The sequence below is a fragment of the Arthrobacter sp. EpRS71 genome, from assembly GCF_001512285.1.
In the GTDB taxonomy this organism is placed as follows: Bacteria; Actinomycetota; Actinomycetes; order Actinomycetales; family Micrococcaceae; genus Arthrobacter.
Genome location: NZ_LNUV01000001.1, coordinates 278487 through 393829 on the forward strand (window position 1 = coordinate 278487; position 115343 = coordinate 393829).

The following is a 115343-nucleotide window of genomic DNA, read 5'->3' on the forward strand; positions in this document are numbered from 1 at the left end:
CGCCCGGCAGGACCACCCGCAAACGGCCCTCTCGCCGTTTGGCCAGGGCCAATACGAACCCTTCAACTCAAGAAAATCCAGGAGACACCCTTGACCGTAAAGGAAGAAAACGACGGCGCGATCACCGTCCTGACAATCAACAGGCCCGAAGCCCGCAACGCAGTGAACTATGAGACCGCCTTGGCGCTGGCGGCGGCCATCGAGCGATTCAAGGACAACGACCAGTCTCACGTCCTTGTCATCACAGGCGAGGGAGACACCTCCTTTTGCGCCGGAGCAGACCTCAAAGACATCCCACAACTGCTCGGAGATGAAACATTCTGCAACGACGTGGGACCGATGGGATTCGCCAAACTGGACCCAGGTAAGGTAACCATCGCTGCGATCAACGGCTACTGCTTCGCAGGCGGACTTGAACTTGCTGCCTGGTGTGACTTCCGCATCGCCGATGAGCACGCCGAATTCGGAGCACTTAACCGCCGGTGGGGTGTACCGTTTTTCGACGGTGGAACCATGCGCCTGCCCAGCATCGTCGGTCTCAGCAACGCGCTGTGGCTCATGGAATCCGGCATCCGCATCGATGTCAACCGCGCAAGCCAGATCGGCTTCGTCCAGGAAATCGTTCCCCCCGGCCACGCACTCAAACGAGCCATCACCCTCGCGAAACACGTCGCCGCCTACCCGCAGGAGAGCCTCCGCGGCGACCGGCAGCTCGTTCTGGAATCCGGCGGATACGGGCTGGCCGAGGGCCTTCACCGTGAAGACAAAGGTCGCAGGAAATCACTTGCCAACGCAGAAATGATGGAGCGGCTCTCCGACTTCGCCAGCGGACAACGTCCGGAGCCACCGCGGCCGGAAGAAGTAATGACAGAGGACCAGTGAATTCACAGGGGGTCGGCACAGCTGGTGCCGGCCCCCTGTTGCCGTTTGATGCCAAGTATCCAACCGCGCCGTACTGTGCCAAAGGATCCCGCCAGCGGCCGTCAGCCGCCGGCCGTCGAATCAGCATGTGTCGATGTTCGGTGTCAGGGCTTTTGTTGCGGCTGCAGGAGGCTCGGTGACGGCACTGAGGGCCGGCAGCATCAGTGCCGCCGGCCCTCAGTGTCCTTCGTCATCGCAGGCCCAACGCAACCCAGGGCTCCACTTCACAGTTCATTCACGGCGAAACCATCATTGACTGGGGTGAAATAGCTCTGGACCGTTTCTCGTGTTACCTCGCCAAGGGACGCCGGAACCCACACCGCGTTGCGGTCCTTGTCAATGACTTGGCTTCGCAGTCCTTCAATCAAGTCCGGAGCGGCTAAGCACCGGAGGGATACCTGGAATTCCTGCTCCAACACCTTTTCCAGTCCAGTCATGGACCTCGCCCGACGGATCGATTCGAGAGCGACCTTGACGCAGCTGGGAGACTTGAGCAGGATCTGCCTGGCGGCCTCCTTTGCACGGAGATCTTCAGCCGAAAGCAGCCGTGGGACGATCTCCTCGGCAGGAACCCCGGAATAGCACGCATCGATCCATCCCCGATCACCAGACAGCGCACTACCAGGCCCGGGCACGGATACCTCCTGGAGGCACGATTCAACCGCAGCCGCGGTGTCCTCGCCGGCTTGGATCAATGTCAGTTCGTCAACCAGCCAGCCAACTTTGCCGCTGTCAACAAAAGCGTCGGCCATGCCCAATTCCAACGCATCCCCAGCGTCCAGACGTACCCCAGTGAGGGCCGCATGAATGCCCAATTCCCCAGGAGCGTTCGCCAGCAGCCATGTACTCCCGACGTCGGGGACCAAGCCGAGGCCGGTTTCCGGAAATGCCATCCGAGTCCGTTCCGTCACCACCCTGTGGCTGGCATGGGCCGACAGCCCTATACCCCCACCCATCACCAACCCGTCCATCACTGCCACGAAAGGTTTCGGATAGCGGGCGATCAGGGCATTCAGGCGGAACTCGTCACGCCAAAAGTCCCGCGTACTTGTTCCCCCGACAACGGCATCTCGATAAATAGCGAGGATGTCAGCACCGGCGCACAGCCCCCGCTCCCCCGCACCTGTAAGCACGACAACCTGGATGCCATCGTCGATAGCCCATTTGCGCAGCACGTCCTCGATCTCCAGCACCATCCTATGAGTGAGGGCGTTGATCGCTGCGGGGCGATTGAGTATGACCTTGCCGATCAACCCTGTCCGTTGGAAGAGGACCTCGTTCATGCTCACCGTTGCCTTTCACTAGTACGCGGAAGGCGGCGCACACGCGCCGCCTTCCGGTTCTCTTCTTTGGGGGACGTATTAGGAGTTAATAGGACCTGGGAAGGCCCAGAACCTTGGTGCCGATGAATGCCTTGATCATGTTGTTGTTCACCGGGGCCACTTGGTACATGCGGGTCTCGCGGAATTTCCGTTCGACGTCATACTCGTCCACGAAGCCGTATCCACCATGTGTGTTCAGCGCCGCGTTCGCCGCCTCCCAGCTGGCATCCGAGGCGAGGTGCTTAGCCATATTGGCTTCGGCCCCACATGGAAGTCCGGCGTCGAAGAGCCGGGCCGCTTCGAAGCGCATCAGGTCAGCTGCGCGGAGTTTCATGTAAGCGTCGACGATGGGGAACTGCACACCTTGGTTGGCTCCAATCTTCCGCCCAAAAACTTCCCGCGAATTGGCGTAATCCGTCGCGCGCTGGGTAAACCAATAGCCGTCACCGACCGCTTCGGCAGCGAGCAGGATGCGTTCGGCATTCCAGCCGTCAATGACATACTCAAATCCATTATCGACTTCGCCGATGACCGCCGACGCTGGTGCCCGCATGCCGTGGTAATGGATCTGGTTGGTTGCGTAATTGAACATGGTGCGGACCTTGACCACTTCCAGGGACTCCGGCTGTTCAGCCCGGACTTCTCGCAGGTCCACGAGGAAAAGGGTGAGGCCTTTGGTCCTTTGCTGGCCCTTGGGAGAGGTACGGGCAAGGACCAAAGCCAGGTCTGACTCATCGATTCTGCTTGTCCAGCTCTTGTGTCCAGTGATGACGTAGTCGTCACCATCACGTATGGCGATCGTTTCGATGCTGGTGGTATCCGAGCCGGCCTTGTCCTCTGTAATCGAGAACGCCTGCAGCCGCAGTCGCCCGGCAGCGATCTCGGGGAGGTACGCGTCCTTTTGCTCTTCACTGCCGTGACGTAGCAGCGCGCCCATGGTGTACATCTGCGCATGGCAGGCGGCAGAATGGCCTCCGGACCTGTTGATTTCCTCCATGATCACGCTCGCTGCCGTCAACCCATAGCCAAGCCCGCCGTAGGTCGCTGGAATCAAGGCCGCCAGCAGTCCTGAATTTGTCAGAGTGTCAACGAACTCCTGAGGGTACCGGCGATTTTGGTCCGTCTCACGCCAATACTCGTCCTCAAAACCCTCACATAGCGAACGGACTGTGCGGCGCAACGCTTCCAGGTCCGGCTGCACAAGAGACGAAACATCAATTGACTGGGTGCTCATTTGGGGACCTCCTCGTCGCCAGGCGGGTCAATGCCCACCAAACTATGGCTTAATCTCCACTCTACATTCTATATTGTATGTACATCAAGCATTTGCCTTTAAACACTCCGGAGGACGAGCATGGCACAGGAAAGACAGGGCACCGAACGCGTTGTGGAAGGCTGGACGGGCCGACTCTTTGAGGACTTCGCCGTCGGCGACATCTACTACCACCCGTTTGGAAAGACTGTCACCCAGTCGGACAACCAGACGTTCACACTCATGACGCAGAACGTGTCCAAGACCCATATTGATGCGAACTTCGCCGAGAAGACCAAATTCAGACGCCCTCTGGTCAACTCAACGTTCACGCTTGCCTTGGTGACAGGACAATCCACCATCGATTTGTCCATGAACGTTTTCGCGAATATGGGTTGGGACGAGGTCCGGATGCCGCACCCGGTCTACGAGGGGGACACCATTTACTCGCGGTCAAAAGTCCTCGCTATGCGACCCTCCAATTCGCGCCCCGGGTTGGGACTGGTGACGGTGGCCACAGAGGGTTTCAACCAGGACGGCATCATCGTCATTAGTTACCGGCGGACGTTCATGGTCTACCGAGTGGGCTACCTCCCAGGTATCGAGGGTTCCCGACCAGATGAATCATCCCTCCCAGCGGTGGAAGGACGGGCATGACTACCGGCACGTTTTCGTCAGATGCAAATTCAGTCATCGGAACCGCACTCACGGCGCTCTTCGTACCTGGGGACAGGCCGGAACGCTTCGCAAAAGCCCTGGTCGCCGGGGCGGACGTCGTCATTCTTGATCTGGAGGATGCCGTCCAGCCTGCGAACAAGGAACAAGCCCGTGAGCAGGCACTGACGGCGCTCGGTTCGGGCGCGTCCAGCCCCATGCACGCGTTGGTGAGAATCAACCCTCCAGGGAGCCCCTGGTTTGACGCCGATCTCAAAGCACTTCAAGGACTTGCCCGCGCGCCGGGACACGGCCTTCTGGGTGTCATGATTCCTAAATCGGAAACTGCCGAGCACATCACGGCAATCGTCGACGTCATTCCGACCGGCCTACCCATTGTTCCCCTCGTGGAAAGTGCCCTTGGAATCATCAATGCCTTCAACATAGCCACGCTTCCTGGAGTTTCCCGGCTGGCCTTCGGCGCCGTGGACTACACCCTCGACATTGCAGCCGGGCCCGGGTCGAGAGTTCTTGACTACCCCCGCTCAGTACTTGTCGTCGCTTCCCGGGCAGCCGGCATCGCTCCGCCTTTGGACACTCCTTCCACGTCCATCCATGACCTGAACCGTGTAGCCGACGACGCAGGGACTGGGAAGATGCTGGGATTCGGTGGAAAGATGTGCATCCACCCCGCGCAACTACCCATCGTCCGATCCGTATACATGCCAACCAAGGAAGAAACGGAATGGGCTAAAACTGTGCTGGCCGGCTCACGAAACTCAGGCGCAGCTTCGCTTGGCGGCGAGATGATTGATCTTCCGGTTCTGGAGCGCGCCAAACGCCTTCTGGTGCGCTCAGGATCATCGACAGAACTTATGGAATAGGTTCGCTGCCACGTTGTGCGGGGTCACGGATGACGCGGAAACCACTTCTGTCAGACTAGGTGATGAAGTACTGGGCTATGTGTCGACGAGTACGCTTGGAAACCATCCTGCGGTCCGGGTCTTTGCAAGGCGTCGGGATAGCCTAAGGTCCCAGTTCCACAGAAGTGCGGGAACCAAGGTCGCCGCGCGGAGCATGTGGCAGGAAACTTCCTGAGCTAAGCACCAGCCTGCCATAGCCCGCCTGCCGGCTCCAGGGTACCCCCGGGGTTGCAGCGGGTTGATTCCGCGTGATGACGTTCAGCTTCTGAAGTTGCCCGACCCGGAAGTCGCTCACATGCCCGACGCGTCCTGGGCAATCAACTGCGGGTGCGTGCTCACTGGGAACAACTGATGGAGTTGCGAGCAAGCGCGCTGAACCACCGAACGCAACCAGACGTTGGCCGGATCTTCAGTTCGCGATGGGTGCCAGTACAGGGCCTCCACCAGGGACGCTTCGAGTTCTGCCTCGAACTCCAAGACCTTGATGTTCGCCCCTCGCTGGGCTCTGGCTGCCAGCATCCGCGGTACCAGCGCTACCAAGTCCGTTCCTTCAACCAAGAGCGGCAGCGAAAGGAAACCTGCCACCACAGCTGCCACACGGCGTCGAACTCCCCGCGACTCGAACAGCTTGTCCGCAGGGGTGCTGATTCCTTCCCCGAAATAGCCCACCGCATGCGGGACGGTCACCAGGTCTTGCAGGGTAATGCCCGGCAACTGCACAACAGGGTTTGCGGCGTCCATGATGGCCACAAAACTGTCCCTGAACAGCTGCTTTGTTTCCCCCTCCATCTTGTAGCCGGTAGGTCCAACAAGCAGGTCCAGCTTCGAGTACTCGGCCATGGTGCCGTGAAGCCCGGTCATCGGGACGATGTCCACGGTGATCTTGGGGGCCTCTTCCCGCAGGATTCCATGCAGTGGACCCACGATGAGAGCCGCCGCATAGTCCGAGGCCGCAATCACGAATTCCCGTTCACTTGTGGTGGCGTCGAATCCTGATCGGACCAGGGTGGCCCTCTGGACGTGCACCATGGCCTCGTCCACCAGTGGGACGAGCGACTGCGCAAACGGTGTGAGGACGTACGTTCGGCCGTTCCGGACCAAGAGTTCGTCGTCGAAATGCCGCCGCAACCTGGCCAGAGCGGCGCTCGTAGCAGGCTGGCTTAAACGGAGCCGTTCGGCGGCCTTGGAGACGTTGCGCAGTTCAAGCAGCACCTGAAGTTGGGGCAGCAGATTCAGGTCCAGAGTCTTCATGCCCACAGCCTACCGGGTATCTGTCCAACAAATACGTCCTATCTAGAATCCTCTCTTCCCCAAATAAGTGACCTGCACCATTGTTGTTACAGGACCTGCAGATAACTGTCCGAGCAACCGGCACTTAGAAGGAATTCATCGTGGAAACTCCCCTCTCCCATCTTGCCCACCTCGAGATCACCACTCCGGACGTCGAAGCCTCGGCGAGGTTCTACGAGGAAAAGTTCGGCATGCGCATCATCGACCGCGTGGATGGAAACGTGTACCTGCGCTGCTGGGGCGATTACTACCGCTACAGCCTGGTGATTACCGAAGGCCCTGAAGCATCGCTCGGCCGGATGGCGTGGCGTACCAACACCCAGGAAGCCCTCGAAGCTGCAGCTGCCCGGGTAGAAGCAACCGGCGTGCAGGGCACGTGGACTGCCGGCGGTCACGGTTTCGGCAAAGCCTATGAGTTCACGGGTCCTTATGGACACCACATGCGGCTTTTCTATGACGTGGAGAAGTTCGTTGCCGAGCCCGGCTTCGAATCCAGCTACCCGGACCGTCCCGAGCGTCGCAGCAGCCACGCCGCCGCGCCGCGCTTCCTGGACCACGTCACGGTCGCTTCTTCCGACGTCCGGGGATTCGCCAAGTGGTACAACGAGGCCCTGGGCTTCCGCGTCATGGCGTTCGTGGACCTGGACGAAGCCCCCATCACCGTGTTCTCTGTACTGACCACCAACGAGAAGTCCCACGACCTCGGCGTCGTCTTGGACACCTCCAGCCGGGCCGGCCGCGTCAACCACATCGCTTTCTGGGTGGACGCCACCGAGGACCTGCTCCGCACCGCCGACGTCATGATGGAAAACGGCACCCCCATGGAATACGGCCCCTCCATCCACGGCGTGGGCGAACAGAACTTCCTCTACTTCCGCGACCCGTCCGGGCTGCGCGTGGAACTGAACTCCGGCGGTTACCGCAACTACGTCCCGGACTGGGACGCCAACACCTGGAAGCCGTCCGAGGGTTCCAACAACTTCTACAAGAACGGCGCCATGCCGCACTCCATGACCGAGTCCTTCCCGCCAGCCGAAGGTTTCACCGCCACCGAGGAAGGTGCTTCCGCCGAAATGAAGGAAGCCCTCCTGAACCCCTACGCAAAGCAGGGCCGCGGCTAATGACGAAGCCAAACTACGCGCTGGTCCGCTTCCAGGAACAGGGCACAGACAAGGCACAGACCGGCCTGCTGGTCGGCGACCGTGTGCTGCCCCTGGACAGTGACATCAATTCCCTGATCCAGCACTGGGACACCACCGAGGCCGAACTGGACTCACTGGCCGCCTCGGCCGGTGAGGAAACCGGGCTGGCGCTGTCCGGCGTCGAGGTTCTTGCCCCGGTTGAACCGGCGCAGGTCCTGCAGACCGGCGCCAACTACCGCAAGCACGTCATCGACCTGGCCGTGGCACACCGCGACGCCGGGCAAGACGCAGAGGAAGTACGCGCCAAGACCGCCGCGATGATGGATGAGCGGGCAGGCCAGGGAACGCCGTACTTCTTCATAGGGCTCCCGACGGCGATCGCGTCGGCCACCGAGGAGCTCACCCTGCCCTCCTACAGCAAGAGCCACGACTGGGAGTTGGAGCTCGCAGCTGTCATCGGGAAGGAAGCATTCCGCGTCAGCCCCGAGGAGGCACTGGAATACGTCTTCGGATACACCATGGTCAACGACATCACCACCCGTGAGTTTGTCTTCCGCAAGGACATGCCGGCCATCGGTTCGGACTGGTACCGGGCCAAGAACGCCCCCGGATTCCTGCCCACCGGTCCCCTGCTGGTGCCAGCCAAATTCTTCGGAGACCCACAGGATGTCCAAGTCACGCTGAAACTCAACGGCAAGGCCATGCAGGACGAGTCCACGCAGGACATGATCTTCGGGGTTGCCAAACTGGTCAGCGAAGCATCCCAGATCATGCCACTGCGTCCCGGAGATCTGGTCCTGACCGGAAGCCCCGCGGGCAACGGCCAGCACTGGGGACGACTCCTGCAAGACGGCGACGTCATGGAAGGCACCATCACCGGGCTGGGCACACAACTCATCCGCTGCAAGGACGAACAGTGACCACAGAAGCCTCAAACGCTTCCCTGATCCAGCGTTCGGATCCGCTGGCGAGCATCGCTGCCGCCGCGGATCGGTACAACAACTGGGGTCGCTGGGGCGAAGACGACGTCCTCGGGACACTGAACTTCATCGACGCCGCAAAAAGGGTCGAGGCAGCGGCACTGGTCACCACAGGCGAGGCGTTCTCCTTGTCACAGCCCTTCGACACCAACGGCCCGCAGAAGGGGTGGCGACGCCGGACCAACCCCGTGCACGCCATGACCGACACCGGGGTGGACGCTGAGCGCGGCAACCAAGGGTTCCCGCACGGTTTCGGCGGCGCGGACGACGTGATTGCCATGCCGTTGCAGTGCTCCACGCAATGGGACGGACTGGGACACATCTTCGATCGCGGCAAAGCCTGGAACGGCAGGGCCGCCGGGGATGTAGTGACCTCGGAGGGTGACCTGGTCACAGGGATCGAGACCGCCGCGGCCAAGATCGTGACCCGCGGCGTACTCCTGGACGTTGGGCGCGCGCTCGGGCCGGAACTGGGACGGACCGACGGTGAACTGCCTGACGGCTTCGCGATCACCCCGGAACACTTGCAGCGGACCATTGATCGCCAGGGTGCCAGCTCGGCTGTTCGTCGTGGTGACATTGTGGTGATCCGCACAGGGCAGTATGCCCGGGTCCGCCGCGACGGCTGGGGCGACTACGCCGGTGGATCCGCTCCGGGGTTGTCCTTCAGCACCGCTGCATGGCTGCACGAGTCGGAGATCGCTGGAATCGCAACTGACACGTGGGGCTTCGAAGTCCGGCCCAATGAGTTTGAGGGCGCTTTCCAGCCACTGCACCAGATTGCCATCCCCAACCTCGGGTTGTTTCTGGGAGAAATGTGGGACCCGGACGCCTTGGCCCTGGCGTGCGCTGAAGATGGCAGGTATGACTTCATGCTGACCGCAGCGCCACTTCCCATCACCGGGGCCGTCGGTTCGCCGGTCAATCCCATCGCCGTCCGGTAGCCGGCCAGTCCCAGGGTTTGGGCCAACGAAGGCCCAACCCGGGACAACAGCACCATTGGCAGTAGCCGTCACACAAAGGAGTCTTCAGATGGCAGCAGTACAGAAGGTCGGAATTGTCGGAGCGGGGGCGGCGGGACTCGCCGCAGCCATTCTCCTTGCCGATGCGGGCATCGAGGTTGAGATTCTGGAGAAGGCCACCGAGCCGCAGACCCTTGGCTCCGGTATCACCCTCCAAGGCAACGCCCTGCGCATCTTGCGAGAACTCGGCGTCTGGGAAGAAGTTGAGGCCAGAGGGTACGGGTTCAGCACCCTCGGCCTGCGGGCACCCGACCCCGCCAGCACCGTGATCACCATGTTGGAAGACATCCGGACCGGTGGCGACGACCTCCCGGCCACCCTGGGAATGTATCGCCCGGACCTGACTGCCATCCTCCGCGAACGCGCCGGGCAGGCGGGCGCCCGGATCAGCTACGGCAAGGAGGTCACCGACATTAACGACGACGGCGGCGGCGTCACCGTCAGCACTGCCGACGGTGCCACTACGCGCTACGACCTTCTGATCGGGGCGGACGGGCTTCATTCGGCCGTCCGCAAGGCGATCGGCATCGACGTCGAGCCCAAGCCCACCGGCATGGGCATCTGGCGGGCCTTCGTGGACCGGCCGGAGGATGTTGTCCGGACCGACCTGACGTATGGCGGCCACTGCTTCATTGCCGGCTACTGCCCCACCGGCCCGGACACCATCTACGCCTACCTCGTGGAGAAGGCCCAGGAACGCAACCACGACGACGGGCCCCGCGTCATGGCAGAACTGGCTGCAGCCTATGGCGGCCCCTGGAACGAGATCCGCGCCAGCTTGGACCACGGTGCGCGCATCAACTACACGTGGTTTACCTCGCATCTGGTGAACGGTCCCTGGGACCGCGGCCGCACCGTCATCATCGGCGACGCCGCCCACAGCTGCCCGCCGACTGTGGCCCAGGGTGCCGCCATGGCGCTGGAAGACGCCGCCGTGCTCGCAGAACTCCTCATCTCTGCCGACCATCTCACCGAGACTCTGTGGAAGAAGTTCACAGACCGCCGACTCGACAGGGCGACCGCAGTGGTTGAAGCATCCGTCCAGTTGGGCCAGTGGATGCTCGACGGCGTCCGCGATGCCAACGTGCCCGGCCTCATGAACTCGCTCTCCACCATGCTGAAGGAACCCGCATGAACCCCTCCGCTCCAAGCCAGCACCCCACCGTAGATGTCCACGCCCATGTCCTCATTCCGGCCCTGCAGCAGGCCGTAGCAGAGAATGATCCGGAAGGATTCGCGGCCCTGCAGGCTCTGGAAGTCCTGCGCAATGGCCCCGAATCCATGGCCAATTCCGGCCTCATGATCAAGGAGCGCTGGCCACAGCTGACAGACCTGAACCGCCGTCTGGCGGACATGGATTCACAAGGTGTGGATGTACAACTTGTCTCACCTTCGCCGTCCCACTTCTACTACTTCGCCGCCGAGGAGCTTTCCCTGACACTGGCCCGGCAGGCTAACGAGGCTGTCCGGGATTACGTCAGCAACGCGCCCGAACGGCTCAACGGGCTCGGGCTGGCGCCCTTGCAGCATCCGCATCTCATGGTCGAGGCACTGGATCATGCCGTGGTGGAATGCGGCTTGCTCGGCGTGGAAATCGGTTCTTTCGCAGGGACACCCGGCGACCTGGAGCGAACCACGGTAGAGCTCTCTGATCCGCGGCTGGAACCGTTCTGGAGCCGGGCCGAGGAACTGGGCGCCATCGTGTTCCTGCACCCCTTCGGCTGCTCCTTGGACGAACGGCTGGACCGTTTCTACTTGGCCAACACCGTCTCACAGCCCGCCGAAAACGCGGTCGCCCTGTCCCATCTCATCTTCAGCGGCGTGCTGGACCGGCACCCGGACCTCAAGATTCTCGCGGCCCACGGCGGCGGCTACCTGCCAACCACCATCGGACGATCCGACCACGCCTGGAAAGTGCGCCCCGAGGCGCAAAGGTGCGCCGAACCGCCGTCGTCATATCTGAAGAAGATCTTCTTCGACTCCCTGGTTCATAACCCCCGTGAGCTGCGTTCGCTCGTTGAGGCATCGGGTCCCGGACAGGTGCTGCTCGGTTCGGACTACCCCTTCGATATGGGATCAGAGAGGCCTGTTGACGACGTGCACGCCGCCGGGCTTCCCGCGGCCGATGCCGCCGCAATTCTCGCCGGCAATGCTTCTCGGTTGGGCATCACCGCCGCGGCAACGCTGAGCACCCGCGCTAAGGCCCAAGGAGCCTGACATGGTGAAGATTGCCCGCTGGAATCACGACGGCGGAACCCGGGAAGGGTTCGTCGACGACGGCAACTGCTTCGCGTTGCCCGCCGGATGCACAGTCAGCACTCTTCTAGCCGCAGGGCTGGAGGAGACCCTGGCCATCGCCGCGGAGACTCTCCGCAGCGTCCGCCCGGTATCCCTGCAAGACGTGCAGTTGCTGGCGCCGCTGGCACCTTCAACCATCCGGGACTTCGTCGCCTTTGAGGAACACGTTGAAGGTGTCCGCAAAAGCATCGACGGCGTCGCCGGCGTGGTGGCTGAATGGTACGAAGCACCCACGTTCTACTTCACGAATCCCCATACGGTGACCGGCACCGGCGAGGTGATAGGCATCCCCGCAGGCTGCGATGACCTGGACTTCGAAACCGAAGTAGCTGCCGTCGTCGGCCATGTCCCGGGCAGCGACGGCAGGAACCTGACGGCGGCCGAGGCGCACCGCCACATCTTCGGCTACACCATCCTCAACGACTGGTCGGCACGCGACCTGCAGCGCCGCGAAATGAAAGTCAGCCTCGGTCCTTGCAAGGGCAAGGACTTCGCCAACACCCTGGGTCCTTGGATCGTCACCGCAGACGAGTTTGAGCATCTTCACGACCGCGAAGGCTTCTTGCCCATCTCCATGGCCGTGGAAGTCAACGGCGAGCCGATCGGCCAGGACCTGCTCTCCAACATGGGCTGGCCGTTCGCCGAACTCGTCGCCTACGCATCCCAGGACTCCGTGGTGCGGCCCGGCGACGTCCTCGGATCCGGAACATGCGGCAGCGGCTGCCTCGCCGAGCTCTGGGGAAGGAACGGTTCCAAGACTCCCCCGCCGCTAAAGACGGGCGACATTGTGCGGATGACCGTGGAGGGAATCGGAACGATTGAGAACACGGTAGGCGAACGCCGCGAAGCCGTGACGCGGGTGGCTGCACGGAACCGGCCACGGAACAGGTCTGTCTTTGAAGGCGAATCCGCTATGTCTGCGTAGGTGAAGGTGGGACCAGCGCGGGAATCACCGCGCTGGAGTACTCAGTTAACTCTTGAGGATTGCGGTCAGGAGTTAGATATCAGGTGCTATAAAATCTTGGCGCCCACCGAGTGAAGGCACGGCGACCACCACAAATTCGGCAGCCGCGTTGACGTGGGGTTTTGCGATCAACGCGGCTGCCAGTGCTACTAGCGGTTCATGAGTTCGCGTAGCGCCGTTGTGACGGAATCGGGATCCTCCTCTGCCATGAAATGCCCGGCATTTAGCGTCCGGTGTTCAAGGTCGGACGCCCACTTGCTCCAGAGCGCGGCGGCGTCGTACCCAAGGACTGCACCCCAGTCTTGTTGTATGACAGTGACGGGCATGCCCAAAGTATGGCCTGATTCCCTGTCTGCGCGGTCGTGCTCAACGTCAATGCCGGCTGATGCCCGGTAGTCGGCAACGATGGAAGGCACGGCATTCGCTGATGCTGACAGGTAGTGGTGCCGGTAGTCGGCGGGAATGGCTTCGGGATTGGAGGTCCATCCGTCCAGGAAGGACGCGAAGAATGTATCGGCGGTCGCTTCAATCATGGGCTCCGCGACGCCGGCCGGCTGGGCCATCAGGTACAGATGCCACGCGACTTTTGCGTCTGCCCCGTGAAGAATGTCCCACATATCCAGCGTCGGCAGGACATCCAATGTCAACAGATGGCTCACATTGTCGGGGTGATCAAGGCCCGCCCGGATTGCGACCAAGGCGCCGCGATCGTGGCCTGCCAAGGCAAAACGCTCGTGGCCGAGTGCTCGGGCAACGGCTACCACATCGGCTGCCATGGTCCTCTTTGAGTAGGTGTGCTCGTTGGATTCTTTCGGTTTGTCACTGTCGCCGTAACCGCGCAGGTCGGGAACAATCACCGTGTGGTCTGCTGCCAGCTTCGCGGCAACATGGCGCCACATGTGATGTGTCTGCGGGAAGCCGTGCAGGAGCACTACAGCAGGTCCGCTTCCGACGACGGCGACGTTGAGTTCTACGTGCGGCGCTGCAGGGACGCGGTAGTAGCTTGCTTCAGGGAGCAATTTCAGGGACATGATGTCTCCGTTCCTTGTTGGTGTCTCCACTTTCCCGTGGGCGAATCAGTGCTGAATCAGTGGGGCGCCGCTTCCGCACGACATCGGGCAGGGCGCGGACTTTGATTACGATGAATTCGTGAGCTGCCCTCAATTCCGCGTCCTCGGTCCTATCCAAGTGACTGTTGACGGTGTAGTGCGGCAGTTGTCCAAGCGCCGGCACCGGGAGATCGTTGGGATACTTCTTTCTCTCCGGGGCGGGGTAATCTCCACCCAAGACCTCGTCGCGGAACTCTGGGATGACGCACCCCCGGCTGGTGCGGTGGGAGCCGTCCGAACGTTCGTGGGTGAGCTTCGCCGAATCATTGAACCGAATCGTCTGCCGCGGAGTCCAGCCACAGTCCTGGTAACTGTCGGCGATGGCTACTCATTGCGGTTGAGTGCCGACGCCGTTGATGCATGGCGCTTTGAAGCTGCGGTGGGATCAGCGGGAACAGCCCTGCCGGAGAAAGCAGACTCGTTGCTTTCGGCCGCGTTGGCTGAATGGCAAGGTGAGGCTTTCGAAGAGTTCGCTGAGCGGCCGTGGTCGCGTTCCGTGAGAACAAGATTGGGCGATCTGCGGTTCTCTGCCATTGAGCGCTGCGCAAACGCACGGCTCGCCGTTGGACGGGCGGACGAGGCCGTGCCACTGCTCGAAGGGCAGGTAACGGCCGCGCCGTGGCGTGAAGAAGGGTGGGCGTTGTTGGCATTGGCTCTCTACCGCAGCCAGCGCCAAGGGGACGCTTTGGCGGTCCTGCGCACTGCGAGGATGCACCTCAGACGCGATCTGGGGGTCGATCCCGGCCCGGCGCTTTCAGCTCTGGAGATTCAGATCCTGCGGCGGGACCCGAATCTGGAGCTGCCCGAACCGACAGGGCTGGGTTTGACGGCAGCCGCATATTCCCGGAGTGGCACCAGGGCTCAACTCGAGGCTTCAAACGCGGTGCTGGGCAGCCTTGCGGTCACGGGTGACGTGGAGACTGCCCAGACACAGCGAATCGCCACGATTCGCGCGGCACAGTCTGCCGACGATGCCGAACTTACTGCCCGGATCATTGGCGGTTATGACATTCCGGGAATATGGACGCGCTCCGACAACCGGGAGGCCGCAGAAGTCGTTGTTGCAGCTGCTGAACATGCACTCGCTTCAACCGCGCGAATTTCTGACAGGACACGCGCCCGCCTGCTGGCCACCATCGCCATGGAATCACGCGGCACAGCCGACCGGCAGGCCGAAGCCCAAGAAGCAGAATCAATTGCCACGCGCCTCGGCGACGAACAACTTCATTGCTTCGCCCTCAGCGCCCGATTCATGCAGGAGTTCCACAGGACAGGCTTGGCAAAGGAGCGGGCTGACATTGGCGCCCAGCTGACAGCTCTAGCCATAAGCGCCGACTCACCCACCTTCGAAATCAATGGCCGCCTCATCCGCATGCAGGCCCTCTGCGCTCTGGACGACATCCCTGCGGCCAACGCCGAAGCCTACGCCGTAGACGAACTCGCCGCACGACACGAAAGACCGCTCGCAGCCGTATTTACCGGCCGGTTTAGGTCGGCTTTCATCGAAAACAGCGACCCTCCGCTGCCAGATGCGATGCCTGGCTTCACTCATGGCCTGGCTGCTTTGACCAGATTCACTCGAGAAATGACCCAGGGATCGGACATAAGTGACGGCGACTTCGGGCCCTATGAGCCGTGGGTGCGGCCACTACTCATGCTGCGGGCAAACCGACGTCAGGACGCTACCCATGCCCTCAGGACTTTGCCCGCGCCGCCCAACGATCTCTTGCTTGAGGTCACTTGGTGCGTTATAGCTCAAACCGCCGTAGAGCTCGGCGAAACCGCGACCATTCAGCGGGCTTTTTCCGCTCTTGCTCCGGCCGGTGGAGAACGAGCCGCGGGTAGCGGTGTTGTAGACCTCGGCAACGTGAAGGGATTCCTGGAGCTGCTCGAGGCAGCTCCGAGAGGATAGGGGTTCAGGACCTTCCGCGAACCGCTGCTTTACAGAAGGGCTCCGCCGGAGACTTCGATGCGTTCGGCAGTAATCCAACGCATGTCATCGCTGACGAGTGAGGCGATGGCATCCCCAATTTCTTCCGGGTGGCCCACCCGTCCGAGTGCTGTCTGGGAGGCGAGCACCTTCCGAAGCTCGTTGTTATCCCGCATGGCTCCTCCATTGAAGTCAGTAGCGCTAGGGCCCGGGGCCACCGCGTTGATGCGGATCTTCCGTGGCCCTAGTTCCAGGGCGAGACTCCGAGACAGAGCTTCCACCGCCGCTTTCGAGGCGGAGTAGGCCGAGGTTCCCGGGCTGGCATGGCGGGTCAGTGACGTTGAGACGTTGATGATCCGGCCGCCATCGGACATGAGGGGCACGAGTGTTTTGATCAGGAAGAACGTTCCTTTGAAATTGGTCCCAACAACTGCGTCAAAGCTTTCTTCAGTGGTCTCTTCAAGAGTGCCGAACAGTCCGACTCCGGCGTTGTTGACGAGTACATCCAGCGTTTCCCGGTCCCAGCGTGACCGCAGAGATTCCTGCAACCCATCGGAGAAGCCTGGAAACGTCCCGATGTCAGTTATGTCCAGCGGTACTGCCATAGCGTCGCTTCCCGCGGACCGAATCTCATCGACGACGGCAGCTGCGGCTTCTGACCCGCTACGGTAAGTCACTACGATTTTCGCGCCCTTGGACGCTAGAGCCAGCGCGGTACTGCGGCCCAGTCCCCTGTTTCCACCCGTCACCAGCGCAACAGTGTTCTTCATTGTCTTCCTCATTCTCTGCTAGAAGGTAAATAAGTAAGTAGGTATTTACTTATATACTAAGGGTGAGATCGTTAATAGGCAACCAACAGGAAGGAAGGTCGATGGCGCAACGCGATGCGGAGGCAACGAAAGCCCGAATCCTTGAAGCGGCCGTGGAGGAATTTGCCAAGCATGGCCACGCCGGAGGGCGAATTGAGCGAATCTCCGCTAGCTCCGGCACTAATGTCCGCATGATTTACGCATACTTTGGCGGCAAGAGCGGACTGTTTGATGAGGCGCTGGCCGCCTCTCTTGGCGCCATGGCCGCGGCGGTCCCTCCTCGCGCCGAAGACCTTCCCGAGTGGGCCGGCGATCTCTTCGACTATCACCAGCGTGACCCCGCTGCACTTCGCCTCACCTTGTGGGCTCAGCTGGAGCGTCCCGAGGCGGCATCCGAACCCTTGCAGAGCTACATGGATAAGGCGTCGATGTTGTCCCGGACAGCCGCGGGGCCGCTGACCGCCGTCGACCTTCTAGTGGTGATCTATGCGGTCGCCCAAGCGTGGCAGCTGGCCCCTCTCGGACTGCTGAAAGCGAATCACGCGGATCCCGGCAGCGCAGGGGCCATGGCTTCCTATAGGCAGGCAGTCATTTACACTGTCAGGCGCATCACCACCCCCGAGTCAGCTACCCCCGGAATTTCGCCCCAGGAAGAGGTGCAGGCCAGCTAGGACCTACCGATCGAACCAAGCAGTCACCGTCGTTAGCAGGTCCCTTTAGCGGGCGCCGCGTTCGAGATCTGCCAGTTCGGATTCAAGTTGCCGGGTCAGGCTCCGCAGACGGCTGATGTGATCCTGGGACACTCGTCCTGGCTGTGAGGTTACCTGTGCGTCGACGTCGAAGACGGTGTTGGGGCTGTGCCACACATTGAACCATTCGAGGCCATGACCGAGCGCGTCACTGGTTACCCCCTGCAGCAGGAGCAGGGGTTCGCGGGCATTGGATTCGAGTTTTTGTGCAAGGTCGGCATCCGCCGCCACTGCCTGAACCTGCCGGGGTCCGCCTGCCGGGTGATAGCCGTGCTCCCGCATGAGGCCAAGAAGTGAAGCGTTTTCCAGCAACTCCTTGGTGAAGTGCGGAAAGAGGTCGCGGGGAACCCAGGTGCGCATGAACGCCACCGGGGTCTCTTCCAGGTAGCGGATGCGTTCGATTTTCCAGGTGTTGGTGGTGTTCAGAGCCTCTACCGCCGGCTCAGGCGGGGTGGCATGTTCCACGGAGATGACGTGGGTTCGGAGACGCTGGCCGTGCGCCGCTGCCTGCTCGTCAAGCCCTCCGGCCTGCTGCAGATGCCTTCGGAGGACCGGAGCGGCGGCCACCACGCTGCCCCGGCCGCGTTGGCGGCGGATCAGCCCGAGGTCTGAAAGTCCGGACAACGCCTGGCGTACAACGCTGCGGGAGACGCCGAACTGTTTCTGGAGTTCCTCCTCAGTGGGAAGCGGAGAACCGGGCAGCAGAGGCCGCTCCAGGATCTGCCGGTGAAGAATGTCGCGGATCTGCGCATGAAGGGGCGGCCCTTCCGTACGGTTCAGGCCGTTGGACCGTTCCCGGGGCTCTCCCCCGGTGGCTTGCACACTCACACTGACTCCTTTGGCTTCGAGCACATCATAGCCCGCCCGGGCTTCGCCCCACCCTTGACTGGTGATCCAACGCACATGTAATGTACGTACTAATTGTACGGACTTGATCCGTCGGCTGGAACATACAATGGCGTAGAAAGGTCGAGTAATGACGCAAATGCATTTGAGGTCCGGGCGTTCTCGTTTACCAATGTTTGCCTTCCTCCAGAAGGTGCCGGCAGGCATGATGCTGATCCCGCTCATGCTGGGCGTACTGATGAACACTTTTGCGCCCGAAGCCCTGAAAATTGGCGGTTTCACCACAGCGCTCTTCAAAGACGGGGCCCTGACGCTGATTGCGGTGCTGATCCTGGCCACCGGAGCCCAAATCACCGGAAGCCACAGCGGCAAGGCCGCCGCGTCCACCACCACGGTCGTCCTGGTCTGCAAGACCTTGATCCCGGCCACCATCGCCGTGATCCTGGGCCTGGTAGTCGGCATCGATGGCATCGCGGGGGTATCGATCCTGGCCATGCTAGCGATCTTTGGTAACAGCAACGGCGCTTTGTGGCTGGCCTTCGCCGGCCAGTACGGCGACGAAAGGGACACCGGCGCGTACGTGGCCAGCGCCTTTGACGATGGGCCCTTCTTGGCCCTGATCTTCCTGGGCGCATCAGGGCTGGGCGATATTCCCGTGCTCGCCTTCGCCGCGGCACTGATCCCGTTCATCATCGGCCTGTTCATCGGCGCCGTTGACCGGGAGTGGACGAAGGCCCTGGACCATGTTCCGAACATCGTGATCCCCTTCATGTCCTTCGCTGTTGGAACGGGAATCAACCTGAAAACCGTGCTCACCGGCGGATTCGCCGGGATCTTCCTCGGCCTGATCGTGGTGGTCTTCACAGGCGGCCTGACGTATCTCGGATACCGGTTCGTCCTCCGGCGCGGGTCCAAGAGCGGTATCGGGTTCGCGGCGGGCACCACGGCCGGCAACGCCGTCGCCGTACCTGCGGTAGTCGCCGTCGCAGATCCAAGGTTTGAACCCTTCGTCGCTTCCGCGTCAGCCCAGGCCGCCACGGCCGTTCTCGTGACAGCGCTGCTGGCCCCGATCGTCGCAAGCTGGGCTTTGAAGCGGGCTGGTGGTCTGCAGCCCGCCGATCCGGTACCGGCGGCTGTCTAAGACTTTCCTTGTACATCCCCTTGACGGACGGAGAAACCATGCGCGATCCGCGCTCGGTGCGATGCACCTACTACCTGGAGTCGGAAATCGACCCCGCAAAAGCCGCAGCCATCATGGCAGGCGAACAATCCAGCGGCACGTTCATGCCGGTTCCCGGCGAGTCAGCCCGAATCCGGGAGCGGCACGCCGCCCGCATCTCAGAGGTCCAGGAGCTCGGCTTCTGCCGCCCCTCACTGCCGTCACGGTCCACCCCGGAGAAGGTCCGCGCAGCCCTCGTCACGGTCGAGTTCCCGATGGAAAATATCGGCACCGACCTCGCCACCCTACAGACGGCAATCGCCGGCAACCTCTTCGAACTGGGCGATCTTTTCGCTTGCAGGCTGCAGGACATCGCCCTCCCCGAGGACTTTATTGCCGCCCATCCCGGCCCGGCTTTCGGCATCGAGGGGACGCGCAGACTTATCAGCGACGTTCAGGGCGTCATGGTGGGAACCATCGTCAAACCCAACGTCGGACTTTCGGAAGAGGAATTCCGGCTCGTAGTGCGGGACTTGGCCATGGCCTCCATCGACCTGATCAAAGACGACGAGTTGATGACCGACCCCGCGTACCTTCCCTTGGAACGCCGTGTTGCTGTCGCCACCGAAGAAATCCGTGCCGCAGAGCAGGCCACCGGCCACTCCACTATGTATGCGTTCAACATCACCGGGGACCTTGCCGGCCTCAAAAGGCGCCATGACCTGGTGGTCGAAGCCGGCGGCCAGTGCGTGATGCTGAATATCCCGGTCATGGGCCTTCCCGCATTGGCCCTGCTGCGCAGCTTCGCCGAAGTTCCCATCCACGGCCACCGCGCCGGCCTCGCCGCCTCGATGCGGTCCAAGGGCCTCGGTATGGACTACCGGGTGTGGCAGCAGATGGCCCGCCTCGCTGGCGCGGACCACCTCCACGCCAGCGGACTCGGCAGCAAGTTCTACGAACTGGACGAAGAAGTCGGCGCGAATATCCGCAGCCTGCTCCAGCCCTTGGGCCAGACCATCGCCCCGCTCCCCGTGCTGTCCTCGGGCCAAAACGTCACCACCCCAGGGCCCACTTTCGAGGCCGTAGGCTCCACAGACCTCATGATGCTCGCCGGCGGCGGCGTCGCCGCCCACCCGGACGGTCCCGGAGCCGGGGTGCGCAGCCTGCGTCAAGCCTGGGAAGCTGCCGTAGCTGGCGTACCTTTGCAGGAAGCTGCACACAAACGCTCCCACATCGGGGACGACGCCCTCCTGCACGCAGTTCAAACCTTCGGGAAAGGTGTCTGAAGATGCCCGCCTTCGGTTTCGTCGCCGACGACCTCACGGGAGCCGCCGATGTCCTGGCCCAGTGCCACCGCTACGGGCTGGAAGCAGTCCTCGTCATTGGCGATGCATCGCTACCCACCGACGCTGACGTCGTCGGAATCGCCGGGCCCGCCAGGTCCCTGGCCGGTGCGGCGTTCGATGCCTTAGTGAAACGGGACCTTGCCGCCATTGCACAACTGAACCTGGAAGTGCTGCTCTACAAGGTCTGTTCCACTTTCGATAGCTCCCCCACCGTCGGCAGCATCGGCCGTGGAATTCAGTTGCTGCATCAGCAGTTTCCCCTCCACGGCCCAATCCCCGTAGTGCCGGCCCAGCCCGGGTTCGGTCGCTACACAGCCTTCAGCAACCACTACGCGAGCTACGCCGGCAAGACCTACCGGCTGGACCGCCACCCCGTCATGTCCAGGCATCCCTCCACCCCCATGGCCGAAGCCGACCTGCGCCAAGTCCTCGCCGAACAGCTCGGCAGCGCCGCCCGGGAACAGGGTGCAATTCACTTGCCCACCTATGACGACGGGACGTTCAAGGACGCCTGGGCAGACCGGCGCCGGGACCCCGACGCACAGGCCTTCGTGGTGGATGCCGTGGACGAACAGCACATGGATACAGTCGCCGAAGCTCTGACCCGCGAGGGGCATGGCCATGGGCCCTCACTTGTTGTGGGCTCCGGTGGAATCATGGCAGCCCTTGCCCGGTCTCTTTCGGACCAAACTCCCCGCACCCCTGGCACGCAGCAGCCATCAGGACCCGTGCTGGCCATCAGCGCCTCCGCTTCCAGCACCACAGCAGAGCAGATCAACGACGCCGTCTCCCACGGTTGGGAGGACGCGCCGGTTTCCGCGGAGCTACTACAGGGTCACGACGCCGGAGCCCTGGCCGCGCTGGACCGGCACGTTTCAGAGGCCCTTCAGCTGGGCCGCAACGTGGTGGTCCACACCACCAGGGGTCCTGGAGATCCCCGGTACGGGGCGGCCAAACCGGCCGACCCCGGGTACGTTGGGGCATTGATCGGAGGGATCGCCGCCCGGATGGCCCACGCCGGACTCACCCGCGACATCGCCGTTTGCGGCGGCGACACCTCCAGCCACGCGCTCATCGCCATGGGCGTGCGACAGCTGCGGGTGTCTGACCAGTTCGTCACAGCCGGCCCCATCCTGCAGGCCGACGATGACTCCGCTGTGGGCGGGTGCAGGCTCCTGCTCAAAGGCGGGCAGGTGGGCCCCACAGACATCCTGCGCCGATTCGCTGGCCAGCTCCCCCGCTGACTCCCCCAACAAAACTCATCACCAGAACCAACGAAAGGCGGCCCCCATGCGGGCAGTAGTCAAAAACGCAGCTGAACGAGGCGTCTCGTACGTCACCGATGCCGGCGACCCCAAGGCAACCGAGGGATCGGTGGTCATCGAAGTCGGCGCCGCCTCCCTCTGCGGCACCGACCGCGAACTCTACGAATGGACCCCCTCGGCCCAGGCCTTCAACCTCAACCTTCCGGTGGTCCTCGGCCACGAAGGCGCGGGCACCGTCGTCGAAATCGGCCCCGGCGTCACCGGCCTCAAAGTCGGCGACCAAGTTGCCCTCGAAAGCCACCTGACCTGTGGCCAATGCTTCCCCTGCCGCACAGGCGACGCGCACACCTGCGAACGCACAGGCATCCTGGGCATGCACATCGACGGCGTCTTCGCCGAGTACGCCGCGGTGCCGCAGGACATCTGCGTCAAACTCCCCACCGGTCTGTCCCTGGAATCCGGCGCTCTTCTTGAAGCTGCCGGCGTCGCAGTCCACGCCATCCAACGCGCCAACTACTCCGTGGCAGGGAGGGCAGTTCTCGTCAGCGGAGCGGGACCAGTGGGCCTCGTCGTGGTGAACCTGGCACTGCTCATGGGCGCCTCCCATGTCATCGCCGTTGACCCCAACCCCTACCGCCGCGCCCAAGCCGAAAAGCTCGGCGCCACCGCGCTGCACCCCAACGACGGCATCGTTGAACGTTGCCGCGAACTGACCGGCCGTCGCGGCGGTTTCGATGTCGCCTTCGAATGCTCCGGAGCGCCAGGCACACTGGCCACCCTCTTCGAAGCCGTCCGCCGCGAAGCCACCGTCATCACCGTTGGACACCCCAGCCGACCGGCGGAAGTCGACATCGCGGCGTACATCAACAAAAAGGGCATCACACTGCGCGGCATCTTCGGCCGCCGGCTCTGGGAAACCTGGGAACAAAGCCTGCTGCTGCTGGACTCCGGAAAACTGGACCTCGACTGGCTCATCACCCACCGCATGAAACTCAGCCAAATCGACGAAGCCGTAGAGCTCCTCACAGGAGACGCCTGCAAAGTCCTGCTCATCCCGAATCTCAGCTGACTGGTACCTCAGGGGGCAACCGGCCTCGTCCGATGGTCCCCTGGGTCAGAAACAGAGGAAAGCGGGGTGTGCACATACAGTGCACACCCCGCTTTTCTTGTCCCATCGAGCACAAAGACTGCGGGTATACGGGAATCGGCCGCAACTGCGCCCTCCTCAGCGGCGGCCCGTGCGTGGCAACACCGCGAACGCGCTCTCGGCAATCTGGGTCAAGCGGGCAGGACTGTGGCCGTACGCACCCACCACATCTGTCCCGCGGATAACGGTCAGCAGGAGGTATGCAAGATCTTCAGCATCGGCGTCCGGATCGATGTCTCCGTTGCGCTGCGCCGCACGCACACACTCGGTCACCGCCGTCACGAGCACAGAGAAGCATTCAGCAGCAATGCGCTGCACCTCGGCGTCGGAGGCGCCGATCTCAAGAGCCATCTTGCCCGCAAAGCACGCAGCCGCCGCCCGGTCGGAAGCTGGGGGCACATCGTCGGCTAGAGGCACACCATGGACGGCGCGGAGCAGGTAGCTGTGGAGCCGTTCCAGTGCGCCGTCGTCCGGGCCGGCGAGAACCTTCGCCGGAACGTTTCCCAACCGGCTGAAGTATCCCGTCATCGCTTGTACCAGCACTCCGTGCTTACCCTCGAAAGCGGCATAAAGACTGCCGCGGCCCAAGCCGGTTGCTGCGCTGATGTCGTCCACACTCGTGCCGTTGTAGCCCGACTCGCGAAATTGCCGCTCAGCGGCATGGAGAACGTGGTCGCGGTCGAAAGTTCGTGGTCTCGCCATACAAACAAGATAGAGCACTTCGCTCATAGTTGACAAATCAGTACAGAACCTTCTACGTTATTGACTGTTCAGTACAAAAACGGCTGGCAACCCACCTCTGGCGCGATGAAGTCCCGCCGATGGCCGAAGGAATCACAATGCAGACATCAACCCCAGTGGCACTCGTGACGGGCGCTTCCTCAGGAATCGGGCGGGCAGCGGCACGTGCACTCGTCGACGCCGGCTTCGCGGTGGTCGGTACCAGCCGCAACGCGGCGAACGCCCGCCCGCTTGTGGGGGTGTCGTTCCTCGATCTCGATGTAGCCAGCGACGAATCGGTCCATTCCCTGGTCGAGGAGGTAATCGAGCGATTTGGTCGAATCGACGTCCTGGTCAACAACGCAGGAGTTGGCGCGATCGGTGCCGGCGAGGAGAGCTCGATCCATCAGACCAAGGAGGTCTTCGACATCAACGTCTTCGGCCTGATGCGGATGACAAACGCTGTGCTGCCCCATATGCGCACCCAGGGCAGCGGCCGTGTGGTCAACGTCTCCTCTGTCCTGGGTCTGATCCCAGCCCCCTTCATGGCCAGCTACGCGGCCACCAAACATGCAGTGGAGGGCTACTCGGAATCCATCGACCACGAGCTTCGCGAGCACGGCATTAGGGTGCTGCTGGTGGAACCGGCCTTTACAAGCACGAGTTTCGAGGCGAGCAGCCTTGCGCCGGATACTCCCCTGCCGGTCTACGCCGCGCAGCGGAAGATCTACCGAGACGTCCTGGCCACCGCTTTACGTACCGCTGATGACCCCGATGTTGTCGCAAAAGTGATCGTCGCTGCCTCCACGGACTCCAAGCCCACACCCAGATACACCGCCGGCTCGATGGCCGGACGCGTCACCGTCCTGCGCCGGTTCGTGCCCTCGCGCACCTTTGACAAACAGATCCGAAAGCTCAACCAACTGGCCGGCTGACACCGAGGCCAGCACCAGCATCTCCCGTCCGACCCCTCTGAGACAGGCTCACAACGCATGGACTTCGAACACGTCACCTTCGACTTGCCGCATGGCACTTTTCACGCTCTGCAGGGCGGTGACCCCAGAGGTCAACCGACGATCTTCCTGCACGGGTTCCCGGACCACCCGGCAACGGCAAAGGCGTTTCTCGCCGAGCTCAGCCGGCAGGGGCGCTATGTCCTCGCGCCGTGGCTACGTGGTTACGCCCCATCGCCGACCGCAGGCCCATTCGATTTCGCATCCCTCACCAGCGACGTGGTCGCACTGATCGACCAGTGGTCTCCCCAGCGACCGGTGGACCTCATTGGGCACGACTGGGGTGCTCTGATCACCTACGACACCACCGTCACAGCACCCGAGCGCATCAAAAGCGCAGTCACTCTCGCCATACCCCACCCCCTAACATTCATCGGCCGGCCCCGCCCCGCCCAACTCCGCCGGAGCTGGTACATGGCCTTCTTCCAGCTTCCCGGAAGCGGCATGATCGCCCGAGCCCACGACTTCGCCCTCATCGACCGCCTCTGGCGTCAATGGTCACCAAGCCTGACCCTCGACCGGGCTGTCCATGCGGAGCTACACGAGCACCTCGGAGCGAGCTTTCCCGCGCCCCTCAAGTACTACCGGGCGATGACCCGCCTGGGCATGCTGAAGGCTGCGCGCAGACTTTCCCATCCCATCACGGTGCCCCTCTTGCACATCCACGGCGCAGACGATGACTGCATCCTCCCCCCGAACGTGGACGACCGGCATCGGTACGCCGCGCCGCATGTGCGGGCGGTCGTCCCCCATCTCGGTCACTTCCTGCATATCGAAGCCCCTGAAGCGATCGCGGAACGGATCGCGATATGGGCAGCGAGTGGACCATCCGGCCCTCTCGGTGAAACCACCCCAATGGCCGTCCAGAACCCGAAAGGCTGACCCAAACCATGACTGAGATGACTCCTCCATTCGCGAGCGATGAACTGACCGAGGGCACTATCGACACGGTGGTGATCGGCGGCGGCGCCGCAGGACTGAACGGCGCTCTGATCCTCGCCCGCTCCCGCCGCTCGGTGGTTGTGATCGACGGCGGCGACCCCCGCAACGCGCCAGCGGACGCAGTGCACGGCCTCCTCGCTCTGGACGGCACGCCTCCATCCGAGATCCTAAGACGAGGACGGGAGCACGTGCGCCACTACGGCGGACGCGTCGTCCTCGGCAAGGTGGTCTCGGCCGAGCCTGCAGCCGCCTCAGCTGACGGGGATTTGCGGTTCACCGTCACCCTCGCCGACGGCCGCAGCATCACCGCCCGCCGGATTCTCGTTGCCACCGGCCTCACCGACGTGCTGCCGGACATTCCCGGGCTCACAGAGCATTGGGGGCACACCGTCCTGCACTGCCCGTACTGCCACGGCTGGGAGGTCCGCGACGAACCCATCGGTATCCTCGCCACCGGTCCGGTCTCCATTTCCCACGCGTATCTGTACCGTCAGCTGACCGGGGACCTGACCTACTTCACGCACGGCACCGAGCTGGACGAGGAAAGCCGCGCCCGCTTCGCCGCCCGCGGCATCCGCGTTATCGACACCCTGGTCACCGAGATCGTCAACGGCGACGACGGCGCCCTCGCCGGGGTTCGCCTGGCCGACGGTGAGGTCGTAGCCAGACGCATCATCGCGGTCCTGGCGCAGCTGCAGATCCGTGCCCACGGCCTGGAAGGTCTCCACCTACCCGTGCAAGACCTGCCGGACAAGGGCCGCAGTTTCGCCAGCGGCCCGGCCGGCATCACCGATGTGCCTGGGGTATGGGTGGCCGGCAACGCCACCGACCTGACCGCCCAGGTCGGGGCCTCCGCAGCGGCCGGCGCACTGGCAGGGGCCGACATCAACAGAATGCTTGCCATAGCTGACACCGACGCGGCCTTGCACGCGGCTGGACCGAGCAACACGTAGATCCGCGTGTCGACCAGCCCTTCCCTACCGGGCGCACCTAGCCCCTGATGGTTCGGCTCGAACTTTTCCAGCAAACATCATCGCGCCCCCTCACACATCTTCCGACTACAACTCACCCAAGCTGATGGAGAACACACAAATGACGGAACGCAATCCCATTCTGATCACCGGCGCTGGCGGCCAAATCGGCGGCGTGAGCAGGTTGATGGTCGACATGTTGCTCGAACAGGGCCACCCGGTGCGCGCATTCGTACGTCGGAAGGACGAACGAGCGCAGTCGATGAGCGAGGCCGGAGCCGACGTCTTCGTCGGCGACTTGCTCAAACCCGCGGACGTTGCCGCCGCGCTGAAGGGTGTCAAGCGCATCTTCTTCAGCATGACCCCGCAACCGTACTACGCCGACGCCCTCACTTTGATGGCCGCAGCGGCACGAGCCCAGGGCAACATCGAGGCCTTCGTGCACTTGTCCAACTACGAGCAGTCATACATGACGCTCGAGAAGATGACCGCACCGGAAGAAGAACGGCGTTCCTGGCTCGGCGGACTGGTCACGGACTGGTCACCGCAGCAGCGGGCGCATTGGATCTGCGAGCGGGTCCTGGACTGGTCCGGCCTCCCGACCATCAACGTGCGCTCGACCCTGTTCGCCGAGAACCCCCATCTGACCTGGATGCAGCTGGGCCCACTGAACAACGGTGAGCTGCGCCTGCCCTTCGGCAACCAGCGGCTCGCACCCATCGCCGTTCACGACTTGGCAGAGGTGTCCGTTAAGCTGCTGCTCGACCCCGCACCGCACATCTCGAAGTCCTACGAACTTACCGGCCCGGAGCTGAAGGACATGCACGGATTCGCTCAAGACTACGCTGACGCGCTGGGACGCCCGATCGTCTATATCCCTGAAGAGCTGGAGGAGTGGAACGAGGCCTTCCTCGACGATGCCGTCCTGCAGGAATCCCTGGGTGATCCGGCTATCGCCCGGCACGTGGCTGAGCACCTGAGGATCCAGACACGGCTGATCGCCAGCGGTCGGTACGATGTCTTCTCCGACCAACTGGAGACCCTGCTCGGGCGACCGCCACGGACCATGCAACTGGCACTGCAGAACAACGCCCACCTGCGCCAACTCGCTTCGGCCCCGAACCTCTGAGCGCCCAATCCCATCAGAGAGGGGGTCCAGCAAGGCACCCCGGCCGCCGTATTCACCTGTATAAGTTCGACTACACCGCGGTTAGGCCGCCGTCGACAGTGAAGATCCCGCCGGTTGCGTAGGTTGAATCGTCACTGGCGAGGTAGACCATAATGCCCTCCACATCTTGGGCTGTGCCAGCCCTGCCCAACATGGTCGAGTCCACCAGGACAGCGCGTTGCGATGCGTCCTCGGCAATGGTTCGAACGAGGGGCGTCTCGGTGTAGCCGGGGACTACGGTGTTTACCCTGATACCTTCGTCGGCGTAATCTGCAGCAACCACCCGGGCCAGGCCGTGGACCGCAGACTTGGTAGTGGTGTACGCGGTGAAGGTTCGTCCGCATGCAACCATCGCTGTCGGGCTGCCTGTGCAAATGATGGACCCGCCACGGCCCGAGAGTGCGCGGACCGCGTATTTGAGTGTGAGGAAGGCTCCTCGCTGGTTCACCGCAACTGTTCGTTCCCAAGTGTCCAGATCGAGGTCCCCTACTTTGGCGTCCAGCCCGAAGAGTTGGATCCCCGCGTTGGCCACCACAATGTCCAGGGGTCCATCCGCCGTCGCCGCATCAAAAGTTGATTTGACGCTGACCTCGTCCGAGACATCCATGCAGAGTGCTTTTGCGTTTGCCCCGCCCCATGGCTGGGACGCTTCCTCGGCCGCGGATGCATTGATATCCGCGAAATAGACACGTGCCCCTTCCCTGAGGAAGCGCTGAGCTACGGCGAGCCCGATGCCCGAACCAGCTCCGGTGACCAATGCGGTCTTGTTCACTAGTCGGCCTGACATATAAACCTCATTTCGTTGCAGTTGAGTACTCAAGCAGCTTCTCAGCGGCGGACCACGGCGCAAGCTCGATTTCGGTTTTTGTTCCGTTGCCGCATTCCACGACCAATGGGACGGCGTCCGCTGTCATGTTCGCGGCAGCAAGGAGTACGCCTTCTTCAACCTGGACGGGATAGACGGAGACACCGGGCACATTTCCCTCGTAGCCGAGGACAGGGGCTCCCCGCAAAGCAGCCAGGCGCACAAAAAGCTCCAAGGCAGGGGTTGGTTCACCGTCGCTCTGAATCAGGCCACGGGGGCCGGCCAATTCGAAGAAGCTTACTGATTCGACTCCAGGCACCGTCAGAGCTGCCACACTGCCCAGTAGCCAGGCCGCAGCAAAATTGTCCTGCTGCAAAGGATCCGGCTGGACATCTGTTGCCCTACCCCACTCCCGGGAGCCGCTGGTGGCTACAGCGTTGAACCGAGGCCTCAGCGTGACTGGACCAACATGAAACGGTTTCGATCCCATAATCCGACGCGCATTCACTGCTGTCAGGCGCTGCACGGGGATACTCTCCACAATGTGTGTGACCTCCGTGGCGTGCATCTGGGGCGTCAGACTATAGGTGTATGAGTCCGCATCCGTAGGAATGGAACCGCCGGCGCGGTTTAACTCGGCGAAATGCGCAGTAGTTCCCGCCATCAGGCTTCCCTCGAATCCGCGTCGTTGGGCTTCCCGCTTGAGTTCAGTCCACAGACCAGGATCCGTGACATGACTTTTTAGACCGAAGACACCCACACGACGCACTCTGTCCAAGGACATCAGATCAAGCGCACCCGCTATGTCGGCCTCGCTTCGGACTGTGATCCGGACATCCAACCCGACCCCGAGGGCGGTCGCATGCTCGGTGACCGAAGCTAGAACTCCCTGAGCAACCTCAGGCTCGTGGCCCGGAATCTCGACGATCAACGGAGCCATGCCTGGCACAGCCCTGAACCCGGCAGCCGAACCCACGGGAATTTCGTATCCCGATGAAGTCCCGAGTGCAGGGACTCGACCGATGGCTTCAAGCCCTATCTTGATGGAAGGCACAGGGGACGCCGGGCCATCCGCTGCAGGCTGTTCCGAGGAGTTCGCTGTGAGAAGTACGGACTGGTGCAGTTTCTCTCCGGCGGGCACAAGAACCGGGAATGGCCTCGAAAGCGGTGTGCTGTAGGTCTTGAACGAGGCGTCTGTCCAGTTCCGCTGGTCCTCCATTTCGAAGACGTCCCCTTCGAACGCCACCCTGAAGGTGCTGTTGTTCCGCTGCCATGTCATGGCGGACATGTCCTTGACCGGCTGGTGAGGGCTGATCTGCGCAGGGAGTACCACGGAGCTAAGTTCACCGCCAGGTGCAACAACGGTGAATTCCCGCCCGGCATCGTCCAGATGATGCAGCAGCACAAGCCCTATGCGGTTGCTGTGGAAATCCTTACTGGCTTCTCCGTCAAAGCTGACATGCAGGCTGTCTGCCCGAAGTTCCAGGGCCACGCTGGCGTGATATTGAGATCCGAATCCTGTGTAGTCAATTTCTAGGCGAAGCTGCGTTAGGCCGCTTTGGCGGCTCCCGCTCCGTGAGATAACTTTTGGTGCCAACGTCCGCCAATCATGGTCCCTGATGACGGCGCGGATTGCCCTCAGGACCGGCGTGCCCGAATGCCGGATCCCGGCGAGTTCATCTCCCCGAAGCTGCACTTGCCACGGGCCCGACTCAATGAGCTCCACTGGAGCGTCGAGCCTGTGTTTGAGACTTTCAGGATTAGTGGTCATGAAGCACCGCCCGGAATCGGAGGGCAATGTACTCCGTTCCGGGGAGGTCCAAGCGGAAGCTTCCACTGAAAGTCCCGGGAAGTGTTTCAATGGTCATGTTCCACGTGTCGATGACATCGATGGTGAAGGAGAGACCTTCGGGCTTGTCGAAGTGCCAGAACGCTGGCCGATTGAGCCCAAAATACACGACTTCGTACTGGTCCGGGATACCAGCGGCGATGATTTTGTCCTGCTGAGGGAGCGGCTCGAGGAATCCATCTGGCGATTCAGCTAGGATCCGGTCAAGGAAGGCTATCCGGCTGGGGCTGCTGCCATACAGGTGACCACCCTTGGCCCACCACAGGATGTCGTCCGGGTGCGCATAGGTTTCGCTGTGGCCTACGTAGCCACCGCGGATAGCTCCTTCCCAGAAGCGACGAGTCAGTTCGCGACCAGTGATGTCTCCCCAACGCCTGTCGATGTTTCCTTCGTAGACGCATTCATCGATGACGATTGGCTTCTGCCATTCTTGACGCCACCGGGTGGTCTCTTCTGCAGTGAGGTAGAAATGGTTTTGCTGAATGCTGCAGTGAGTAACCCAAGGGCGGGAGTGGTTATAGAACTGAATGCTGTTATGAATCGACAGCAGGTGTCCTGTCGGATCGTTCTGCCGGATGATTTCTGCGTAGCGCTCCCAATCATTGGCCGTCTTGCCAGGCATGAGGTCGAATTCGTTGGCGAGTGACCACCAGACGTTGCGGTATCCCGCAAGGCGCGAAACCACATATTTCACGTACAAATCATCATATTCAGGGGGCATGGAAGAAAAGCCCCACCGATCGTATCCGTGGAAAAGGATCAAATCCGCTTCGATACCCATCTCGTCGAGGCGCTGGACCATGGCATCAAGGTGCTGAAAAAACCGGAAGTTGGGACGGGCTAAGTCGAAACCAGATTCGGGATCGCCGTCGAATGGGTACATCGACGGCTCGTTTTCACAAAGATAGTAGGACTTCGGGAAAATGCACATGCGCATCTTGTTGAAAGTTCCGTCGGCCAGCGTCTCCAGCGTTTGATCAACGATCTCGCGCTGCTGGTGAATCCATGAGTACGATGTCGTTCCCATGGGACGGTAGGCGGTGCCGTCGGAGTAGCCGAAATGGAACTTATTGGCGACTTGGACTATGCCCCGGTTAGCTTGCGCACGCTCTCCAGCCGTAAATGCCCCAGTGATGCCGTCAAGTTCCTCTGCACTGCTTGACGTCACGAAGGTCCACGATCCCGCTGATGGGATCAGGAGCCGAATCAGATACCGGCCATCTCCGTCATAGAAACCGGGGACATTCACCGAGACATCTCCACAGGTGAACGTTGCTTCCAACGAGATGTCCAGCACCGGGTTGCCCTCGCTCGGGCCAGTGAAGACCACTTCAAAACGCTCCCAGGCTCTGGTCGCGGCTTCAAATCTGCAAGTCCCCTTCGGGTGCAGGCCTTCCCCTCGATTCACCTCATGCTGCGTGCGCTCATCAGGGAACGTCGCCACGCTGATTGCTGCTAGCTCATCAACCAATGCGTCTCGGGCAGTACTCCCCCTCACCAGTTCTGTTTGGTCCAACACCATTCGGAGGGGAAATGAGTGAAGATTGCGCAATTTGGGGTCATCCAGGAGGTCGGGTACGTATTTTCGAAGTACTTGGACACCCCCGTCCTGTCCGACGATTTGGTACGTGAGCGTGTCTTCGCTGATGGCTGGCATCGTTGCCTGACCTTTCCGGGATGGGGTGAAACCCGCACGCACTGTGCGGGGCACGGTGTTCCCTGATGTTGACTCTGCGTTGTTGATAAGAAAGTACTTGCAGAAAACGTTTTCTCACATGATACTAGAATCGCCGGATGATCAAGTCAACCGGTTGACCAATTTAGCAATGGGCGGTTGACTCGAAACGCGCTCAGCGATTTCCGCGTCCGCGCTTGGTTCGGATCCCTCGATGCTGAGGGACGCCGGGAGCACCCCCTCACACCGAAGGAATGAGTCCCCTTGATACGAAAAGGACGAGCTTTAACAGCCATATCGGCGGCCGTAATATCAACCTCCCTGCTCCTGACAGGCTGCGGCACCAACGCTGAGCCCGAGCGCGAAGGCACCGCTCAGGATCCGGTTACCATCACTATGTCGTGGTGGGGAAACGATAGCCGCGCCAAAACAACGCAAGAGGTCATCAAGAAGTTTGAGGAAGCCAACCCTGATATCAAGGTGAATGCCGAGTACTCCGAGTTCGGCGCATACTGGGACAAGCTTGCTACACAGGTGGCCGCTGGAACCATGCCTGATGTCATCACCATGGCCGGCTCCTACCCCGGGGAGTACGCCAGCCGGGGCGCCCTCCTCGATCTCGATCAAGTCAGCGGGCAGATCGATCTGAACCAGTTTGATGACGAGATCCTCAACCTGGGCAGGATCGAAGGGAAGCAGTACAGCATCACAGCCGGAACCAACTCATTGACTATGGTTCTTGACCCCGCTGTCTTCGAATCTGCCGGCGTACCCTTGCCGGACGACAACACGTGGACTTGGGATGACTACAACCAGATCGCCAAAGAGTTGAAAGAGAAATTGCCGTCAGGCTCCTTTGCCGTACAACCCTTTGCCAACGACGTAAGCCTGGTTAGCTGGGCCCGACAGGTCGGCGAAACACCCTTCGCAGATGACGGCAAAGTGTCGATGAGCCGGGACCGCATTGCGGCATGGTTCAAGGAGCAGCTCGACCTGCAGAAAGCAGGTGCCGCTCCGAGCGCTTCCCAGAACGTGGAAAATCTGGCGGCGACAGCCGAGCAGACATTGCTCGGTCAGGGAAAGGCCGCCATGAGCATCACGTGGAGCAACCAGGCACGGTCTTATGTTGGGCATAATTTGGTAATGGCAAAACTGCCATCTGAGTCCGTAAAGAGTGGAAACTGGCTTCGTTCTTCCATGGAATACACCATTTCGGCAAAGTCGAAGTACCCCAAAGCGGCTGCGCGACTGCTGAACTTCCTGGTAAACAGCCCGGAAGCCGGCAAGCTGATCAAGAGTGATCGTGGGATGCCCGCCAGCAAATCTGTCCGATCCGAAGTTGTTGATGTCCTCAATGACAACCAGAAAGCCGAAGCAGCCTATCTGGACCGGCTCGCCGACATGAAAGTCACCGCACCGAAGCCCTTCCCCCCAGGTACGGCAACGATGACTGCCACCGTTCAGCGCTTCCTGTCGGAGGTCCTGTTTGAGCGCAAGTCGCCCGAAGATGCCGCGCAGGCGTTCATAGACGAGGTTAACAGCGCCATCAGATAGACCTGCGATTCAGGGAAGCCTGCTCCACTTCGGGGCAGGCTTCCCTCGTTTAAGCTGCTAAAACGACAAGATTGGAGGCTTCCCCCTAGACCTCTTGAGCGGAATCGAACCCTGCGAGCAGGCGGCGGGACGCCGTGCCCATGTGGGCCCTCATGGTCTGTGATACGGCGGCTGCGTCCCGTGCCTTGAGCGCCTCATAGATAGCGGTGTGTTCGCGCAAAGCTGCCTCGGCGTGGCCTTCGTCGGTGAGGGCACGGTCCACCCAAATCCTCAGCAGCGAGCGGATGCTCTGCAGGAGTTCCTCCAAGACCACATTGCCCGATGCGGCCGCGATCTCCCGATGGAAGGCGGCATCGGCTTCCACGAAGGCTGCCAAGTCATCGAGACTCTTCTCCATCGCGTCCAAGTCTGCCCGCATTCGCTCCAGGGCTTCGTCGGTGACCCTGAGTGCGGCCAACTCCACCGCTTGGACTTCAAGGCCGCTGCGCAATTCAACCAATTCGCGGGTCCTGGGCTCCCCCAGCATCAGTCCCCAACTGAGCGTTCGCGGCAATAGCTCGGAGACGCCGTCGCGCAAGTAGGTACCGGAACCCGGCCGCACAACCACAATTCCAAGGATCTCCAAGGCGGCCAGTGCCTCGCGAACAGCAGAGCGCCCGACGCCTAAGGAGGTGGCCAAATTTCGCTCCGCCGGAAGACGAGTACCGGGGGCGATGTCGCCGCTCGTGAAGTAAGCAAGGAGCCGCTCGGCTACCTCGGACACCACGGAGCCTTGCTCCATAGGGGCCAGAGCAGCCGTCATGTGGGCCGCTGCTGCGGCTGAGTTCGCTGACACCTTCACAGCGTAGCAACTGGATGACCAATTCCTGCGGCACGCAACCCGTTCTCGAAAATCTTAATCAGTCAACCGGTTGACCAATTCAGATCCTCGTCTTATGGTTTAAATCACAAGCTTCGCCATCGCCGGATCCCCGCCGGCAAGGTCACGAGTCAGCCCGGCGCATCCAGTGCAGGATCCGCAGGGACACCAACATCTAGGAGTCAATGTGGACACCACACAATCGGTGGTCGAAAAATCCGCAATTAAGAAGGTGGCAATCCGGCTGGTGCCGTTCGTCGCCCTGATGTTCTTCATCAACTATCTGGACCGCACGGCCATCTCGTTCGCCGGCCCCAACGGCATGAACAACGACCTCGCCCTGTCCGCAGCGCAGTTCGGCTTCGCCTCCGGCGTCTTTTTCATCGGCTACATCCTGCTCGAGATCCCCAGCAACCTGGCGCTCCACAAGTTCGGTGCCCGCCGCTGGCTGGCCCGCATCATGGTCAGTTGGGGCATCGTGTCTTTGCTCTTCACCTGGGTGGGCAATGTTGAACAGCTTTACATCCTCCGTTTCATTCTGGGTGTGGCCGAAGCCGGCTTCTTCCCAGGCGCCATCCTCTTCCTGAGCCTGTGGGTGCCGTCCAAGCACCGCAGCAAGATCCTGGCCCTCTTCTACTTGGCACAGCCCCTCACCACGGTGATCGGTGCTCCCCTCGCAGGCGCTTTGATCCAGCAGCACGGAGTGTTCTTCGGCCTTGAGGGCTGGCGTTTCATGTTCTTCGGAGTCGCAATCCCCGCGATCATCGTCGGGATCGTCGCCTGGTTCTACCTGGCAGACAACCCCTCCAAGGCCAAGTGGCTCACCGCCGAAGAGAAGACCTGGCTGACCGGCGCCCTGGAGAAGGAAAAGAAGGAAACCGCCGCCAGCAACAAGCACGTCAGCGTTCGCACGGTGTTCGGCAACGGCCGGGTATGGATGCTCTCCCTGATCTACTTCGGCTTTATCTACGGCCTCTACGCGCTGGGCTTCTTCCTCCCCACCATCATCGCCGGCTTCGAAGGCCTCTACGGCACCAAGTTCGATGTGTTCCAAAAGGGACTCATCACCGCCATCCCGTACCTCCCGGCAGCATTTGCCCTCTACTTCTGGTCCAAGGACGCCACCAAGCGCGGCGTGAAGACCTGGCACATCGCTCTTCCGGCCCTCATCGGCGGCATCAGCATCCCGCTGGCACTATTCGCCGGCTCCCCCGCAGCAACCATCGCTGTCATCACCATCACGGCCATGTCCATCTTCGCGGCCCTGCCCAACTTCTGGACCGTCCCCACCCAGTTCCTCACCGGAGCAGCCGCAGCAGCTGGCATCGCCCTGATCAACACAGTGGGCAACCTGGCAGGCTTCAGCGCCGGCTACATCACCGGCTGGCTCAAGGACCTGACGGGCGGCTACACGGTGCCCATGTTCGTCGTCGGTGGCTTCATGTTGCTCTCCTCAGTCCTCATGGTGACTCTGAGCAAGCAGGGCAAGGCCGCCACAGGCACCCCGGCCGAGGCATTGGACCCGCGAGGAGCCGGGCAGCACGCGGAACCGTAGAACACCACAAGCAGGTTGTGCCCTCCCAGCAGGGAGGGCGCAACCACCACTTCACACTTTCAGTACAGCCCAGGAGATACTTCATGACCCGCCTCTACAACGAGCCCTCAGCTTTCGCTGATGAAATGATCGAAGGCTTCGTCGCATCGCACGGCCGGTGGGTCCGGCGCGTTTCCGGCGGTGTTGCCCGCAGCACGCGCTCGACGCCGGACTCGGTCGCCTTGGTGATCGGCGGCGGCTCCGGCCACTACCCCGCCTTCGCCGGCCTGGTGGGTCAGGGCCTAGCGCACGGCGCAGCGATGGGCAACCTCTTCGCCTCACCCTCGGCACAGCAGGTCTACAACGTGGCCAAGGCCGCGGAAAACGGCGGCGGCGTGCTCCTGGGTTACGGTAACTACGCCGGGGACGTCCTGCACTTCACCCAGGCCCAGGACAAGCTGCGCGCCGAGGGCATCGACTGCAGGAGCATCGCCGTCACGGACGACATTTCCTCCGCCCCCTTGGCCGAAAGGCACAAGCGCCGCGGGATCGCCGGGGACCTGACGGTCTTCAAAGTTGCCGCTGCTGCCTCCGAGGCAGGCTACTCCATGGACGCTGCGGTGGAGATCGCCGAGCGCGCCAATGACCGTACGCGTTCCTTCGGAGTGGCGTTCACCGGTTGCACCCTGCCGGGCGCGGACCACCCGCTCTTCTCCGTTCCCGAAGGGCGCATGGCCGTTGGCATGGGCATCCATGGCGAACCCGGCATTGCCGAGACGAACATTCCGACGGCGGATGAACTGGCCGAACTTCTGGTCAAGGACCTCCTCGCCGAGATCCCGGAAGGACTGTCCGCCCACGGCGCACGGGTGGTCCCGATCCTCAACGGTCTGGGCAGCGTTAAATACGAGGAGTTGTTCGTTCTCTACCGCCGCGTGGCCCAGCTCCTGGCCGAGGCCGGCATTCAGGCAGTGGACCCGCAGGTGGGCGAGCTGGTGACCAGCTTCGACATGGCTGGAACCTCCCTGACACTGTTCTGGCTGGACTCCGAGCTCGAAGAACTGTGGCTGGCTCCCGCGGACGCCCCGGCCTTCCGCCGCGGCGCAATCACCGCCCAAGCGCTCGACGCCGAGCAACTCACCCTGGCCGCCGAGCAGCAAGCCGTGATCCCGGACGCCAGCGATGAATCCAAAACGGCGGCCCCCACAGTCCTGGCAGCCCTCGACGCCGCCAAAGCCGTGGTGGACGCCAACGTGGAAGAACTGGGCCGCATCGACGCGATTGCCGGCGACGGTGACCACGGCATCGGCATGGAACGCGGTATCCACGCCGCCGTCGCAGCTGCGGCAGACGCCGTCGAACGCGGGGCAGGTGCAGGGACCGCCCTGAACCTGGCTGCCGATGCCTGGGCGGACAAAGCCGGTGGCACCTCAGGAGCACTGTGGGGCATGGCCCTGCGCGCCGTCGGACAATCCGTCGGCGACACCGACGCCCCCAACGCTGTAGCCGTGGCCGCGGGAGTGGCCGAGGCGAAGCGTTCCATCATGGACTTCGGCAAGGCCAAGGTCGGCGACAAAACCCTGGTGGACGTTCTGGCCCCGTTCAGCGAAACCCTCACGACCGCTGTTCAGGGCGGAGCTAGCCTCAGGGAGGCATGGGGTGCCGCCACCACCATCGCCGAACAATCCGCCGAAGCAACCGCCAACCTGCTGCCCCTCATGGGCCGCGCCCGCCCGCACGCCGAAAAAAGCTTGGGAACACCCGACGCCGGAGCCGTCTCCATGGCCCTGATCGTCCGGGCCATCCACAACACCCTCGCCGGGAACACCGCCGGGAAGATCTCAGTAAAGGAAACAGCATGAGCACCAAACTGCGCCTGGTCGTTGGATCGGACGATGCCGGATTCGAGTACAAGGAGGCCTTGAAAGCCGATCTGGAAGCGAGCGGCTTGGTCGAATCAGTGACCGACGTAGGGGTGGACGCCTCGAGCCACACACCGTACCCCTCTGTTGCCATCGCCGCCGCTGAACTGATCGCCGCCGGCAAGGCGGACCGGGCACTCCTGGTCTGCGGCACCGGATTGGGCGTTGCGATCGCTGCGAACAAGGTTCCCGGCATCCGCGCCGTCACCGCCCACGATTCCTTCTCCGTGGAACGCTCGGTCCTGAGCAACAACGCCCAGGTCCTCACGTTCGGCCAGCGCGTGGTCGGGCTGGAGCTCGCCCGCCGCCTGGCCAAGGAATGGCTCACCTACACCTTCGACGAAACCTCCGCCTCGGCCGAGAAGGTCACACTAATTAAGGACTACGAGGGTGTCTCTTCCTGCTAAGACCGCCAGCGCGGCATCCCGGCAACCACTCGCGGTGATCGGTGTGAGCCTGAAAATGTACTTCGGCTACCAGCGATCCGTGGACTACTGCCGCGACATCGCCACCATCGCCTTCAAGCACCCGGCAGTGGTGAGCGGCGACATCGAACTGTTCGTGCTCCCCAGCCTCCCGGTACTGCCCGAGGCGGCCCGGATCCTGGGCGCTGCCGGCGTTGGAACCGGAGCGCAGGACATCTTCTGGGAAGACGAAGGCGCGTACACCGGCGAAGTCGGCGGCAAAACCGTCGCCGAACTCGGCGGCCGGTATGTGGAAGTGGGCCACGCCGAGCGCCGCCGGATCTTCGGCGAGGACCATCGGGTGATCGGGTTGAAAACGGCGGCGGCCTACCGCAACGGACTCACCCCCGTGCTGTGCGTTGGCGAACTGAATGCCGGCTCCCCCGAGGAAGCAATCGCCCAGTGCACGGCCGACATCGACGCCGCCCTCAACCGCGCCGGAACGCTCGGTCCCACAGCCCGGACCATCGTGGCCTACGAACCGCAATGGGCCATCGGCGCCCCGGAACCAGCAACCCCGGAATACATCAGCGCCGTGGTCCGCGGCCTGGACCAGCACCTGCGTACGTTGCCGGGCCAGGAAGAGAGCCGCGTCATCTACGGCGGCAGCGCCGGACCGGGCCTCATCACGGAACTGGACACCGCCGTCGCAGGCTTGTTCCTGGGCCGCTTCGCGCACGATCCCGCAGCGCTGAAGACCATCCTGGACGAGACCGCCGCGCGCCTCGCCGCGAAGGCGGTGGCAGCATGAGCAGCAGGATTGGCCTCAGCAGCTACGCGTTCTTCTGGCAGCTCTCGGACCAGGTCAGCCGGCCGATGAACATCCACGACGCGTTGCGGAAAGCGGCGGATCTGGGCGTGGACCTGTTCCAGATCTGCGACTACGCGCCGCTGGAAACCATGAACGACGACGAGCTCGCCGCCGTCCGTACGACGGCCGACGGGCTGGGCATCACCCTGGAAGTGGGGACGAAGGGCATCCGCCCGGAACACCTGCGCACGTTCCTGCACATCGCCGAAGTGCTGGGCTCGGACCTGCTGCGCACCATGTTCAACGTCCCCGGACACACCCCGGACAACGACGAAGCCGTCCAGATCTTCACCGACGTCCTGCCGGAGTTTCAGGCAGCCGGGGTGAGGATCGCCGTAGAGACCTATGAACAGGTCCCTACGGAACGGATCCTGGACGTGGTCCGCCGCGTCGCCAGCCCCTACCTCGGAATCTGCAGCGACCCCGCCAACACCGTGGCCGCACTGGAGATGCCGCAGCAGGTGATTGACGCCGTCGCGCCCTACGTCCTGAACATGCACATCAAAGACTTTGCGTTCAGCCGCAAACAGGGATGGGTCGGGTTCACGTACACGGGCGCACCCCTCGGCGAAGGCCTTCTCGACTACGACTACATGGTCGAAAAGATCAAGCCCAAAGAAAGACACATCAACCAAATCGTCGAACACTGGCTGCCCTGGCAGGACTCCGAAGCGGAGACCATCCGCCTCGAAAACCAGTGGACCCAACAAAGCCTCGATTTCCTAAGGAGCAAATGAAATGTCAGCAGAAACATTGACCGTCGCCGTTGTCGGAGCCGGAGGAAAAATGGGAATGCGCGTTTCCCGCAACCTCCAGAAGTCCACCCACAACGTCTTCTACAGCGAGAACTCCCCCGCAGGCCAGGAACGCGTCCGCGCCGAAGGCCGCGACATCACCGCCACCGACGACGCCGTCCCCACGGCCGACGTCGTCATCCTCGCCGTGCCGGACACCGTCCTGGGCATCGTCTCCGAAGCCGTCGTTCCGCAGATGAAGTCCGGCGCCATCCTCCTCACCCTCGATCCCGCCGCCGCCTACGCAGGCCTCCTGGCCAAGCGCGACGACGTCGTCCAGGCCGTTGCCCACCCCTGCCACCCGTCCGTGTTCCTGGAGCGCACCACCAAGGAAGAATGGGCCGATACCTTCGGCGGACAGGGCGCCCCGCAGAACGTGGTCTCCGCGATCGACGACGACGCACCCACCGCGACCCGCGACGTGGCCGAAGCGGTCATCCGCACCATCTACGCACCCGTGATCGACGTTCACTGGGTCACCGTCAAACAGCTCGCCATCCTGGAACCCACCCTGGTGGAAACCGTGGCCTGCATGATCGGAACCCTCCTCAACGAGGCACTCCACGAGACCGTCCACACCGCCGGTGTCCCCGAGGAAGCAGCCAAGGCCATGCTGTTCGGCCACGTCCAGATCGCCCTCACCAACGCCCTGCGCGGATCCAACCCGTTCTCCGAAGCCTGCGAAATCGCCATCCAGTACGGCAAGGACACCATCATCAAGGACGACTGGAAAAAGATCTTCGACGACTCAGAGCTGGACGGCGTGATCGCCAAGATGCTCAAGCTGGACGCCGTCAAGCGCTAAGCCCCTAAAGGAGGAGGTGCGGTAGCCACTACGCCGCACCTCCAGACCGTTTCTGCCAACGAAGCGATGAGGCGAGTCCGCAATACGACTCGAACGGCACTGCCCGCCTTTACTCGTTCCGAGATTCTGTTGCGCGAATCCGTTGGAACCGCACAGGGACGAGCCGCATAGGTGGCGTCACCCCTCCACAGCCGCGCTTTATCAGGGTGGCTATTGCGCTGCTCCAGAGGGAGCCCTCACTGGCATAAATGAATCACAGCGTCGCATCGGCGCTGAAGTCACGAGGACTGCCGGACGACTTCGTCGTTGCCGGCAAGGAGGACCCCCGGGTAAAGCCTTCCGTGGCGAGCAAAGTATCCTCAGCACTCATCGGCCCGGATACACCACGGCTTTGAGCTGGCCGGGCTGCTTGCCTGCCGTGAGGGCTGCCTCGGACTCAGCGAGTGCAAACTTGCCCGTCACAAGGATGTCCAAGTCCACCTTGCCGTCGGCCAAGAGCTGGATGGCAAGCGGCCAGGTGTTGGTGTAGCGGAACACGCCGGAGAGCCAGATCTCGCGGTTTTGGATGAAGGAGACGGGGAGTTCGACGTCGTCCGCCCCCAGCCCTACGAGGATTACCCGGCCCGCCGGCCCCACGGCCCTAATCCCGGAACGGACCGCCTGAGGTGCGCCTGAAGCGTCAATGAAGGCATCGACGTCGAGTCCTTCAACGCTGTCCGTCTTCGCGTTCAACGCGTGCGTCGCGCCGTGTTCCAAGGCAAAGGCGAGCCGGTCTTCGGCGATGTCCGTGATGTGGATTTCGCTGGCGCCGAAGGCCCGGGCGGCTTGCGCGGCGATGATGCCGATGGGCCCGGCGCCGGCGATCAGGACCCGGCTTCCTGGCTTGATTTCTGCCCGCTCGCACGCCCAGAGCCCTACCGAGAGCGGCTCGATCAGAGCGGCGGCTTCGTCGCTGACGTTGTCCGGGATGTCGTAGGCGAAGTCGCTTTGGATGGTGACGTATTCGGCGAAAGCGCCGTCCACCGGCGGGGTGGCGTAGAACTCCATCTGAGGGCACAGGTTGTAGCGTCCGGCCTTGCATTGCTTGCAGGTCCGGCACGGGCGTTGGGGTTCGACGGCGACCCTCGCACCGAGGCGGGCGGGGTCCACTGAACTCCCGACGGCGGCAATCCGCCCCGCGAGTTCGTGGCCCAGGATCAGCGGGTGGTCCACCACGTAATCACCGATCCGGCCATGCTCGTAGTAGTGGACATCGCTTCCACAGACGCCGACGGCGGAAACCTGCACCAGCACCTGGTCGGCTTCCAGGTGCGGGATGGGGAGGGTCTCCATGGTCATCTCGCCCTGCCGCTGCAGGATGGCGGCACGCATGGTGGCCGGTAGTTCGGGCTGGCTAAATCGAGTGGTTTGGGTGGTTGAGGTTGTCATGATGGGAATCCTTTTGACGTTGGCTACTTGACGGCGCCGAGCGAGAGACCTTGGACGAGCTTGTCCTGGGCTGCGAATCCGGCGAACAGCACGGGGAGAGAAATGACGACGGCAGCTGCGCAGACTTTGGCGAGGAAGAGGCCTTGGCTGGAGACGAATCCAGTCAGGAACACCGGAGCTGTGCCGGCCACGACGCCTGTGAGTACCCGGGCCAGCAGGAGTTCGTTCCAGCTGAAGATGAAGCAGATCAGGGCAGTGGCGGCGATGCCGGGCATCGCCACGGGGGCGATGACTTTGCGGAGCGTGAGGAGCAGGTTGGCGCCGTCGATTTGGGCGGCTTCGAGCATTTCGACGGGGACTTCGGCGAGGAAGGATCGCATCATCCACACCGCGATGGGCAGGTTCATGGAGGTGTAGATGAGGATCAGGAACCAGATGTTGTCCAACGCACCCACGGTCTTGGCGAAGAGGTAGAGCGGCAGGATGGCTGCGACCACCGGCATCATCTTGGTGGAGAGGAAGAAGAACATGACGTCCGTCCACTTCTTCACCGGCCGGATGGACAGCGCGTAGGCGGCGGGTATAGCCAGGACGAGCACCAGGACGGTGGAGAGGATGGAGGCCGTGGCGGAATTGATCAGCGATGGCCAAGGGCTGACGCCTGATGTCTCACCGAAGAACTCTTTGTAGGCATCCAGAGTGAGGTTGGCCGCCACGGATGGAGGGTTGGTGGCGGCGTCCGTCTCGGAGTGGAACGAGGTCAGGATCATCCAGAGGACCGGGGTGGCAAAAAGCAGCGCCAGCAGCCAGGCGGCGATGCCGGCGGCTGTGTTGTTGCGGGTGGGATCCATCCGGGACTTACCGCGACGACGGACGACCTGGGCGCTGGACTTTTCAGGCGTGACGCGGACCGAGGACGGGCTGAGCGTGCTCATCGTGCTGCCTCCTTCTTGAAGAGCGAGAAAACGGTGCGGAGGGCGAAGGTAGCCACGAGGATGGTGCCAATGACCACCACCACGCCGGCCGCGGAAGCGAGCCCGTACTCATTGGCGTAGTAGAACGTCTGGTAAATCGCGTACGGAAGATTCGCGGTACCCAAGCCGCCCGACGTCAGGGTGAAAACGGCGTCGAAATTCTGCACGATGTAGATCGCACCCAGCAGGCCTCCGAGCTCCAGATACTGGCGAAGGTGCGGGAGCGTCAGGTGCCGGAAGATGGCCCACGGCGTTGCACCGTCCATCTGGGCTGCCTCCACGGTGTCCATGGGCCGGGACTGCAGCCCGGCCAGCAGGATGAGCATCATGAAAGGCGTCCACTGCCACACCAACGAGACGATCACTGCCATCAGCGGCGCCTGGGACAGCAGGTCCAACTGCGGAGCATTACCGCTGCCGAACAGGGACCAGACCCACGTCAGGACGCCGTTGATCAACCCGTAGGTGGGGTTAAGCAGTGCGTGCTTCCAGATCAGGGCGGCAGCCACGGGCACCACCAGGAACGGTGCAATCAGCAGGGTCCGGGCCAGTCCCCGGCCGATAAATTTCTTATCGAGCAGCAGGGCCAGGCCCAGGCCAATGACCAGGCTTGCCAGGACCACGGCCACCGTGAGGAGGATGGTGGTGAAGATCGCTTGACGGAGGTCGGGGTCAGTGAGGACCGTGACGTAGTTCTCGAAGCCGGCGAAACCCGTGGTGCCCGGGCTCAGGCTGTTCCAGTTCAGGAACGAGATGATCAGGGTCACCACGAACGGGAGCTGCGTGACGATGATGAGAAAGATCAAGGCTGGAAGCAAGGGTCCGCGCCGAGCCCAGGCCAGGGCGCGTTCCCGCGATGCTTTGTTGCGTGATGGTTTGGCTGTGGCATGTCCCGGGCGGGAGATGCGCGCCGTTGCGGTAGTCATGATGTTCTCCTGCTGTTCGGTTATTGCTTGTTCTTGTACTTGTCGCCGACCTTTTGCGCGGCTTCCTGGCCCTTGGCCAAAGCGTCAGCCACGCTCCCCTGCCCGGCAATGGCCGAGCTGACGCCTTGGGAGACGTTGGTGCCCAACGCAGCGAACTCGGGGATCCCGACGAACTGGATTCCGACGGCGGGACGTTCCTGCAGGCCGGGGTTCTTGGGGTCTGCATTCTCGATGGCAAAGCGCTCGGCTTCAAAGAACGGTGCAGCATCCTGGAAATCGGTATTCTCGTAGGTGGAAATCCGCTTGCCCGATGGCACCTTGGCCCAACCAAGTTTGGAGGCCACCAGCTCCTCGTAGTCCTTGGAACTTGCCCAAGCGATGAACTTCTCAGCGGAATCCTTTTTCTTGGAGGCCGCCTGCAAAGCCCAGGACCACGTCCACAGCCAACCCGAGGAGGAGGTCTCCTTGACCGGTGCCTGCGCATAACCGATCTTTCCCTTCACCGGGGAAGCTTCGGCCTCCAGTGCTCCAGCGGCCGAAGTGGCGTCGTACCACATGGCCACTTTGCTTTGGGTGAGGTTGTTCAGGCATTCAGTGAAGCCGGCTTGGGCTGCGCCGGCTTGACCGTGCTCGCGGACCAACGTGGTGTAGAACTCTGTTGCTTCTTTGAACTCGGGCGAGTTCACCTTGGCGTTCCAGTCTTTGTCGAACCACGTACCACCAAAGGTGTTGACCACGGTAGTGAGCGGCGCAAAGACCTGCCCCCACCCCGGCTGGCCACGCAGGCAGATCCCCTTCATCCCGGGCTCAGCCCCGTCGACCTTCGCGGCGAGGTCTGCCACCTCATCCCAGGTCGGCATCTCCGGCATGCTCAGGCCCTTGGCCTTGAAAACATCCTTGCGGTACATGAGGAAGGACGACTCACCATAAAACGGCTCACCGTAAAGTTTGCCGTCCGCGCCGGTCAGCGATGCAGTGTAGGCGGGCAGAATGTCGGCCTGCTCGAAGTCAGGGTCCTTGGCAACGTTATCCAGCGGCGCCAACCAGCCATTGGCCGAGTAAAACGGGATCTCATAGTTGGACAAGGAAGCGACATCGTATTGCCCGGCTTGGCTGGAAAACTCCTGGCTGATCTTCGCCCGGACGTCATTCTCTGGCAGCACCGTGTAGTTGACCTTGATGCCGGTCTCCTTGGTGAAATTGTCAGCGGTAAGCCGCTGCAGGTCTTCCATCTGCGGGTTGTTGACCATCAGGACGCTGATACTGTTCCGATCACCGGTTCCCGTTCCACCAGCTCCGGCACAGGCCGTGGCGGTCAGCGCGATGCACAAAGCGCCGGCCGCAAGGCCTGACACACGTGTTTTTGGGCGCATTGAGGACTCCTTCGTTCTTCATGGGGGTGCGCAGTCTCCGCACTCCAACTACTGCGTGGAAGTACAAGACCAGAGCGGGGCATTCTGCCGGGAAGTCCGGGGCGCCTCACTGTGTTCCTCAACACTAGGCCTGTGGGGCAGCACACAACTAGCGTCACTGATGACGCATACTGATACTAATTTTCCCTATCCTGCGGGAGGCCCCCATGAATTCCACACCATCGAGCGACGGGTCTTCCACACGCTTGGCCCAACGTCTAGTGGGGATGCGCGCCAACCGTGAAGTGATTCCCGAAGATCCGAACCATTCGGTCCGATGGCATCAGCATGACTACCCCAGCCCGGTAGCTCGTTGGAATTACCACCCCGAGTACGAGATCCATCTGATCCGCAAGGGCTCCGGGAAGTTCATCGTGGGTGACTACATCGGCACCTTCGAGGCCGGCCACGTTGCCTTAGTGGGGTCTGGACTCCCCCACGACTGGGTCAGCGACCTCGAACCCGGCCAGGTGCTGGTTAACCGCGACGCCGTGATCCAATTCGACGGAAAATGGGTGGAACAGACGGCCGCACTGGTCCCGGAACTCGCCGAAGTGCGGCCCCTCCTGGAGCAGTCCGTCCGCGGCATTGAATACACAGGTGTCACAGCCACAACTGCAGCGGCGTCCATTGAAGCCATGGGAACGTCCACAGGCCTGGAGCGGCTGCACAACCTCCTGGCGCTGTTTGCCACCCTCAGCCGGGCACCCGATCACGACCGTCACTACCTCGCCGATGAATGGTTCCGTCCCCAATTGGACGGACAAGCCGAAGCAGTAGTGGACATCGTCCTGGAATACGTCTTCAGCAACCACGCCGGCAACGTCTCCATGTCAGAGGCCGCAGCCCTGGTGGGAATGGCCGAACCAACGTTCTCCAAATACTTCAAGCGCTCAACGGGCCAAAACTTCACAGACCTCGTCCGGAAGCTGCGGCTCGCCCACGCAAAGCGGCTCCTGGAACGAACCGACAAACCAGTCTCAGACGTTTGCTACGAAGTGGGCTTCAGCAACCTCTCCAACTTCAACCGCCAATTCCTCAAAGAAGTAGGCGCGACACCGCGGCAGTTCAGGCATCATGCGCGGACTTAGCGTGGAAATTGCCGACCCCCTCCACGTGGGGCCGATGCTGTCGCGGGGACTAGGTCATCGGCGTCTCATTGCATGAATTTTCCGCCGTCGCCGTTCAGTGGTGCAGCTGCATCCGTTGGAGGACAGTGGCGGATATTTCTTCCACGGACATTGATGCGGAGTTGACGTAGGGGACGTTGTTGGCCTGGTACATGTCCTCGGCATTGCGCAGCTCAAAAGCGCACTGATTCAGCGAGGCGTAGTTGCTGCCCGGGCGGCGTTCCTGCCGGATCTGGCTGAGGCGGACGGGCTGGGAGGTCAGCCCGAAACATTTGCTCGCGAAAGGCAGCAAGGGTTTCGGGAGGGTCATGGTGTCGAAGTCTTCCTCCACCAGGGGGAAGTTCGCGGCGAGGATGCCGTGTTGCAGGGCCAGGTACATGGTGGTGGGAGTTTTCCCGCACCGCGACGGGGCGATGAGTATCAGCTCGGCGCGTTCGAGCGCCCGAAGCGACTGACCGTCGTCGTGCTCTATCGCGTATTCGACGGCGGCCATGCGGGATTGGTAGCGGACGGCGTCACCCACGCCGTGGGCCTGGCCGGGCTTGCCGTTGGCCTGCGCACCAAGGGTCTGTTCGAGTTGTCCGATGTGCGTGCCGAACAAGTCAAAGAACTGCCCGCGGCTCCGGGAAAGGATGGCTCGGATGTCCTGCCCCACAGCCGTGGAAAAGATGATCGGCAGGGAACCACTGTCCGCGACCCGGTCGATCAGTGCCACCACCTCACGCGCTTGCTCGCTGGTGGTGATGAACGGGATGGTGCGCCGTTCCAGCCGCTGGCCCGGAAACTGCGTCAGCAGCGTGTTGCCGAGTGTTTCAGCCGTGATTCCGGTGCTGTCGGAAAGGAAGAACACCGTAGGGGCAGGCGAGGAGCCCGCCCCCACGGTGGTGTGGTCTGCCATTTAGACGGTGGTGCTGGTGGTACGGGCCAAGCGCAGCCAGGTCTCGGTCACGGCATCGGGGTTCAGAGAAATCGAACTGATGCCCTGTCCGAGCAGCCACTCGGCAAAGTCCGGGTGGTCGCTGGGACCCTGGCCGCAGATCCCCACGTACCGGCCCTTGGCGCGGCACGCCGTGATCGCCATTTCCAGCAGTTTGGTCACGGCCGGATTCCGCTCATCGAAGCCCTCAGCAACCAGGGCGGAGTCACGATCCAGTCCCAGAGTGAGCTGGGTGAGGTCGTTGGAGCCAATGGAGAAACCATCGAAGTACTCCAGGAACTCATCGGCCAGGAGTGCGTTGGCCGGCAGTTCGCACATCATCACGATCTCCAACCCATCCTCGCCCCGGCGGAGCCCATTGGCGGCGAGGAGCTCGGTCACACCGCGGGCCTCGTCCAGGGTCCGGACGAACGGGACCATGAGCTTGATGTTGTTCAGGCCCATCTCGTTGCGGACGTACTTCAAAGCTTCGCATTCGAGTTCGAACGCTTGGCGGAAGGACGCCGACAGGTACCGGGACGCGCCACGGTACCCGATCATCGGGTTCTCCTCCTCCGGCTCGAAAGCCGGACCACCGATGAGGTTGGCGTACTCGTTGGACTTGAAGTCCGAGAGCCGGATGATGACCGGTTCCGGCGCGAACGCCGCCGCGATGGTGGCGATGCCTTCGGCCAGGCAGCGGACGTAGTAGTCGCGGGGACCGTCGTAAGCGGCGGTCTTTTCCTGGATTTGCCGGACGGTGTAGTCATCCAGGGCAGCCGGGCGCTCGATTTCACCTGCCACCGCCAACAAGGCGTTGGGGTGGATGCCGATCTGCCGGTTGATGATGAACTCCAGGCGCGCCAGGCCCACGCCATGGTTGGGGAGCTTGGAGAAGCTGAATGCCTGTTCCGGGGTACCCACGTTCATCATGATCTTCACCGGAGCTTCCGGCATGGTCTCCACGCTGGTCTCGTGCAAGGAGTACTCGAGCAAACCCTCATAGACCAGACCGGCCTCCCCCTCAGCGCAGGACACCGTGACCGGGGCCCCGTCTTTGAGGATCTGGGACGCATACCCGGTACCGACAACGGCGGGGATACCCAGCTCCCGGGCAATGATCGCTGCGTGGCAGGTCCGTCCGCCACGGTCGGTGACAATGGCGGCGGCCTTCTTCATGATCGGTTCCCAGTCCGGATCCGTCATGTTCGCCACCAGGACATCACCCTCTTGGAAGGAGGCCATCTGATCGATCGAGGTCAGCACCCGAACCTGCCCGGCACCGATCCGCTGACCGATCGCCCGGCCTTCCACCAGCACCGTGGAACGTTCCGTGAGCGTGTACCGGGACGTGGTCCCGGCGGCCTTCCGGGACTCGACGGTTTCCGGACGGGCCTGAAGAATGTACAGCTCACCATCCACACCGTCCTTACCCCACTCAATATCCATCGGACGGCCATAATGTGCCTCGATGGCTACCGCGTGCCGGGCGAGCTCCTGGACTTCGGCATCGGTCAGGCTGAAACGGCTCCGCAAATCCTGCGCCACCGGAACGAAGTCAACGGTCCGGCCAACTTCCTCCGAGTCCGTGTAGATCATCTGCACGGCTTTCTCCCCCAGTCCGCGCTTCAGTACGGCCGGACGACCGGCTGCCAGGGCCGGCTTGTAAACGTAGAACTCGTCCGGGTTCACAGCACCCTGGACCACGGCCTCCCCCAGCCCATACGAGGACGTAATGAACACAGCGTCGGTGAAGCCGGTTTCCGTGTCCATGGTGAACATGACGCCAGAGGCGCCGACGTCGGAACGCACCATCCGCTGAATACCGGCCGACAGCGCCACTTCAGAATGCGTGAAGCCGTGATGCACCCGGTAGGCGATGGCCCGGTCGTTATACAGGGAAGCGAACACATCCTTGATGGCCAGGAGAATGTTGTCGATGCCGCGGATGTTCAGGAACGTCTCCTGTTGACCGGCGAATGATGCATCCGGTAGGTCCTCAGCCGTGGCGCTGGAACGCACCGCCCACGACACATCCCCACCATGCTCCTGCGCAAGGCGCTCATAAGCGGTCCGGATGTCTCCTTCGAATCCGGCCGGGAACGGTGTTTCACGAATCAAGGTGCGAATTTCCTGGCCCACTTTGGCCAAAGCAGTGACGTCGCTGCTGTCCAGGCCTTCCAGGATGCCTTCGATCCGGGCATCCAACCCGGACTCCGCCAGAAAACGCCGGTAAGCGTCCGCCGTCGTCGCGAATCCGCCCGGAACTTTCACGCCGGCGCTGGCGAGATTCCGGACCATTTCCCCAAGCGATGCATTTTTGCCGCCAACCTGGTCAAGGTCGGACAAGCCAAGCTCAGAAAACCAAAGAACGTTAGTCATAAATTGTGTCCTCCATTGGGCACGCTCAGACAAGCGCTAAAAAAACTAGGTCATGCAAGGATCAAGGCACCAGCTCAGTGGAAGCAAATAGATGTGACTCGCGCAACATGCGCACGAAGTAACGAAAGGTCATCAAACTTGTGCTCCGCCCATGCCAACGACATCGGGTGAGTGCGAAACAGGCAACTCGCTCAGCGGAAATAAACACATCCAATCACCGAAGGCTAAAGACCCGCCTGCTCAACTGCGGTCAGTCGAGTAGCGCTACTCCGAATTCTGCGACGACGGCCCGCAATTCACCGAGGTAGCGCTGCGCTTGGTCGGTGAGCGGGATCGAGGCGTGGCCGATCCAGCCGATCTCGATGCGTTCGTCAACGTCAAGCGGAATGGCGACGATCTCCGGGTCGAGCTGCCCGCTGATGATGCCCGTCGAGATCGTGTAGCCGTGGAGCCCGATCATGAGGTTGAAGATGGTGGCACGGTCAGAGACCCGGATCTCCTGCTTACTGGACAAGGTGGAGAGAATTTCCTCGGCGAAGTAGAAAGAGTTGTTCGCCCCCTGATCGAAGGTCAGCCGCGGCAAGCCGGCAAGATCATCGAGGGTCGCACGCTTTTTTAAGGCGAGCGGGTTCTTCCGTGAGATGAAAATGTGCGGATCGGCGAGGAAAAGCGGAGTGAATGCGAGCCCGGATTCACGGAGCAGCTTGTCGATGACCTTCCGGTTGAAATCGTTCCGGTAGAGGATGCCTATCTCGCTGCGGAGCGTCCGGACATCCTCGATGATGTCCCAGGTGCGGGACTCACGCAGCGAGAACTCGTATTCGGCCACATCGGAGGCCTTGACCATCCGGACGAAGGCATCCACGGCGAACGAGTAGTGCTGCGTTGACACCCCGAGCAGACGTCGCCTCGGTGGCCTGCCGAGGTAGCGCTGCTCGAGGAGAGCGAACTGCTCCACGACCTGTCGCGCGTAGCCGAGGAACTCTACCCCGTCGGCGGTGAGGGTGACTCCGCGGGCGGAACGAAGCAGGAGTGCACGGCCAACCCGGGCCTCAAGGTCCTTCATCGAGGCGGACATTGTCGGCTGCGCTACGTAGAGAAGATCAGCGGCCGCGGAGATCGATCCCTCAGCTGCAACTTCTATGAAGTAACGGAGCTGCTGCAGGGTCAATCCGCTCGAAATCTGGGGCATAGGGAAATTCTATATGAATGCATAGTAACCACTAGTTACCTGATACCCACCGGAAGGCTGCACCATGGAGACATCACCTTCTGAAAGGCCGTCTCCGGCCCATCAACGGATTGGCAGCACATGGCAGACGACTTCACCTTCAGCATCACCACCACCCCCTTCGACGAGGATTACTCCCCGTCAGAAGGGTCCCGGATCACCACGAATTTCGCCAACCTGGCACGAGGCGAGCACCGCCAGGAGAACCTCCGCAACGCCTTGACCATGATTCGGCGCCGCTTCAACGATCTCGCAAGCTGGGACAACCCGGACCGGGACCGTTACACGCTCGAGCTTGAGATTGTCTCCGTGCAGATTGAGTTCACTGCGGAAGGTACGGATCGGCAGTTCCCCCTGTTCGAAGTTCTCGACATCCAGATCGTCGACCAGCTCAACGGGGTCCGCCATCAGGGGATCGTGGGGAACAACTTCTCCTCCTACGTCCGCGACTTCGACTTCAGCGTGGTTCTGCCAGCGGCAGCAGCGGAGTCAGGCAAGCCCACCGTTCCCGAGGACTTCGGCGATCTGCACGGCAAACTGTTCCAGCAATTCCTCGATTCCTCCGCCTGCCAGGAACGCTTCCCGCAGCCGCCAGTGGTGTGCATCAGCGTCTCCACGAGCAAGACATACCGGCGGACGGAGAACCATCACCCGGTCTTGGGCGTCGAGTACTCACAGGACGAGTTCTCACTGACGGACGCGTACTTCGCGAAGATGGGTTTGCAGGTTCGCTACTTCATGCCACGCGGCAGCGTTGCGCCGCTCGCCTTCTATTTCCGCGGCGACCTGCTCAACGACTACTCCAACCTGCAGCTCATCGGCACCATCAGCACCATGGAGACCTTCCAGAAGATCTACCGCCCCGAGGTCTACAACGCGAACTCCGCCGCCGCCGTCGTCTACCAGCCGAGCCTGGGAGAGCAGGATTACTCGCGGACCCAGATCGCTTACGACCGCGTCGAGCGCAGTCAACTCGCGATCACGCAGGCGAAATTTACGGAGGAACACTTCATCACGCCCCACAAGGACCTGCTGGACCAGTGGACCGCCAAATACCCCGCTCTCGTCAACTGACCCACGGAGAATCGTCAATCATGAACACACTTTTGCCCACCACCGTTGTCGGTAGCCTGCCGAAACCATCGTGGCTCGCTCAGCCGGAGACTCTTTGGTCCCCGTGGAAATTGGAGGGAGATGCGCTGCTCGAGGCCAAGCAGGATGCGTTGCGCATCGCCATCCACGAACAGAGCCGACGCGGCATCGATATCGTCAGCGACGGCGAGCAAACCCGGCAGCACTTCGTCACCACCTTCATCGAACATCTCAGCGGGGTGGACTTTGAACAGCGCAAGACCGTGCGCATCCGCGATCGCTACGACGCCAGCGTGCCCACCGTCGTCGGAGCCGTGCGCCGCGAGCAGCCGGTATTCGTCGAGGACGCAAAGTTCCTCCGAGCCACCACCGACCAGCCGATCAAATGGACTCTTCCCGGCCCCATGACCATGGTGGACACCCTCTACGATGACCACTACAAGAGCCGCGAGAAGCTGGCCTGGGAGTTCGCCGCGATCCTGAACCAGGAGGCGAAGGAACTCGAGGCGGCCGGCGTGGACATCATCCAGTTCGACGAGCCGGCGTTCAACGTCTTCCTCGATGAGGTCAAGGACTGGGGCGTGGCTGCGCTTGAGCGTGCGGCAGAAGGACTGCGTGCGGAGACCGCTGTGCATATCTGCTACGGCTACGGGATCAAGGCGAACAATGACTGGAAGGCGACGCTCGGCTCACAGTGGCGGCAGTATGAGGAAACGTTCCCGCTGCTGCAGAGCTCCAGCATCGACATCATCTCGCTGGAATCCCAGAACTCCCACGTGCCCATGGACCTGATCGAGCTCCTCCGCGGCAAGAAGGTCATGCTCGGTGCCATCGACGTCGCAAGCGAGACCATCGAGACCCCGGAGGAGGTGGCCGACACCCTCCGCAAGGCCCTGCAGTTCGTCGATGCGGACAAGCTCATCGCCAGCTCCAACTGCGGCATGGCACCGTTCCCCCGGGACGTCGCCCTGGCCAAGCTGAGTGCTCTCAGCGCAGGGACGGGAATCGTTCGCGAGGAACTTGAACGCTCCGCCCCCAAGGTGTAGCGATGTTTCACGCCTATCCCACAGACACTTGGCTCGGGGCTCCGAAGAAAACTTTCACTCAGTCCCTCCCGGCCGACGACTTCAAAGCACTGTTCCGTGGCCATCCCGGAGGTGTCGCCGTCATCACGGCCGATGCCGGCGAAGGCCCAGTGGCGCTGACGGTATCGTCGGTGGTGTCAGTGAGTGCGGAACCTCCATTGCTGATCTTCTCGGTCTCGGCACTGTCCTCCTCGTCCGAGGTTCTCTCGCGCGCCGAAACCGTCGTGGTGCACCTGCTGGACGCGCACGACGTCCGCCTGGCGAAGTTTGGAGCGACCCCCGGCGCCGACCGCTTTGACCAGACCCACCCCTGGTCGGCCCTTGAAACCGGCGAGGCGGTGTATGAGGATGTCCGCGCCTGGGTGCGCTGCGCCGTCATCAATCGCATGGAGGTGGGGACCTCCACCATCATCGCCGTTCACGCCCTGGAGTCGCGCGTGATGCGCGACGTCCAAGCGGGCGAACCCGGCGACGCTCTGGTCTACCACAACCGTTCCTGGCACCGCTTGGGCGAGCATTCCAAGCTTGAGGGCTGAGCGCCGCGCCAACAATGCGAGGCGGCAAGCCGAACGGCTCACGACGGCGGGAGGTAACTCCCGCCGTCGTCCTCGTTAACTTCGGCGCGACTATCGACGTCTGAACACGTCCGCCCTGTGGAAAGTTGGCCACGTCACCTAGTGCAGATTGCCGGGCATCTGCCACTAAGAGACTTCCGCCGACTTAGCACGCACCGTCAACGTGCCGGCCAGATCCACGTCACTGCCGGAGCCCGTGACGCCAGCCTGCGAAAGAAGGGTGGCTCCGAAAGCTGCGCTCCAAAACGTCCTGATTTCAACAAGCATGGTGCGCTGCACGTCCCATTGCCGCTGCTTCAGAAGGCGGCCGAGGTAGCGCTCAGACTGGCGAAACAGCAGATTCAGATGCTGGTCCACTACCGCCGCGAGTGGGGGCCGGGACGTCCCCACAGCCAAGGCACGCACCACCAGCGGCATGGATGGGAGCATCAGCGCCACGCGAGCCATGTTCCTACGGAACGATTCGGGACTTCCGGCGCTGTGGCCGATCGCTTCCACGCGCTCCGCATCGTGGAGCAATGCAAGGAAGGCTGCGTGGATGAAGAGCGAGTCCTTGGAACCGAAGTAGTAGGTCACTTGGTTGGGAAATACACCGGCATCAGCGGCTATGGCCGCCACGCTCACCTCAGCGGAGGGACTGGCGAGGTAGAGCCTCACCGCGCTGTCCAAGATCCTGCCCCTGGTCGTGTGGCCACGGGCTTGGGATGGGCCGCCCGGTTGACGTTTACCCTTGCGCTCTACGGTCATGAGGGAAGCTCTGCGGTCATATAAAAAATTGTACTTCATACAACTATCTGGATATCTTGTATGCCATACAAGAAAAAGGAGTTGCTATGAGGGCACGAGATATCGCTGTGACAGGAATGGGCGCCACCACACCGCTGGGAGGCACCGCCGAGAGCACCTGGACCGGCCTCCTTGAGGGCATTTCAGGGGTGCGGGACGTCGGGCAGGAGATGCTGTGGGACAGCGGACTCCCGGTCACCATCGCCGCACCCATGGCTACCGATCCCGCCACCGGACTTGCTGCCGTCGAAGCCAAACGACTGGACCGGGTTCAGCAAGCCGCCATGGTTGCCGCGGCGGAAGCCTGGGCGGATGCCGGTTCACCCCAGGTGGACGGCACCCGGCTGGCCGTAGCCATCGGAACAGGCGTGGGCGGAATCGGCACCCTGCTCCGGGAGGACGACACTTTGGAGAACCGCGGACAGCGCCGCGTCTCCCCCCGCGCCGTACCGATGCTCATGGCCAACGGACCCGCCGCGGCAGTGAGCATCCGCTATGGCGCCAAGGCAGGTTCATACACCCCGGTCTCAGCGTGCTCTTCCGGCGCCGAAGCAATCGCCCTGGCCGCCAGGCTGATCCGCTCCGGCGAAGCTGATGTTGTTATTGCCGGCGGCGCCGAAGCCGCCATTACGCCCTTCACCGTCGCCGCCTTCCTGCAAACGAGGGCACTCTCAACCCTCACGGCCGAGCCCGCTTCCGCGTCACGACCCTTCGCCTCCGACCGCGACGGCTTCGTCCTCGGCGAGGGAGCAGGCATCGTTGTGCTCGAAAGCGCCGAACACGCCACGGCCCGCGGCGCCACCGTCCATGCGGTCCTGCGCGGAGTGGGAATCGCCTCCGACGCCTTCCACATGACGGCACCGGCGGACGATGGCGAAGGCCAGATCACCGCCATCACCAAAGCCCTGATCGACGCCGACATGAACGCTGCGGAGGTGGGTCACGTCAACGCCCACGCCACAGGCACCACCCTTGGCGACCTTGCTGAGGCGAAAGCCATCAGGGCCATCTTCAGCGACACCATCCCCGTAACTGCGCCCAAAGCATCCCTCGGACACCTCTTCGGGGCCGCCGGCGCTGTCGAAGCCATCATCGCTGCCCGGAGCGTTGCGCAGGGGATCATCCCTCCCACCCGCAACCTCCATCCCGGAAACGTGGACCCGGAGATCGGGCTGGACCTGGTTACCGAACAGCGTCACATCAGCAAACAGGGCCACGGAACACTTCCCACAGCACTGTCCAACTCCTTCGGATTTGGCGGCCAGAACGTCAGCCTGATCTTCAGCAAGAATCAGTGAGGGGCGCGTCCAATCGCCTCAGGCCGTAGCCGTAAGCGTACAAAGGATCCAGAGTGCCGCCTGGAACATCGCTCTAGGACTCGAGGACACCCTCAGTTGATCGGGGTCGAAGGGAAGCCGGCCTTCGGGATTGACGGCCCCGGTCAGCACCCGCTTCAGGGCTTCAATGGAGACGCCGATTGTCGCCAAGATTGCCGAACAGTGCGGTTCCAGCGGCCTAAGGATGGCGGGTCGGTCCAGGTTGACCACAAGAACCACCGGTACTTGGGCCGCAAGCTCGTCAATACATGCCACGGCGGCGACATCGAGCTCAAGGCGCCCAGCGTGGAACATCGCCTCAAGGAACAGATCATTGTGTGGCTCTTAAGGGGCATCGAGACGGACGATCGCTATGTCCGCTTCGACCGGAGTCGCTGCCACATGAGCGTCATCCGCGAGACCTCGGGGGTATCCCGTGCCCGAGGTGGGACTCGAACGGGATCCCATGGTTTGCCGTCGCTTGGAAGTGGCGGAAATATGCGGAATCCGGGCCAGTCCGATGGTCGCACGAGCCAGTCCGAGGCGGAAAGTGTGGACATGGTCCGCACCACACCATCTGCGAGAACTGGGGAACACAATCCGTCCGGACAGGCTGCGTAAGCGGAAGAACCCGATGCACGAGACCGAGCTTTCGAAAAGAACGACCCGGTGAGCGCTCCGCTCAAGCGCCCTGATTCCACGAGAGTGGTAGATAGGTCATGATCCCGAGTTCGGCGTTCCGTACTCACCCGGCTCAATCGCCCAGGCCAGGCGGTGGAGAAGCGTAGCAAAACGCCCGCGCAACGCGGCCCACCGGAATGAATGAGGCCTCTGCCGTTCGACTACGACAGGCGCGCCGGGCAGGGCGCTGTGCGCGGTTTCAAGAGCGCTTTGTGCAGCTTCCTGCCGCGCCAGGAGAAGTGCGAGTGGGTAATAGCTATTCATGAGTCCTCCAGGGTGCTCTGGGGTGGCCACCGGCCACGAAGTGAGTTCGACGGGTAAGTGTTTCGCAGAAGGCGAGGCTTCGGGAACGCCGGAATATCGCGCGACTCGCCGATACACCAGCACAATGGTTCAGTCGATCTGCTGCCGCCCAAGCCGCGCATAGATCTCGGGCCGTTTGGACCTGAGGATGAGCGCGTAGGCGATTCCGCCGATGAAGAGTGCAAAGGTGAAGCTCATGAAAATGACAGTCATGACTGCCGAGCCACCAATGAGTTCCGGGTAGTTGGCGACAGCCAGATAGGTGATAATGCCCAGGAACACCACACTGACGAGGGGCGCAATGATGGTCTTCCAGACCGATTCTGGCGCGAAACTGCGTCGGCGAACGAAGTACACGAGCACTGCGAAACTGGTGATGAACATGAGCAGGAGGACGGCGAAAGTGCCACTCCCACTGGCGATGGGATACAAGGCGTCGGGTGCAACGCCGAGAAAAGTGAAGACGACGGTGGCAACTGCCCATACGAGGCCGATAGCCAGAGCGGAAACGTACGGGGATTTGTGGCGGGGATGTACCCTCCCAAGGATTGCTGGCAGCGCATGGTCAGCGGCGAGCGAGAAGCTGTATCTGGCAGCAATGTTTTGGATCGAGAGCATGCAAGCCAAAACTGAGGTGATGAGCAAGATCATGGCAACGTCCGCGAAGATCTTGCCCGCTAGAGCAGCGACTGCATCGCTGAAGAGGTTCACCGTGTTGGTTTCGGCTGCGGCTTGGACTTTTTCAGGTCCAAGGAATGCGATGAAGGCCCAGGCCGCTACAGCGTAGAAGAGTCCGATGCCCACAACGGCACTATATGTGGCCCTTGAAATGGTCTTGTCAGGGTTCTTGACCTCGTCGCGGTAGATGACGGTGGCTTCGAATCCGAAGAAGTTACCTACGGCGAACAGGAGCGCTAAACCCAAGGTTGCGTCCGAAAATGAAGGAAGGGCAAACCCCACGGACGAGACGGCCTCCAGTCCATTGGCCGAAAACGACGCGACGTCGAAGACGACAACAACTGCCACTTCGAGAAGCATCACCACCGTCAGCAACCTCGCGGACAAGTCGATCTTGTTGTAGGCGAGAATTGTGGTGGCGGCAGTAATACCCAACGCATACCAGTACCAAGGGATGTCCGGTCCGTTCAGCGTTTCGACCACAAAACCCTGCAGCGTTACACCGAAGAACGAGGGCGCAAAAAACCCGATGAAGATGTAACCAAAAAGGGCGAGAAAGGCTCCTCCGAGGCCGGCGGGTTTGCCCAGGCCTGCGGTGACAAAGGAATAGAAGCCTCCGGGGCCTCGTACACTCTGGCTCATTTTGACGAAGCCGACCGAGAAGATCAGCAACATGAAAGTGACAAGAATGTAGATGGCAGGGGCTGTTTGTCCACTGAACATCAACAGCACAGGCAGTGTTCCGGCAACGGTGGCCAGTGGCGAGGAGAACGCCAGTACGTTCATCACGAGTTCGCCCACGCCCATGTTGCCGTTGAGCCTGGTCTCCTGGGTTCGAACCGTCGTCCTTGGCGATTCCAGCGTTACGTTATTCATGTAATCCCTGTCACTAATAGCTGAGTTTCGAATCACAGTATCGGCGCTCAGTGGAGCAACATTGTGCCAGCTTGGGACAACGCTCTATCCGTGGGGCGCCTTTGAGTATCGATCTCAAGAACCGAAAGAGTTAGAGCTACAGCGCGATCCGACGCCGCCGCGAAATCCTGGTCACTGTCGCTCCTGTCGACCCACCGGCCGGCGCCGTCGAGGAGCGCGAGAATCACCCGGACGGTCTGCGCCCTGCAGCGGTACCCCATCTCCCGGGCAGCAGCCGAAAACATGTCCTCGTGCAGGCGCAGCCATTGGTTGGCCTCAGTACGGGCGTCGTCGCTCAGGAAGCGGGCCGCCCTGTCAGTGGCTATCAGCAGGTCCCAAAGATCGGCTTCCGGTCGCTGGAGCTGTTGCGAAAGATGGACGCGGACCAGCGCGGCCCAGTAATCCTCCGGCGTGTTAGTGGATTCGACAGCTTCGAGGAGATCTCTGGCGAATCCATGGGTAAACCAGCGGAGCGACTCGGCAACGATTTCGTCCTTGCCGCGAGGGAAGCTCGAGTACAAGCTGGGCGCTTTCATGTCGAGTTCGCGACCCATGGTCCTCATGGTCACGGCGTTGACGCCTTTGACGGCCGCCAAGTGCAGGAAAGCTGCGAGTATTCGCTGTCGGGTAGGCGTCTGGGTTGACCAGTCATGACCGGACAGGAACTTCCTGACTGCAGCATTTGCTTGCTCGCGGGGCGTAGGGTCCATAACATCCTCACAACGTTGTTCGGCTGGATCCAATGTAGCTAACTATCGTTAGGTAGGCACCTTTTGCCTCATCTCAGCCACACTGAATCCCCCATCCGTATCTCCGCCGGAACGTCAAGAAAGTCGTCTCGGACCCTGCCCACCACAAGCTCATTTGTGTAGCCTCGGCGACTCGTAACGGTCACTCCCTGCGCTGAAAGCGTGAGGGACCCTCTCGGCACTTCTCTTACAGACAAGCCTGGCTGGGCTCGGAGCCAGTCCTTCGCCCACGGCACTTCGCAGAAGACGGAGGCACCCGGCCCAGCAAATGACCTGACAGTGTGCCGGGAACGGCACATCCGTCGAATGAGGGTTCGCTCGGCAGAGTCGAGCATCACAGAGGCCATGGATAAATCCGGTCCGAACGAACCGCCGAACGTCACTGGCAAGACATGCGTAGACGGAGAAAAGTCCCCCACCATGTACTTGACCTTGGAGGCTGCGGCCAACAGAAGCGCCCGCAGCTCGTGCACCTCCAAGGCGCCGACGTCGTAGTTCACGATGACACCATCACGGAGCCGTCGGCACCGTGTAATGCCTAACGGCTCGAAAGATTGCAAAGCTTCGATGAATGCGGTTGCGCGGGGACCCCGGAAGTCAGGCTGTGGGAGTTCAACCAACACCTTGCCAGGCTCACTGGCAAGGACGGCGGGGACCGGAATGGACAAATCTGTCTCCTGCATTGAGGGGGAAAGCGGTCCGTAGCGCTTGAGCACAGTGCCAGGAACAGACGCTACGGACCGCGGCTTATAAAGGGCTAGGACCCGGGAGAAGGCCAGGGCGTGGCGTCGCCGATCTCTCGGCCTTCCGTGACGTCCTGCAGGAGACGATGGATGAGCCTGGCGGATCGCTTTGGCTGATAGTCGCTGCGTTCACCCAAATCGGCCTGGCCGCAGTGGGCCGAAGATCGGAGCCACTCCACGTGCCGTCCTTGTGCGAGCTTCCTGTTCATCATCGGGCTCAACCCTCAAACTAGTCGTGCTTATTGGTCTCTTCCAGAATCAGCCTTTAAGCACAAAGTCGATCGTGTCAGTTTGAGACACTGCCCTGGATGGGGCCACTCACCGCGAACTGATGCTCGTGACAAAGATGAAGATCCCGGCCGCAGCCACCAGAAAGGCCGCGGCTCGTGGTGGAACGCTGGGGATGCCACGCATGCTTGCCGTGGTTCGTGGTTGTTGGGCCGAGTTCGCCATATGATCGCCAATCACCCGCAGTCCGGCAGCGATCAGGATCAGAAATATGCCGACGTACTCCATCTAATTTGACTCAGTGGGTTTGGGATCCAGTGCCACGGCCAGGTGTGCACTTGAACGCCGGGCATCAACCTGTGAGACCTGCATGGCACAACTGAATCCGTCGGTGAGCACAAGGGCATCAGCCTCGCCCTTCGCAAGGGCGGGTATGACAGAGTGCTCAGCAACGTTCATGGACATATCGAAATGATCGGCCTCAAATCCGAAGTTTCCGGCCACGCCACAGCAGGACGAGGACTCCACTACTCGTGGAACTCCCCAGGCCTCAAGGACGCGTTTCTGGGCACCCGAGCCGAACACGGCGTGTTCGTGGCAGTGAGTCTGCAGTACTGCTGTTTCCGGTGCAGGAGCCGTGGGCTTCCAGCCGCGTTTGACGGCCTCATCCACTGCTACAGAAAACGACCGCACCCTTGCTGCCACTCGGGCAGCGGCCGGCCCGCCTACCATTTTTGGACCTTCATCGCGGATGGCGGCCGCACAGCTGGGTTCGAGAACGACGATATCCCTGTCTGTGCCATCGTCGAGCCTGCTGATCAACCGGGCCAGCCGCCGGCGGGCCCCATCACGTTGCCCTGTGGAGATCCAGGTCAAGCCGCAACAGGCGTCCGGCGTACACCCCACAGAGCTACCGGAGTCGCGAAGAACCCGGGCCGCTGCCGGGATAACCTCCGGCCTGAAAGCGCGGGTGAAGCTGTCGATAAACAGCAGGACGTCTGCGTTGTCCTCGAACCGGGCTTCCCGTACCCGCTTTCGGATCCGTCCGTTCGCCGCGAAAGCCGGCAACCGCCGTCGAGCACTAATGCCCAACCACTCCCCCACCGTCCTGAAGGGCCGGAAGGAGGTCCCCCTATTCGCCAGAGCCGCTACGCGGGTCAACAACGGGAGCCACCGAGGCAGCCACCCAATCGAATAGTGTGTGAAGGGGCGGATACGCCCGCGGTAATACTCATCCACGAGCTCCGACTTGGCCTCAGCGATGTCCACTCCCGTGGGACAGTCTGCGGAACATGCCTTGCAGGACAGGCAAAGATCCAGCACTTCCCGGACTTCCGCGCTCTTCCATCCATCCTTACTGCTCCCCTGAACCCTGGTCAGCTCCTGCAACACCCGTGCACGGCCACGAGTGGAATCCTTCTCGTCCTTGGTGGCGCGGTAGCTGGGACACATGAAACCGCCAGTGGTGGAGCGGCACCTGCCCACGCCAATGCAGGCATGGGTGTTTCCCACGAACGGACTCACCACCGGAAGCAGCTCACGGTCAGAGGACCGCACGACGGCGGCAGTCGGCGTCGTCGTCAGTTCACTGTGCGTGGGGCCGGCTTTGGCCACGCCTTCCAAGGCCAGCGAGGCTGTAAACGGAACGGGGTCCACGATGACCCCAGGGTTGAGAATCCCCGCTGGGTCCCACAGCTCTTTGAACGCCTTGAAGATGCCCATCATCTCCTTGGAATACATCACCGACAACAGTTCGCTTCTCGCCCGCCCGTCACCGTGTTCCCCTGACAGCGAGCCTCCATGGGCCACCACCAGCTGGGCAGCTTCACGGGTGAAATCAGTGAAATTGCGACGCCCGGGCTCACTGCGCAGATCGTAATCCAAACGCATGTGGACACACCCCGCACCGAAGTGGCCGTACATGAATGCTGTGTAGCCGTACTTTTTCACCAGGGGAAGCAGGTCCGCCAAGTAGTCAGCGAGGCGTTCCGGAGCAACGGCGGAATCTTCCCAACCGGGCCATGTTTGAATTCCGTCAATCCGGCGCGAGGAGAGCCCTGCTCCGTCTTCGCGGACCCGCCACATCGCGGCACGCGCCAGGGGTTCTGTGACCACCGCGTAGTCGACAACACGGCCCTCGGCCCGAAGCTTGTCCACAAGGTCTTCACAGGAAGCGGCGGCCTGGTGAAGGGTGTCATCTGAAAACTCGACCATAAGGAAGGCATTGCCGTCCGGCAGTGATTCCACGCTTGCCGGTCCCCGACGGTGACGCATGATGTCCACGATAGAGACGTCCAGACCCTCGATCGCGCTCGGTTTGGTGGACAATATGGTCATGACATCGCGGGCAGAATCAATGGTGTTGAGGTAGCCCAGACATAGCAGTGCGGTGGCGCGGGGCTTCGGCACCAGTTTCACCTTGGCACGCACAACAACAGCACAGGTCCCTTCGCTGCCTGCCAGCGCACTGGCAACATTGAAACCATGTTCAGGCAAGAGGTGTCCCACGTGGTAGCCGGAGACTTGCCGCGGGATGGTCTGCAGCTCCATGCGGAGAGGTGACAAGTTTGCCGCCGCCAGCGACTTCAGGCCTTCGAGAAGCTCACGGGCCCGGGCAGTGGAATGGATGTCGTTGTGGTCGACTGCGCGCAGGAAATCACGGCCCGCCCGAAGGTACGCGCCGTCTGCGGTCACCAACTCCAATTCCTGCACGTGATGGGTCATGCGACCGTAAGCTACAGAGTGGTTTCCGCATGCGTCATTACCAATGGAACCACCTACTGTGGCCCGCGACAGTGACGACGGGTCCGGGGCGAACGTCAGCACCCCGGAGGTGATGGTTTCAATCTGCGTCCGCAACTCTCCCAGGACCACCCCCGCATCGGCCCATACAGTCCTCTGCCCGGCCTCAAGGGTTCCTACCGATGTCATATGGCGGGAAAGATCGATCACCAAGCCGTCGCCTATGGCGTTGCCTGCCATCGAGGTCCCGCCGCCGCGTGTGGTCGTCGGAACCTCAAGCGCCGAACAGACGCGCAAAACGGTGCGTACGTCCTCGATGTTCCCAGGAAAGGCGACAGCGGCCGGGCGCACGCGGTAGTTGGATGCGTCGTAGGAGTACTCGGAGCGTCTTCGCTGGGAGCCGTCCACCTCAATCCCGTGATGCTGCAGTCTTGCGAGTAGCTGACTGATGTTCGCGTCGCGATCGTCACCATGGGGCATGGTCGCATTCTCCATTCGTAGTGGTCCGCCTGAAGTGTAGGCAGCCGCGGCATGTGCGGAGGTGTGCCAAAACGGAACGGGCACGGCGGAGAGAACCGCCGTGCCCGTTGGGTTGTTGGAACGTCCTACTTCAAGAACTCAGAGAGGTTGTCCTTGGTGATGAGGGTGAAGGGCAGGGTGTAGCGATTCTCGACATTCCCGCCGTTAAGGAAGTCAGTAACCACTTCAACTGCTTTAGCACCCTGTCCAGCGGAGTCCTGCCGGACTGTAGCCGACATTGTCCCGGCTTTGATGTCCTGCATGGCTGGTTCGGTACCATCGACGCCAACTACTGCTTTGAACTCCGCCGTCCGTCCAGCGTCAGCAATCGCAGAGGCTGCACCGATGGCCATCTCGTCATTGTTTGCCACGACCGCATCAATCTGGCCGGCGCCAAAGCGCTGAAGAGTGTCCTCCATGTTGCGCTTGGCATCGTCACGGCTTCCCTTGGCTTGGAATTCCGCCACGATCTTGAAGTTCTTGTTAATCTTGCTGTCGAAGCCGCTCTTTCGGCGATCCGTCCAAGAGGCTCCGTAGACACCGGCGGCGAACACGATGTTGCCACCTTCCGGCAGCGCCTTGTTCAAATAATCGGCCTGCATTTCACCGGCCACAGTGTCATCGACCCCGATGTAGCTCTTGTACCCAACGTCTGAGCCTTCGGCGAACTCGGTGGACAGGATAAACAGCGGGATGTTGGCGGCGATAACGCGCTTTGCGGCGTTCTGGCTGGCGTCACCATCCAACGGTTGCATAATGACGGCATCAACCTGGCGGGTGAGGAGGTCCTCAACCTGGTTCAGTTCACTGCCTACGTCCTTCTTGGAGTCGGTGATGTTGAGCTTGACACCCTTTTCATCAGCCGTCTTTTTCATGGCGTCCGTCATGTGGGCCAGATCCGGGTCTTGGAGGTCAAGGACCACAACGCCGATGTTGTAGGTCTTGCCTGTCCCGCCACTGCTGGTTGCGTTGCTGCTGCCGGCACAGCCGGTCAGCGTAAGCGCACCTGCTGCCATCATTGCGACCGCCGCAGCGATACTCCGTCGCATTCCCATGGTGTGTTCCTTTCGGTGGTTTTCTGTCTGTGCTGAGGGAGATTTTTTTTGTTGCTTGGTACGGGTGTTGCGGTCAGTCCGACTTCCAGCGGTTCAACAGCACGGCGAGCACCAGGATGATGCCCTGGACGCCTTGCTGGAAGTACGACGAGACCCCCATCAGGTTCATGCCATTCATCACCACACCCAGCAGGAGAACGCCGATGACCGTTCCGCGGATGGTGCCGACGCCACCGAAGAGACTCGTTCCTCCAATGACGACGGCGGCAATCACCTGGAGTTCATAGCCAGTGCCGGCCACCGGGGCCGCGCCATCCAAACGCGCAGTCAGGACCAAACCACCCAGCGCCGCTGTCACACCACCAATGAGGTACACGGTGAACAGCACACGGCCGGTGGAGATGCCAACCTTCTTGGCAGATTCTTCATTGCCACCCACGGCGTAAACGTGCGAACCGAATTTTGTCCTGCTGAGCACAAACTCGCAGATTATGGCCGCGATCAAGAAGATGATGACCGGGACGGGAACCGGGCCTATGAAGCCCGAGCCGAGCCATTCAGCAGGTCCACTGAGCCCGGATACAACCTGGCCGTCCGTCATGACCAGGACTGCCGTGCGGGCGATGGCCATGGTTGCCAGTGTTGCCAGGAACGGCAGGATGGCTCCCCATACCACCAAGGCTGCACTCAGGAATCCAACCAGCAGGCCTACCGCAAGACCGGCAACCAACGGCAACCAAAAGGCTCCACCGCTTGCCGGGGCCAGCAATGCGAAGGTCATACCCGCCAAACCCACAATCGAACCAACAGAAAGGTCGATGCCGGCGGTAATCATGATGAAGGTCATCCCGAGGGCGATCAGTCCGATGATGGACGATTGTCTGACCACATTGACGATGTTGTTGAGGGTCAGGAAGTTCGGGGCTACGGCGGCAAGAAAGACGAGGATGACCACGAAAAGTATGATGATCCCGTAGTCACCGATGAAGCGCTTGACCTTGGTAGCGGTCATACCTTCTTTCAGGTCCGCAGGCCCCAGCTTTGTTTTGACGCGTTCCATGGTGAGACTCATGAGTGACTCCCGTTCGTAGTGGCTGGAGTTGCCATCACATCGACGACTTCCATCGATGAAGTGCTCCCGATTTTGCGGCGCTTTTCGGGGATGCCGGCACCGTCGTCGATGTAGTCATCCAAGGTGCCGTGGGAGATCAAGTGGGCCACCTGGGCTTCCGAAACATCCCCGACGCGGAACCGCCCCACCACTTGGCCCTGGCGCATGACCGCAAAGCGGTCAGCCACGGCGAAGGCCTCGTCTAATCGGTGTGTGATGATGATGACGGCAATGCCCAGATCCTTGAGGCGCTGGGTCACCTCAATGAGCTTGTCCACCTTGGCCACCGACAAGTTCGCTGTCGGCTCGTCCATGATGATGAGTCGGGCGTCAAATGCCAGCGCTCTGCCTATGGCGACGGCTTGACGTTGACCACCGGATAACCGCTTGACCTTGAGCCGAGGATTGATGGGTATGTCCAGGCGTTCAAGCACCCGTTTGGTTTCAAGCTCCATCTTTTTGCGGTCGATAATCCGCAACAAGGGGCCAAGGATATTCTTTTGTGGCTCCCGCCCCAGGAAGATATTGGAGCGAACATCCAGGTTGTCTGCCAGGGCAAAGTCCTGGTAGACCATCTCCACCCCTTGGTCGCGGGAGGCGGATGGCGTGGGGAACTCCGTGGTCTTTCCGTCAAGTTCAATGGAACCCTGATCGGGTTGGTACACGCCGGTGAGTACTTTCATCAGCGTGGACTTGCCGGCGGCATTATCGCCAAGCAGAGCGAAGGTTTCGCCGGGTTGGACATCGATGCTGACGCCGCGTAGTGCGGACACCGCCCCGAATGTCTTGTGTATGTCGTTGAGGGCGACCAGTGGAGGGGTCGCCGGTGGTACGTCGGTCATCTCATCCTCGTTCGATAGGGCCATGTAAATGAACCGGTGAAACACCTTTGGTGACGGCTGATCAATCAACATTGTTTGACCCTGCTGGCCCCGGGTAATTGCAAATACATCCCGACGCTGCGTGACCTTCACCACACTGTTTCACTTACCTGAACTCTGACGGATCCCCGAATTCAGCATCTGTACCACTTTGGAACACCGATTATGAATCGTTTCAACCAACAAAGAAAGAAGCCTGCTCTGGGCCGTAAATGTTGTTGCGAAACATCAACGGCCCAGGCAGGCGGCCTCCAGGTGTGCCGTTAGTTGAGGCTCACAGCCACGGCAGCACCGGTCCGGGCCGACTCCTCCGCGGCGTCAGCAAGGATGAGAGCAGCCCGGCCGTCCTCAAATCCCGGGCTTCTCGACGGCAGGCCACGGACGGCGCGGAGGAATTCGGCAACCTCCAGCCGGTAGGCCTCTGCATATCGCTCCAAGAAGAAGTCTTGGTAAGGGCCGGCAGATTCGACGGACCGGGTGCCCCAGTGCCGCACCAGGCTGTCGCTTTTATTGCCCACGTGCAGTAGCCCTGTTGCTCCGAAAGCCTCAATTCGCTGGTCGTAACCGTACGCCGAGTGACGCGAGTTCAGGACTGTTACGAGTTCATCCTTGGAACCCCGGAGAGTGACCACCGTGGAGTCGAAGTCGTTTGCCTCTCGGATGCCATGGCTGAAAACGTTCGCACCCCTCGCGGACACCTCAACGATGTCGGGGATGAAGTAGCGCGCCATATCCAGGTCATGGATGGTCATGTCCCGGAAGATTCCTCCCGATTGAGGCAAATAGGCGGCCGGCGGTTCCGCTGGATCCCTACTGGTAATGACCAGCTGCTCCAATGCTCCAATTTCGTTGGCGCCCACCCGTCTCCTGAGCTCCACAAAGTGCCTGTCAAAGCGCTTGTTGAAGCCCAAGGCAATCGGCACGCCCGCCGACGCTGCTTTGGTACGCAGGGCATCCACACGGTCTATGTCCAGATCTATCGGCTTCTCGCAGAGCACCGGGATGTTGGCGTCCATCGCCATCTCCAGAAGATCGAGGTGGGTCTTCGTGGGCGAAGCTACGATGACAGCATCAACCTCCCCTGACGCGAAGACCTCGTGAGGGTCATCGCTGACGCGGCCCCCGAACTCCGCGGCTGTTTGCTTGGCACCCTCGACGAAAGGGTCACAGACCCAGGACAAGGTGGCTTCATCCAAGGTGGCCACACTCATGGCATGGACTTGGCCTATTCTTCCCGTGCCGAAGAGGCCAACTCTGATTTGTTGCGTCATTGCAAAACTCCAGACAGTTGAAGATCAGGTGAGATTGGTTTTTTAGTCGACTTTTTGCCGGCCCAGTCGCCTGTACACATCGGGGCGTTGTGACCGCAGGTAGTACGCGTACCCGATCCCGCCGAAGAACAAGGCGAAAGTGAACGTCATGAAGATCGCCGTCATCACGGCCGATCCCCCGATGAGCTCGGGGTAGTTAGTAATCGCAAGGTAGGTGATCACGCCAAGGAAGATGACGCTGATGACCGGTGCGACGATCGTTTTCCACACCGACTCAGGGGCGATGCGGCGTCGTCGTACAAAGTACACAAGGACAGCGAAGCTCGTGATGAACATCAACAGGAGAACAGCAAAGGTTCCGCTGCCGCTGGCGATGGGATACAGCAGCTCCGGGGCAACGCCCACCACGGTAAAGACCACCGTGGCCAGGGCCCACACCAGGCCCACTGCCAAGGCTGACACGTAAGGCGACTTGTGCCGGGGATGGACCCGGCTCAGCACGGACGGTAGCGCCCCATCGGCTGCCAGCGAGAAGCTGTACCTCGCGGCAATATTTTGGATGGAGAGCATCGAAGCCAGGATCGAGGTGATCAGCAATACCACCGCCACATCCGCAAAGATCTTGCCGACCAGAGCAGTGGCGCCGTCGTTGAAGAGGTTAACTGTATTAGCGGCGGCCTGGTCCTGAACTTTGTCTGCTCCAATGAAGGTCGTGTAAGCCCAGGCGGCGACAGCATAGAACAAACCGATTCCCACTACTGCAATGTAGGTGGCCCTGGGGATGGTGCGGTCCGGGTTCTTGACTTCATCCCTGTAGATGACCGTCGCTTCAAACCCGAAGAAGTTTCCGACGGCGAACAGCAGCGCCAAACCCAGGCCGGCGTCTGTTATCCACGGCATGGAGAAGCCGATTCCCTGGACAACTTCGCCTGAACCCGCCGCAAAGGCTGCGATGTCAAAGACGATAACTACTGCAGATTCCAGCAGCATGACCACCGTCAAGACCTTGGCGGAGAGATCAATGCGGTTGTACGCGAGCAGTGTGGTGACGGCAATGATGCCCAGACCGTACCAGTACCACGGGATGTCAGGACCATTAAGCGTATTGACCACAAAGCTCTGAAGTGTCAGGGCGAAGAGGGACGGAGCGAAGAACCCAATAAACACATATCCGAAGAGGGCAAGCAACGCTCCTCCAAGGCCGGCGGGTTTGCCCAGGCCTGCCGTGACGAAGGAGTAGAAACCTCCCGGCGCCTCCACGCTGCGGCTCATCTTCACAAAACCCACGGAGAAAATCAGGAGCATCAGTGTTACCAGAAGGTAGATGCCCGGAGCAGTGTGCCCACTGAAGAGGAGCATCACGGGCAGGGTGCCCGCGACTGTCGTCAGCGGGGAGGAGAAAGCGAGCACGTTCATCACGAGCTCACCTACGCCCATATTGCCGCTGAGCTTATGGTCCTTGGTCTGGGTCGGCGTTTTCGTCGTACCTCTTGTTGTGCTAGACATGTAATCCTCGTCACGAAAGTTTGAATGCTGAATCACACTATCGACGGGGATGGTGGGAGCACTGTACCAGCTTGGGACACGGGATCACATGGGGTATTCCACGCGGTTTTAACACGCCGAATACCCCATGGGATTGGCCCCAGCAGGGTGTCTCAGACCCCGGCCGCCGGGCTGACCGTGCCGAGTTTCTTCAGGTCCACTACGTCGTTCAGCGGCTCGTGGGCTTTCCAGAGGCTCAGGTTGCGGGCGAAGCAGTCCACTACCCTTCCCCGCCAACCGATGAGATCTCCGGATGCATGCGGTGAGACCAGGATGTCGCGTCGACCCCACAACGGATTGCCAGCGTCCAACGGCTCATACTCGAAGACGTCCAGCGCGGCTGCACCGAGGTGTCCGGCATCAAGGGAGTCCAGGAGGTCCTGCTCCACCACCACCGCTCCACGGCCCACGTTGACCAGTCTCGCTCCGGGCTTCATGGTGCGGAACATTGCAGAGCTGAACAATCCCCGGGTCTCCTCTGTGAGCGGCAGTGTCAGCACGACGTCATCGGCTTGGCCCAACAGCTCCTCAAGGCCATCAAAGCCGGAGATGGAGCCCAGTTGGGGATCGTTCCTGCCTGACCGGCCCACGACCGTCACGTCCATGCCCGCTGCCCTGAGTAGAAGGACCGTCTCGCGGCCTACAGGCCCCGGACCCACCACAAGCACTTTCCGACCCAGGAGGGGCTCGGTTTCACGATGCTGCCATGTTCTGGCCTGTTGCAATTCGATGGTGCGCCGGAGGTCCTTGGTGAACATCAACAAGACGCCCAGAACCCACTCGGCAATGGGACGCTCACAGACGCCCCGGGAGTTGCTCACCACGATGTCACTATTGATGATGTCGTCCGTCATGAGACTATCGACGCCGATGCTCGAGGTATGGATCCACCGCAACTCCCCCGGCCCTACTTCACGGAGGAGTTTGGTCCTGAAGTCGTTCAAAAACAGGATCTCCGCACCCGGTTGCGCTTTACGGAACTCATCCGCGGTGCGGACCACAACGATATCGGCGTCGGCCTTCAGCCGTTCCAGCGGAGGGAGCGGGCGGCCTTCCTGAACAATGGCTATTACTTTTGGTTGTGACACATTTTCCTTCCCGGGTTGTCCCTGTGGGAACCCATCTTCAGATTGGACCCGTTGCCGGTTACCAGCCGCCCTGCCAACCGCTCATCAGGCCGTACGGCAGTCGCTGTGGTTCCTCGTCAGGCAGGCCCTTGAGGAAGTCGAAGTCGCACCCTTCGTGGGCCTGGTTCACATGGTCGATGAAGAGCCGACCATAGCCGCGACGATATTTCGGTTCCGGAAGTTTGAGTTCGGCCAAACGGTTATCGATTTCTTCTGCCGGGATGTCCAAGTCGAGGCGCTGGTTCTCGACGTCGAGCACAATGGGATCACCATCGCGGACAATCGCCAGCGGGCCGCCCACGGCGGCCTCTGGGGAAACATGCAGGACTGTAGTGCCGAAGGCCGTGCCGCTCATCCGGGCATCTGAGATCCGGACGATGTCCCGGATACCGCGGCGCAGAAGCCTCTCCGGGATCGGCAGCATGCCCCACTCGGGCATACCGGGAGCCCCAACCGGCCCGCTGTTGCGCAGGACCAAGACTGAGTCCTCGGTGATGTCCAGGTCGGGGTCATCAATCCTGCGTCCCAGATCGTAGATGTCTTCGAACACCACCGCGGAACCCTTGTGCTGCAGCAGGTCCTTGGAAGCGGCGCTCCTCTTGATGACAGCGCCGTTGGGCGCCAGCGAACCACGCACGACGGCGATGCCTCCGGAGGCATCGAAAGGCGCCTCGAGCGTACTGACCACCACGCCGTCAGGTTCGGGAGCACTAAGATAGCCCTTCTCGAGGGACTCCCCTGTGACGGTCAGTGCGTCCTTATTCAGCAGCGGCGTCAGTTCCTTGAGAACGGTGGAGATACCGCCGACCTGGAAGAGTTGCTGGACCAGGTACTCGCCGGAGGGACGCACGTTGACAATTCGGGGCGTCCGTTGGGAAATCTCATGGAATCGGTCCAAAGGCAGCTCGTAGCCGACGCGCCGTGCCAGGGCCAGCAGGTGGACCACAGCGTTGGTGGATCCTCCCACAGCCATCAGGAGTGTGATGGCGTTATCGAAGGCCTCCTTTGTCAAGATTTCGCTGGGCTTCGGTCCCTGGGACAGTGCCATCTCCACTGCGCGGCGTCCCGTTGCTTCCGCGGCCTGGGCACGGCGCGCGTCTACCGCTGGGATCGACGCGGTACCCGGCAAACACATGCCAAGTGCTTCAACCAGCGAGGTCATGGTTGAGGCCGTACCCATCTCACTGCAGTGCCCGGCAGAGGGCTTCGCGGCCGACTCAAGCTCGTCGAAGTCCGCCTCGGTAATCTTTCCTGCGCGCAGTTCATCTGCGTACTTCCATGTGTCTGTACCGACACCGAGCTGTTTCCCGCGGAAGTGTGCGGGCTCCTGGGGTCCGCCGGTCAGCATGATGGTGGGAACATCGGCACTGGCTGCTCCCATAAGCTGTGCCGGGACAGTCTTGTCACAGCCACCCAGGAGTACGATCGCGTCCAAAGGGTATGCCCGGATGGACTCTTCGACGTCCATGGCCATCAGGTTGCGGAACTGCATGGCCGAGGGTTTCATCAGGCTTTCGCCCAAGGAAATGGTGGGAAACTCCAGCGGCAGGCCGCCGGCCATCAAGACACCGCGCTTGACCGCATCAGCCAGCAGCTTGAAGTGGATGTTGCAGTTGACCAGTTCCGACCACGAATTGGCGATGCCGATGACCGGCTTGTCCTTGAGCGCAAAGCGTGAGAATCCCTCAGCTTGGATCGCCGTGCGGTGAACAAATCCGGTGAGATCATGCGGCGCGAACCATCGTGCGCTGCGGAGGTCCTTGTAGTTTGACTCTTCCATTTCCTTCAAAGCTCCTTGGGCTTGTTCAGTTGACAGGTAATTGGTGGCGTTCCTACGCAGCTGTTGTGCCGCCGTCGAACGCCATGCTGGTTCCGGTGGCAAAGGTCCCCTCGACCGCCAGAAAATAAATAGCGGCTGCCACCTCCTCAGGATCAGCGAGGCGGTTCAGCGGCACGGTGCCTTCTTTCGATGCGAGGGCCGCCAAAGGATCTGGTGCCGCCGACAATCCGGCGCGCACCATGGGCGTATCAATCGGACCTGGGCAGACGGCGTTGACCCTGACGGAGGGCGCAAGTTCCAGGGCCAACGCCTTGGTGAGTCCCACGACACCGGCTTTGGCTGCGCAGTAGTGGACGAGCCCGGCAGCGCCAACAGACGCGAGGTCTGAAGCGACATTGACGATCGCACCACGGCCGGCCCTCCGCATATGGAGCGCAGCCTCGCGTGCCACATAAAAGGTGCCGGACAAGTTGGTCTGCAGCACCTCATGCCAATGGTCATCGCTGAGGTTTTCCAAGGCAACATGTCCTGCTACACCCGCGGCGTTGACCGCCACGTCCAAACCACCCATGACGTGGATCGCACTCCTCACAGCGTTCCTGACGGCCCCGGCATCGGAGACGTCGGCAACCAGAGTGTGGGCATCAGTGCCAATGTCCGCGGCCACCCGCTGCAGTTCCTCAGGCCGGCGGCCCAACAACGCCACACGGGCGCCACGGCGTGCGAACAACTTGGCCGTGGCTTCCCCGACACCTGACGAAGCTCCGGTAACGAGCACGCGCAGGGAGCCGGTTCGTAGTGGTTGGTTGCGGTCCATCATCGTCGACGGGCTCCTCTTGCTAGGTGGTGTCGGGCTGGTTCCTTCAACTAAAACAGCGCTATCCCGGCGCCATGTGTCTCACATTGAGACACAGCACACACACTCAACATTCCTAGGCTGATCAGCAGATGCCGCCGTCATTCTGCGGCACAGCACCGCCTGAGAGCGGTAAAGACTAAGGAGTCCTCTTGGAACAGCAGAACCGCATTGGGGTTGGCCTGATTTCGGTCGGATGGATGGGCAGGTTGCATTCCCGCGCTTACCTGGCCACCAAGCAGTTCTTCCCGGAACTGCCACGGCACCCGGAGTTGGTGATCGCCGCGGATCCCGACGACGCCGGCCGCCATCATGCCGAGGATGCCCTCGGGTATAAGGAGACCGCCACTGACTACCGCAAGGTACTGGAGAACCCGGATGTGGATGTGGTCTCCATATGCTCCCCGAACTTCCTCCACCATGAAATAGCCCTTGCCACCATCGAGGCCGGCAAGCACTTCTGGATCGAGAAGCCCATGGGTCGGAGCGCCCAGGAGTCCCGCGAGATCGCTCAGGGGGCCGAGGCGGCGGGGCTGATCACCTCGGTGGGCTTTAACTATCGGCACGCCCCGGCTGTGGCGGAGGCCCGCAGGCTGATTCGCTCCGGCACTCTGGGCCGCATCACCAACGTGCAGATCCGTTTGCTCACCGGCTACGCCTCGGATCCAAGCCAGGTGTTTACTTGGCGCTACGAGCAGGCCCGGGCAGGTTCGGGAGTCCTGGGTGACGTCTTGAGCCACGGGTTCGACCTCGCCCAGTTCCTGGTAGGACGCATCACCTCTCTGAATGCCGTGACGGAGACGTTCATCAAGGACCGGCCTCTGCCGGCGGGAAACTCCTCGAATTCCTTTGACATGGGCCAGGCGTCCGAGGTCACCCGGAAGGTGGAAAACGAGGACTACACGGCAATGCTCGCCCGGTTCGAAGGCGGCGCGATTGGCATGTTCGAGTCCACCCGGGTAGCTATTGGACCCCACGCGGAGTACATCATCGAGGTCTACGGCACCGAGGGTTCACTCCGCTGGAACTTCGAACGGATGAACCAGCTGGAAGTTGCCACGGACCGCAGCGGCTACCGAACCATCATGACGCCGCCGTCCTACGGCGAGTTCGGACGCTTCCAGCCGGGTCCGGGTCCGGGCATCGGCTTTAACGATCTCAAGACCATAGAGGCTGCCCTGTTCCTGCGCTCAGTGGCCGAAGGTCAACAGCTGGGTCCGTCTGCTGCTGACGGCTGGTCTGCCTCGGAACTGGTTGATGCATCGCTGCGCAGCGCCGGTTCCGGGAACTGGGTTGAGATCCCGGAAGTCTCCGGACACACCACCTACCAGGCCTGAACCCCCAGAATCGCTCCACTCACAAAAGAGGAGGCCGGATCACGACGATCCGGCCTCCTTCTTAGGTTTGCTGACTACTTGGCGAAGCGGAACAGCTTCTTGTTCGCGAACTCCAGCATTCCTACCTTGCCGAGTTCCCGTCCATACCCGGACTTCTTGACGCCACCGAACGGTACATCCGCACCGCTGAGGTCATAGGCGCCTACGAAGACCATGCCGACGTCGAGCTGGTTGCCGACGCGCTCGGCGCGCTCAACGTCGTCGCAAATCACCACGGACCCCAGGCCGTACGGCGAAGAGTTGGCCAGCTTGATCGCCTCAGCGTCACTGCCGACTTTGTAGAGCTGCGCAACAGGGCCAAAAAGCTCCTCGCTGTAAACGTCCATGGACGGGGTGATGTTGGTGATCACCGTCGGCGTGAAGACGTTGCCCTCGGGCTCATTGTTGCCCACCAGGATCTCGGCGCCCTGGTCCAGGGCACCCTGGACCTGCGAGGCCAGGAATTTGGTGGCCGAAGCCGAAGACATCGGCCCGAAATCACCGTTCTCGTAGGACTGGCCGGCGATGGCCGCCTTGAACTTCTCCGAGAACTCATCGAAGTACTTGTCCATCACGACGATCCTCTTGGAACCATTGCAGGATTGGCCTGTGTTGCCCATGCGGCCCATGACGGCCTTCTTCACTGCAAGGTCCACGTCATCCGTATCGAGCACCAGGAAGACGTCGGCCCCACCGAGCTCCAGCACGCACTTCTTCAAGGCACGTCCAGCCTGCTCGGCAACGATCGCACCCACCTGCTCTGAGCCCGTGAGTGAGACGCCCTGTGTACGATCGTCGGCAATGATGGTGGAGATCTGCTGGTGTGTGGCGAACAGGTTGACATAGGCCCCCTCGGGGAAGCCTGCGTCGCGGAAAAGTTCCTCAAGCGCCAGGGCGGACTCCGGGCACTGACTTGCATGGCGGACAATCACAGTGTTGCCCAGAATAATGTTGGGGATCGCGAAGCGTGCCACCTGGTAGTAAGGGTAGTTCCAGGGCATGATACCGAGGATCACGCCAAGGCCCTGGTACCGGAAGAAACTGCGGAGCCCGTCGGCTACGTCGAGTTGCTCATCGGCCAGCCATTCTTCGGCGTGCTCGGCGAAAGCAGCTGCGATGGAACCGGAGAACTCGGCCTCGCCCACTGCCTGCTGCAGCGGTTTGCCCATTTCCCGGTTGATGATGGCGGCCAACTTGTCCTTGCGCTCCACAAACAAGTCAGCAAGGCGCTTGGCCAAGGCCGCCCGTTCGGCGACCGTCGTGGCGCGGGACCACTCCTGGTAGGTCTTCTGCGCTGCGCTGAGCCCGGCTTCCACCTCGGCATCAGTGGCTGCGGGGTATTCGGCGTGGATGGTGCCGGTAGCCGGATCAGTAACGGCAAATGCGCTCATGATGAATGCTCCTTTGTTACGAAAATTGGAAAGTACGGTTGAGCCCGTAAGGCGACGGGCGGGACCGCTGCGTAGCGGTCCCGCCCGGTGCGCTTAGCGCGTTGCAGGTGCGGTGGTGGCAGCGTAGAAGCGCTGGCGCTCACGGCCTTTGAGGTGCTTGGCAGCACCCTCCAGGGTGGCGGGTCGCTCCGAAGTCATGGGAGCTCCAACGTCCCAGAAGGCGCCATTGCCGGAAAGGTAGCGCCACGGCTCAACACGGGCCACGATCACGGCAGGACCTTCGGCTTCCTGCGCCTCGGTGAGGGCAGCCGAAAACTCTTCTATCGTCGTCGTGGACCACGCAGCACAGCCCATGCTGGCTGCGTTGGCTGCGATGTCGAAGTCGAGGATCGCCCCGTCCAGTCGACCTGACTCTTTGCTGCGTTCCCGGTACTGTGTGCCGAATTCGCGGCCAGGACCACCCTTGGCGACTTGGAGGGGCCAGATGCACTGGTGTCCGCGGTTGTCGATAACGATAGTGATGATCTTCTTGCGTTCCTGGACTGCCGTGACCAGTTCGGTGGGCTGCATGAAGTAGGTACCGTCACCGATCAGGACATATACCTCGCCCGGCGCATCGGGACGGGCCAAACGGTAGCCGAGGCCCGCCGGGATCTCATGGCCCATGCAGGAGTTGGCGTATTCAAAGTGAATTTCAGTGCCGTTCGAGGGATCCCACGCCTTATGGATGCCTTCCACCACGCCGCCGGAGCCCAAAATCAGGGCGTCGTCACGTGTGGTGCGCTTGTTGAGTACCTCGATCACCTGGGCCTGGCTCATCAGTTCGCCGGCGAAATCCTGGAGGTCGTGCTTGCGCACCTCCTGAGTGGCCTTGCGGGCATCCGCGATGTCGCTGCGGAACTCGTCCGACGTCGAATACCCAACGGCCGCCAGGCGCTCCCGCAGAGCAGCCAGCGACAACCTTGCATCGCCGATGACCGGGAATGAGCCCATCTTGTGGGCATCGAAGGAGCCCACATTGAGGTTGACGAATTTAACATCCGGGTTCTGGAACAGCGAATGCGAGGCCGTGATGAAGTCTTGGAGTCGCGAGCCGACAGTGATGACCACATCTGCGCCGTCTGCGATCTCGTTGGCTCCCACCGTGCCCGTCACACCGAGGGCGCCCAGGTTGAGGTCGCTGAGCGGGCCGCTGCCCTTGCCAGCGTAGGTCTCCGTCACCGGAATGCCGAAGTCGTCACTAAAGCGTGCCAGCTCCTCTTGTGCTGCGGAGTAACGGACACCGCCGCCTGCGATCAGCAGAGGCCGCTTGGCGTTGCCGATAATTTCTGCTGCATCCCTGTACTCATCTTCCACTGCCGGGCGACGGCGAATGTGCCATACGCGCGGCGTGAAGAAGGATTCCGGGAAGTCAAACTCCGCGCCCTGAATGTCCTGGGGCAGGCAAACAACCACGGCCCCGGTTTCAACGGGATCGGTGAGTACCCGCATGGCTTCAGGGAGTGTGGACAGCAACTGTGCCGGGTGGGTGATCCGATCAAAGTAGCGGCTGACCGGGCGGAAACAATCGTTGGCCGACACATCACGTTCCACCGGGTGCTCGATCTGCTGGAGCACCGGATCACCGAAACGGTTGTTGATGATGTCCGCAGGGAAAAGAAGCACCGGGAGGCGGTTGGTGGTTGCCGTGGCGGCGCCGGATACCATGTTGGTCGATCCCGGGCCGGCTGAGGCCGTGCACGCAAGTGTTGCGGCGCGGTTGGAAGCCTTGGCAAAGCCAATGGCCGCATGGACCATGGACTGCTCGTTTTTGCCCTGATAGTGCGGGAAGTCCACACCATATTCGTCGATTCCCTGCGCCAAGCCAACGGAGTTGCCGTGGCCAAAGATGCCGTACATTCCGGGAACGAGGCGCCTGCGTTCACCGTCCATTTCGCTGTACTGGACCTGAAGGTATTCAACGATTGCTTGTGCGACTGTGCGGCGGCGGACGGCCTTTGTGTCGCCTGCGGTGTTGACCACGGTGCCGATGTCAGCAGCGGCTGTGCTAGTCATGCGATCTCCTAAATTCGAAGGTGCGTCGGCATTTTCCACACCGATTCGCCCGAACTTCAGGTTTTCACCGCGCGAAGGCGCCGGTGTGTCCCAGTTTGATACGCGGCCCGGCCATGGAAGACAAACAGCAGCCGACGGCGGAACTCGAGTCCCGCCGTCGGCTGCTGTTGTGGCTGTTGTCCTTCTAGTCGAAGCGGTACGGCTCCTGCGGCCCTACCGAAGGCAACGGCCGGGGCCGCTCGCACGTGCTTTCGATTTCGATGTGCTTGCCCTGCTCAGAGGACGCCTCGAATGCGAGGAGGACTTCCAGGACGTGGTAGGCGAAGTCGCCGCCGGTCCGGGGTTCCACGCCGTTGCGGATGGCGTAACCGAATTCGGCCAGGCCGATGCCGCGGTAGGCGTCGTCCCGGTGGGTGATGGGCGTTTCGCGCCAATCTCCGCCACCGGGAGGTGTCATGTCCAGCGCAAGGTCGCCAGGCTCGCCGCGGCGCAGCACGGGAGCGCCGGAGAAGTGGTCCGGGTTCGGAGCGGCCAGCGAACCGCCCGTGCCGTAGATTTCCAGGTGCGGCAGGTTGTGGTTCCAAATGTCCCAGCTGACGATCACCGTAGCTGTAGCGCCAGACTCGAAGTCGAGGGTGCCCGTGACGTGCGTGGGGGTCTGGATCTGGATGACTTCGCTCTCTTTGCCCGGGCGGGGACGGGTCTCGGAGGAACGCGGCGTTGTCGCGGATACCCGCTTCACCGGGCCGAAGAAGTTCACCAGATTGGTGATCAGGTACGGGCCGATGTCCAGCATTGGGCCAGCCCCGGGACTGTAGAAGGGGTCCACGTTCGGATGCCAGTGCTCATAGCCCCGGCACGCGAACGATGCGAAGGCCGCCACCGGCTCGCCGATCCAGCCGTCGTCGATGAGTTTGCGGCTGGTCTGCATGCCGGAACCCAGGAACGTGGTGGGCGCGGAGCCGACTTTGACGCCGGCTGCCCTTGCTGCGTCCAGGATCTGCTTGGCTTCCTCAAGGGAGGTTGCGAAGGGCTTCTCCGAAAGGACATGTTTGCCGGCCGCGATCGCCTGTAGGGTGACCGGTGCATGGAGCTTGGGCGGCGTGAGGTTGAGGACCAACTCCACGTCTTCATCTGCGAGCAACTCGTCCGGAGTGAGGGCCTTGGGAACGTCGTACTCGGCAGCACGCTTCCGCACTGCCTCGGGGTTCACATCCGCGAGCGCAACGATGTTGACGTCGGGGTGGACGCCGATCTTGTCCAGGTATTGGTTAAGGACATTTCCGACGCCGATGATGCCGACTCGAATGGGTTCCATGTGAATCTCCGTAAATGTTTGATGGAACATCCCGAGGCGAGGAATATACCCCGCCTCGGGATCAGTTGCTATGGCTGGAACTGCTAGCTGGCCAGACGAGCTTCGCGTGCCTGGGCCGTGGCGGCCTCGTCGACGACGCCGTCCGAAATCACCACGCCGTAATCAGCGGCCGCCGCCTCCACGGAGACGCGTGATTCGCGATAGTCATCAAGGACTGCCAAGACATCGCGTTCCAGCGGATTTCCGTATCCGCCACCTCCGGGGGTGATGGAGACGACCTTCTCGCCCGACTGCAGGTCATAGCGGCCCACCACGGGAATCTCGCGGCGTTCGCCGGTCTTGAGATCCTCAACCCACGCTGACGGCTCCGCACCGTCGTGGCCGCCGCGGACACCCTTGGGTGGGTTGATCTTGCCTTCGATGCCATACGTGAGAGTTACGCTCTCACCCCGTGGTTCCATGGTGACCCTCGTCGCAAGTCCGCCGCGCTGGCGTCCCGCCCCGCCGGAATCAGCCACCAAGGTGCGTTCGTGGACAAGAATTGGGTAGCGCTGCTCATCGACTTCCACGCTGTCGTGATAAAGAAGAGCTCCGCAAACGGGACGCTGGTATGTGGGCCAGCCGTCAACGTAGGGAGTAGCCGGCCCACCAACCCCGCCCACCAGGATCTGGTTGACGTAGGCGTTGCCGTTGCGCTCGTCGATACCCGAGATCACCGACTTTGCCGGTGCCTGCCCGGCGGCGCCCTCAGCGGTGCCATAGCCGTCGTCGATCTGCGAGAAAGCGGCCTGAACAATGTTGACCACCCGGTCGGCCAGGTTGGTAGTACCCGACGAGCAGGAGTACGGATGTTTCGGCACCCCTACGGCGCAGCCGTCGCGAAGCAGCACCTCCACCCGGCGGAAGGTTCCCGCGTTGCTGGGAAGGTTCTCCGGGATGCCGGAAAGGATTCCTGCCAGTGCCGCGCCAGTGGCTGTGGCCTTGGTCAGGTTCAGGCCATTGGGGAGGTTGTCAGGGTTATCCCGCAGGTCAATGATGATCTTGCCCTGCTTGGGCTTTACCTCAAGGGTTGCCTGCAGGTGCACGCCTTCCGGGCCGGTACCCGGGAAGGGATCGTGGTCAGAGGATCCGTGGAGGACGTATTCGGGCAATGTTTCGATCGCGCTCGCGGTGAGGCGCTCGGAGTAGTCGAACCAGGCGTCCACAAAGTCTTCAAGGTCTTCCACCCCGAACTTTTCGGCGAGCTCGTGGATGCGGCGCTCGGCGATGCGCGAAGCCCCGACCGACGCGAGGTAGTCGCCGTACCATTGATCGGGGACGCGGATGCGGGACCTGCACATGCGGATGATGTCGTCGATGTCTGTGTAGTCGCGCTGGATCCGGACGCAGGGGAAGATCAGCGCGCCTTCCTCATACACGTCCCGCGCTGTGGCGAAGAACGTGGTGGGAAGCGAGTTGCCGCAGTCGGCCTGGTGGGCTTTGGTGACGGCGGTGAACAGGTGGCGTCCGTGGACGAAAATGGGAACCAGGATCACATGGTCTGCGGCGTGCGAGTTTCCCATGTAGGGGTCGTTATGGAGAAACGCGTCGCCTTCCCGGATGTCTTTGTGCAGTTCCACCATGTCTTCGCCCAAGGGGCCGGCACCAAAGACGTGCACTGGCACACCTTCGGCTGCGGCGAGCAACTGGTTGTCCGCTGTAAGCACGGCACAGGAGAAGTCGCGGGCTGTGTTGATGACGGACGAGCGGGCGGAGCGGAGCAGGCCGCTGGTCATCTCGCGGACAATGCCGTCGAATGCGTTGGCAAGGACCGAGAGCTTTACGGGATCGAATTCGCGGGTCACGGTTACGCCTCCTTACGGGTGAGGTAGATGTTGGATCGTTCATCGAGCGTCGCGTCCCATTCCGGCGGTACGACGATGGTGGTGGTGGGCTGGTCGATGACGGCCGGTCCCACGATCTTGTCGCGGGGCGCGAGCGTCACGCCCCGGTAGCGCTGGGTACTGAAAGGTTCGCCGCCAAAGACGATGTCGTCAGTGCGGTGGATTTCCGCCGTGCGGCTGAGTTCGCTTTCTGACTTGGTGTGCTCCGGACGCGGGATCTCCACGCGGACGCCCCAGGTGATAATCTCCACGCGGCTGTCGGGGTCGTGGGTGCCGTTGCGGCGGTCGTGCTCTTCGTGGAAGGCGCGCTCGATGATGCCTGCCGCATCGCCGGAGGTGTCCGGGGCGGCGTCGAGGTAGACGCGGAGGTCCCAGGCCTGGCCGGGGTACCGGGCGTCCACGAAGTAGGTGACCTTGGGTGCCTCGCCCACGCCATCGAAGCGCTTCACGAAGATCTCAGCCTTGGCTGTCAGGTCCTCCACAGCACGGGAGGCCGAACCGGCGTCGAAACTGCGGGTGTCGTTGTGCAGCGGGGAGAGGAACTCTGTGGCGATCGGGGCGCGGTGGGCGCCGTAGGCGGCCAGGACGCCGGCGGTCGCCGGGACAAGGACGGTGTCGGCTTCCAGGAGCCTGCCGATGATCGCTGCGACCATGGCACCGGCGCCACCGCCGGCAACAATGAGCGCGCCCCGGGGATCAACGCCCTGTTCGAGGGCAGACTGTCGGATGGCGGTGGCCATGTGGTTGGCAGAGACATCCAGGATGGCCTGGGCGGCCTGCAGGGTGTCCATCTTCAACGGCCCGGCGATGCGGGTGTCAATGGCCTTAATGGCAGCCTCGCGGTTCAGGGTGAAGCCTCCTTCAAAGCCGTCTGCATCGAGATAACCGAGCGCGACGCAAGCGTCCGTGACGGTAGGTTCTTCGCCGCCGCGGCCGTAGGCTGCCGGACCGGGGGTGCTGCGGGCACTCTGCGGGCCCACGCGAAGCAGCCCGCCGCCGTCGATCCAGGCGATGCTGCCGCCGCCGGCGCCAATGCTGGACACCGCGACGGAGGACAAGCCGGTGAGGTGACCGACGAAGGGCTCCCCCAGCCACGCCTCACGGGTGTGACGGACCACGCCGTTCTCCACCAAGGACACATCGAAGGTGGTGCCGCCCATGTCGCAAACCACCACAGTGTCGTGGTCTGGAGCAGCAGCCGCGCCCACCAACGGTGCCATGGACGGGCCGGAGTTCAGAAGCAGGACGGGACGGTCAAGGACATCAGCGACGTCGAGGACGGCACCTTCGGAGGTGACCACCAAGAGGTCCCCCGCGAAACCGTACTCCTGGAGGTCCGAGCGGAGCTTGCCCAGGTGGTCGGCCATCAACGGCTTCAGGGAAGCGTCGATCGAGGCTGCCGAGGAACGGCGGTATTCGCGGATAGTCGGGTTGGCTTGGTTGGAGAGGGTGAACGGAACACCCGGCAGAATCTCGTGGATGAGTTCCGCGACGCGCTTCTCGTGGGCATCGTTGATGATGGACCAGAGGAATGACACAGCAACGGCCTCTATGCCCTGTTCTTTGAACGAGCCCAGCACCGCGCGGACTTGGTCTTCATCCAGTGGCAACAGCACGTCGCCTTCAGAGGACATCCGCTGAGTGATCTCGAATGTCAGGTTGCGGGGAATGTAGGGCGGCGGGTAGGCGGCCTTTGAATCGAAGGCATCCCTGCGGCCACCTTCACGGAGCAGGAGGGTGTCGGCAAAACCGTCCGTGGTCAGCAGTGCCGTTTTGGCCACTTTGCCGGTGAGAACAGCGTTGGTGGCGTGGGTGGTGCCGTAGACAATGACATCTGCGTTCCGCAGGACGTCATCGCCGCTCCAGCCGACAGATTCGGCAGCGCGGCGGACGGAGGCTTCGAAGCCGGTGAAGACGCGGTCGTAGGTGGTCAGGGCCTTGCCAACGGCCATGTCCCCTGTGTTTGATCCGACCACCACATCTGTGAACGTGCCACCGGTATCGACGGCGATGCGGTACCTCGCTTCACCCGGTTGTGTTTGTACTTCGCTCATGGGATTTCTGTCTTTCTAGGAGTTGAAGTGTTTATCGCTGGGGCTTGGCCACGCGGTTGCGGAGCAGCCCGACCTTTTCGATCTCGATTTCGACCGTGTCGCCCGGTTCGAGCCAGACGGGAGGGTTGCGCTTGGCGCCGATGCCTTGCGGTGTACCTGTGGCAATGACGTCTCCGGGTTCGAGGGTGAGGAAGCTCGACAGGTATGAGACAACACGGGCGATGGAGAAGATCTGGTACTGCGTGTTGGAATGCTGGACTTCGATGCCGTTAACCCTTGTGGTGATGTCCAGTGCCTGCGGGTCCCCCACTTCGTCCAGCGTTACCAGAGCAGGACCCCAGGGGGTGGAACCGTCAACGGCCTTACCGGCCAGCCATTGGGTGCCGCGGTACTGAAGATCTCGTGCGGTGATGTCGTTCAGGGGCGCCAGTGCGGCAACATAGTCCAAGGCTTCGTCCTCGGACACTTCACTGGCACGGCGGCCAATCACCACAGCGAGTTCCCCCTCAAAGTCGAGGTTTTCACTGACCCGGGTTCCGCCGATTTCGTCCTGGGGGCCGATCATCGTTGACGCAAATTTTGCGAACACATCCGGGTATTCAGGGAACGCCCTTCCGGTTTCGGCCACATGGTCCTTGTAATTGAGGCCGATGCAGAGCACCTTGGACGGGTCCGCCACAGGCGTGGTCAAGGTAACCTCAGACAACGCGCCGACGCGGGCCACGGGATCCTCAGCTGCTACAGCAGCGATCCCCGCTGAGATCGCCGGGATCCGGTCGCCGTAGAGGTCCAGGAAACCTCGGACCGAGCTGGTGGCGCCGTGGACTGCGTCCGTGGATCCTTGGAGCAGCAGTTCGAGATCATAGACAGCGTCGTCGATCAGGACACCGCCGCGTACGCCGGATTCGTGCTTGTAGGAGACGATCTTCATGGTTACTTCTCCCCTTTCATGGCTGTGCCATCTGCCACGGCGAGCACGGCATCGGTCAGTCGAGCTGCGATGTCCTCCGCGACCTTTTCGTCCATGGGCGTGGACAAGGACAGCAGGTTGGCTGGCGAGCCGAGCAAACCCCGCTCATAGGACGCCCACCACAGTTCATGCTGGGTGCGCTCGCCCACTTTCTCCACGCCTGCGGGAACAGCCCGCAGCAGCGAACCCCGCCCACGGATTTCCCAGCCGGCGTCTGCGATCCGCGCGTTCACGGCGTCCCGTGTAGTGTCGCCGAGGTGATTCAGTCTCTTGACTTCTTCTTGGGTGAAAAGACGTAAGGCAACTGCTCCGGCTGCCATGCTGACCGGGTTCCCCGAGAACGTGCCGCCGTGTGGCAAGCTGCCGGGGCGGGTCGGATCCACTTCGGCCATCAGCTCAGCACGACCAGCCACTGCTCCCACGGGGAACCCTCCGCCAATCAACTTTCCTGTGGTGAGCAAGTCCGGAGAAACACCGTACTCTCCACTGAAGCCGTTGAAACCAAGCCGGAGGCTGATGACCTCGTCAATGATCAGAACGATCCCGTACCGCGTGGCCAACTCACGGGCCGTGTGGACGAAGTCCTCGGAGATCCGGAGCAAGCCGGCACGGTTTGGCAGCAGGTCAAGGATGATCGCAGCATAGGATTCCGGTGCTGCCTCCACCTCCTGGCGCAGGGTCTCGACGTCGTTGAGCGGCACCGCTGTGACGTCATTAATGACACCCTGGGTGACTCCCCGCTGGTAGGAGGGGCCGCCTGGAACCAGAGCGACCTCGGATGTGCCGTGGTAGCCGCCCTTGGTGACTATGACGCGTTCCCGCCCGGTGCTGGCCCGCGCAATGCGAATCGCGGACATCACCGCTTCCGTGCCGGAGTTGGCAAACCGCACCTGATCGAGGTCGGGTAGACGGGACAACAGCAGGTCGGCAAGGTCCCACTCGTAGAGATTGGGGATCCCCCAGCTGGCACCGGCTGTGAGCGCCTTGGTGGCGGCCTCCGTGATCTCAGGGTGGGCGTTGCCGTGTATCAGGGACGTGAAATTGTTGTTTGCATCGATCAGTTCGTGGCCGCGGTCATCCCAGACACGGTACCCCTCGCCCCGGATGGCGTAAGGGCTCGGGGCACCTGTGTAGTACGTCGATCGGCCATAGCCGCCGGGCAGCAACGGGAAGCCGCGGGGTCCCCTGCGCAGATGTGGATCCTCTGCGGGGTGGTTCTGCGTGATGGCGTTCTTTTGCTCTGTTCCCACTTGGTTCTCTCCAGTCTTTCAGTTCACGAGGTCGATCAGCGGCTGCCCCGTCAAGGCCAGGCGGACCCTCTCCACGGCACCCTCCTGCAGAGCACCCGTGGAGCGGTTGGAACGCCACGCAATGTGGGGCGTCAGGATGGTGTTGGGCGCTGAACGAAGCGGATGTTCAGCACCGAGTGGCTCTTCGGCGAAGGTGTCGATGCCGGCGCCGGCAATGTGCCCGGAGGTAAGCGCCTCGGCGAGGGCTGATTCCTCGATGAGGCCACCACGAGACACGTTGACGACCACCGCCCCCTTGCGCATACGGTCCAGAACATCCTTGGAAATGAGGTTGGCCGTATCCGCTGTCAGCGGCAGGTGCAGTGAGACGACGTCGGAATTCTCCAGGATGTCTTCCAAAGCGGTCAGTTCCACAAAGCTCTCCGTGACGAATGGGTCGTAAGCCCGGACCTGTGCCCCAACAGCTTGATACATGCGGGCAACGTGCTGGCCAATGCGGCCCATTCCCAAAACGCCGACCTCGAGTTCGGACAGAACCGGGGTGTCGTAGCCGATGGTCCCGGCCCAGCCGAGGTCCCGGATGGACGCATTACCCGCAGGCAACCTGCGCGCCAAGGCCAGGCCCATGGCAAAGGCATGCGAGGCAACTTCTTCCGACGCAGTTCCAGGGACAATGGACACCGGAATGCCGGCCTCGGTAGCTGCGGCAACATCAATGTTGTCGTAGCCGATTCCATACCTGATGACAGCCTTGCAGTTGGACATCACCGGGAAGTCCACAGCCGTGAGTTTCGCGTACGGAGTGATCATCACGATGTCGGCGTCGGGAAGTCCTTCGCGGAAGGAATCGGCGTCGGCAGCCGGATTGAGTGTGTAACCGAACTCCTTGGCAAGCGCGTGCTCGCGGTCCAGGTTCGGAAAGTGATGTGGGGCCACAAGAATGGTTCCGTGGGCATCGCGGGTCATAGTCGTCGTCCTGTTCGTTTTTGTACCCTCTTGATCTGCCAAGCGCCCCGTGGAGGGTGCCGGTGTCCGGGTAGTTTCAAGTAGAACGCGGCTCCGCATGGCTGATCCGTACCAGATCGAGACACCTGGGTGGGACACTGTCCCAGCTTCGCCAAGCTGTTTGGCAGGCAGCAAAAAGCAGCCGGCCCTACGCGGTGGCCGGCTGCCTTAAGTCCCGGAATTAGAGGTCGAATCCGCGGCTGCGGAAATAGTCCATCCTGCGGTAGAGGGTGGAACGGCCAATCTGCAAGGCCACTGCTGCCAGGCTGCGGTTGCCATCGGCTTCCTGGAGGGCCGTGCGGAGCTCACTGAGCTCGGCGTCCTCCAGCCTGGACAGCCGGCCCTTGGTAAGGACCCTGTGGTAGCCCTGCGGAAGATCGTCCACAGTCACTTCGGCCCCGGCGGCACGCTCCACAGCATTCGACACGACGGCCCGCAGTTGATCGATGTTCCTGGGCCAATCCGCGTGAGTCAGGGTGGTGAGGAGACGGCGGGACAGTTTCCGGTCGCCCATCTCTGCGGCGATGGCAGAAGCAAGCGGCGGGATGTCTTCCCTGCGATTACGCAAGGGCTCCACCGAGATTTCCAGGACGTCGAATGCGTCCGAGAGCAGGAGAGTGGCATCCGTGGGGTGAGTGATGGTGAACGCCAGTTTGGTGGTGGTGTTGCCTCTCAGGTTATTGACCAGCTCGGCGGCTTCATTTTGGGAGAGTTCGTCGGCGTGTTCAACAACCAAAGTTGACGGAAGCTCCGTAGACACGCGATGAACCACGTCCCGAACTTGCGGATTCCTCAGCGCCCCACTCCTGGCATCTACCACCATCTGCTCACCACGCATCGACGCAATGGCGCCGGCCAACCTGCGCTTACCGCTGCCCAGTTCACCGATCACTACCACTGAGCGCTCTTGCTCTACAGCTTTGCGGGCCAGATTCAGGGCACGTTTGAAACCCATGCTTGTCCCGTCCAAATGCTTCATGAGCCGGTTCGTAGTGTCCGGCAATGATGGTCCCGGTCTATTAGGGTCGCTGACGGACTCGGAAATGCGCACCTTCACTGGCGCGTGGGGACGGACAACCACGATGGCACCGACATTGGATGCAGAGAGCGTCACCGGAGAAACTTCAAGCGTGGAAAGCCCTGGTCCCTGAAGCGATACCTCATAGTTCATTTCCCGGCCGGAGGACATTACCGCTTTTGCGTACCCCGAAATGATGGAGAAGTCGCTGTCCTCCAAGCTAGCGGTTGCGGAGGCATTGAGAAGGGAGTTCTTGCCATCCAAGGCAATCACGGCTCGATTGCCCCTGCGGCGCGAGACCGTCAAGTATTCGCTGAGCAGCGCCCGTTCCCTGGATGACGTGCGGACCTCGATGTCGCGTTCAATTCGGGATGCAACCCCCTCAAGCATCAGCAGGGTCGATGACGGTTCCAGCGCGGAGACCCTGTTGGCCGGCAAGGTAAGACCGATAACAGCCCGGACGCGGTTGTGGAAGGGATCACGGACCAAGGAAGCGAAACACCAGTTGCCCCTCATGTCTTCGCGGAAGTGTTCCTCCGGTGCGAGCCAGACGCCCCGCCCTTCTTCCAGAGCGAGACCTTCTCCGTTGCTGCCGCAACTCTCTTCCAAGAGTGAATACCCTGCTGGAAAGCCGTCGTCGCGCAGGAAGTCTGCCTTGACGAGGACTCCGTTCGGTGCGGTGATGTTGACGTAACCTCCCATGTCAGCTGCGACTTCATCCAATTTCTGCAAGTGTGGGCCCGCAGCACTGATGGTGAACTCGTCCACCCGGCCTTCATCAAAGAATCCCCGGTCCGCCACAGCGTCGACGCCAGCCGCGCGGCTTCTGTACCAGGAGCGTGCCACGATCGGCCGGATCCCGGTGAGGTCAGCGTGAGGCTGCATCAGGAAGAGTTCGCGCAGCCGGTCTGTTTGGCGCAGCGACTCATGGGGCAACCAAGGAGAAAGAACTTCAGCAGCGGCCATGTCAATCACGTTCCTTCGTGGAGTGGAGGTTGTCAGGAGACGGCGGCGGTGCCGCCACGGCGCGAAGCCAGCCACTTGCTTCCCCAGCCTCGACCCCTAGGACGGAAGGCCTGTTGCGCGCGCCAGTTTGGGTCGTGGGCGGCGTCGTCTTCCAGCGCCCGGGCGCTGATGTACGCGGCCACCATGCCAGAGAGGCCACTGCCCAAACTGATGGTGCTTTCTTTGGCCCCCCGGCTCGAATCCTCGATATCCATGACTCGTTCCTTCCGCTAAGGCGTTCAGACGGCGGAGCCAGCGGGTGCTGCTTTGCGCCACTTTCAGAGTACCTAACTAATGGTCGTTAGCCAAGAGTTTCTGTAGAGTTGGACTGAACTTCGACCGCCCTTTGCGTCACGATCAATGAGGCAACGTCCACCCGACTGTTAGGGTCACATCATGAGCAGCACGTCCTACAAGTCCGCCCGCGACACGTTCGCGCACCGTCTGGAGGAATGGGATTGGGCTGGCCAAGGAGCATCAAGGCGGCACATCCTTGAAGCCTTTCTGGAGTTGGCCATTGCCAACGGATTCAACTCCGTATCGATGCGCACCATCGCCAATGCCGTCAACATCAAGCCGCCCAGCCTCTACTCGCATTTCCCGGGCGGACGGGACGAGATCGTCGCCGAATCGCTGCGCTGGCATTTCCACCGCTTCGGCCAAGCACTGCTGGAAGCCGTGGACCACGCGCAATCGGCCTCCGAATTTTGGGATTGCATGGTCCGGCTCCACTTCACCCGCCAGGTGAGACTCCCCGAAAGCAACCTCTGGGACCTTCTGGTTGCGACCGACAGGATGGCCAACATTCTCCCCAGCGAGCTGCGTTCCCAGGTAGACGATTGGGTGGACCTCCACCAAAACATGTACGTCGCCGCCGCCGTCGACATGGGCTTTCCACAGGCTGAAGAACGGGTCAAAGTCGTCGTGACGCTCCTCGAAGGAGCCACACGCTGGGCATCACCGGAATGCAACGATGCCGAGCTTGCTGAACTCACCGACCGGGCTGTCGTCTTGTCCCGAACGATTCTTGCGGCGGATTTCTAGCAGGACGGTCAGCTGCGGCGGGATGGCCGGATAGCTGTTCAGCAGGTCGCCGGTATGGCACGCGCTGACGCCCTCGGTAGCCGTGTTGAGAAGGTCCGGGTCCTTGGCGAACTCTTCGAGTTGACGCGCTGGACCGGGATTAGGCTCGGCGTGCGTTGCACCATCGGCCGTCCGGCGTCGTCCGCTGTTTTCGGACTACTTCGTGAGCGCCTTCTCCAACCAGGACCTCAACACCGGCGCGGGAGCCGCGCCGGCTTGTCTCGCGACGATCTTGCCGTCAACTATGACCATCAACGTCGGCACTGCCTGTATTGCGAACCTGGTCGAAAGCTGCGGCGAATGGTCTACATCGACCTTCACAAGTTTGATCTGCCCGGCTCGTTCGTGTGCCAACGTGTCCAGCACGGGGCTCACCACCCGGCACGGCCCACACCACACCGCCCAAAAGTCCACCAATACCGGAATGCCGGGCCGTTCGGCGATCGCACTGAAGTCGTCGTCGTCCGCTTCGACGATCCAAGGGAGGTCGTGGCGGCAGTTCCCGCACCGCGGCCGACCTTCGGCGGCGGCTGGAACGCGGTTCGACTTGCCGCAATGAGGACATGTGATGACGGCTTTGTTCATGTGATTACGGCCTCCGTAAGCTCCATTGTGCTTTATTCAGCCACTGAAAACGAGGACCTGTCCAAGCCCTCTGATCTGTGGGTCGGGGCCTGGGAAGTCGCGGCATCGCAAACCGTCGCAATGCTTACTTTCCCAACGGCACCTCGATCGCCTCCTCGCTTTCGGGACGAATAACCCTCGACGCGACCACCATGACCAGGACGAATGATCCAACAGAACACTGGACCGGCGTTTGAACCCTACTACTGCTCCGCCCACACCCAGTCCCTGATTTCGGGAAGGTCTTCGAAGTGCTCGCGGATGTAATGGGCGTGGGCATTGAGCTGAGACCTGCAGTGCTCCAGGAGTTGGTCCGCCCCCGCAAATTCGCCCCGGGCCCGACGTAATGCTTCCATGACCAGGTGGTAGCGGCTGACCTTGTTCAGGACCACCATGTCGAACGGTGTGGTGGTGGTGCCTTGCTCGTTGTAGCCACGGACATGGAATCGCTCGGGATGTGGGCGGCCGTGCAGGAGTTGATGCAGTGCCCTCGCGTATCCGTGCCACGCCATCACCACGTCCACCTCAGCGGTGAAGAGTTCCTCGAATTTATCATCAGCCAACCCATGTGGATGGACCTCTGGAGGTGGCAAGACCATGGCATCCATGACGTTGACCACTCGGATGGATAAGTCCGGGACGTGCTTCTTCAGGAGCCATGCAGCCGCCAAAGTCTCCTGAGTAGGTACATCTCCGGCACTTGCAAGGACAATGTCCGGCCCCTGGCCGGCCGGGGTTCCGGGCGTCTCGTTGCCGGCCCAATCCCAGGTGGATGCGCCCACAGCTGCATGCTCCCGTGCCTCGTCGAGCGTCAGGTACTGCGGATGTTCCTGTTTGTCGATTACCACCAGATTGACGTAGTCCTTGCTTTGGAGCATGTGTTCCGCGGTGACGAGCAAGGTGTTTGCGTCCGGAGGGAAGTAGACGCGGATGACCGTGCTGGAGAGGGACAGAACCGTGTCGATAAGACCAGGGCCCTGATGGCTGAAACCGTTGTGGTCGTTCCGCCAGCAGGTGGAGGTCAGCAGGATGTTCAGACTGGGAACGGGCTGCCGCCACGTCAGCTCCCGTGAATGCTGCAGCCATTTGGCGTGTTGGATGGTCATGGAAGCGCTCACCATCGCAAACGCCTCATAGCTCGCGAACAAGCCGTGGCGGCCCGTCAGCACGTATCCTTCCAGCCACCCTTGGCACAAGTGTTCGGATAGGACTTCCATCACGCGTCCGCTGGCGGAAACATGATCGTCGGCGAGCGCGGCTCCTGTGGTCGCGGCCGATTCGAGGAGGCATCTGTCGGTGGCTTCAAAGACTGCACCGAGTCTGTTGCTGTTGGTTTCGTCGGGGCAGAAGAGGCGGAACCTGGGGTCATCGGCAGTGTCGATGTAGATATCGCGCAGCATCTCCCCTAATGGCCTGGTGCTCCCGTGCATCACGCCTCCGCGGGGAACAGCTTCGAGGGCGTATCGATCGAGCGATGGTATTGCCAGGTCGCGGCTTCCCCTTCCGCGGCTGGCGGGCAGTGCGCCCATGCGTAAATCGCCGTCCGGGGCGAGCTGTGCGAGTTCTGGGATAAGGCGCCCGTCGGTGTCGAAGAGTTCTTCCGGCCGGTAGGAACGCATCCACGTTTCAAGTTGTTTCAGATGTTCTGGGTTTTCCTTGACTCCGGCCAGCGGGACTTGGTGGGAGCGGTGGGTTCCTTCTACGGGCTTTCCGTCCACCGTCACGGGTCCTGTCCATCCTTTGGGGGTTCGCAGGATGATGGCGGGCCATCGTGCTGGTCCGGTGACTCCCTCTGTGCGGGCGTGGGACTGGATGGCGCGGATGGATGCGTAGGCTGAGTCCAGCGCTGAGGCGAGGGCGGGGTGGACGATGGCTGGGTCGTCATCGGAGACGATGATGGGATCCCATCCGTGCGCCACCAGCAGTGATGCTACCTCCAGGTTCGGGCGACGGCCCAGCACGGTGGGACCGGAGATCTTGTACCCGTTGAGGTGGAGTATTGGGAGCACTGCACCATCCCTGAGCGGATTGATGAACGAGGGTGCCTTCCAAGAGCCTTCGAGCGGACCGGTTTCGGCTTCCCCATCACCGACGACGCAGGCAACGATCAGGTCCGGATTGTCCATGGCGGCTCCGGTGGCATGCATGAGGGAGTAGCCCAGTTCGCCGCCCTCATGAATGGAGCCGGGCGTGGCCGGGCCGACGTGGCTGGCGATGCCTCCCGGCGTCGAAAACTGTCGGACGAGTCTCCGGAGACCCTTCACGTCTTTGCCAACAGCCGGATAAACCTCCGAGTAGCTGCCCTCCAGATAGGTATTGGCGACGACGGCGGGGCCTCCGTGGCCGGGACCGGCGACGAACAGGACTTCCGCACTCGTGCGACGGATCAGGCGGTTGAGGTGTGCGTAGATCAGTGACATGCCCGGGCTCGTACCCCAGTGACCCAAGAGCCTGGGTTTGATGTGCTCTCCTTGCAGCGGTTCCCGGAGCAGGGGGTTCTCCTGCAGATAGATCTGTGCCACGGTCAGGTAGTTGGCTGCGGACCAGTACCGGTGCAGGAGGTCAAAGTTCTCAGCGTCCGGCAGGGTGCCGGTGGCGTTCTCGTCCAGGCTCATGTCGGGATCAACCTTCCATAGGGGGCGTGGCGAGCAGCGCCGCCGTCGATTCTGCAATGGCGCGTTCTTCGTCACTGGGTACTACGAGCACCGGGAATGCCGAGTCCATGGTGCTGATCTGGCGGATGCCTTCCCGGACGGCCGAATTCAGGCGCTCATCAAGGGCAAGGTTAAGTGGACCCAGCCAGGCGACCACCTTGTCCCTGAAGAGCGTAGAGTTCTCACCCACGCCGCCGGTGAACACCAGAGCGTCAGGCCGGCCGACCACCATGGAGTAGGCCGCGATGTACTTGGCGAGACGGTAGGCGGCCATGTCCACAGCGAGGATCGCACCAGGTTCTCCGTCTCGGGCAGCGGCGCCAACTTCACGCATGTCAGCGGTTCCTGCCAGAGCTAACAGGCCAGAGCGGTGGTTCAGAAGCTGGTCGACTTCGTTCGCAGTTGCACCACCGTGCTGCATCAACAGGACGATGGAAGGATCCAGGTCTCCCGACCGCGTCCCCATGACCAGTCCCTCCAAGGGGGTCATTCCCATGGAGGTGTCCACGCTGAGCCCGTTCCTGACGGCGGTGACGGACGCGCCGTTGCCAACATGGGCCACTATCGCATTCAAAGGCGCCGCGGCGAGATACTCTGCTGTGTCACGGCAGGCCATCTCCACCGAGATGCCGTGAAAGCCGTAGCGCTTCACTGGATGGGCCCGGTAGGCGTCCTCCGGAATGGCATATCGGGCGGCGAAGTCTGGAATGGTGCGATGGAACGCCGTGTCAAAGACGGCCACCTGTGGGAGGGCGGGCCACCGTTCGCCGGCGGCGTCAATGCAGGCAACACTGGCTGGGTTGTGGAGCGGCGCCAAGGGACTTAGCCCTTCGATGGCCGCCATCACGTCCGCGGTGACACGGACCGGGGTGCTGAACCGCACGCCGCCGTGGACTACGCGATGTCCAATAGCCTCCGGATGCGTGGGACCTAGGCGCTTCACGGTGTCATTCAGCTCTTCAAAGGCAGCGTGCAGGCGGATCGTGCTGGAACGCTCGTCCGGTGGCCAGTCAACCTGTCCGGACGCAAGAATGCCAGCAGCCGGGCTGGTAGCTGCTGTGTCACGCAGGTGGTACTTCAGCGATGAAGAACCGGGATTCAGCACAAGAACACGCATGATCTCCTCTCACTTCCACGGGCAAGCTAGGATCGATGGCTCTGCTGTGGACCCTAACGCACTGCGCCGCTCAGCGGGAGGGTCTTCCGGCCCTTGCGACGGCGGAGAGTCCCGCCGATAGTGGAGACCACCACCGTTGGCAATCCGAAGGGAACGTCGGTTCGTGAAGATGCAGATTCTGGTTGCCCTTGACGGCTCACGGGCGGGCTCACCTGTGGCTGACTGGGCTGCGGCCCGCGCGGATTCATTTGATCTTGGCCTCGCCCTGGTCCACGTGGTCCCCGGACAGTGGGCTTACCCCCGGGAGAACGACCATCAACTGGCCCTATGCCGCGCTGAGGACCTGCTCACCAGCGAAGCGCAACGGCTCGCGTCAGCCTTCCCAACGCTGCGCATTGCCACGAAACGGCTGTCCGGCGAACCTGCCGCAACGATTGCTTCGTTGTCTCCGGCCTACTCGATGGTGGTGGTGGGCATGGACCGCAGACCCGGCACGGAAGGGCAGGGATACGGTTCGGTCAGTTTCCAAGTGGCTGTGACCAGCAAGTGCGATGTCGCCGTTGTCCCAGGGCCGGCGCCTCAACAGCGTTCCGGAGTAGTGGTTGGCGTTGACGGCTCCGCTGAGTCACTCGATGCCCTGGATCAAGGGGCCAGAGAGGCCGAACGTTTGAATGATGTATTGATAGTTGTTCACGCAACGGGGCCCGGGGTTGGGCTTGCCGAAGGTGGGAAGGTCCTTGGCGCGGCTGTCCAACAGGTCACGCACGAGTTCCCGTCCGTCGTCGTAAAGCAAGTCCTGGATACCACTCGTAGCCCCGGAGATGCGCTGATAGCTGCTGCAAGGCAAGCGCAGTTGCTGGTCATGGGCTGCAAAGGGCGGGGAGGTGTGAGCGTGCTGCTGGGCTCCGTTGCCCAGCATGTGCTCCTGCAGGTGCAGTGCCCCACGATCCTGACCCGACCCTAGCCAGCGGTGCCGGGCGGGACCTCCTGAGTTTCGCCGTCGTGAACGTCAGAGGCGGCCGGATCCAGCGGAGGCCACCACTTCGACGGCGGGCTGATGACGAACCGGCGACCGCTGACCTCCGAGGGCGTAACCCTGACCAAGACGTCCTTGGCGCCGGGCTGCCAAGGCGACAGGCCGGCATCGACTGCCTCCTGAATGTCTTCGGGCTGCGTCACGAACTCCGGGCTTCCTTTGAGGATGACACTCCAAGCGACTGTCCCGTAACGGTTGAACCCATCGGCTTCCAGAGCAATCACCGCCCCTTCCCGAAGGGCGTCGAGTTTGGTCCCCGGCCCTGTCCTGAAAAGAACAGTCCCGTAGTTTGGAACAAAGTTCACCGGAAAGATCTCCGGCTCTTCACCGTTGATGAGGGCGATCCTGCCGATGGACACCGATTGAAGGTACTTCCAGCAGTCGTGGACACTGAGCTCTTTAACGTCTTGGTCCGTCGATGTGTTCTCCATGGGGCCGAGCCTATCCCTTCCGGCAACGCACCTATAGGGCAGAAAGTCCCTCCCTCCGCAGGACCTTAGCCCCTGTTTGGGAGTACCTTCGCATCCGTAGGATCACGAGTATCAGATACCAGGGGACCGTGCTCCGTGCAGTCCCACCTCACGCAGGAGACAAAGACCATGGAAACCGACGAACGCCCCGGAACCGTCCTCTCCGAAGCCGACTCATGGAAGGTCTTGGAACGTAACCAGCATGGTCGTTTGGCTGTCAGCGTTCTGGGCGAGCCGGACATCTACCCACTGAATTTCATCGCTCACAACCAGCGTCTGCTGCTGAGGACAAATCCGGGGACGAAGCTCGCTGAGCTGACCGTCAATGAGAAGGTTGCTTTCGAAGTGGAGGAGATCGTCGACGCCGAAGCCTGGAGTGTTGTCCTTAAGGGGACTGCCAGGGTGATCGAGTCGCAATCGGAGATCGACGAGGCAGACAAGCTGCCCTTGAAGCCGTGGATCCCGACCCGAAAATACACCTACGTTGAGATCACTCCCACCCGGGTCCACGGCCGCCACTTTGAACTCGGTGATGAACCGGAGCGGTATTGACCCCACGGGCCTCCACTGACTGCGCTGACGCACCAGACCGTCCAGGACCCAAGGCCCTGAGGGCATTGAGAATGGTGGCAAGATCCACCAGCTCCTGCAGCAGCGCCCCGGCGACGGCCGGAATCATGCCAAGCGAGGCCATCACCATCAGCCCGAGGCTCAGCAGTATCCCTGTCCAAATGCTGGTCCGTGCGATGCGAAGGGTACGCTGCCCGATACCAACCGCGACCGCAGCCTTGGACAGGTCATCGACCATGATCACCACGTCCGCCGACTCGCTGGCCGCAGTGGCACCTTTGGCACCCATGGCGATGCCGACGTCGGCCGCTGCCAGTACCGGAGCGTCGTTGACGCCGTCGCCAACCATCATCACGGGCCTCAGCGGGAGCGCGGCTACGGCAGTAACTTTGTCAGCGGGCAGGCATTCGGCCATGACGTTGCTGATGCCGGCCTCCACGGCGATGTGGTGGGCCGTCGTTGCAGCGTCTCCGGTCAGGAGCATCGTCTCCACCACCCCGAGCCTCCGAAGTTCCGTCAGGGTGTCCTTCGCATTTGGGCGCAATGGATCGCTCATGACCAGAGTGCCGGCAAACCGGCCATCCACTCCTACGTAAATCCCGAGATGGCCTCCGGGCAGTGTCGTCATGTCGAAACCGCTCACCAGGGAACTGACGTAAGCAGGTTTTCCGACCACTACGTGGTGGTCTCCGCAGTCGGCCGTGACACCGTTGGTTGCATGTTCACTAGCGCTCGTTGCCGGTACCAGAGCCAGGCCGCGCGCTCGGGCTGCTGCGATGACTGAAGCCGCCAAAACGTGGGTGGAATACTGCTCAGCAGAGGCGGCCAACTGCAGCAGGGCGTTTTCGGACAGATTCGATGCCGGGGCCACCCGGATTCCGGCCATGGCGGGGTTGCCTTGGGTGAGGGTCCCTGTCTTGTCGAAGACGGCGGTCCTGACTCTGCTGAGTTGCTCCAACGTCCCGGCGTTCTTGATAATGATGCCGGCATGTGCGGCCCTGCTGGTCCCCGCAAGGAACGCGACAGGTGCAGCTATCAACAATGGGCATGGTGTGGCTACCACCAGAACCTCAGCGAACCGTCCCGGATCCTGGCTGAAGAACCACGCCGCGCCCGCCAGCACCAAAGCGACCAGAGTGAACGGCACCGCATACTTGTCGGCAAGCCGTACCGTCGGCGCGCGGCTTGCCGCAGCTTCCTGAACCAAGGCAACTATTTGGCTGTACTGGGAATCCCCTGCGGTGGCCGTGGCCTTCATACGCACGGCATCGGCGCCGTTGATCGAACCGCTGAGCAGCAGTTCGCCCTTGGTTCGCTCAGCAGGCAGGCTTTCGCCCGTCAGCGCTGACTCGTCAAAGGTTCCGACGTCGGACAGCAAGGTGCCGTCCACCGGAACCAACTCTGACGGCCTGACCAGCAGCACGTCCCCCGGAACCACGGCATCCACCAAAATATCTTCCACGGGCAGGCCGGGCCGTTCCCGGTGCGCATTCCGTGGGGACCGATCCAAGAGTGCACGGAGCTCCTTGGTGGCGCGGCCTTGGGCAAACTGTTCCAGCGCTTCGCCGCCTGTCAGCATCAGCACCACGATCAGGGATGCCAGGTATTCCCCCACCGCAACAGTTGAGCAAATGGCCATCACGGCCAGAAGGTCAATGCCCCAGCGCCCGTGCAGGAGCCCTTTGATCATGGTGACGGCCCGGTAGAGGGCAACACTAAGGGCAAAAATGCTCGCCAGCCCTTGGGCTGCTGGTATTAGTCCGATGACTGTCAGGACCACGACGGTGACGAGCACCACCACGGTTGCTGTCACTAATGGAAAGCGCAAGGCCGAGTGCAGCAGACGGTGTGTCATGTCCGCTGGTCAGTCATGAGGGTTTCGGCAGATCTCCGGAACACCAACGGCTTCCATGGCCGCAAGGCCAATGGATCCCGCCCCCACGATGCCCACGACGTCTTCCGGGGCCACGTGCCCGGCCTGGACTCCGATTTCGAAGGCCGTGGGCAGTATGTCGGAGAGCATCACGGCTTCGTCGTCGGTCACGCCGGGGGGCAGTTTGTGCAGGGAGTTCTCGGCATAGGGAACCCGAACGAATTCGGCCTGGGTACCGTCGATGAGGTGGCCGAAGATCCAGCCGGTTCCAGATTGTCCTTCGTCACCGAGACAGTGCGAAAACATGCCCTTCCTGCAATTGCCGCAATGCCCACATGACTTGATACAGGAGATGACCACCCTGTCACCCCGGCGGAGTGAACCGACCGAGCTCCCCACATCGGTGACGGTCCCCACCCCCTCGTGCCCGAGGATGCGCCCCGCCTGAACCGCAGGGACGTCTCCCTTGAGAATGTGCAGATCCGTACCGCAAATGGTGGTGGTGTCGATGCGCACGATTGCGTCGGTGGGGTGCAGAATGACGGGGTCCGAAACGTCTGTCCAAGACTTTTCGCCAGGGCCACCGTAGAAGAGTGCCTTCATGGTGTTGTTCCGTCCTTAATATGCCTGGCTGAAACACCGGGCGTCCCGGCATTCGTCCGGTGCCAGACGTTCGACGTCGGCACTTGGCCTTGTGTTCATTCCGAACCCGCCCTGGTGGCGTCGTCGAGCGGACTCCACCACGTCAGCGGTGGGGTTACTTTGAAGCGGCGCCCGGTCAACGAGGTGGGAACGATCCGGACAAAATGGTCCTTCCGCCCGGCCTGCCACGGGAAGAGCAGCAGACCGACAGTGTCCAGTACTTCCTGGGTCAGCTTGATGCTCTCTGCTTTGCCCTTGACCACCACACTCCACGCGACTCCCGATTGTGGGTCTACCCCGTCAGTTTCCAGCGCCACCGGTGTGGAACTGAGGGCGGCGTGGAGCTTACTCCCCTCGCCGGTGCGGAAGACCAGCGTGCCGTGGTCTGCCTTGTAGTTAATGGGAAAGATGTCGGGATGGTCCTGCGCCCAAACTGCGAGTCGGCCCACCGAGACGCTGCGCAGCAGTTCCCAACACTGCTTGTTGTCCAGGATCTCAGCTTCCGGGACCGTGGGTTTGTTCGTCATGGTTTGACCGTAGGTCCGGCTGGGCGGGGACAACAGGGCACAAAGGCCCACTCACGCAGCGTTTCGTAGCTGGTCGGCAAGCGCCAGAGTAGTCTGGCATCAGGACGCCGTTCGGTCCCCACAGGAATTTCGGCATTCTTCGAAAGGAACTGGTGAACGACTCAGAAGCACCTGAGCCCCAACCCAACGTTGTGCCGCGGATCCGGATTGAGGACCTCCTGAAGGACTTCGTAGGCCGCGCCGGCGAGCTTCTCCTGGCGCAGGAAAGAACACGGGGCTTACTCGAAGCCGTTGTGGCAGTGGCAGAAGACCTGAGCCTGGAAGCGGTGCTGGACCGCGTGGTCACCTCTGCATGTAGCCTGCTTCAGGCGCGCTATGGTGCCTTGGGAGTCATCGGGGAGGACAACGCTCTCAGTCATTTCATTACGGTAGGTATAGACGGCGAGCTCGCCCAACGCATCGGCCCACTCCCTACTGGACACGGTGTCCTCGGACTGCTCATCACAGAGCCGGAACCGCTGCGCCTCCACGACCTCGGCCACCATCCGAAAGCCTACGGATTCCCGCAACACCACCCTCCCATGAAGTCGTTCCTGGGAGTCCCGGTGCGGGTAAGGGATGTGGTGTTCGGGAATCTCTACCTGACCGAAAAAGAAGGCGGCGGAGATTTTACGCCGGAGGATGAGGACTTGGCCGTGGCGTTGGCTGCGGCGGCCGGCGTGGCGATCGAGAATGCCCGGCTCTACGAGGATGCCCGCCGCCGCGCCTCTTGGCTTGAGGCCTGCATGGACGTTACTGGAAGAATGCTCGGCGCCGACCAGCTGGGGAAAGCAGAAGACTCGGCATTGGACCTGATAGCGGCGAGAGCCCTCAGGGAGTCGGGTTCCCATCTGGCCTTGATCCTGGTTCCGTCTCCTCATAAGCCCTATGTAGTGGCGGGCACGGCTGGTGCCCGTGGCGCTGAATTCGCTGGCGCGTCTTTGGCGATGAAAGCCGCGGAAGTGCAGGGCGTCGCAAGCACCGGAAAGGCCACTCGCCTTGATGACTCCAAGGATCTGCTCGGTCTCGCCAACGAAGGGGCGTCGGCCCGGCTGCTGATCATCGACCTCAGCGCCCAAGGAGCCCATCATGGCCTGTTGGTCCTTGCCCGCGATCCCGGTACAGGTAATTTTTCAAAGACCGATGTGGAGATGGGGGCGGTCTTCGGTTCCCACGTGGCACTCGCGCTGGCGCTGGAACGGATTCACCGGCTCCGGGAACAAGTGGTGGTGTTCTCCGACAGGGACAGAATCGCACGGGATCTCCATGACCTGGTCATACAACGGCTGTTTGCAGCTGGCCTGAGCGTCCAAAGCCTCCGGCGTTTCACAACTGGCGAGGCTGCCTTGAGCAAGATCGACTCAGTGACCGAAGAGCTGGACACGAGTATCCGCGATCTCCGCAACACCATCTATTCGCTGCAGGCCAGTACCCGTGAGCGGGAGTCGTTGAGCGGCCGCATCCTGCAGTCGATCCAGGCCGGCGCCAAGTCCCTGCCGTACGCGCCACATCTGACGCTGGCTGGTGCCGTTGACTCGGTAGATGACGAAGCCATCATCAAACACTTGCTTGCTGTCGTATCTGAAGGCCTCAGCAATGCCGTGCGCCACTCAGGAGCTCAATCCATCAACGTTTCAGTGTCAGTGGCCGAAGGACGGCTGACCTTGGAAATGATGGATGACGGATGTGGGTTTGTCGATCCTGCCCCGGGAAACGGTCTGGCCAACATAGCTCTGCGCGCAAAGGAGATGAACGGCACCAGTACCATCACCAGTGCGCCTGGAAACGGGACATCGATGACATGGTCTGTGCCGCTGAGCTGATCCTTTAGCGCAGGGAACCGGCATCCTCTTCAGGTGCTTGAGCCATGAACACCGCCGCCTGGGTTCGGCGTTCAAACCCTAGCTTGGCCAGCAGGGACGAGACGTAGTTCTTCACCGTCTTCTCGGCCAGGAGCATCTCCTCGCCGATCTGGCGATTGGTCATGCCTTGACCAACATACTCAAGGACACGGCGCTCTTGCGGCGTGAGGGAAGCTGTCCTGGGATCCTGTCTCTTCGGCGTCGTGAGGCCCTGCACGATTCTCGTCTTGACGGCGTCGTCGAACAACGACTCGCCGTGGGCAGCTTTGCGTAAGGCACCCAGCAGGTCTGTGCCCCCGATTTCCTTCAGGACGTAGCCTGCAGCCCCGGCAAGAACAGCGGCGCGGAGGGCTTGTTCGTCGTCGTAACTAGTCAAGATCAGGCAATTCAGTCCAGGGTCCACGGAGCGAACGTCCCGGCACACCGCGATTCCGGTGCCGTCGGGCAACCGTGCGTCCAGAACAGCGACATCGGGACGCAATGCCGGAATCCGGCGCGTCGCTTCTTCCGCCGAACCAGACATGCCGACAACCACGAAACCTTCGTCTTCCAAGAGTTCCTGGAGGCCTCTGCGAACCAGCTCATGGTCGTCGAGGATGAAAACGCGGATTGGCTCTCCGGGGGAAACGCCGGTGGCTTCACCGGCTGTTTCTGGGCGATCCATGATTCTCCTGTCCGGCGGCCGATGGCCGCAATATCGAGAGCTTTGTGTAGGCGGCTCTGCCAAATTCTTGCCGACTGCCGGCCCTGCCCACAAGGGCCCAAGGACCCTGCCGGCGCGTGTGACTTTAGGCCCTGTTGAGAACGCGCCGTTTTACCGACGCTGGAAGAACGGGAGACCCGAAACCGCTCGCAGAAGATGGGCGGCCCCGGTATCGGACAAAATGAAGGAGTATCGATCCCCATGAAGAAATGGACGCGTTGGCAGGACTACACCGTGATCGCGGCCGGCGCAGCGTGGAGTGCCTGGATCCCAGGCGCGGTGGCCTTGGTGGTGACCGCTCTGGCGATCAAGCCAAGCACTGACAAGCACTGAGGAATACAGGCACCACCATGTGGCGTCTACGCCATAACCACCAAATCACCCATCGGCGCCGCGTCACCGCGCGGCGCCCATGGCTTCATTGCAGTGAGCAACCCTCAATGGCCCGGCCTTGGTTCACCCCGTGGAGCCGTACCCTGCCTTAAGGATGGAGCATCGTCATGGCCACCAAAAACCCCGCAACGCTGCGCTTTCTGGGCGCCACGGATACCGTCACTGGCTCCCGCTACCTTGTGGACTTCCACGGGACACGAATCCTGGTCGACTGTGGGCTGTTCCAAGGCTACAAACGCCTCCGCTTACGGAACAGGCAGCCTTTTCCTGTCTCCCCTGCATCCATCGACGCTGTCTTGCTGACGCATGCCCACTTGGACCACACCGGGTACGTTCCCAGGCTCGTGAGGGATGGTTTCAGAGGTCCCGTCCATGCCACACACGGGACCACCGAACTGTGCAAACTCCTGCTGCCAGACAGCGGACACCTGCAGGAAGAAGAGGCCAGGTACGCCGACCACCGTGGATCGTCCATCCACACTCCTGCCGTGCCCCTGTATACGGCGGCAGATGCAGTGAAGTCGCTCAATAGTTTCCGCCCCGTTGAGTTCGACAAGGCCCTTGACCTCGGCAGCGGCGTCGAGGCCACTTTCGTGCCAGCCGGTCACATCCTGGGAGCGGCGCAGCTACAGATCCGAGTGGGCGGCAACTCCCTTCATTTCACCGGCGACCTGGGCCGCGACGACGACCCGCTCATGTATCCTCCCCGGGAGCTTGAGGCCGTCGACGTGTTGGTAACGGAGTCCACCTACGGCAACAGGACCCACCCAGCCGGTAGCTCTGAGGTGGAACTCGGCGAGGTGGTTTCCCGGGTGGCGAAGCGCAGCGGAGTCATACTGATCGCGGCATTTGCCGTTGGCAGGGCGGAGACACTCATGCTTCAGTTGGCGCGGCTTCGCCGAAAAGGCCTCATTCCGGATATTCCCGTGTATCTCAACAGCCCCATGGCCATCGATGCTTCCTATATGTATCAGCAGCATCCGGACGAACACCGCCTTCACCCGGATGAATTCAAGGACATGTACCGGGTGGCCACTATGACCCGGTCGGCAGACGGCTCCAAGCTCCTTAACCTCAGGGGTGGTCCCATGATCATCATCTCCGCCAGCGGAATGCTGACCGGAGGACGAATATTGCATCACATCGAGGCGTACGGCAATGACCCCAACAACGCGATCGTCCTGAGCGGATACCAGGCCGCCGGCACCAGGGGTGCAGCTCTGGAGGCCGGGTCACGTGAGCTGAGGGTCTACGGGCAAGACGTCCAAATCCGGGCAGAGGTGGTTCGACTCGAAGGATTCAGCGCCCACGCCGACTCGGACGCCATCATCCGGTGGATGCATTCAGCCCCGCAAGCACCACGAATGACGTACATCACCAGACCATCGCCATCGCCACACCGGAATAAGGACTTCCGGCCCTAACCGGCACTAAGAACACGGTACAAACTGGCAACAAGGCCCCGGCCGACGTCCGGGGAACCCATCAACGAAGAACGGGCCCAGCCATGAATGAAGCAATTGTCGTCGGTGTCAACGATTCACCCAGCAGCGAGGCTGCCATGGGATGGGCCATGCATAGAGCCGCCACTTTGAAGCTGCCGGTACAGCTTGTCCATGCCGTGGATGACCGCTGGGCGTACGATTCTGTGGGCTATAACGAGTGGATCCGGGAATCCGGCATCAACTTTCTTGCCGCTGCGAAGGACCGGGCCGCCAAGATGGAACCCACCGTCAATGTCACCACGGACCTCGTCTCTGGTGGGGCCGGCTACGCTTTGGGCAAGAGGTCCAAAAAGGCCGCCATGGTGGTCATTGGTTCCGGCCATGGTTGGGCTGGCGGTTCCCTGACAGATCGCGCTTTACAGGTTGCCGCCGTTGCGCGTTGTCCCGTAGCAGTTATCGGTGAGCACGACATGACACACCGCAAAGGGATTGTAGTTGGCGTGGATGGTTCTGAAGAGGCCACACAGGCCGTCGCATTTGCCGCAGCAGAGGCCGACCGCCAGGGCCAAGAGCTGACTGTCCTCCATGCCTTCCTCACACCAGAACCATGGGTAACCCGCGGCGTACCCCACACCAACTACTTCGAGGTCATCACGGAAGAGGAGCGCGTGGTCTTGGCCGAGACTGTCGCCGGATTGGCAGACAAGTACCCTGATCTGGTGGTGCACCAGGTCCTCGACACCCACACACGGCCCGCCGAAGCATTGCTCGCGGCAGGGGCCACTGCGCAGTTGCTGGTGGTCGGTAGCCGTGGACGAGGCAGCTTCAAACGCCTCTTGTTGGGTTCCACAGCGCACGCAGTTCTCACCAAATTGCCGTGTCCCACAATTATCGCGCGGATCAGCCCGGTCAAACACTCCGACTGAAAGCAACAGTGCACCCCAAACCCGGGGTCACTTAAAGTGCGGGCTTGCCGGTCCCCGGGCAAGCCCGCACTTTCGCGTTTCAGCTAGGCGAGATATACGTGCTTCCCTGTCATGATGGCGGGCTGGATACAGATGAAGAGGGCTCTGTCCCCACCAGCCCACGGTTCTGCCGTCATATTGCCCCAAAGCCGCGTGAGTAACTCCCGGTCAACTACATGGGACGAGGACCCGCTGACCAACACCGACCACCCTTCGCTTCGATCAGCCCTGGCATCGTCGATCTGGAAAGATGTCTGCATTCGGGCCACCGGCCCACCAATCAACCCTTCCAGCGAGGTGCGGAAGTAAATGGCGTGATCGTGAACCAGGTAGTTGACAGGCAAGATCATTACCCTGCCGTGGTGGACGAAACCTATCCGCCCTGTGTCATGCGAACTAAGCCTCGCCCAGCACTGCACCTCACTAAGGTCTTCGCTGACGTGACGGGCACCATCGATGCGTACAGGTTCTTGGCTGGGCACACTCATTTCATGCTTCCTTTTCGGGCGTGTGCACTACAAGAACCGGGCAACGTGCGTGGGCGACGCAGGCCGAACTGACCGATCCCATCAGGAGGCCGCCGAATCCGCCATGGCCGCGCCTGCCCACGACCACCATCTCCGCTCCGCGGCTTGCTTTGATCAGTCCTTGCCGGGGATGGCCCTGTTCCAGATGCGAAATGACGTTGTCCGGCACGTCAAGGCCGAATGCCTTTTCGACTGACACCTTCAGGACTTGCCCGGCAGCCTCCTGAAATCCCGTGATCCCCACAGCCACATAGCCCTCATAGACCGGCGGAAAATCCCAGTACGCAACAGCCTCCACTGTTGCCCCCAAGGCGACTGCCAAACGTTGGGCTTCGCGGAGCGCCTCGATGGACGGCTCCGAACCATCCACCCCTACAACAATCTTCCCTGGTGATCCGTCCTTGCTCATCTTTATCCTCCTGGCGCTTGTGACTTTTCTTCCTGCCAGAATGCCGTCAACAGACAGCATCGAACAGGGCCGAAGGTCATGGCAGCGCAGGCCTCAGCTAGCACCCTCAGTGGATCGGAGTTCTTCGATGGGCCGCTGAGACTTCATGGCGCTGCGCCGGGTCCGGCTGTGACTTTCGGCCCTGTTTCCTGCCTCCGGCACCACCCATGCTGGGAGTGAAGGCAGGAGGCACACCATGGCGCTTTCGGAGTTCGAACGGCTCGAACTGGAGAAAATTTCAGAGGCTCTTCGGGAGGATGACCCCAAGCTGGCAGCACTGATGAGCTTGGACGACCTGAGTCGGCGCCGCTGGAAGGGCATCAAGCGAGGCGGCCTCGCTGCCCTCGGCGGGCTCGGATTGCTGCTGGTGAGTTTCCCCCTCGGCAGTCTGGCACTGGGCGTGCTGGGTTTCCTCGCCATGGGTGCAGGAACGTACTGGGCAACCATTTTCATAGGTGACCGCCCTCTGTCCGGGAAGCCACGCGGCCGGACAAACGCTCACGAGAAGAACAGGGAACAGTCATGAAAGCACTCGTCATTTACGATTCCGGCTTTGGCAACACGAAGTCGATCGCTGAGGCCATTGCAACGGGCCTCAGCTCACTCAACGCGAAAGTGTTGCCCGTCGGGCAGCTCCGACCCGAAGATATCTCCTCCGGCGACCTATTAGTAGTGGGAAGCCCCATCAACGGATGGCGTCCCACCCAGAAGACGATGGAGGCTCTGTCCCGACTTGGTAGCCGTGGGCTCGCAGGGGTGGTTGCGGCCGGCTTTGATACGCGGGTGAAGTTGTTCATCCACGGTGATGCAGCCCGGAAAATCACCAAGACCCTCAAAGAGGCCGGAGCCAGCACTATTTCCAAACCCATGGCCTTCTACGTCAAGGGAACTGAGGGGCCCTTGCTTGACGGAGAGATGTCCCGCGCAACTGCGTGGGGTGAAGAACTCCTGTCCATTGCCACAGCAGATGGAATCCAGAGGAGTGCGTGATGGCAGGCTGGCTTGACCCGAGCAAGATCATTGTTGGCGTCGACGGCTCCGAGGCATCGGTGGCAGCACTACGCCACGGACAACGCATTGCGCTGGCGCTCGATGCACCGCTTGAAGCGTGGGGGTGCTGGGAGATGCCGCTGGGATACGAGGGATATCTGGCCATGGGCGTAGATGGCTTTGCCCATGATGCCGAGGCACGACTCGACAAGGCGGTGGCAGAGGCTTTCGGTACTGAGAAGCCCAGGAACGTCAGTTCCCGCCTTGTTCAACGTTCACCCCGTGCGGGGCTCGTTGAAGGCAGCAAACATGCGTCACTTCTGGTGGTAGGCCGGCGCGGTCACGGTGGTTTTGGTGGACTCCTCCTGGGTTCGGTCAGTTCGGCCTGCGTTGCGCACGCGCACTGCCCCGTCTTGGTGGTCCATTCCGCGGGCAACAGCGACTTCTGATCGAAGAACTCCAGATATGAAAAAGCCTGGTCACATCGTCCTCCTCATTGTCGGCATTGTTCTTTCTTTGCTCGGCTTTACATTGTCAGCGGCAGGTGCGGCAGCGGCTTGGCTCGCTTCTTCCCAAGACGATGGAGCCTTCTTCGCCTCCCCAACAGAGCGGTACACGGTATCGTCCCGTGCACTGGTCTCCCCCCAACTCGATGCCGTAGGCGAGGGCACCCCCGAAAGGCTTCCCTTCGACGTCGGAACCCTCAGGCTCCGGGCCACTGCAACGGAGACCGCCCGTGAACTGTTCATCGGCATTGCACCCCAAAACGAGGTCGACAGGTACCTCGCAGGCGTACACCACACCGAATTGCGCGAAGTGAAGTTCCAACCCTTCCGGCCGGTTTACAGGGACGTTCCAGGATCATCCACCCCCGCAGCGCCCGGTGCCCAGCACTTCTGGGCAGCATCAGCCTCCGGCCCTGGTGAGCAGCAGCTCACCTGGAATATCGCTCCCGGCAATTGGACGGTGGTGGTGATGAACGCTGACGCCAGCGGCCGGGTTTCCGCAGATCTGCAAGCCGGCTTCCGTTCGGAACTCATCAAGCCCGCCGCCATGGGCCTGCTGTTCGCCGGCATGCTGGCCATCCTTGTCGGCGTGCCTCTGTTGGTGTTGGGCGCCGTAGGTCTGGGCCGTGGCGGAGGATCGCCGGGGCAGCCTCCTTCGAAATCCGCGGCAGCGCAAGGCTCCACACCGGCAGGCACCATGAGCTCACCGCTCCATTTCACCGGCCAGTTGGACCCTGCCCTGTCGCCCTGGATGTGGCTGGTGAAATGGTTCCTCGCCATCCCCCATTTCTTCGTGCTGTTTTTTCTCTGGTTCGCGTTCGCTGTCACCAGCATCATTGCCTGGTTCGCCATCCTTTTCACGGGCCGCTACCCGCTGTCTCTCTTTCATTTCAATGTAGGCGTCCTCCGATGGAACTGGCGCGTGGCTTTCTATGCCTACGCCGCAGGCGGGACCGATCACTATCCGCCGTTCAGCCTCTCCCGGACCGACTACCCGGCGAACGTGGAGGTGGATTATCCGGCCCGCCTGTCCCGGGGCCTGGTTCTTGTAAAGTCCTGGTTGCTGCTCATACCGCAACTGCTGATCGTGGGGGCGTTCACGGGAACGGCGACATGGGCCTGGCGAACCGAGGACGGACCCGCCGGCGTGGTCAACGATCGCGGCGGCGGACTGTCCTTACTGGGTCTACTGGTCCTCATCGCCTTGGTAATCCTGTTGTTTACCGGCAGCTATCCGCGCCCCCTGTTCGCCTTCATCATGGGCATCAATCGCTGGGTCTACCGTGTGCTCATCTACGGAGCCCTGATACGCGACGAATATCCGCCGTTCCGCCTTGACCAGGGTGCCTTCGATCCCGAGCCACTGCGGCCCACGAACACTGACGGAAGGGCCGGCCCGCCGTCAACGACGGCCCTTCCGCGCCCGCGGTAGCACCGGCGTCGCGAAGAAACCCACGACGGCGAGTGGTCGCCGTCGTGGTTTGACAGCCATGGTGCTCGCCGTAGGGCTGAAACTGTTGATCGCAGCGGAGCCGCAGGGAGCTCGAGGAACGCTAAACGACGACGTAGGCATGTCGGTGTCGTTGCTTCCGTCGCGGTAGCCGCGGACAACGTGTTCGACACACCACCATTCGTCCACATGGCATTGATTCCGTTCAGTGCGCTGAGGTGGCCCATTGCGAATCTCACGGATTTCTTCGGCCGTTCCTTCGGGCAGTCATGGCCGCTACGCAGTCGCAGAATGCCAGCCCTACCGGCCCGCCGTTCGCCATGTACCGCGGGATGCCAACCGACACCGTCGACGTAGAGGCGAGCCTTCCCGTGACGCCTGGTTTTCCGCTTCGGGGGAGGTTATCAGCAGCCTGCTTCCGGCGCCGGACGCCCTCCAAACTGTGCACAAGGGACCTTACGACACTCTGGAACGCACCTTCGCGCTCATCCTTGAGCGAATGAGCGCAGAGGGAATGACGCCTTCAGACACCATGTGGGGGTTCTCTTTGAGCGACCCGGAAAAGCGCCGGACCCGGCCATGTGGAAGACCTGGTTGTTTGGGCCCGTCATCTGAGCAGCGCGGGCTTCCCTCGCTGGAAAGAAGATTTGAGTGTGGACAATATCCACACCCCCCTTTGGCTTGACAAAGCATCCACCAGCCAAGGCCTCATCATTCCAAAAAGGCGCCAGGCCAAGATCTTCGACGCAAGTTCCCCAAGACATGTCGCGCTCAGTGCTCAGTGCTCCCACCCATGAAGGGGTGTAGGACAACGCGGACCTGGCGAACGAACCAGGAGAGGAACACATAACCCCAGCTCAGAGCACGCGGAGGGCCAACCCGCCACGACTCTGAACCCGCTCCCTCACAACCAAACAGGTGACCCGCGGCGCCAGGCACACCCCGCGGCCAGTGTCAGAGGGACCTGGCCAACCGGAATGTACACACATTAAAGCAAAAACCCCCTCTGACGAGGGGGTCTGCCTGTGCCCGAGGTGGAACTCGAACGGGATCCTTGGCCGTGGAAACACTGGAATCCCGCAAAGACCTGCGGAATCCGGGCCAGTCCGGCGGCTGTACGAGCCGGTCCGAGGTGGAAAGTGTGGACATCGTCCACACCCCATTTCGGATGCGACGGAGGACTAACGGGGCACCAGATGCCTGGAAATCTCGGCGGCAGCGTGCGGCAGGTCGATAGTAACCGCAGCGACTCCGACGACGAGGTCGAAGCCTTCATCCGTCGTGAAGTCATGCCGGTAACCGTTGATCCACAGCAGCAGCACCATGAGCGTCCACGCCGTCCCCTTGTTGCCATCAATGAGTGAATGAAACCTGGCGACCGACTCCAACAAGGCTGCAGCCTTCACCGCGAGATGCGGATAGGTCTCCGCGCCCATGACAGTCGTAGCCGGCCTGGCCAATGCCGAAGCCAACAACCCGACATCACGGATATGAAAGCCGTACCGATCAACTACCTGAAGGGCATCCTCAATGTCCAGGTACGCTGTCACGCGTCTTCAAGGCGCTTCAGCAGATCAGCGTCATGACTCATAACAAAATCAAGGCCCCCGCCAATTTCACGCCGGCGCGCGTGGCGCTGCAGAACCAATTCGGCCCCCTGCAATAGGAGTGCGGACTTGGACGTGTGTTCCTCGGCAGCCAACTTCTCCAACCGTCGATCAAGGTCCTCAGGGACACGGAGATTCATAGCCATGAGCCCCATGGTACCAAACCGGTACCCAAGCGGGCCGGAACGAACACATTCTCCACCGAGGGAAGTAAAACCGGTAACGGCGCACATGTCAGGTCTGAAAGCAGTCCCCCTCTTTTGGCCCGCTGCCGCTCTGCTGTTCACAGACCGAAGTTCTGGCCTAGTTTCTCACTTTCGTATCCCAAGGGTTCCGACACAGTGAGGCTATGTGACGTCGGTGGGTTCAGAGAAGGAGTCGGTGCCTCGCGGGGCGGGATCGCCCATCGGATCAGGTGGTCATTTGAAGGACTTAAACACGATTGAGTCGAAGACAGTGCGCGCCTCTCTCATCAGCTCCGGATTGATCGATTCGTCGATATAGCCCATCGCGACGACAGCCCGCCGGCCCGCCACGTCGACCACCCGGTAGGTCTCGCGTTCATTCTGAGTCGAGTACCAGTGTGTGCAGTGGTACATCATTTCTGAGTGGATGCAGAACTTGCCGGTGTTGCAGGCCGTGGTGTCCACATCGCCCTCGACAGAGTGGTCGAACTCAAAGCCTGGGTAGTCGCCCACCCTGACCTTGACAGCAGGAGTGCTTGCCGTTGACGACTGCGCCGCCATAGCCCTAATGAAGGCCTCGGCCGCAGGGCCGACATCGGCAAGGGCTCCCCTCCAGTTACAAGCGTCCTGCGACACATAGAACGCGGGCCCAAGAGTCAGGGAGACGGCCCATTCAGCCGGGTGATCCGGGTCATCTTTGCCCAAGCTATTGCCGTCGAGAGCAGACCAGCCGCCTGGGACGGTGATCTCGAAAGGCTCCTTGTAGCCGGCGACGGGGACCAGGTAGGTGCCGGCGTCGATATCACCGCTCTCGGGCAGCGGGTAGACCTTGCGACTGTCGCGACTCTCCGGCAGCGGTGAGACCGTGGGAGCCTCCGAAGCCGGAGAACTGGGAGACGGGAGGGAGGCGTCGTCCGACTCATACTCACACCCGCCGAGACACCCAATCAGTGCGATCGTCACCAAGGGCAAGAGACGGCGCAACCGCTGAGTGGGCTTTGCGAGGGGTGTCACAAAAGTCATTGATCCACCAGGCCGCTACAAGGCACTGTGAGGCCCCGCAGCCTGCTGGCCTCGCGGGCGGCGCATTGGACGCCGTCGAATCAAGTCTCCTCCGGTAGAGAACCCGTGACAATGAAGACTTGGACGGAACTGTGCCGAAAGTCATCCCCGTGACAGCACACTGTTGCTTCCGACGCCCGTTGTGGCGCACGGACCGTAGTCCTGCAAACGGTTTTTGTCACGAGCTGAGTAATGCTCGGAGAAGCGGGCCTGTTGCAGGCCTGCGGCGTCACTGGGAGTACGCAAGCAAGAAGGGAACACATAGCCCCAGTTCACAGCAAGCGGAGGGACAACCAGCCACGACCCTGAACCCGCTCCCTCACAACCAAACAGGCGACCCGCGGCGCCAGGCACATCCCGCGGCCAGTGTCAGAGGGACCTGACCAACCAGAATGTACACACGTTAAAGCAAAAACCCCCTCTGACGAGGGGGTCTTCCTGTGCCCGAGGTGGGACTCGAACCCACACACCTTTCGATACTGCATTTTGAGTGCAGCGCGTCTGCCAATTCCGCCACTCGGGCGCGGATCACCGGGAACTCAGCGGCTCCCATTTCTGTGAGCAACGCGATCCGTTCCCAGCACGCGGAATTACTCTACATGGAGATAGGCTATTTCAAAGAATCGGGCGCGCTGGTGCAACAGAAACACGCAACGCAACCGTCCACACTAAGATGGACATGAACCCGCCGAACCTTTTCAAGGAGATCCCGTGACCGAACAGACGGAGTCCACGTCCACAGCCCAGCCGGCCCGACGCGTTGTCGTTGCCGAGGATGAGACCCTCATCCGCCTGGACATTATCGAGATTTTGAAGGGCGAGGGGTACGACGTCGTCGGCGAGGCAGACAACGGCGAGAAAGCTGTGCAGCTGGCCGAGGAACTCAAGCCTGACCTTGTCCTCATGGACGTCAAGATGCCTGTCATGGACGGTATCTCGGCTGCTGAGAAGATCGTCAAGGCGCGCATTGCACCTGTTGTCCTGCTGACTGCTTTCAGCCAGAAGGAACTGGTGGAGCGCGCACGCGACGCCGGTGCCATGGCGTACGTCGTCAAGCCGTTCTCCCCCGCGGACCTGATCCCGGCCATCGAGATCGCACTGTCCCGCCATGAGGAGATCAAGGCACTCGAGAACGAGGTTTCCGACCTCCAGGAGCAGTTCGCTACGCGCAAGCTTGTAGAGCGCGCCAAGAGCCTTCTGACCACCAAGATGGGCCTGACGGAGCCGGAAGCTTTCCGCTGGATCCAGAAGACCTCCATGGACCGCCGCCTCAGCATGCGTGAGGTTGCCGAAACCATCATCAACCAGGTCAACTAACACAAAGCAACGCACGACGGCGGCCGCTCACCTCACACGAGGTGCGCGGCCGCCGTCGTACTCGCCACAAACAGCGCTACTCACCGCATGCAGCGGCACTCACCACGAACAAACGAAAAGCGGGCCCCGCCGGAAGGCGGGACCCGCTTTTCGCAACCTCAGAACTAAGCCTTGGTCTTGGACTTCTTTTCAGGCCACGGGCCAACAGGCTCCTTGCGCGACGAGTCCACTGTGGACGAGTCGGCGAGGTCGCCTACCTTGTGCACCTTCAGCGAGTTGGTGGATCCGGCCTGTCCTGGAGGGGAACCGGCTGCGATGACCACCAGGTCACCTTCGTCCACGAGCTGCATGTCCAGAAGGCTGCGGTCAACCTGTGCGGTCATTTCGTCGGTGTGGCCCACGGTGGGGACCAGTACCGGCTGGATGCCCCAGGTGAGGGCGAGCTGGTTCCAGACGTGCTCCACCGGGGTGAAGGCGAAGACGGGCTTGACGGGGCGCAGACGCGAGAGGCGTCGTGCCGAGTCACCGGACTGGGTGAAAGTACAGATGTACTTCGCGTCCAGCTGGTCGGCGATTTCGACGGCGGCGCGGGTGATGGCGCCACCACGGGTCTTGGGCTTGGTGCCCAGCGGGGGTACGCGCTCAAGGCCGTGTACTTCGGTGGATTCGATGATCCGGGCCATGACTTTGACGGTCTCGATGGGGTACTGGCCCACGGAGGTTTCACCGGAGAGCATCACTGCGTCGGCGCCGTCGAGAACTGCGTTGGCGCAGTCGGAAGCCTCGGCGCGCGTCGGACGCGGGTTGTCGATCATGGATTCGAGGACCTGGGTGGCCACGATGACCGGCTTGGCCCAACGGCGTGCCAGTTCGATGGCACGCTTCTGGACGATCGGCACCTCTTCGAGCGGCAGTTCCACACCGAGGTCGCCACGGGCAACCATGATGGCATCGAAGGCGTCGATGATTTCGTGGAGCTGCTCCACTGCCTGCGGCTTTTCGATCTTGGCGATCACCGGCACGCGGCGACCTTCTTCGTCCATGATCTCGTGGACGCGCTTGATGTCCGAAGCATCGCGGACGAACGAGAGGGCGATCAGGTCAGCCCCACGCTTGAGGGCCCAACGGAGATCGTCCTCGTCCTTTTCGCTCAAGGCGGGGACGTTGACGGCAACACCGGGAAGGTTGATGCCCTTGTTGTTGGAGACCTTGCCGCCAACAGTCACCGTGGCTACAACTTTGACGTCGTCAACCTCGATGGCGCGAAGGGCAACCTTGCCGTCGTCAATGAGCAGGGCATCGCCAACGTTGACGTCCTCGGTGAGGCTCTTGAGCGTGGTGGAGCAGATGTCCTTGGTGCCGGGGACGTCTTCGGTGGTGATGGTGAAGGTGTCGCCGACAGCCAACTCGTGGGGTCCGTCAACAAAACGGCCAAGACGGATTTTGGGTCCCTGGAGGTCGGCCATGATGGCCACAGGCTTGCCGAGCTGGGCGGCTGCCTTGCGGACGTTTTCGTAGGTGATGTCATGCACGGAGTAGTCGCCGTGGCTCATGTTCATGCGAGCAACGTCGACGCCGGCCTCCAACACCGCGAGGGTGTTCTCGAAGCTGGAGATAGCCGGGCCGAAAGTTGCCACAATTTTCGCGCGTCTCATATACCTACCCTAAGTAGTCATGCTGATTGAGTAAAAGAAGTGTTCCTGCCGGCGCTATAAGACCGCTATCGCCCGGTCGGTGGGGGCGACCGGTGCCGGGAGGATGGTGCTTCCCATCAGGAACCTGTCCACTGCAGCCGCGCACGCACGGCCTTCCGCAATGGCCCACACAATCAGTGACTGGCCACGTCCGGCATCACCGGCAACGAACACTCCCTCAGTGTTCGTCATGTAGTAGCCGTCGCGGGCAACGTTGCCCCGACCGTCGAATTCTGCACTGACCTGCTCTGTGATACCTGCCGGCTCAGCACCGGTAAAGCCAAGGCTCAAGAACACAAGGTCAGCTGGAATGATTCGTTCTGTACCGGCCTTGGGCAGGCGTTTGCCGTCCACGAACTCGGTTTCAGCAACTTTGACGCCGGTGAGCTTGCCGTTTTCTCCAACGAACTCAACGGTTGATGCAAGGTAGGTACGCTCGCCGCCTTCTTCGTGGGCGCTGGCGACCTCGAACAGGGTGGGGAACGTGGGCCACGGCTGGTGGGTGGCACGCTCGGCGGGCGGCTGCTTGCCGATCGCGAGAGTGGTCACCGACGCAGCCTGGTGGCGGTGGGCGGTGCCGATGCAATCGGCACCGGTGTCGCCACCACCGAGGATGACAACGTGCTTGCCGCGGGCATCGATGTGGTTTTCGGGGTTCTCCCCCGCCACCATACGGTTCGAAGGAACCAGGTAATCCATGGCGAAGTGGACACCCTCAAGGTCACGGCCCGGAATGGGCAGGTCACGCGGCACGGTGGCGCCCGTGGCCACAACAACG

At 61.8% G+C, this 115343-nt stretch carries 100 protein-coding genes, 1 tRNA gene and 1 pseudogene (1 of these 102 only partly in view); 44 read left to right on the forward strand and 58 right to left on the reverse strand.

Annotated elements, in window-relative coordinates; all coding sequences use genetic code 11:
• Positions 1-90 precede the first annotated feature (90 nt).
• The gene (locus AR689_RS01250; RefSeq protein WP_062065664.1) at positions 91-882 is read left to right on the forward strand and encodes an enoyl-CoA hydratase-related protein; all 792 of its coding nucleotides are present in this window, start codon (positions 91-93) and stop codon (positions 880-882) included.
• A 263-nt stretch (positions 883-1145) separates the two neighbouring features.
• Here the strand turns inward: AR689_RS01250 and AR689_RS01255 are convergent, their stop codons facing one another.
• Both AR689_RS01255 and AR689_RS01260 read right to left on the reverse strand, forming a co-directional pair.
• The gene (locus tag AR689_RS01255; protein WP_062065667.1) at positions 1146-2204 is read right to left on the reverse strand and encodes an enoyl-CoA hydratase/isomerase family protein; all 1059 of its coding nucleotides are present in this window, start codon (positions 2202-2204) and stop codon (positions 1146-1148) included.
• Positions 2205-2289: 85 nt separating this feature from the next.
• Positions 2290-3477 carry an acyl-CoA dehydrogenase family protein gene (locus AR689_RS01260; protein WP_062065670.1) on the reverse strand — a complete coding sequence of 396 codons (1188 nt, stop codon included), beginning with the start codon at positions 3475-3477 and terminating at the stop codon, positions 2290-2292.
• Between the two features lie 120 nt (positions 3478-3597).
• On the opposite strand from AR689_RS01260, the gene AR689_RS01265 reads away from it, so the two are divergent.
• Positions 3598-4152, forward strand: a complete 555-nt coding sequence (locus AR689_RS01265; protein WP_062065673.1) for a MaoC family dehydratase — start codon at positions 3598-3600, stop codon at positions 4150-4152.
• Positions 4149-5033 carry an HpcH/HpaI aldolase/citrate lyase family protein gene (locus AR689_RS01270; protein ID WP_062065676.1) on the forward strand — a complete coding sequence of 295 codons (885 nt, stop codon included), beginning with the start codon at positions 4149-4151 and terminating at the stop codon, positions 5031-5033. The genes AR689_RS01265 and AR689_RS01270 overlap by 4 nt, the downstream gene beginning before the upstream one ends.
• Positions 5034-5363: 330 nt before the next feature.
• Here the strand turns inward: AR689_RS01270 and AR689_RS01275 are convergent, their stop codons facing one another.
• Positions 5364-6323, reverse strand: a complete 960-nt coding sequence (locus AR689_RS01275; RefSeq protein WP_082697747.1) for a LysR family transcriptional regulator — start codon at positions 6321-6323, stop codon at positions 5364-5366.
• A 140-nt stretch (positions 6324-6463) separates the two neighbouring features.
• Here AR689_RS01275 and AR689_RS01280 point away from each other — a divergent pair, with 140 nt between their 5' ends.
• The 6 genes from AR689_RS01280 to AR689_RS01305 all read left to right on the forward strand — a co-directional run bounded on the left by AR689_RS01280 (position 6464) and on the right by AR689_RS01305 (position 12729).
• Entirely contained in the window at positions 6464-7483 is a 1020-nt protein-coding gene (locus AR689_RS01280; protein ID WP_062065682.1) for a VOC family protein, read from the forward strand.
• Positions 7483-8424, forward strand: a complete 942-nt coding sequence (locus tag AR689_RS01285; RefSeq protein WP_062065685.1) for a fumarylacetoacetate hydrolase family protein — start codon at positions 7483-7485, stop codon at positions 8422-8424. The genes AR689_RS01280 and AR689_RS01285 overlap by 1 nt, the downstream gene beginning before the upstream one ends.
• Positions 8421-9428 (forward strand): cyclase family protein, encoded by a 1008-nt coding sequence (locus AR689_RS01290; protein ID WP_062065690.1) that lies wholly within the window; start codon positions 8421-8423, stop codon positions 9426-9428. Before AR689_RS01285 ends, AR689_RS01290 begins: the two co-directional genes overlap by 4 nt.
• An 88-nt stretch (positions 9429-9516) precedes the next feature.
• Complete coding sequence (locus AR689_RS01295; protein WP_062065693.1) at positions 9517-10641, forward strand: FAD-dependent monooxygenase; 1125 nt, start codon at positions 9517-9519, stop codon at positions 10639-10641.
• The gene (locus AR689_RS01300) at positions 10638-11723 is read left to right on the forward strand and encodes an amidohydrolase family protein (protein ID WP_062065696.1); all 1086 of its coding nucleotides are present in this window, start codon (positions 10638-10640) and stop codon (positions 11721-11723) included. The genes AR689_RS01295 and AR689_RS01300 overlap by 4 nt, the downstream gene beginning before the upstream one ends.
• Position 11724: 1 nt before the next feature.
• Positions 11725-12729, forward strand: a complete 1005-nt coding sequence (locus tag AR689_RS01305) for a fumarylacetoacetate hydrolase family protein (protein WP_062065697.1) — start codon at positions 11725-11727, stop codon at positions 12727-12729.
• Between the two features lie 188 nt (positions 12730-12917).
• On the opposite strand, the gene AR689_RS01310 is transcribed toward AR689_RS01305, so the two are convergent.
• Positions 12918-13799 (reverse strand): alpha/beta fold hydrolase, encoded by an 882-nt coding sequence (locus AR689_RS01310; RefSeq protein WP_062065698.1) that lies wholly within the window; start codon positions 13797-13799, stop codon positions 12918-12920.
• 118 nt (positions 13800-13917) lie between these two features.
• Here AR689_RS01310 and AR689_RS01315 point away from each other — a divergent pair, with 118 nt between their 5' ends.
• Positions 13918-15789 (forward strand): AfsR/SARP family transcriptional regulator, encoded by a 1872-nt coding sequence (locus AR689_RS01315; RefSeq protein WP_062065699.1) that lies wholly within the window; start codon positions 13918-13920, stop codon positions 15787-15789.
• A 29-nt stretch (positions 15790-15818) separates the two neighbouring features.
• On the opposite strand, the gene AR689_RS01320 is transcribed toward AR689_RS01315, so the two are convergent.
• Positions 15819-16577, reverse strand: a complete 759-nt coding sequence (locus tag AR689_RS01320) for an SDR family NAD(P)-dependent oxidoreductase (RefSeq protein WP_062065700.1) — start codon at positions 16575-16577, stop codon at positions 15819-15821.
• Between the two features lie 101 nt (positions 16578-16678).
• On the opposite strand from AR689_RS01320, the gene AR689_RS01325 reads away from it, so the two are divergent.
• Positions 16679-17287: a TetR/AcrR family transcriptional regulator gene (locus AR689_RS01325; protein ID WP_062065701.1), complete on the forward strand. Its 609-nt coding sequence runs from the start codon at positions 16679-16681 to the stop codon at positions 17285-17287.
• Positions 17288-17332: 45 nt separating this feature from the next.
• Here AR689_RS01325 and AR689_RS01330 read toward each other — a convergent pair whose 3' ends face one another.
• Entirely contained in the window at positions 17333-18193 is an 861-nt protein-coding gene (locus AR689_RS01330) for a GntR family transcriptional regulator (RefSeq protein WP_231745396.1), read from the reverse strand.
• A gap of 190 nt (positions 18194-18383) precedes the next feature.
• Here AR689_RS01330 and AR689_RS01335 point away from each other — a divergent pair, with 190 nt between their 5' ends.
• From AR689_RS01335 to AR689_RS01350, 4 genes are read left to right on the forward strand one after another with little or no spacing between them, the layout of a single operon-like run.
• Positions 18384-19352, forward strand: coding sequence for a 2-keto-3-deoxygluconate permease (locus tag AR689_RS01335; RefSeq protein WP_286158868.1), 969 nt, complete (start codon positions 18384-18386; stop codon positions 19350-19352).
• Positions 19353-19390: 38 nt separating this feature from the next.
• Positions 19391-20656, forward strand: coding sequence for a RuBisCO large subunit C-terminal-like domain-containing protein (locus AR689_RS01340; protein WP_062065720.1), 1266 nt, complete (start codon positions 19391-19393; stop codon positions 20654-20656).
• A gap of 2 nt (positions 20657-20658) precedes the next feature.
• Positions 20659-21960 carry a four-carbon acid sugar kinase family protein gene (locus AR689_RS01345; RefSeq protein ID WP_062065723.1) on the forward strand — a complete coding sequence of 434 codons (1302 nt, stop codon included), beginning with the start codon at positions 20659-20661 and terminating at the stop codon, positions 21958-21960.
• 46 nt (positions 21961-22006) lie between these two features.
• A complete protein-coding gene (locus AR689_RS01350) occupies positions 22007-23050 on the forward strand; it encodes a zinc-dependent alcohol dehydrogenase (RefSeq protein ID WP_062065726.1) in 1044 nt (347 codons plus the stop codon).
• A 156-nt stretch (positions 23051-23206) separates the two neighbouring features.
• On the opposite strand, the gene AR689_RS01355 is transcribed toward AR689_RS01350, so the two are convergent.
• Entirely contained in the window at positions 23207-23830 is a 624-nt protein-coding gene (locus tag AR689_RS01355; RefSeq protein WP_062065729.1) for a TetR/AcrR family transcriptional regulator, read from the reverse strand.
• Positions 23831-23967: 137 nt separating this feature from the next.
• On the opposite strand from AR689_RS01355, the gene AR689_RS01360 reads away from it, so the two are divergent.
• The 4 genes from AR689_RS01360 to AR689_RS01375 all read left to right on the forward strand — a co-directional run bounded on the left by AR689_RS01360 (position 23968) and on the right by AR689_RS01375 (position 27903).
• Positions 23968-24783 carry an oxidoreductase gene (locus AR689_RS01360; protein WP_062066096.1) on the forward strand — a complete coding sequence of 272 codons (816 nt, stop codon included), beginning with the start codon at positions 23968-23970 and terminating at the stop codon, positions 24781-24783.
• 57 nt (positions 24784-24840) lie between these two features.
• Complete coding sequence (locus AR689_RS01365; protein ID WP_062065733.1) at positions 24841-25743, forward strand: alpha/beta fold hydrolase; 903 nt, start codon at positions 24841-24843, stop codon at positions 25741-25743.
• A gap of 8 nt (positions 25744-25751) precedes the next feature.
• The gene (locus AR689_RS01370) at positions 25752-26756 is read left to right on the forward strand and encodes an NAD(P)/FAD-dependent oxidoreductase (protein WP_062065735.1); all 1005 of its coding nucleotides are present in this window, start codon (positions 25752-25754) and stop codon (positions 26754-26756) included.
• A 139-nt stretch (positions 26757-26895) separates the two neighbouring features.
• Entirely contained in the window at positions 26896-27903 is a 1008-nt protein-coding gene (locus AR689_RS01375) for an NAD(P)H-binding protein (RefSeq protein ID WP_197412778.1), read from the forward strand.
• A gap of 70 nt (positions 27904-27973) precedes the next feature.
• Here the strand turns inward: AR689_RS01375 and AR689_RS01380 are convergent, their stop codons facing one another.
• From AR689_RS01380 to AR689_RS01390, 3 genes are read right to left on the reverse strand one after another with little or no spacing between them, the layout of a single operon-like run.
• Entirely contained in the window at positions 27974-28729 is a 756-nt protein-coding gene (locus AR689_RS01380; RefSeq protein WP_062065738.1) for an SDR family NAD(P)-dependent oxidoreductase, read from the reverse strand.
• Between the two features lie 7 nt (positions 28730-28736).
• Positions 28737-30518, reverse strand: a complete 1782-nt coding sequence (locus AR689_RS01385) for a D-apionate lactonase family protein (protein WP_156424509.1) — start codon at positions 30516-30518, stop codon at positions 28737-28739.
• Positions 30508-32253, reverse strand: coding sequence for a DUF5605 domain-containing protein (locus tag AR689_RS01390; RefSeq protein ID WP_197412779.1), 1746 nt, complete (start codon positions 32251-32253; stop codon positions 30508-30510). Before AR689_RS01390 ends, AR689_RS01385 begins: the two co-directional genes overlap by 11 nt.
• Before the next feature lie 282 nt (positions 32254-32535).
• Between AR689_RS01390 and AR689_RS01395 the strand changes: the two genes are divergently transcribed.
• Complete coding sequence (locus tag AR689_RS01395; RefSeq protein WP_231745398.1) at positions 32536-33825, forward strand: ABC transporter substrate-binding protein; 1290 nt, start codon at positions 32536-32538, stop codon at positions 33823-33825.
• Positions 33826-33910: 85 nt separating this feature from the next.
• Here AR689_RS01395 and AR689_RS01400 read toward each other — a convergent pair whose 3' ends face one another.
• Positions 33911-34660, reverse strand: coding sequence for a FadR/GntR family transcriptional regulator (locus tag AR689_RS01400; RefSeq protein WP_062066106.1), 750 nt, complete (start codon positions 34658-34660; stop codon positions 33911-33913).
• Between the two features lie 211 nt (positions 34661-34871).
• Here AR689_RS01400 and AR689_RS01405 point away from each other — a divergent pair, with 211 nt between their 5' ends.
• From AR689_RS01405 to AR689_RS01430, 6 genes are all read left to right on the forward strand, one after another.
• Complete coding sequence (locus tag AR689_RS01405) at positions 34872-36239, forward strand: MFS transporter (RefSeq protein WP_062065744.1); 1368 nt, start codon at positions 34872-34874, stop codon at positions 36237-36239.
• Positions 36240-36322: 83 nt separating this feature from the next.
• The gene (locus AR689_RS01410; RefSeq protein ID WP_062065747.1) at positions 36323-38080 is read left to right on the forward strand and encodes a dihydroxyacetone kinase family protein; all 1758 of its coding nucleotides are present in this window, start codon (positions 36323-36325) and stop codon (positions 38078-38080) included.
• A complete protein-coding gene (locus AR689_RS01415; RefSeq protein WP_062065750.1) occupies positions 38077-38547 on the forward strand; it encodes a ribose-5-phosphate isomerase in 471 nt (156 codons plus the stop codon). Before AR689_RS01410 ends, AR689_RS01415 begins: the two co-directional genes overlap by 4 nt.
• A complete protein-coding gene (locus AR689_RS01420; protein WP_062065753.1) occupies positions 38531-39355 on the forward strand; it encodes a triose-phosphate isomerase family protein in 825 nt (274 codons plus the stop codon). The genes AR689_RS01415 and AR689_RS01420 overlap by 17 nt, the downstream gene beginning before the upstream one ends.
• Positions 39352-40152 (forward strand): sugar phosphate isomerase/epimerase family protein, encoded by an 801-nt coding sequence (locus tag AR689_RS01425; RefSeq protein WP_062065756.1) that lies wholly within the window; start codon positions 39352-39354, stop codon positions 40150-40152. Before AR689_RS01420 ends, AR689_RS01425 begins: the two co-directional genes overlap by 4 nt.
• Before the next feature lies 1 nt (position 40153).
• Positions 40154-41014, forward strand: coding sequence for a phosphogluconate dehydrogenase C-terminal domain-containing protein (locus AR689_RS01430; RefSeq protein ID WP_062065758.1), 861 nt, complete (start codon positions 40154-40156; stop codon positions 41012-41014).
• 366 nt (positions 41015-41380) lie between these two features.
• Here the strand turns inward: AR689_RS01430 and AR689_RS01435 are convergent, their stop codons facing one another.
• From AR689_RS01435 to AR689_RS01450, 4 genes are read right to left on the reverse strand one after another with little or no spacing between them, the layout of a single operon-like run.
• Positions 41381-42442, reverse strand: coding sequence for an NAD(P)-dependent alcohol dehydrogenase (locus AR689_RS01435; protein ID WP_062065765.1), 1062 nt, complete (start codon positions 42440-42442; stop codon positions 41381-41383).
• A 23-nt stretch (positions 42443-42465) separates the two neighbouring features.
• On the reverse strand, positions 42466-43377 hold the full coding sequence (locus AR689_RS01440; RefSeq protein ID WP_062065768.1) for a carbohydrate ABC transporter permease: 912 nt from the start codon (positions 43375-43377) through the stop codon (positions 42466-42468).
• Entirely contained in the window at positions 43374-44342 is a 969-nt protein-coding gene (locus tag AR689_RS01445; protein ID WP_062065771.1) for a carbohydrate ABC transporter permease, read from the reverse strand. The genes AR689_RS01440 and AR689_RS01445 overlap by 4 nt, the downstream gene beginning before the upstream one ends.
• A gap of 20 nt (positions 44343-44362) precedes the next feature.
• Entirely contained in the window at positions 44363-45715 is a 1353-nt protein-coding gene (locus tag AR689_RS01450; protein WP_062065774.1) for an ABC transporter substrate-binding protein, read from the reverse strand.
• 206 nt (positions 45716-45921) lie between these two features.
• Between AR689_RS01450 and AR689_RS01455 the strand changes: the two genes are divergently transcribed.
• Positions 45922-46845 (forward strand): AraC family transcriptional regulator, encoded by a 924-nt coding sequence (locus AR689_RS01455; protein ID WP_082697731.1) that lies wholly within the window; start codon positions 45922-45924, stop codon positions 46843-46845.
• Positions 46846-46939: 94 nt separating this feature from the next.
• Here AR689_RS01455 and AR689_RS01460 read toward each other — a convergent pair whose 3' ends face one another.
• From AR689_RS01460 to AR689_RS01470, 3 genes are all read right to left on the reverse strand, one after another.
• On the reverse strand, positions 46940-47782 hold the full coding sequence (locus AR689_RS01460; RefSeq protein ID WP_062065781.1) for a pyruvate, water dikinase regulatory protein: 843 nt from the start codon (positions 47780-47782) through the stop codon (positions 46940-46942).
• Positions 47783-50182 (reverse strand): phosphoenolpyruvate synthase, encoded by a 2400-nt coding sequence (ppsA, locus tag AR689_RS01465; protein WP_062065784.1) that lies wholly within the window; start codon positions 50180-50182, stop codon positions 47783-47785.
• 250 nt (positions 50183-50432) lie between these two features.
• Positions 50433-51374, reverse strand: coding sequence for a LysR family transcriptional regulator (locus tag AR689_RS01470; protein ID WP_062065787.1), 942 nt, complete (start codon positions 51372-51374; stop codon positions 50433-50435).
• Positions 51375-51494: 120 nt separating this feature from the next.
• Between AR689_RS01470 and AR689_RS01475 the strand changes: the two genes are divergently transcribed.
• Genes AR689_RS01475 through AR689_RS01485 form a run of 3 tightly spaced genes read left to right on the forward strand, consistent with a single transcriptional unit; the run spans position 51495 to position 54126 of the window.
• Positions 51495-52487, forward strand: coding sequence for a DUF1852 domain-containing protein (locus AR689_RS01475; protein ID WP_062065790.1), 993 nt, complete (start codon positions 51495-51497; stop codon positions 52485-52487).
• A gap of 20 nt (positions 52488-52507) precedes the next feature.
• Positions 52508-53551 (forward strand): methionine synthase, encoded by a 1044-nt coding sequence (locus tag AR689_RS01480; protein ID WP_062065793.1) that lies wholly within the window; start codon positions 52508-52510, stop codon positions 53549-53551.
• Between the two features lie 2 nt (positions 53552-53553).
• Positions 53554-54126, forward strand: coding sequence for a flavin reductase family protein (locus tag AR689_RS01485; RefSeq protein ID WP_062065796.1), 573 nt, complete (start codon positions 53554-53556; stop codon positions 54124-54126).
• Positions 54127-54291: 165 nt separating this feature from the next.
• Here the strand turns inward: AR689_RS01485 and AR689_RS01490 are convergent, their stop codons facing one another.
• Positions 54292-54834, reverse strand: a complete 543-nt coding sequence (locus AR689_RS01490) for a TetR/AcrR family transcriptional regulator C-terminal domain-containing protein (protein ID WP_231745399.1) — start codon at positions 54832-54834, stop codon at positions 54292-54294.
• Positions 54835-54998: 164 nt separating this feature from the next.
• On the opposite strand from AR689_RS01490, the gene AR689_RS01495 reads away from it, so the two are divergent.
• Entirely contained in the window at positions 54999-56249 is a 1251-nt protein-coding gene (locus AR689_RS01495; RefSeq protein WP_062065802.1) for a beta-ketoacyl-[acyl-carrier-protein] synthase family protein, read from the forward strand.
• 18 nt (positions 56250-56267) lie between these two features.
• On the opposite strand, the gene AR689_RS01500 is transcribed toward AR689_RS01495, so the two are convergent.
• The 13 genes from AR689_RS01500 to AR689_RS01570 all read right to left on the reverse strand — a co-directional run bounded on the left by AR689_RS01500 (position 56268) and on the right by AR689_RS01570 (position 73415).
• A complete protein-coding gene (locus AR689_RS01500; RefSeq protein WP_062065805.1) occupies positions 56268-56582 on the reverse strand; it encodes a glycoside hydrolase family 3 C-terminal domain-containing protein in 315 nt (104 codons plus the stop codon).
• A gap of 759 nt (positions 56583-57341) precedes the next feature.
• Positions 57342-58805, reverse strand: a complete 1464-nt coding sequence (locus AR689_RS01510; RefSeq protein ID WP_062065809.1) for an APC family permease — start codon at positions 58803-58805, stop codon at positions 57342-57344.
• Positions 58806-58852: 47 nt separating this feature from the next.
• A complete protein-coding gene (locus tag AR689_RS01515) occupies positions 58853-59554 on the reverse strand; it encodes a TetR/AcrR family transcriptional regulator (protein ID WP_062065812.1) in 702 nt (233 codons plus the stop codon).
• A 68-nt stretch (positions 59555-59622) separates the two neighbouring features.
• A complete protein-coding gene (locus AR689_RS01520) occupies positions 59623-60276 on the reverse strand; it encodes a carboxyltransferase domain-containing protein (protein ID WP_231745400.1) in 654 nt (217 codons plus the stop codon).
• Positions 60277-60852: 576 nt separating this feature from the next.
• Positions 60853-63801, reverse strand: a complete 2949-nt coding sequence (locus tag AR689_RS01530; RefSeq protein ID WP_062065815.1) for an FAD-binding and (Fe-S)-binding domain-containing protein — start codon at positions 63799-63801, stop codon at positions 60853-60855.
• A 110-nt stretch (positions 63802-63911) separates the two neighbouring features.
• Positions 63912-64880 (reverse strand): sugar ABC transporter substrate-binding protein, encoded by a 969-nt coding sequence (locus AR689_RS01535; RefSeq protein WP_062065818.1) that lies wholly within the window; start codon positions 64878-64880, stop codon positions 63912-63914.
• Positions 64881-64953: 73 nt separating this feature from the next.
• Positions 64954-65952 carry an ABC transporter permease gene (locus tag AR689_RS01540; RefSeq protein WP_231745402.1) on the reverse strand — a complete coding sequence of 333 codons (999 nt, stop codon included), beginning with the start codon at positions 65950-65952 and terminating at the stop codon, positions 64954-64956.
• Positions 65949-66833, reverse strand: a complete 885-nt coding sequence (locus AR689_RS01545) for an ATP-binding cassette domain-containing protein (RefSeq protein WP_062066110.1) — start codon at positions 66831-66833, stop codon at positions 65949-65951. The genes AR689_RS01540 and AR689_RS01545 overlap by 4 nt, the downstream gene beginning before the upstream one ends.
• 302 nt (positions 66834-67135) lie before the next feature.
• The gene (locus AR689_RS01550) at positions 67136-68143 is read right to left on the reverse strand and encodes a Gfo/Idh/MocA family oxidoreductase (protein WP_062065821.1); all 1008 of its coding nucleotides are present in this window, start codon (positions 68141-68143) and stop codon (positions 67136-67138) included.
• Positions 68144-68185: 42 nt separating this feature from the next.
• Positions 68186-69649: an APC family permease gene (locus AR689_RS01555; protein ID WP_062065824.1), complete on the reverse strand. Its 1464-nt coding sequence runs from the start codon at positions 69647-69649 to the stop codon at positions 68186-68188.
• Between the two features lie 152 nt (positions 69650-69801).
• Positions 69802-70776 carry a D-2-hydroxyacid dehydrogenase gene (locus AR689_RS01560; protein WP_062065827.1) on the reverse strand — a complete coding sequence of 325 codons (975 nt, stop codon included), beginning with the start codon at positions 70774-70776 and terminating at the stop codon, positions 69802-69804.
• A gap of 58 nt (positions 70777-70834) precedes the next feature.
• Positions 70835-72595: an IlvD/Edd family dehydratase gene (locus AR689_RS01565; protein WP_197412780.1), complete on the reverse strand. Its 1761-nt coding sequence runs from the start codon at positions 72593-72595 to the stop codon at positions 70835-70837.
• Positions 72596-72647: 52 nt separating this feature from the next.
• Positions 72648-73415, reverse strand: a complete 768-nt coding sequence (locus tag AR689_RS01570) for an SDR family NAD(P)-dependent oxidoreductase (RefSeq protein WP_062065834.1) — start codon at positions 73413-73415, stop codon at positions 72648-72650.
• Positions 73416-73603: 188 nt separating this feature from the next.
• On the opposite strand from AR689_RS01570, the gene AR689_RS01575 reads away from it, so the two are divergent.
• Positions 73604-74788 (forward strand): Gfo/Idh/MocA family protein, encoded by a 1185-nt coding sequence (locus tag AR689_RS01575; RefSeq protein ID WP_062065838.1) that lies wholly within the window; start codon positions 73604-73606, stop codon positions 74786-74788.
• A gap of 74 nt (positions 74789-74862) precedes the next feature.
• Here AR689_RS01575 and AR689_RS01580 read toward each other — a convergent pair whose 3' ends face one another.
• The 10 genes from AR689_RS01580 to AR689_RS01625 all read right to left on the reverse strand — a co-directional run bounded on the left by AR689_RS01580 (position 74863) and on the right by AR689_RS01625 (position 88991).
• The gene (locus AR689_RS01580; RefSeq protein ID WP_062065841.1) at positions 74863-76218 is read right to left on the reverse strand and encodes an aldehyde dehydrogenase family protein; all 1356 of its coding nucleotides are present in this window, start codon (positions 76216-76218) and stop codon (positions 74863-74865) included.
• 93 nt (positions 76219-76311) lie between these two features.
• Entirely contained in the window at positions 76312-78273 is a 1962-nt protein-coding gene (gene iolD, locus AR689_RS01585) for a 3D-(3,5/4)-trihydroxycyclohexane-1,2-dione acylhydrolase (decyclizing) (protein ID WP_062065844.1), read from the reverse strand.
• A gap of 184 nt (positions 78274-78457) precedes the next feature.
• Positions 78458-79591: a Gfo/Idh/MocA family protein gene (locus AR689_RS01590; protein WP_231745403.1), complete on the reverse strand. Its 1134-nt coding sequence runs from the start codon at positions 79589-79591 to the stop codon at positions 78458-78460.
• A gap of 83 nt (positions 79592-79674) precedes the next feature.
• A complete protein-coding gene (locus AR689_RS01595; RefSeq protein WP_062065849.1) occupies positions 79675-81435 on the reverse strand; it encodes a hydantoinase B/oxoprolinase family protein in 1761 nt (586 codons plus the stop codon).
• A 2-nt stretch (positions 81436-81437) separates the two neighbouring features.
• Complete coding sequence (locus tag AR689_RS01600; RefSeq protein WP_062065852.1) at positions 81438-83528, reverse strand: hydantoinase/oxoprolinase family protein; 2091 nt, start codon at positions 83526-83528, stop codon at positions 81438-81440.
• A 31-nt stretch (positions 83529-83559) separates the two neighbouring features.
• The gene (locus AR689_RS01605) at positions 83560-84459 is read right to left on the reverse strand and encodes a fumarylacetoacetate hydrolase family protein (protein ID WP_062065854.1); all 900 of its coding nucleotides are present in this window, start codon (positions 84457-84459) and stop codon (positions 83560-83562) included.
• 2 nt (positions 84460-84461) lie between these two features.
• Complete coding sequence (locus AR689_RS01610) at positions 84462-85748, reverse strand: aspartate aminotransferase family protein (RefSeq protein WP_062065858.1); 1287 nt, start codon at positions 85746-85748, stop codon at positions 84462-84464.
• A gap of 18 nt (positions 85749-85766) precedes the next feature.
• The gene (locus AR689_RS01615) at positions 85767-86714 is read right to left on the reverse strand and encodes a C-terminal binding protein (protein ID WP_062065860.1); all 948 of its coding nucleotides are present in this window, start codon (positions 86712-86714) and stop codon (positions 85767-85769) included.
• A 220-nt stretch (positions 86715-86934) separates the two neighbouring features.
• A complete protein-coding gene (locus AR689_RS01620) occupies positions 86935-88737 on the reverse strand; it encodes a sigma-54-dependent Fis family transcriptional regulator (protein ID WP_062065863.1) in 1803 nt (600 codons plus the stop codon).
• Positions 88738-88769: 32 nt separating this feature from the next.
• Positions 88770-88991 carry a hypothetical protein gene (locus AR689_RS01625; RefSeq protein ID WP_062065866.1) on the reverse strand — a complete coding sequence of 74 codons (222 nt, stop codon included), beginning with the start codon at positions 88989-88991 and terminating at the stop codon, positions 88770-88772.
• Between the two features lie 181 nt (positions 88992-89172).
• Here AR689_RS01625 and AR689_RS01630 point away from each other — a divergent pair, with 181 nt between their 5' ends.
• The gene (locus tag AR689_RS01630) at positions 89173-89820 is read left to right on the forward strand and encodes a TetR/AcrR family transcriptional regulator (RefSeq protein WP_062065870.1); all 648 of its coding nucleotides are present in this window, start codon (positions 89173-89175) and stop codon (positions 89818-89820) included.
• A 195-nt stretch (positions 89821-90015) separates the two neighbouring features.
• On the opposite strand, the gene trxA is transcribed toward AR689_RS01630, so the two are convergent.
• From trxA to AR689_RS01645, 3 genes are all read right to left on the reverse strand, one after another.
• On the reverse strand, positions 90016-90444 hold the full coding sequence (gene trxA / locus AR689_RS01635) for a thioredoxin (protein WP_062065874.1): 429 nt from the start codon (positions 90442-90444) through the stop codon (positions 90016-90018).
• Between the two features lie 242 nt (positions 90445-90686).
• The gene (locus AR689_RS01640; protein ID WP_062065877.1) at positions 90687-93098 is read right to left on the reverse strand and encodes a phosphoketolase family protein; all 2412 of its coding nucleotides are present in this window, start codon (positions 93096-93098) and stop codon (positions 90687-90689) included.
• Positions 93099-93105: 7 nt separating this feature from the next.
• Entirely contained in the window at positions 93106-94254 is a 1149-nt protein-coding gene (locus AR689_RS01645; protein ID WP_062065880.1) for an acetate/propionate family kinase, read from the reverse strand.
• Positions 94255-94423: 169 nt separating this feature from the next.
• On the opposite strand from AR689_RS01645, the gene AR689_RS01650 reads away from it, so the two are divergent.
• Positions 94424-95218, forward strand: a complete 795-nt coding sequence (locus AR689_RS01650) for a universal stress protein (protein ID WP_231745407.1) — start codon at positions 94424-94426, stop codon at positions 95216-95218.
• Here the strand turns inward: AR689_RS01650 and AR689_RS01655 are convergent.
• Positions 95215-95721 (reverse strand): pyridoxamine 5'-phosphate oxidase family protein, encoded by a 507-nt coding sequence (locus AR689_RS01655; RefSeq protein ID WP_062065886.1) that lies wholly within the window; start codon positions 95719-95721, stop codon positions 95215-95217. The genes AR689_RS01650 and AR689_RS01655 overlap by 4 nt on opposite strands.
• A gap of 168 nt (positions 95722-95889) precedes the next feature.
• Here AR689_RS01655 and AR689_RS01660 point away from each other — a divergent pair, with 168 nt between their 5' ends.
• Entirely contained in the window at positions 95890-96312 is a 423-nt protein-coding gene (locus tag AR689_RS01660; RefSeq protein ID WP_026546671.1) for a pyridoxamine 5'-phosphate oxidase family protein, read from the forward strand.
• On the opposite strand, the gene AR689_RS01665 is transcribed toward AR689_RS01660, so the two are convergent.
• The 3 genes and pseudogenes from AR689_RS01665 to AR689_RS01675 all read right to left on the reverse strand — a co-directional run bounded on the left by AR689_RS01665 (position 96251) and on the right by AR689_RS01675 (position 99372).
• Complete coding sequence (locus AR689_RS01665) at positions 96251-98185, reverse strand: heavy metal translocating P-type ATPase (protein ID WP_062065888.1); 1935 nt, start codon at positions 98183-98185, stop codon at positions 96251-96253. The two genes, AR689_RS01660 and AR689_RS01665, sit on opposite strands and share 62 nt — an antisense overlap.
• Positions 98186-98224: 39 nt before the next feature.
• Positions 98225-98806, reverse strand: a pseudogene (locus AR689_RS01670) (alcohol dehydrogenase catalytic domain-containing protein); the annotation flags it as partial.
• 95 nt (positions 98807-98901) lie between these two features.
• The gene (locus AR689_RS01675) at positions 98902-99372 is read right to left on the reverse strand and encodes a pyridoxamine 5'-phosphate oxidase family protein (RefSeq protein WP_062065890.1); all 471 of its coding nucleotides are present in this window, start codon (positions 99370-99372) and stop codon (positions 98902-98904) included.
• Positions 99373-99524: 152 nt separating this feature from the next.
• Here AR689_RS01675 and AR689_RS01680 point away from each other — a divergent pair, with 152 nt between their 5' ends.
• Complete coding sequence (locus tag AR689_RS01680) at positions 99525-101234, forward strand: sensor histidine kinase (protein ID WP_062065893.1); 1710 nt, start codon at positions 99525-99527, stop codon at positions 101232-101234.
• 4 nt (positions 101235-101238) lie between these two features.
• Here the strand turns inward: AR689_RS01680 and AR689_RS01685 are convergent, their stop codons facing one another.
• A complete protein-coding gene (locus AR689_RS01685; RefSeq protein ID WP_062065895.1) occupies positions 101239-101937 on the reverse strand; it encodes a response regulator in 699 nt (232 codons plus the stop codon).
• A 240-nt stretch (positions 101938-102177) separates the two neighbouring features.
• On the opposite strand from AR689_RS01685, the gene AR689_RS23635 reads away from it, so the two are divergent.
• The 3 genes from AR689_RS23635 to AR689_RS01695 all read left to right on the forward strand — a co-directional run bounded on the left by AR689_RS23635 (position 102178) and on the right by AR689_RS01695 (position 104740).
• The gene (locus tag AR689_RS23635) at positions 102178-102309 is read left to right on the forward strand and encodes a hypothetical protein (protein ID WP_286158869.1); all 132 of its coding nucleotides are present in this window, start codon (positions 102178-102180) and stop codon (positions 102307-102309) included.
• A gap of 167 nt (positions 102310-102476) precedes the next feature.
• Positions 102477-103793, forward strand: coding sequence for an MBL fold metallo-hydrolase (locus AR689_RS01690; RefSeq protein ID WP_082697735.1), 1317 nt, complete (start codon positions 102477-102479; stop codon positions 103791-103793).
• Between the two features lie 83 nt (positions 103794-103876).
• Entirely contained in the window at positions 103877-104740 is an 864-nt protein-coding gene (locus AR689_RS01695) for a universal stress protein (RefSeq protein WP_024820823.1), read from the forward strand.
• A gap of 83 nt (positions 104741-104823) precedes the next feature.
• Here AR689_RS01695 and AR689_RS01700 read toward each other — a convergent pair whose 3' ends face one another.
• Together AR689_RS01700 and AR689_RS01705 are read right to left on the reverse strand one after the other, a co-directional pair.
• The gene (locus AR689_RS01700; protein ID WP_062065897.1) at positions 104824-105267 is read right to left on the reverse strand and encodes a pyridoxamine 5'-phosphate oxidase family protein; all 444 of its coding nucleotides are present in this window, start codon (positions 105265-105267) and stop codon (positions 104824-104826) included.
• 1 nt (position 105268) lies between these two features.
• Positions 105269-105715, reverse strand: coding sequence for a universal stress protein (locus tag AR689_RS01705; RefSeq protein ID WP_062065900.1), 447 nt, complete (start codon positions 105713-105715; stop codon positions 105269-105271).
• Between the two features lie 235 nt (positions 105716-105950).
• Between AR689_RS01705 and AR689_RS01710 the strand changes: the two genes are divergently transcribed.
• The 4 genes from AR689_RS01710 to AR689_RS01725 are packed head-to-tail and all read left to right on the forward strand — an operon-like array spanning position 105951 to position 108682.
• Positions 105951-106280, forward strand: a complete 330-nt coding sequence (locus AR689_RS01710; protein ID WP_062065903.1) for a DUF3040 domain-containing protein — start codon at positions 105951-105953, stop codon at positions 106278-106280.
• Entirely contained in the window at positions 106277-106744 is a 468-nt protein-coding gene (locus AR689_RS01715; RefSeq protein ID WP_062065906.1) for a flavodoxin family protein, read from the forward strand. The genes AR689_RS01710 and AR689_RS01715 overlap by 4 nt, the downstream gene beginning before the upstream one ends.
• Positions 106744-107193 (forward strand): universal stress protein, encoded by a 450-nt coding sequence (locus tag AR689_RS01720; RefSeq protein WP_062065909.1) that lies wholly within the window; start codon positions 106744-106746, stop codon positions 107191-107193. The genes AR689_RS01715 and AR689_RS01720 overlap by 1 nt, the downstream gene beginning before the upstream one ends.
• 16 nt (positions 107194-107209) lie before the next feature.
• Positions 107210-108682 (forward strand): DUF4389 domain-containing protein, encoded by a 1473-nt coding sequence (locus tag AR689_RS01725; protein ID WP_062065912.1) that lies wholly within the window; start codon positions 107210-107212, stop codon positions 108680-108682.
• A gap of 1199 nt (positions 108683-109881) precedes the next feature.
• On the opposite strand, the gene AR689_RS01730 is transcribed toward AR689_RS01725, so the two are convergent.
• The 4 genes from AR689_RS01730 to AR689_RS01745 form a co-directional block, all read right to left on the reverse strand.
• Complete coding sequence (locus tag AR689_RS01730) at positions 109882-110250, reverse strand: type II toxin-antitoxin system death-on-curing family toxin (protein WP_062065915.1); 369 nt, start codon at positions 110248-110250, stop codon at positions 109882-109884.
• Positions 110247-110453 (reverse strand): ribbon-helix-helix protein, CopG family, encoded by a 207-nt coding sequence (locus AR689_RS01735; RefSeq protein ID WP_231745404.1) that lies wholly within the window; start codon positions 110451-110453, stop codon positions 110247-110249. Before AR689_RS01735 ends, AR689_RS01730 begins: the two co-directional genes overlap by 4 nt.
• A gap of 273 nt (positions 110454-110726) precedes the next feature.
• Complete coding sequence (locus AR689_RS01740; protein WP_062065918.1) at positions 110727-111515, reverse strand: hypothetical protein; 789 nt, start codon at positions 111513-111515, stop codon at positions 110727-110729.
• 480 nt (positions 111516-111995) lie between these two features.
• Positions 111996-112077: transfer RNA gene (locus tag AR689_RS01745), tRNA-Leu, on the reverse strand.
• Positions 112078-112265: 188 nt separating this feature from the next.
• On the opposite strand from AR689_RS01745, the gene AR689_RS01750 reads away from it, so the two are divergent.
• Positions 112266-112871, forward strand: coding sequence for an ANTAR domain-containing response regulator (locus AR689_RS01750; RefSeq protein WP_011774540.1), 606 nt, complete (start codon positions 112266-112268; stop codon positions 112869-112871).
• A 164-nt stretch (positions 112872-113035) separates the two neighbouring features.
• Here AR689_RS01750 and pyk read toward each other — a convergent pair whose 3' ends face one another.
• Together pyk and AR689_RS01760 are read right to left on the reverse strand one after the other, a co-directional pair.
• Positions 113036-114526, reverse strand: coding sequence for a pyruvate kinase (gene pyk, locus AR689_RS01755; protein ID WP_062065921.1), 1491 nt, complete (start codon positions 114524-114526; stop codon positions 113036-113038).
• 54 nt (positions 114527-114580) lie between these two features.
• Positions 114581-115343: the 3' portion of a glutamate synthase subunit beta gene (locus tag AR689_RS01760; RefSeq protein ID WP_024820589.1), read on the reverse strand. Its footprint extends 695 nt past the window's final position; only the last 763 of its 1458 coding nucleotides appear in the window; the start codon falls outside the window, past its right edge — the gene reads right to left on this strand; the stop codon is at positions 114581-114583.

Excerpts from the sequence above, each read along its gene's own strand:
- AR689_RS01300 (WP_062065696.1), top strand. The coding sequence starts at position 10,638 with ATGAACCCCTCCGCTCCAAGCCAGCACCCCACCGTAGATGTCCACGCC.
- AR689_RS01355 (WP_062065729.1), bottom strand. The coding sequence starts at position 23,830 with ATGGCGAGACCACGAACTTTCGACCGCGACCACGTTCTCCATGCCGCT.
- AR689_RS01675 (WP_062065890.1), bottom strand. The coding sequence starts at position 99,372 with ATGACGAACAAACCCACGGTCCCGGAAGCTGAGATCCTGGACAACAAG.
- AR689_RS01660 (WP_026546671.1), top strand. The coding sequence starts at position 95,890 with ATGGAAACCGACGAACGCCCCGGAACCGTCCTCTCCGAAGCCGACTCA.
- AR689_RS01285 (WP_062065685.1), top strand. The coding sequence starts at position 7,483 with ATGACGAAGCCAAACTACGCGCTGGTCCGCTTCCAGGAACAGGGCACA.
- AR689_RS01275 (WP_082697747.1), bottom strand. The coding sequence starts at position 6,323 with ATGAAGACTCTGGACCTGAATCTGCTGCCCCAACTTCAGGTGCTGCTT.
- AR689_RS01620 (WP_062065863.1), bottom strand. The coding sequence starts at position 88,737 with ATGGCCGCTGCTGAAGTTCTTTCTCCTTGGTTGCCCCATGAGTCGCTG.
- ppsA (WP_062065784.1), bottom strand. The coding sequence starts at position 50,182 with ATGACTAACGTTCTTTGGTTTTCTGAGCTTGGCTTGTCCGACCTTGAC.
- AR689_RS01495 (WP_062065802.1), top strand. The coding sequence starts at position 54,999 with ATGAGGGCACGAGATATCGCTGTGACAGGAATGGGCGCCACCACACCG.
- AR689_RS01310 (WP_062065698.1), bottom strand. The coding sequence starts at position 13,799 with ATGTCCCTGAAATTGCTCCCTGAAGCAAGCTACTACCGCGTCCCTGCA.
- AR689_RS01640 (WP_062065877.1), bottom strand. The coding sequence starts at position 93,098 with ATGAGCCTGGACGAGAACGCCACCGGCACCCTGCCGGACGCTGAGAAC.
- AR689_RS01265 (WP_062065673.1), top strand. The coding sequence starts at position 3,598 with ATGGCACAGGAAAGACAGGGCACCGAACGCGTTGTGGAAGGCTGGACG.
- AR689_RS01625 (WP_062065866.1), bottom strand. The coding sequence starts at position 88,991 with ATGGATATCGAGGATTCGAGCCGGGGGGCCAAAGAAAGCACCATCAGT.
- AR689_RS01690 (WP_082697735.1), top strand. The coding sequence starts at position 102,477 with ATGGCCACCAAAAACCCCGCAACGCTGCGCTTTCTGGGCGCCACGGAT.
- AR689_RS01335 (WP_286158868.1), top strand. The coding sequence starts at position 18,384 with ATGTTTGCCTTCCTCCAGAAGGTGCCGGCAGGCATGATGCTGATCCCG.
- AR689_RS01510 (WP_062065809.1), bottom strand. The coding sequence starts at position 58,805 with ATGAATAACGTAACGCTGGAATCGCCAAGGACGACGGTTCGAACCCAG.
- AR689_RS01735 (WP_231745404.1), bottom strand. The coding sequence starts at position 110,453 with ATGGCTATGAATCTCCGTGTCCCTGAGGACCTTGATCGACGGTTGGAG.
- trxA (WP_062065874.1), bottom strand. The coding sequence starts at position 90,444 with ATGAACAAAGCCGTCATCACATGTCCTCATTGCGGCAAGTCGAACCGC.
- AR689_RS01255 (WP_062065667.1), bottom strand. The coding sequence starts at position 2,204 with ATGAACGAGGTCCTCTTCCAACGGACAGGGTTGATCGGCAAGGTCATA.
- AR689_RS01375 (WP_197412778.1), top strand. The coding sequence starts at position 26,896 with ATGACGGAACGCAATCCCATTCTGATCACCGGCGCTGGCGGCCAAATC.
- AR689_RS01695 (WP_024820823.1), top strand. The coding sequence starts at position 103,877 with ATGAATGAAGCAATTGTCGTCGGTGTCAACGATTCACCCAGCAGCGAG.
- AR689_RS01590 (WP_231745403.1), bottom strand. The coding sequence starts at position 79,591 with ATGGAACCCATTCGAGTCGGCATCATCGGCGTCGGAAATGTCCTTAAC.
- AR689_RS01345 (WP_062065723.1), top strand. The coding sequence starts at position 20,659 with ATGCCCGCCTTCGGTTTCGTCGCCGACGACCTCACGGGAGCCGCCGAT.
- AR689_RS01715 (WP_062065906.1), top strand. The coding sequence starts at position 106,277 with ATGAAAGCACTCGTCATTTACGATTCCGGCTTTGGCAACACGAAGTCG.
- AR689_RS01320 (WP_062065700.1), bottom strand. The coding sequence starts at position 16,577 with ATGAAGAACACTGTTGCGCTGGTGACGGGTGGAAACAGGGGACTGGGC.
- AR689_RS01565 (WP_197412780.1), bottom strand. The coding sequence starts at position 72,595 with ATGGAAGAGTCAAACTACAAGGACCTCCGCAGCGCACGATGGTTCGCG.
- AR689_RS01655 (WP_062065886.1), bottom strand. The coding sequence starts at position 95,721 with ATGGAGAACACATCGACGGACCAAGACGTTAAAGAGCTCAGTGTCCAC.
- AR689_RS01725 (WP_062065912.1), top strand. The coding sequence starts at position 107,210 with ATGAAAAAGCCTGGTCACATCGTCCTCCTCATTGTCGGCATTGTTCTT.
- AR689_RS01360 (WP_062066096.1), top strand. The coding sequence starts at position 23,968 with ATGCAGACATCAACCCCAGTGGCACTCGTGACGGGCGCTTCCTCAGGA.
- AR689_RS01415 (WP_062065750.1), top strand. The coding sequence starts at position 38,077 with ATGAGCACCAAACTGCGCCTGGTCGTTGGATCGGACGATGCCGGATTC.
- AR689_RS01630 (WP_062065870.1), top strand. The coding sequence starts at position 89,173 with ATGAGCAGCACGTCCTACAAGTCCGCCCGCGACACGTTCGCGCACCGT.
- AR689_RS01555 (WP_062065824.1), bottom strand. The coding sequence starts at position 69,649 with ATGTCTAGCACAACAAGAGGTACGACGAAAACGCCGACCCAGACCAAG.
- AR689_RS01480 (WP_062065793.1), top strand. The coding sequence starts at position 52,508 with ATGAACACACTTTTGCCCACCACCGTTGTCGGTAGCCTGCCGAAACCA.
- pyk (WP_062065921.1), bottom strand. The coding sequence starts at position 114,526 with ATGAGACGCGCGAAAATTGTGGCAACTTTCGGCCCGGCTATCTCCAGC.
- AR689_RS01650 (WP_231745407.1), top strand. The coding sequence starts at position 94,424 with ATGCAGATTCTGGTTGCCCTTGACGGCTCACGGGCGGGCTCACCTGTG.
- AR689_RS01500 (WP_062065805.1), bottom strand. The coding sequence starts at position 56,582 with ATGTTCCACGCTGGGCGCCTTGAGCTCGATGTCGCCGCCGTGGCATGT.
- AR689_RS01425 (WP_062065756.1), top strand. The coding sequence starts at position 39,352 with ATGAGCAGCAGGATTGGCCTCAGCAGCTACGCGTTCTTCTGGCAGCTC.
- AR689_RS01295 (WP_062065693.1), top strand. The coding sequence starts at position 9,517 with ATGGCAGCAGTACAGAAGGTCGGAATTGTCGGAGCGGGGGCGGCGGGA.
- AR689_RS01460 (WP_062065781.1), bottom strand. The coding sequence starts at position 47,782 with ATGGCAGACCACACCACCGTGGGGGCGGGCTCCTCGCCTGCCCCTACG.
- AR689_RS01740 (WP_062065918.1), bottom strand. The coding sequence starts at position 111,515 with ATGACTTTTGTGACACCCCTCGCAAAGCCCACTCAGCGGTTGCGCCGT.
- AR689_RS01615 (WP_062065860.1), bottom strand. The coding sequence starts at position 86,714 with ATGACCCGCGATGCCCACGGAACCATTCTTGTGGCCCCACATCACTTT.
- AR689_RS01570 (WP_062065834.1), bottom strand. The coding sequence starts at position 73,415 with ATGATGGACCGCAACCAACCACTACGAACCGGCTCCCTGCGCGTGCTC.
- AR689_RS01350 (WP_062065726.1), top strand. The coding sequence starts at position 22,007 with ATGCGGGCAGTAGTCAAAAACGCAGCTGAACGAGGCGTCTCGTACGTC.
- AR689_RS01365 (WP_062065733.1), top strand. The coding sequence starts at position 24,841 with ATGGACTTCGAACACGTCACCTTCGACTTGCCGCATGGCACTTTTCAC.
- AR689_RS01710 (WP_062065903.1), top strand. The coding sequence starts at position 105,951 with ATGGCGCTTTCGGAGTTCGAACGGCTCGAACTGGAGAAAATTTCAGAG.
- AR689_RS01515 (WP_062065812.1), bottom strand. The coding sequence starts at position 59,554 with ATGGACCCTACGCCCCGCGAGCAAGCAAATGCTGCAGTCAGGAAGTTC.
- AR689_RS01720 (WP_062065909.1), top strand. The coding sequence starts at position 106,744 with ATGGCAGGCTGGCTTGACCCGAGCAAGATCATTGTTGGCGTCGACGGC.
- AR689_RS01700 (WP_062065897.1), bottom strand. The coding sequence starts at position 105,267 with ATGAGTGTGCCCAGCCAAGAACCTGTACGCATCGATGGTGCCCGTCAC.
- AR689_RS01325 (WP_062065701.1), top strand. The coding sequence starts at position 16,679 with ATGGCGCAACGCGATGCGGAGGCAACGAAAGCCCGAATCCTTGAAGCG.
- AR689_RS01530 (WP_062065815.1), bottom strand. The coding sequence starts at position 63,801 with ATGGAGAATGCGACCATGCCCCATGGTGACGATCGCGACGCGAACATC.
- AR689_RS01665 (WP_062065888.1), bottom strand. The coding sequence starts at position 98,185 with ATGACACACCGTCTGCTGCACTCGGCCTTGCGCTTTCCATTAGTGACA.
- AR689_RS01340 (WP_062065720.1), top strand. The coding sequence starts at position 19,391 with ATGCGCGATCCGCGCTCGGTGCGATGCACCTACTACCTGGAGTCGGAA.
- AR689_RS01645 (WP_062065880.1), bottom strand. The coding sequence starts at position 94,254 with ATGCGTGTTCTTGTGCTGAATCCCGGTTCTTCATCGCTGAAGTACCAC.
- AR689_RS01470 (WP_062065787.1), bottom strand. The coding sequence starts at position 51,374 with ATGCCCCAGATTTCGAGCGGATTGACCCTGCAGCAGCTCCGTTACTTC.
- AR689_RS01455 (WP_082697731.1), top strand. The coding sequence starts at position 45,922 with ATGAATTCCACACCATCGAGCGACGGGTCTTCCACACGCTTGGCCCAA.
- AR689_RS01535 (WP_062065818.1), bottom strand. The coding sequence starts at position 64,880 with ATGGGAATGCGACGGAGTATCGCTGCGGCGGTCGCAATGATGGCAGCA.
- AR689_RS01380 (WP_062065738.1), bottom strand. The coding sequence starts at position 28,729 with ATGTCAGGCCGACTAGTGAACAAGACCGCATTGGTCACCGGAGCTGGT.
- AR689_RS01475 (WP_062065790.1), top strand. The coding sequence starts at position 51,495 with ATGGCAGACGACTTCACCTTCAGCATCACCACCACCCCCTTCGACGAG.
- AR689_RS01260 (WP_062065670.1), bottom strand. The coding sequence starts at position 3,477 with ATGAGCACCCAGTCAATTGATGTTTCGTCTCTTGTGCAGCCGGACCTG.
- AR689_RS01440 (WP_062065768.1), bottom strand. The coding sequence starts at position 43,377 with ATGAGCACGCTCAGCCCGTCCTCGGTCCGCGTCACGCCTGAAAAGTCC.
- AR689_RS01410 (WP_062065747.1), top strand. The coding sequence starts at position 36,323 with ATGACCCGCCTCTACAACGAGCCCTCAGCTTTCGCTGATGAAATGATC.
- AR689_RS01390 (WP_197412779.1), bottom strand. The coding sequence starts at position 32,253 with ATGCCAGCCATCAGCGAAGACACGCTCACGTACCAAATCGTCGGACAG.
- AR689_RS01445 (WP_062065771.1), bottom strand. The coding sequence starts at position 44,342 with ATGACTACCGCAACGGCGCGCATCTCCCGCCCGGGACATGCCACAGCC.
- iolD (WP_062065844.1), bottom strand. The coding sequence starts at position 78,273 with ATGACTAGCACAGCCGCTGCTGACATCGGCACCGTGGTCAACACCGCA.
- AR689_RS01485 (WP_062065796.1), top strand. The coding sequence starts at position 53,554 with ATGTTTCACGCCTATCCCACAGACACTTGGCTCGGGGCTCCGAAGAAA.
- AR689_RS01520 (WP_231745400.1), bottom strand. The coding sequence starts at position 60,276 with ATGCAGGAGACAGATTTGTCCATTCCGGTCCCCGCCGTCCTTGCCAGT.
- AR689_RS01600 (WP_062065852.1), bottom strand. The coding sequence starts at position 83,528 with ATGAGCGAAGTACAAACACAACCGGGTGAAGCGAGGTACCGCATCGCC.
- AR689_RS01305 (WP_062065697.1), top strand. The coding sequence starts at position 11,725 with ATGGTGAAGATTGCCCGCTGGAATCACGACGGCGGAACCCGGGAAGGG.
- AR689_RS01705 (WP_062065900.1), bottom strand. The coding sequence starts at position 105,715 with ATGAGCAAGGACGGATCACCAGGGAAGATTGTTGTAGGGGTGGATGGT.
- AR689_RS23635 (WP_286158869.1), top strand. The coding sequence starts at position 102,178 with ATGAAGAAATGGACGCGTTGGCAGGACTACACCGTGATCGCGGCCGGC.
- AR689_RS01540 (WP_231745402.1), bottom strand. The coding sequence starts at position 65,952 with ATGAGTCTCACCATGGAACGCGTCAAAACAAAGCTGGGGCCTGCGGAC.
- AR689_RS01605 (WP_062065854.1), bottom strand. The coding sequence starts at position 84,459 with ATGAAGATCGTCTCCTACAAGCACGAATCCGGCGTACGCGGCGGTGTC.
- AR689_RS01545 (WP_062066110.1), bottom strand. The coding sequence starts at position 66,833 with ATGACCGACGTACCACCGGCGACCCCTCCACTGGTCGCCCTCAACGAC.
- AR689_RS01430 (WP_062065758.1), top strand. The coding sequence starts at position 40,154 with ATGTCAGCAGAAACATTGACCGTCGCCGTTGTCGGAGCCGGAGGAAAA.
- AR689_RS01435 (WP_062065765.1), bottom strand. The coding sequence starts at position 42,442 with ATGACAACCTCAACCACCCAAACCACTCGATTTAGCCAGCCCGAACTA.
- AR689_RS01685 (WP_062065895.1), bottom strand. The coding sequence starts at position 101,937 with ATGGATCGCCCAGAAACAGCCGGTGAAGCCACCGGCGTTTCCCCCGGA.
- AR689_RS01370 (WP_062065735.1), top strand. The coding sequence starts at position 25,752 with ATGACTGAGATGACTCCTCCATTCGCGAGCGATGAACTGACCGAGGGC.
- AR689_RS01385 (WP_156424509.1), bottom strand. The coding sequence starts at position 30,518 with ATGACCACTAATCCTGAAAGTCTCAAACACAGGCTCGACGCTCCAGTG.
- AR689_RS01580 (WP_062065841.1), bottom strand. The coding sequence starts at position 76,218 with ATGAGCGCATTTGCCGTTACTGATCCGGCTACCGGCACCATCCACGCC.
- AR689_RS01550 (WP_062065821.1), bottom strand. The coding sequence starts at position 68,143 with ATGACGCAACAAATCAGAGTTGGCCTCTTCGGCACGGGAAGAATAGGC.
- AR689_RS01450 (WP_062065774.1), bottom strand. The coding sequence starts at position 45,715 with ATGCGCCCAAAAACACGTGTGTCAGGCCTTGCGGCCGGCGCTTTGTGC.
- AR689_RS01270 (WP_062065676.1), top strand. The coding sequence starts at position 4,149 with ATGACTACCGGCACGTTTTCGTCAGATGCAAATTCAGTCATCGGAACC.